The sequence below is a fragment of the Nonomuraea maritima genome (assembly GCF_900100395.1).
In the GTDB taxonomy this organism is placed as follows: Bacteria; Actinomycetota; Actinomycetes; order Streptosporangiales; family Streptosporangiaceae; genus Nonomuraea; species Nonomuraea maritima.
The window spans coordinates 278675-394017 of sequence record NZ_FNFB01000001.1 but is presented as its reverse complement, the minus strand read 5'-3'; the positions used below and the strand labels follow the sequence as shown (position 1 = coordinate 394017).

100 protein-coding genes and 1 pseudogene (2 of these 101 running past the window's edge) are annotated in these 115343 nt (G+C 70.4%); 50 read left to right on the top strand and 51 right to left on the bottom strand.

Annotated features, from left to right (window positions below; genetic code table 11):
• The 13 genes from BLR04_RS01900 to BLR04_RS01840 all read right to left on the bottom strand — a co-directional run.
• A protein-coding gene (locus BLR04_RS01900) for a caspase, EACC1-associated type (protein ID WP_090758857.1) crosses the window boundary here: on the bottom strand, window positions 1–748 show its 5' end (the start). The gene continues 3677 nt to the left of window position 1, outside the view; the window shows 748 of its 4425 coding nt (coding positions 1–748); it begins with the start codon at window positions 746–748; the stop codon falls past the left edge of the window.
• Between the two features lie 220 nt (window positions 749–968).
• Window positions 969–2231 carry a peptidase C39 family protein gene (locus tag BLR04_RS01895; RefSeq protein WP_090759512.1) on the bottom strand — a complete coding sequence of 421 codons (1263 nt, stop codon included), beginning with the start codon at window positions 2229–2231 and terminating at the stop codon, window positions 969–971.
• 160 nt (window positions 2232–2391) lie between these two features.
• Window positions 2392–3003, bottom strand: a complete 612-nt coding sequence (locus BLR04_RS01890; protein ID WP_090758854.1) for an HAAS signaling domain-containing protein — start codon at window positions 3001–3003, stop codon at window positions 2392–2394.
• An 8-nt stretch (window positions 3004–3011) separates the two neighbouring features.
• Window positions 3012–3362: a PadR family transcriptional regulator gene (locus BLR04_RS01885; protein WP_090758852.1), complete on the bottom strand. Its 351-nt coding sequence runs from the start codon at window positions 3360–3362 to the stop codon at window positions 3012–3014.
• Between the two features lie 79 nt (window positions 3363–3441).
• Window positions 3442–5262, bottom strand: a complete 1821-nt coding sequence (locus tag BLR04_RS01880; protein WP_090758851.1) for a hypothetical protein — start codon at window positions 5260–5262, stop codon at window positions 3442–3444.
• A complete protein-coding gene (locus tag BLR04_RS01875; protein WP_090758849.1) occupies window positions 5247–6035 on the bottom strand; it encodes an ABC transporter ATP-binding protein in 789 nt (262 codons plus the stop codon). Before BLR04_RS01875 ends, BLR04_RS01880 begins: the two co-directional genes overlap by 16 nt.
• 136 nt (window positions 6036–6171) lie before the next feature.
• On the bottom strand, window positions 6172–7047 hold the full coding sequence (locus BLR04_RS01870; protein ID WP_245739964.1) for a DUF6114 domain-containing protein: 876 nt from the start codon (window positions 7045–7047) through the stop codon (window positions 6172–6174).
• A gap of 16 nt (window positions 7048–7063) precedes the next feature.
• Window positions 7064–7681: a DUF6230 family protein gene (locus tag BLR04_RS01865; protein WP_090758846.1), complete on the bottom strand. Its 618-nt coding sequence runs from the start codon at window positions 7679–7681 to the stop codon at window positions 7064–7066.
• Window positions 7682–7703: 22 nt separating this feature from the next.
• Complete coding sequence (locus BLR04_RS01860) at window positions 7704–8636, bottom strand: alpha/beta fold hydrolase (protein WP_218128688.1); 933 nt, start codon at window positions 8634–8636, stop codon at window positions 7704–7706.
• Window positions 8633–9619, bottom strand: coding sequence for an NAD-dependent epimerase/dehydratase family protein (locus BLR04_RS01855; RefSeq protein WP_090759509.1), 987 nt, complete (start codon window positions 9617–9619; stop codon window positions 8633–8635). The genes BLR04_RS01860 and BLR04_RS01855 overlap by 4 nt, the downstream gene beginning before the upstream one ends.
• Complete coding sequence (locus tag BLR04_RS01850; protein ID WP_090758844.1) at window positions 9619–11343, bottom strand: fatty acid CoA ligase family protein; 1725 nt, start codon at window positions 11341–11343, stop codon at window positions 9619–9621. The genes BLR04_RS01855 and BLR04_RS01850 overlap by 1 nt, the downstream gene beginning before the upstream one ends.
• Before the next feature lie 7 nt (window positions 11344–11350).
• A complete protein-coding gene (locus BLR04_RS01845; protein WP_090758842.1) occupies window positions 11351–12370 on the bottom strand; it encodes a 3-oxoacyl-ACP synthase III family protein in 1020 nt (339 codons plus the stop codon).
• Window positions 12371–12476: 106 nt separating this feature from the next.
• Window positions 12477–20093 (bottom strand): type I polyketide synthase, encoded by a 7617-nt coding sequence (locus BLR04_RS01840; protein ID WP_218128687.1) that lies wholly within the window; start codon window positions 20091–20093, stop codon window positions 12477–12479.
• Between the two features lie 175 nt (window positions 20094–20268).
• Between BLR04_RS01840 and BLR04_RS01835 the strand changes: the two genes are divergently transcribed.
• The gene (locus BLR04_RS01835; RefSeq protein ID WP_090758841.1) at window positions 20269–20646 is read left to right on the top strand and encodes an NADPH-dependent FMN reductase; all 378 of its coding nucleotides are present in this window, start codon (window positions 20269–20271) and stop codon (window positions 20644–20646) included.
• On the opposite strand, the gene BLR04_RS40405 is transcribed toward BLR04_RS01835, so the two are convergent.
• The 3 genes from BLR04_RS40405 to BLR04_RS01825 all read right to left on the bottom strand — a co-directional run bounded on the left by BLR04_RS40405 (window position 20547) and on the right by BLR04_RS01825 (window position 23550).
• The gene (locus BLR04_RS40405; RefSeq protein ID WP_176902861.1) at window positions 20547–20870 is read right to left on the bottom strand and encodes a hypothetical protein; all 324 of its coding nucleotides are present in this window, start codon (window positions 20868–20870) and stop codon (window positions 20547–20549) included. The genes BLR04_RS01835 and BLR04_RS40405 overlap by 100 nt on opposite strands.
• A gap of 205 nt (window positions 20871–21075) precedes the next feature.
• Window positions 21076–22026 (bottom strand): trypsin-like serine peptidase, encoded by a 951-nt coding sequence (locus tag BLR04_RS01830; RefSeq protein WP_245739963.1) that lies wholly within the window; start codon window positions 22024–22026, stop codon window positions 21076–21078.
• Between the two features lie 351 nt (window positions 22027–22377).
• On the bottom strand, window positions 22378–23550 hold the full coding sequence (locus tag BLR04_RS01825; RefSeq protein WP_218128686.1) for an alpha/beta hydrolase family protein: 1173 nt from the start codon (window positions 23548–23550) through the stop codon (window positions 22378–22380).
• Between the two features lie 410 nt (window positions 23551–23960).
• On the opposite strand from BLR04_RS01825, the gene BLR04_RS01820 reads away from it, so the two are divergent.
• Complete coding sequence (locus BLR04_RS01820) at window positions 23961–25280, top strand: sensor histidine kinase (protein WP_245739962.1); 1320 nt, start codon at window positions 23961–23963, stop codon at window positions 25278–25280.
• Window positions 25277–25999 (top strand): response regulator, encoded by a 723-nt coding sequence (locus tag BLR04_RS01815; RefSeq protein WP_090758834.1) that lies wholly within the window; start codon window positions 25277–25279, stop codon window positions 25997–25999. The genes BLR04_RS01820 and BLR04_RS01815 overlap by 4 nt, the downstream gene beginning before the upstream one ends.
• Window positions 26000–26312: 313 nt before the next feature.
• Here BLR04_RS01815 and BLR04_RS01805 read toward each other — a convergent pair whose 3' ends face one another.
• Window positions 26313–26738, bottom strand: a complete 426-nt coding sequence (locus BLR04_RS01805; protein WP_090758830.1) for a MarR family winged helix-turn-helix transcriptional regulator — start codon at window positions 26736–26738, stop codon at window positions 26313–26315.
• Window positions 26739–26848: 110 nt separating this feature from the next.
• On the opposite strand from BLR04_RS01805, the gene BLR04_RS01800 reads away from it, so the two are divergent.
• The 8 genes from BLR04_RS01800 (at window position 26849) to BLR04_RS01765 (ending at window position 34816) form a co-directional block, all read left to right on the top strand.
• Complete coding sequence (locus tag BLR04_RS01800) at window positions 26849–27742, top strand: MBL fold metallo-hydrolase (protein WP_090758828.1); 894 nt, start codon at window positions 26849–26851, stop codon at window positions 27740–27742.
• Between the two features lie 88 nt (window positions 27743–27830).
• Window positions 27831–28808, top strand: coding sequence for an aldo/keto reductase (locus tag BLR04_RS01795; protein ID WP_090758826.1), 978 nt, complete (start codon window positions 27831–27833; stop codon window positions 28806–28808).
• 104 nt (window positions 28809–28912) lie between these two features.
• Complete coding sequence (locus tag BLR04_RS01790; protein WP_090758820.1) at window positions 28913–29866, top strand: D-2-hydroxyacid dehydrogenase family protein; 954 nt, start codon at window positions 28913–28915, stop codon at window positions 29864–29866.
• 237 nt (window positions 29867–30103) lie between these two features.
• Window positions 30104–30484 (top strand): transposase, encoded by a 381-nt coding sequence (locus BLR04_RS01785; RefSeq protein WP_483814936.1) that lies wholly within the window; start codon window positions 30104–30106, stop codon window positions 30482–30484.
• Between the two features lie 127 nt (window positions 30485–30611).
• Complete coding sequence (locus BLR04_RS01780) at window positions 30612–31100, top strand: VOC family protein (protein ID WP_090758819.1); 489 nt, start codon at window positions 30612–30614, stop codon at window positions 31098–31100.
• A 416-nt stretch (window positions 31101–31516) separates the two neighbouring features.
• On the top strand, window positions 31517–32509 hold the full coding sequence (locus BLR04_RS01775) for a hypothetical protein (protein WP_090758818.1): 993 nt from the start codon (window positions 31517–31519) through the stop codon (window positions 32507–32509).
• A gap of 413 nt (window positions 32510–32922) precedes the next feature.
• Window positions 32923–33879 carry a DUF418 domain-containing protein gene (locus BLR04_RS01770; RefSeq protein ID WP_245739961.1) on the top strand — a complete coding sequence of 319 codons (957 nt, stop codon included), beginning with the start codon at window positions 32923–32925 and terminating at the stop codon, window positions 33877–33879.
• A gap of 118 nt (window positions 33880–33997) precedes the next feature.
• Entirely contained in the window at window positions 33998–34816 is an 819-nt protein-coding gene (locus tag BLR04_RS01765; RefSeq protein WP_090759501.1) for a nucleotidyltransferase domain-containing protein, read from the top strand.
• 289 nt (window positions 34817–35105) lie between these two features.
• Here the strand turns inward: BLR04_RS01765 and BLR04_RS01760 are convergent, their stop codons facing one another.
• Window positions 35106–35663, bottom strand: coding sequence for a CGNR zinc finger domain-containing protein (locus BLR04_RS01760; RefSeq protein ID WP_090758817.1), 558 nt, complete (start codon window positions 35661–35663; stop codon window positions 35106–35108).
• A gap of 181 nt (window positions 35664–35844) precedes the next feature.
• Here BLR04_RS01760 and BLR04_RS01755 point away from each other — a divergent pair, with 181 nt between their 5' ends.
• Window positions 35845–37044 (top strand): MFS transporter, encoded by a 1200-nt coding sequence (locus tag BLR04_RS01755; RefSeq protein ID WP_090758816.1) that lies wholly within the window; start codon window positions 35845–35847, stop codon window positions 37042–37044.
• 85 nt (window positions 37045–37129) lie between these two features.
• Here BLR04_RS01755 and BLR04_RS01750 read toward each other — a convergent pair whose 3' ends face one another.
• Entirely contained in the window at window positions 37130–38137 is a 1008-nt protein-coding gene (locus BLR04_RS01750; RefSeq protein WP_090758812.1) for an MBL fold metallo-hydrolase, read from the bottom strand.
• Window positions 38138–38311: 174 nt separating this feature from the next.
• The gene (locus BLR04_RS01745; protein ID WP_090758811.1) at window positions 38312–38917 is read right to left on the bottom strand and encodes a nuclear transport factor 2 family protein; all 606 of its coding nucleotides are present in this window, start codon (window positions 38915–38917) and stop codon (window positions 38312–38314) included.
• A 116-nt stretch (window positions 38918–39033) separates the two neighbouring features.
• Here BLR04_RS01745 and BLR04_RS01740 point away from each other — a divergent pair, with 116 nt between their 5' ends.
• Complete coding sequence (locus tag BLR04_RS01740) at window positions 39034–39555, top strand: MarR family winged helix-turn-helix transcriptional regulator (RefSeq protein ID WP_090758809.1); 522 nt, start codon at window positions 39034–39036, stop codon at window positions 39553–39555.
• A 1244-nt stretch (window positions 39556–40799) separates the two neighbouring features.
• Here BLR04_RS01740 and BLR04_RS01730 read toward each other — a convergent pair.
• Window positions 40800–41420: a TetR family transcriptional regulator gene (locus BLR04_RS01730; RefSeq protein WP_090758806.1), complete on the bottom strand. Its 621-nt coding sequence runs from the start codon at window positions 41418–41420 to the stop codon at window positions 40800–40802.
• 84 nt (window positions 41421–41504) lie between these two features.
• Between BLR04_RS01730 and BLR04_RS01725 the strand changes: the two genes are divergently transcribed.
• From BLR04_RS01725 to BLR04_RS01705, 5 genes are all read left to right on the top strand, one after another.
• On the top strand, window positions 41505–42119 hold the full coding sequence (locus tag BLR04_RS01725; RefSeq protein WP_090759499.1) for a hemerythrin domain-containing protein: 615 nt from the start codon (window positions 41505–41507) through the stop codon (window positions 42117–42119).
• 98 nt (window positions 42120–42217) lie between these two features.
• Window positions 42218–42499 carry a hypothetical protein gene (locus BLR04_RS01720; protein ID WP_143021925.1) on the top strand — a complete coding sequence of 94 codons (282 nt, stop codon included), beginning with the start codon at window positions 42218–42220 and terminating at the stop codon, window positions 42497–42499.
• Window positions 42500–42835: 336 nt separating this feature from the next.
• Window positions 42836–43351, top strand: a complete 516-nt coding sequence (locus BLR04_RS01715) for a cupin domain-containing protein (RefSeq protein ID WP_090758799.1) — start codon at window positions 42836–42838, stop codon at window positions 43349–43351.
• A 51-nt stretch (window positions 43352–43402) separates the two neighbouring features.
• Window positions 43403–43678: a tyrosine-type recombinase/integrase gene (locus BLR04_RS01710; protein WP_090758797.1), complete on the top strand. Its 276-nt coding sequence runs from the start codon at window positions 43403–43405 to the stop codon at window positions 43676–43678.
• Window positions 43679–43962: 284 nt separating this feature from the next.
• Complete coding sequence (locus BLR04_RS01705) at window positions 43963–44337, top strand: hypothetical protein (protein WP_218128683.1); 375 nt, start codon at window positions 43963–43965, stop codon at window positions 44335–44337.
• 782 nt (window positions 44338–45119) lie between these two features.
• On the opposite strand, the gene BLR04_RS39480 is transcribed toward BLR04_RS01705, so the two are convergent.
• The 3 genes from BLR04_RS39480 to BLR04_RS01695 all read right to left on the bottom strand — a co-directional run bounded on the left by BLR04_RS39480 (window position 45120) and on the right by BLR04_RS01695 (window position 52866).
• Complete coding sequence (locus BLR04_RS39480; RefSeq protein WP_143021924.1) at window positions 45120–45443, bottom strand: hypothetical protein; 324 nt, start codon at window positions 45441–45443, stop codon at window positions 45120–45122.
• 133 nt (window positions 45444–45576) lie between these two features.
• Window positions 45577–51132: a LamG-like jellyroll fold domain-containing protein gene (locus BLR04_RS01700; protein WP_143021923.1), complete on the bottom strand. Its 5556-nt coding sequence runs from the start codon at window positions 51130–51132 to the stop codon at window positions 45577–45579.
• 999 nt (window positions 51133–52131) lie between these two features.
• Window positions 52132–52866, bottom strand: coding sequence for a phospholipase D-like domain-containing protein (locus BLR04_RS01695; RefSeq protein WP_090758793.1), 735 nt, complete (start codon window positions 52864–52866; stop codon window positions 52132–52134).
• 146 nt (window positions 52867–53012) lie between these two features.
• On the opposite strand from BLR04_RS01695, the gene BLR04_RS01690 reads away from it, so the two are divergent.
• From BLR04_RS01690 to BLR04_RS01680, 3 genes are read left to right on the top strand one after another with little or no spacing between them, the layout of a single operon-like run.
• On the top strand, window positions 53013–53357 hold the full coding sequence (locus BLR04_RS01690; RefSeq protein WP_090758790.1) for a hypothetical protein: 345 nt from the start codon (window positions 53013–53015) through the stop codon (window positions 53355–53357).
• Window positions 53358–53363: 6 nt separating this feature from the next.
• Window positions 53364–53837, top strand: coding sequence for a GntR family transcriptional regulator (locus BLR04_RS01685; protein ID WP_090758788.1), 474 nt, complete (start codon window positions 53364–53366; stop codon window positions 53835–53837).
• A gap of 39 nt (window positions 53838–53876) precedes the next feature.
• A complete protein-coding gene (locus BLR04_RS01680) occupies window positions 53877–54500 on the top strand; it encodes an HD domain-containing protein (RefSeq protein WP_090758786.1) in 624 nt (207 codons plus the stop codon).
• A gap of 186 nt (window positions 54501–54686) precedes the next feature.
• Here the strand turns inward: BLR04_RS01680 and BLR04_RS01675 are convergent, their stop codons facing one another.
• The 3 genes from BLR04_RS01675 to BLR04_RS01665 all read right to left on the bottom strand — a co-directional run bounded on the left by BLR04_RS01675 (window position 54687) and on the right by BLR04_RS01665 (window position 57090).
• The gene (locus BLR04_RS01675; RefSeq protein WP_143021922.1) at window positions 54687–55583 is read right to left on the bottom strand and encodes a permease-like cell division protein FtsX; all 897 of its coding nucleotides are present in this window, start codon (window positions 55581–55583) and stop codon (window positions 54687–54689) included.
• A 286-nt stretch (window positions 55584–55869) separates the two neighbouring features.
• The gene (locus BLR04_RS01670; protein WP_090758782.1) at window positions 55870–56346 is read right to left on the bottom strand and encodes an NUDIX hydrolase; all 477 of its coding nucleotides are present in this window, start codon (window positions 56344–56346) and stop codon (window positions 55870–55872) included.
• 3 nt (window positions 56347–56349) lie between these two features.
• Complete coding sequence (locus BLR04_RS01665) at window positions 56350–57090, bottom strand: helix-turn-helix domain-containing protein (protein WP_090758780.1); 741 nt, start codon at window positions 57088–57090, stop codon at window positions 56350–56352.
• A gap of 147 nt (window positions 57091–57237) precedes the next feature.
• On the opposite strand from BLR04_RS01665, the gene BLR04_RS01660 reads away from it, so the two are divergent.
• Window positions 57238–57447 carry a hypothetical protein gene (locus BLR04_RS01660; protein WP_090758778.1) on the top strand — a complete coding sequence of 70 codons (210 nt, stop codon included), beginning with the start codon at window positions 57238–57240 and terminating at the stop codon, window positions 57445–57447.
• Entirely contained in the window at window positions 57444–57635 is a 192-nt protein-coding gene (locus tag BLR04_RS01655; RefSeq protein ID WP_090758776.1) for a hypothetical protein, read from the top strand. Before BLR04_RS01660 ends, BLR04_RS01655 begins: the two co-directional genes overlap by 4 nt.
• Here the strand turns inward: BLR04_RS01655 and BLR04_RS01650 are convergent.
• On the bottom strand, window positions 57595–57951 hold the full coding sequence (locus tag BLR04_RS01650) for a GntR family transcriptional regulator (protein WP_090758774.1): 357 nt from the start codon (window positions 57949–57951) through the stop codon (window positions 57595–57597). The two genes, BLR04_RS01655 and BLR04_RS01650, sit on opposite strands and share 41 nt — an antisense overlap.
• Before the next feature lie 109 nt (window positions 57952–58060).
• On the opposite strand from BLR04_RS01650, the gene BLR04_RS01645 reads away from it, so the two are divergent.
• The 8 genes from BLR04_RS01645 to BLR04_RS01620 all read left to right on the top strand — a co-directional run bounded on the left by BLR04_RS01645 (window position 58061) and on the right by BLR04_RS01620 (window position 63552).
• A complete protein-coding gene (locus BLR04_RS01645; RefSeq protein ID WP_176902886.1) occupies window positions 58061–58390 on the top strand; it encodes an SCO3933 family regulatory protein in 330 nt (109 codons plus the stop codon).
• A complete protein-coding gene (locus tag BLR04_RS01640; protein ID WP_090758772.1) occupies window positions 58383–59702 on the top strand; it encodes an FtsK/SpoIIIE domain-containing protein in 1320 nt (439 codons plus the stop codon). Before BLR04_RS01645 ends, BLR04_RS01640 begins: the two co-directional genes overlap by 8 nt.
• An 18-nt stretch (window positions 59703–59720) precedes the next feature.
• Window positions 59721–60359, top strand: coding sequence for a DUF2637 domain-containing protein (locus BLR04_RS01635; protein WP_090758769.1), 639 nt, complete (start codon window positions 59721–59723; stop codon window positions 60357–60359).
• Between the two features lie 15 nt (window positions 60360–60374).
• A complete protein-coding gene (locus tag BLR04_RS40400) occupies window positions 60375–60536 on the top strand; it encodes a hypothetical protein (protein ID WP_176902885.1) in 162 nt (53 codons plus the stop codon).
• Between the two features lie 3 nt (window positions 60537–60539).
• Window positions 60540–60662: a hypothetical protein gene (locus BLR04_RS42220; protein WP_281191294.1), complete on the top strand. Its 123-nt coding sequence runs from the start codon at window positions 60540–60542 to the stop codon at window positions 60660–60662.
• 134 nt (window positions 60663–60796) lie between these two features.
• A complete protein-coding gene (locus tag BLR04_RS01630) occupies window positions 60797–62116 on the top strand; it encodes a replication initiator (protein WP_090759495.1) in 1320 nt (439 codons plus the stop codon).
• Complete coding sequence (locus tag BLR04_RS01625) at window positions 62113–62289, top strand: helix-turn-helix transcriptional regulator (RefSeq protein WP_090758768.1); 177 nt, start codon at window positions 62113–62115, stop codon at window positions 62287–62289. Before BLR04_RS01630 ends, BLR04_RS01625 begins: the two co-directional genes overlap by 4 nt.
• 3 nt (window positions 62290–62292) lie before the next feature.
• Complete coding sequence (locus BLR04_RS01620; protein WP_090758767.1) at window positions 62293–63552, top strand: tyrosine-type recombinase/integrase; 1260 nt, start codon at window positions 62293–62295, stop codon at window positions 63550–63552.
• A gap of 76 nt (window positions 63553–63628) precedes the next feature.
• On the opposite strand, the gene BLR04_RS01615 is transcribed toward BLR04_RS01620, so the two are convergent.
• Together BLR04_RS01615 and BLR04_RS01610 are read right to left on the bottom strand one after the other, a co-directional pair.
• The gene (locus BLR04_RS01615; protein ID WP_090758765.1) at window positions 63629–64768 is read right to left on the bottom strand and encodes an acyl-CoA dehydrogenase family protein; all 1140 of its coding nucleotides are present in this window, start codon (window positions 64766–64768) and stop codon (window positions 63629–63631) included.
• A 2-nt stretch (window positions 64769–64770) separates the two neighbouring features.
• The gene (locus tag BLR04_RS01610) at window positions 64771–68157 is read right to left on the bottom strand and encodes an indolepyruvate ferredoxin oxidoreductase family protein (protein WP_245739959.1); all 3387 of its coding nucleotides are present in this window, start codon (window positions 68155–68157) and stop codon (window positions 64771–64773) included.
• Window positions 68158–68334: 177 nt separating this feature from the next.
• On the opposite strand from BLR04_RS01610, the gene BLR04_RS01605 reads away from it, so the two are divergent.
• The gene (locus BLR04_RS01605) at window positions 68335–68796 is read left to right on the top strand and encodes an Lrp/AsnC family transcriptional regulator (protein WP_090759493.1); all 462 of its coding nucleotides are present in this window, start codon (window positions 68335–68337) and stop codon (window positions 68794–68796) included.
• A gap of 45 nt (window positions 68797–68841) precedes the next feature.
• Here BLR04_RS01605 and BLR04_RS01600 read toward each other — a convergent pair whose 3' ends face one another.
• The 8 genes from BLR04_RS01600 to BLR04_RS01565 form a co-directional block, all read right to left on the bottom strand.
• Complete coding sequence (locus tag BLR04_RS01600) at window positions 68842–70011, bottom strand: DUF11 domain-containing protein (protein ID WP_090758762.1); 1170 nt, start codon at window positions 70009–70011, stop codon at window positions 68842–68844.
• A gap of 390 nt (window positions 70012–70401) precedes the next feature.
• A complete protein-coding gene (locus BLR04_RS01595; protein ID WP_090758760.1) occupies window positions 70402–71253 on the bottom strand; it encodes an alpha/beta hydrolase family protein in 852 nt (283 codons plus the stop codon).
• 141 nt (window positions 71254–71394) lie between these two features.
• Complete coding sequence (locus BLR04_RS01590; protein WP_245739958.1) at window positions 71395–74142, bottom strand: AAA family ATPase; 2748 nt, start codon at window positions 74140–74142, stop codon at window positions 71395–71397.
• 52 nt (window positions 74143–74194) lie between these two features.
• Entirely contained in the window at window positions 74195–75169 is a 975-nt protein-coding gene (locus BLR04_RS01585; RefSeq protein WP_090758756.1) for a branched-chain amino acid ABC transporter permease, read from the bottom strand.
• Window positions 75166–76026: a branched-chain amino acid ABC transporter permease gene (locus BLR04_RS01580; protein ID WP_090758754.1), complete on the bottom strand. Its 861-nt coding sequence runs from the start codon at window positions 76024–76026 to the stop codon at window positions 75166–75168. Before BLR04_RS01580 ends, BLR04_RS01585 begins: the two co-directional genes overlap by 4 nt.
• Window positions 76023–76682 carry an ABC transporter ATP-binding protein gene (locus BLR04_RS01575; protein WP_090758752.1) on the bottom strand — a complete coding sequence of 220 codons (660 nt, stop codon included), beginning with the start codon at window positions 76680–76682 and terminating at the stop codon, window positions 76023–76025. The genes BLR04_RS01580 and BLR04_RS01575 overlap by 4 nt, the downstream gene beginning before the upstream one ends.
• Window positions 76679–77434, bottom strand: coding sequence for an ABC transporter ATP-binding protein (locus BLR04_RS01570; RefSeq protein WP_090758750.1), 756 nt, complete (start codon window positions 77432–77434; stop codon window positions 76679–76681). Before BLR04_RS01570 ends, BLR04_RS01575 begins: the two co-directional genes overlap by 4 nt.
• Window positions 77435–77438: 4 nt before the next feature.
• Window positions 77439–78638: an ABC transporter substrate-binding protein gene (locus tag BLR04_RS01565; RefSeq protein ID WP_090758748.1), complete on the bottom strand. Its 1200-nt coding sequence runs from the start codon at window positions 78636–78638 to the stop codon at window positions 77439–77441.
• Window positions 78639–78828: 190 nt separating this feature from the next.
• On the opposite strand from BLR04_RS01565, the gene BLR04_RS01560 reads away from it, so the two are divergent.
• From BLR04_RS01560 to BLR04_RS01550, 3 genes are read left to right on the top strand one after another with little or no spacing between them, the layout of a single operon-like run.
• Window positions 78829–79632 (top strand): PaaX family transcriptional regulator, encoded by an 804-nt coding sequence (locus BLR04_RS01560; RefSeq protein WP_090758746.1) that lies wholly within the window; start codon window positions 78829–78831, stop codon window positions 79630–79632.
• Window positions 79633–79677: 45 nt separating this feature from the next.
• Complete coding sequence (locus tag BLR04_RS01555) at window positions 79678–81147, top strand: acyl-CoA synthetase (RefSeq protein ID WP_090758744.1); 1470 nt, start codon at window positions 79678–79680, stop codon at window positions 81145–81147.
• Between the two features lie 2 nt (window positions 81148–81149).
• Complete coding sequence (locus BLR04_RS01550) at window positions 81150–82262, top strand: 5-methyltetrahydropteroyltriglutamate--homocysteine S-methyltransferase (RefSeq protein WP_245739957.1); 1113 nt, start codon at window positions 81150–81152, stop codon at window positions 82260–82262.
• An 82-nt stretch (window positions 82263–82344) separates the two neighbouring features.
• Here the strand turns inward: BLR04_RS01550 and BLR04_RS01545 are convergent, their stop codons facing one another.
• From BLR04_RS01545 to BLR04_RS01530, 4 genes are all read right to left on the bottom strand, one after another.
• Window positions 82345–83892, bottom strand: a complete 1548-nt coding sequence (locus BLR04_RS01545) for a multicopper oxidase family protein (RefSeq protein ID WP_245739955.1) — start codon at window positions 83890–83892, stop codon at window positions 82345–82347.
• An 89-nt stretch (window positions 83893–83981) separates the two neighbouring features.
• Complete coding sequence (locus tag BLR04_RS01540) at window positions 83982–86012, bottom strand: molybdopterin cofactor-binding domain-containing protein (RefSeq protein WP_090758738.1); 2031 nt, start codon at window positions 86010–86012, stop codon at window positions 83982–83984.
• Complete coding sequence (locus BLR04_RS01535; RefSeq protein ID WP_090758736.1) at window positions 86009–86473, bottom strand: (2Fe-2S)-binding protein; 465 nt, start codon at window positions 86471–86473, stop codon at window positions 86009–86011. The genes BLR04_RS01540 and BLR04_RS01535 overlap by 4 nt, the downstream gene beginning before the upstream one ends.
• Before the next feature lie 538 nt (window positions 86474–87011).
• The gene (locus BLR04_RS01530; RefSeq protein ID WP_090758734.1) at window positions 87012–88622 is read right to left on the bottom strand and encodes a M28 family metallopeptidase; all 1611 of its coding nucleotides are present in this window, start codon (window positions 88620–88622) and stop codon (window positions 87012–87014) included.
• Between the two features lie 156 nt (window positions 88623–88778).
• Here BLR04_RS01530 and BLR04_RS01525 point away from each other — a divergent pair, with 156 nt between their 5' ends.
• The 8 genes from BLR04_RS01525 to BLR04_RS01490 all read left to right on the top strand — a co-directional run bounded on the left by BLR04_RS01525 (window position 88779) and on the right by BLR04_RS01490 (window position 97173).
• The gene (locus tag BLR04_RS01525) at window positions 88779–89630 is read left to right on the top strand and encodes an aldo/keto reductase (RefSeq protein WP_090758732.1); all 852 of its coding nucleotides are present in this window, start codon (window positions 88779–88781) and stop codon (window positions 89628–89630) included.
• A gap of 123 nt (window positions 89631–89753) precedes the next feature.
• Window positions 89754–91013, top strand: a complete 1260-nt coding sequence (locus BLR04_RS01520; RefSeq protein WP_090758730.1) for a Tm-1-like ATP-binding domain-containing protein — start codon at window positions 89754–89756, stop codon at window positions 91011–91013.
• Entirely contained in the window at window positions 91010–91825 is an 816-nt protein-coding gene (locus BLR04_RS01515) for a phosphoenolpyruvate hydrolase family protein (protein WP_090758728.1), read from the top strand. Before BLR04_RS01520 ends, BLR04_RS01515 begins: the two co-directional genes overlap by 4 nt.
• Before the next feature lie 20 nt (window positions 91826–91845).
• Window positions 91846–92259 (top strand): cupin domain-containing protein, encoded by a 414-nt coding sequence (locus BLR04_RS01510; RefSeq protein ID WP_090758725.1) that lies wholly within the window; start codon window positions 91846–91848, stop codon window positions 92257–92259.
• Window positions 92260–92410: 151 nt separating this feature from the next.
• Window positions 92411–92905, top strand: coding sequence for a hypothetical protein (locus tag BLR04_RS01505; protein ID WP_090758723.1), 495 nt, complete (start codon window positions 92411–92413; stop codon window positions 92903–92905).
• 42 nt (window positions 92906–92947) lie between these two features.
• Window positions 92948–94453: a hypothetical protein gene (locus BLR04_RS01500; RefSeq protein ID WP_090758721.1), complete on the top strand. Its 1506-nt coding sequence runs from the start codon at window positions 92948–92950 to the stop codon at window positions 94451–94453.
• Window positions 94450–96033: a VWA domain-containing protein gene (locus BLR04_RS01495; protein WP_090758719.1), complete on the top strand. Its 1584-nt coding sequence runs from the start codon at window positions 94450–94452 to the stop codon at window positions 96031–96033. Before BLR04_RS01500 ends, BLR04_RS01495 begins: the two co-directional genes overlap by 4 nt.
• Window positions 96034–96057: 24 nt before the next feature.
• On the top strand, window positions 96058–97173 hold the full coding sequence (locus BLR04_RS01490) for an ATP-binding protein (protein WP_090758718.1): 1116 nt from the start codon (window positions 96058–96060) through the stop codon (window positions 97171–97173).
• Window positions 97174–97195: 22 nt separating this feature from the next.
• Here the strand turns inward: BLR04_RS01490 and BLR04_RS01485 are convergent.
• A pseudogene (locus BLR04_RS01485) lies at window positions 97196–98400 on the bottom strand (RNA-guided endonuclease InsQ/TnpB family protein); the annotation flags it as partial.
• A 150-nt stretch (window positions 98401–98550) separates the two neighbouring features.
• Between BLR04_RS01485 and BLR04_RS01480 the strand changes: the two are divergent.
• Window positions 98551–101313, top strand: a complete 2763-nt coding sequence (locus BLR04_RS01480) for a DUF5682 family protein (RefSeq protein ID WP_090758714.1) — start codon at window positions 98551–98553, stop codon at window positions 101311–101313.
• Window positions 101314–101442: 129 nt separating this feature from the next.
• Window positions 101443–101865: an SDR family oxidoreductase gene (locus BLR04_RS01475; protein WP_218128682.1), complete on the top strand. Its 423-nt coding sequence runs from the start codon at window positions 101443–101445 to the stop codon at window positions 101863–101865.
• A gap of 338 nt (window positions 101866–102203) precedes the next feature.
• Here the strand turns inward: BLR04_RS01475 and BLR04_RS01470 are convergent, their stop codons facing one another.
• From BLR04_RS01470 to BLR04_RS01450, 5 genes are all read right to left on the bottom strand, one after another.
• Window positions 102204–102665 carry a GNAT family N-acetyltransferase gene (locus BLR04_RS01470; RefSeq protein ID WP_176902884.1) on the bottom strand — a complete coding sequence of 154 codons (462 nt, stop codon included), beginning with the start codon at window positions 102663–102665 and terminating at the stop codon, window positions 102204–102206.
• A gap of 49 nt (window positions 102666–102714) precedes the next feature.
• On the bottom strand, window positions 102715–104247 hold the full coding sequence (locus BLR04_RS01465) for an MFS transporter (RefSeq protein ID WP_090758710.1): 1533 nt from the start codon (window positions 104245–104247) through the stop codon (window positions 102715–102717).
• 324 nt (window positions 104248–104571) lie between these two features.
• Window positions 104572–104811: a MarR family winged helix-turn-helix transcriptional regulator gene (locus BLR04_RS42695; protein WP_090759491.1), complete on the bottom strand. Its 240-nt coding sequence runs from the start codon at window positions 104809–104811 to the stop codon at window positions 104572–104574.
• A gap of 52 nt (window positions 104812–104863) precedes the next feature.
• Entirely contained in the window at window positions 104864–105721 is an 858-nt protein-coding gene (locus BLR04_RS01455) for a polysaccharide deacetylase family protein (RefSeq protein ID WP_090758708.1), read from the bottom strand.
• A gap of 196 nt (window positions 105722–105917) precedes the next feature.
• Complete coding sequence (locus BLR04_RS01450) at window positions 105918–106565, bottom strand: hypothetical protein (protein WP_090758707.1); 648 nt, start codon at window positions 106563–106565, stop codon at window positions 105918–105920.
• 365 nt (window positions 106566–106930) lie between these two features.
• Between BLR04_RS01450 and BLR04_RS01445 the strand changes: the two genes are divergently transcribed.
• The gene (locus BLR04_RS01445; RefSeq protein ID WP_245739953.1) at window positions 106931–107992 is read left to right on the top strand and encodes a L,D-transpeptidase; all 1062 of its coding nucleotides are present in this window, start codon (window positions 106931–106933) and stop codon (window positions 107990–107992) included.
• Window positions 107993–108148: 156 nt separating this feature from the next.
• On the opposite strand, the gene BLR04_RS01440 is transcribed toward BLR04_RS01445, so the two are convergent.
• Complete coding sequence (locus BLR04_RS01440) at window positions 108149–108817, bottom strand: response regulator (protein ID WP_090758703.1); 669 nt, start codon at window positions 108815–108817, stop codon at window positions 108149–108151.
• Complete coding sequence (locus BLR04_RS01435; protein WP_090758701.1) at window positions 108814–109935, bottom strand: sensor histidine kinase; 1122 nt, start codon at window positions 109933–109935, stop codon at window positions 108814–108816. Before BLR04_RS01435 ends, BLR04_RS01440 begins: the two co-directional genes overlap by 4 nt.
• A 153-nt stretch (window positions 109936–110088) precedes the next feature.
• Between BLR04_RS01435 and BLR04_RS01430 the strand changes: the two genes are divergently transcribed.
• The 3 genes from BLR04_RS01430 (at window position 110089) to BLR04_RS01420 (ending at window position 112971) form a co-directional block, all read left to right on the top strand.
• On the top strand, window positions 110089–110523 hold the full coding sequence (locus BLR04_RS01430; RefSeq protein ID WP_090759489.1) for a hypothetical protein: 435 nt from the start codon (window positions 110089–110091) through the stop codon (window positions 110521–110523).
• Window positions 110520–112016: a multicopper oxidase family protein gene (locus tag BLR04_RS01425; RefSeq protein ID WP_245739951.1), complete on the top strand. Its 1497-nt coding sequence runs from the start codon at window positions 110520–110522 to the stop codon at window positions 112014–112016. The genes BLR04_RS01430 and BLR04_RS01425 overlap by 4 nt, the downstream gene beginning before the upstream one ends.
• An 88-nt stretch (window positions 112017–112104) precedes the next feature.
• Entirely contained in the window at window positions 112105–112971 is an 867-nt protein-coding gene (locus BLR04_RS01420) for a fumarylacetoacetate hydrolase family protein (protein ID WP_090758699.1), read from the top strand.
• A 21-nt stretch (window positions 112972–112992) separates the two neighbouring features.
• Here BLR04_RS01420 and BLR04_RS01415 read toward each other — a convergent pair whose 3' ends face one another.
• Entirely contained in the window at window positions 112993–113322 is a 330-nt protein-coding gene (locus BLR04_RS01415; protein WP_090758697.1) for a putative quinol monooxygenase, read from the bottom strand.
• 237 nt (window positions 113323–113559) lie between these two features.
• Between BLR04_RS01415 and BLR04_RS01410 the strand changes: the two genes are divergently transcribed.
• Window positions 113560–115343 carry the 5' portion of a M36 family metallopeptidase gene (locus BLR04_RS01410; protein ID WP_245739950.1) on the top strand. 1120 nt of this gene lie beyond the right edge of the window, so only the first 1784 of its 2904 coding nucleotides appear in the window; its start codon is at window positions 113560–113562; its stop codon lies off the right edge, out of view.

Sequence of the window (115343 nt, the reverse complement as noted above, 5' to 3'; positions counted from 1 at the left end):
GCGGGCGCGGGAACCCGGCCGCCGGCAGCGCGCGGGCCAGGTGGTGGTGCAGGTGATCGAGCGTGAACGCCTCCGGCCCCGCCGGGTCGCCCTCGGCGAGCAGCCGCAGCAGGGCCCCGGTGAGCGCGGTGTGCTGGACGCCGGGCAGCGCCCATGAGTTGGCCTCCCTGCTGGAGGAGGCCAGCACGTACGCGCCGGGCCAGGCGGCGTGGAAGACCCGGTCGACGGCGCGGACGGGGATGGGCCGGCCGCCGCCGGTGAAGCAGCAGTCGAGCACCATGACGACGTGCTCGGCCGACGACGAGGCGAGGATCTGGCGCGCGGTGGCGTACGGCAGCGCCTGCCGGCCGGGCGGGCCCTGCCCGAGATCGGTCGTGGCGTGCGTCGCCAGGTAGAGCTCGTGGTCAGGGCCGAACACGCCGTGCCCGACATAGTGGAACATCAGCACGCTCGTGGCTTCGCGCGCCGCCCGTTCCAGCGCCTCCGACAGGTCGGCGGGGGCCGCCGGGTCGAGGAGCACGCTCAGCCCGGACGCGGGCAGCCCGGCCCGTTCCACCAGGCAACGGCCGAGATCGGTGACGGTCGCCCGGACGGCGGCGACCCTCGGCAGGCGCGAGTCGGGCGCGTGGGCGCCCGTGCCCGCCACCACGACGCGTGCGCCCTCCGACGCCAGCAGCAACGGCGGACCGTTCCACGGGGAGCGCGCCGGCCGGGTTCTCTCGAACGTCGCAGACTCGTCCTCGCTCATCGGGCGCTCCACGGCGGTGAAAGTGGTCGGCCGCGGCGGCCGGGGCGCCGCGCACGGCCGCAGCCCGGCACGGCAGACGAGCCGGCTGCGCCGGACGACCCCCCGATCGGCGCGTACAGCAGGGGAAACCGCGGGAGCCCCCGCGGTTTCCGGTTGTCAGCGTACGCAGGGTGCGCGCCGGGCGTCGCGGTTTCCGCGAGTTCTCACCAGGTTCCGGGTCTCACCAGTTAGGCGGCAGGCCGGGAGTCGTGGCGGGCAACGGGTGGCGGGGCGGGTGGATGACGTACGCGACGCCGCCGCTGCTGGAGCTGCGCAGCCACACCTTCTCGAAGGCGGCGCGCGGGTAGACGCGCCGGACCGCGTCGTTGCCCGACGAGGCCGGATCGTTGGCGACGACGTCGCCCTGTTCGGTGAAGCCGACCACGACCATGAGGTGGCCCTGGGTGCCGTAGCCGGCGCCGGGCAGCTCCTTCTTCGTGAACGACTGCGAGGTGATGACGGGGATGCCGGCCGCGATGAGCCGTTCGAGCTCGGTCAGCGACCGCAGCCGGGTGACGAACGCGTGCATGCCGTACCGGCCGGCGTAGGCGGTGTTGAACACCCAGTTCCCGGTGCCTTTGTAGGCGTGGTCGTAGGTGTGGCGGGCGGCGTGGTCGACCTCGGGGTCGGGGTCGGAAGGGGTGACCCATGAGGTCTCCTGCTCGCTCGGCCACCGCCCCCAGTAGCCCAGCACCATGGTGGTCGAGGTCGGGCTGCACCACGCCTCGCCGCCGCCGTTCCATTCCGGGTAGTGGCCCCGGTGGACGTTCTGCGAGCGGCGCGGCACGGGCAGCTCGACCCCCCAGGCGCCGCCGGTGGGGCTGACCGGCACCGACGCGCGCCGCGGCACGCGCGAGGCCATCACGCCGGCCGTGCGGACCCGCGGCGTCACCGGCGAGCCCGGCCTGCGGTAGAGCGTCAGGCGCAGCTGGTAGGCGCGCAGCCGCCTGCCGGTCGCCGCGACCAGGGTGTCGACCTTGACCTTGGCGTCGGCATCCTGCTGGCCGGGTACCGAGGTGCGCAGGATGTCGCCCTCGGCGTACGCCCAGCGGCCCATCGAGTACCAGGCGGTCAGGCCGTGCGCGTTCCGGCCGCGGAGCTCGACCTGCATCCAGCTGCCCTGGGGGAGGTCGGCGGTCCAGGAGGCGATCAGCTCCGTCGCGGGGAAGCCGATGCGCCGCTCGGGGGCGGTCCACCTCGCGTACTCCCAGGTCCGGTCCTCGTGGGAGACGGTGCCCGCCGCCGTGCCGAACAACAGGCCGTCGTCGGACGCCGTGCCCTCGGCCGTGCCCTCCGTCGTGCCCTCCGCTGTGCCCGAGGTGAAGTCGGCGCGGTGGTAGACCACGTCGGGGACGGACGCGGCCCGTCCGGACGCCGCGCCGGAGGGCGCGGCGTCGGCCGTGACGAGGGCGAGGGTGGACAGGAAGACGGTCAGCGCGCGCATGAACCCCACCTTCTCCGAAGGCGCTTGCTCCGCCCGACCTTAGCCGCGGCGCGTCGTCCGTGAACCAAGGCGTCTGCTCCGGCCGACCTCAGCCGCGGCGCGTCGCCGCCTCATGGGCGCTTGCTCCGAGCGAGTTCAGGCGCGGCATCTGCCGCGATGGTCACCGCGGCGAGACGATCCAGCCCCTCCTGATGGCGCGCACCACCAGCGCCACGCCCCCTGCCAGCGCCGCGACGCCGTAGCCGATCACGAGCGCCGGCGGCATCTCGGCGAGCGGGCTCACGTCGTCCTTGAGCGCCATCCCGATGACGAGGGCCGCGATCGCGGTCACCGCGAGGATCACGGCGAGCACCCGGTACGTTCCTGCGCCCGCCACGGCCGTGGTCGCCCGGAAGATCAGGAAGACCGTGGCGGTCATCAAGAGGACGAAGGCGACCGCCGTGACGACGTCCACCACGGTGACCGGGACGGCGCCGTCGCTCAGCAGCCCGCGTATGAGCGCCATGGTCCCGGTGAAGGAGAGCACCCCGACGGCCAGCTTCCCCAGCGTGTCCGGCACCGGCGCGGGCTTGCCCGACCTGGTGTCGAGCTGGGCGACGACCTTCGCCGCGTACTCCTTGGGGCTGCCGAACGCCGCTCTCGGGTCCTCGCCGGTCTCCTGGACGTGCGACTCGACCTCCGCGAGCACCTCGCCGACCCGCTCGCCGGAGATGTCGTGCAGCCGGAGCGCCAGCATGAGCTCGTTGCGGTACTTCTGGTCCAGCTCGGTCATGGCCTTCCTCATCTCGTGTCCATTCCGCGTTGCACCACGGCGATCGCGGTCCGCGCGAACGCCACCCACTCCGGACCCATGGCCGCGAGCGCCGCGCGACCCTCGTCCGTGAGCGCGAAGAACTTCCTGCCTGGTCCGCCGTCGCCGGCTCGCCACTCGGCCCTCAGCAGGCCGTCGGTGGCGAGGCGGTTGAGCAGCGGGTAGAGGGTGCCGGCCTTCATGTCGGGCAGCCCCGCCTGCTCGAGGTGCTGCAGGAGCGCGTAGCCGTAGCTCTCGCCGTTCTCGGCCAGCAGGGCCAGCACGGACAGGTCGAGCACGCCGCGCAGCCACTGCGTACGCCTCGCCGTCACATCTGTCATGGCATCAAGGTAACGCCAACTAGTAGGTCTCGCATAGTAGTTGGCGTCACAAATCCATAGGGGTTTCTGATCGGGCGGCTCAGCTGACGGGTTCGGCGGCCGGCTTCTTGGCGGAGAGCCGTACGGCCACGTAGTAGAGCCAGGAGCCGAACAGCACCATGACGACCGCGACGATCCACGCGAGCGCGCCGTCGAGATACATGGCCAGGAACCACGACTTCACGTCCACGCCGGACAGCATGAAGACGATCGGCACGACGCCCTGCGGGAAGAGCGCGATCGAGCCGAACGTCCAGCAGGCGACCGCGAGCCAGGCCTCGCGCTTCGGCATCTCGATCTTGACGGCATTGCCGCTGCGGCCGGTGCGCATGAGGAAGAGCAGTTCCGGCCCGCGGGCCAGCAGGCGGCCGATCGCCACCCGGCCGAGCCACCACGCCAGCAGGACGCCCGTGACCACGCCCACCGGGACGGCCGCCCACAGCAGGACGACGTCGTCCCGGACGGTGCCGACGATGAGGACCACGGCCGGCGGGATCGCCATGATGAGCCCGCCCCAGAACATGAGGTTGGCCTGGCCGGTCGTGTCGCCGTGCTCCAGCGGGTTGTCGGGGCGCTTGTGCGCGTCGGGGCCCGGCGCGAGCGCCACCACGGAGATGAGCGCGCCGAGCCCGGCGGCGCCGCCGAGCATCGCCGGCGTCAGCGCCAGCACCCACGGCCAGGTCCAGTGCAGCCCGCTCCACAGGGTGAAGACCACCGCCACGACGAGCGCGATCGGGCCGAAGACGATGAGGTACGCGATCTGCCGGCCGCGCAGGTCCTCGCTCTCGCTGCCGGTGAGCAGGGTCATCCACAGCGCGGTGCCGTCCTGACCGTAGAGGTTGGACGCGGCCGCGCCCGCCATGACGGCGAGCGCCGGCGCCGCCCACGGCAGCAGCAGGACCTCGCCGAAGGTGAGCGGCAGCAGGGCCGTGCCCAGCGCCCACACCAGGGGGACGGACACCGTCTGGGTGCGCAGCGGATCGCGCCACCAGGTGCGCAGCTCCTTGCGCACGACCGTGCCGGTGCGCCCGGACAGCACCCCGCCGCGCGAAGGCGCATGGGCAGTGCCGCGTACGGTGACCCTGGCCCGCCGCGCGGCGCCGAGGCTGCGGCTCCAGCCGAACAGCAGCAGCACGATGACCAGCGCCAGACCGGCGAGCGCGCCGAGAGCCAACCCCCACTCGCCCCGGCCCGCAGCCTCGACGGCGACGAGCCCCCACCCGGACGGGACGGCCCGCACCGTGGTGGCGAACCCTGCCCCGAAGCCCGTCGAGAGCACGCCGGAGACCTGGATCGCGACGATGACCATCCAGCCGGACTGGGCCAGCACGATCATCCCGGCGATGAGGGCGCCGGTGAACGCGGCGCCGGCCCGCGACTTCGCGACGACGCCGAACACCGCCGTGCTGACCCGCGACAGCAGGACCACGAACACCAGTTGCAGCACCACGGCCGGCACCGCGACGAGCGCGGGCAGCACGCCGAGCCGGGCGCCGTACGTGAGCAGGCTCAGGAACGCCAGGAGGGTCACGGCCGTGGTGACGCCGACGAAGGCGGCGCCGAGCAGTCCGACGGCCAGCCGTCCGCGCGGCACGGACAGCAACGCGAAGTGGTCGGTCCGCAGCACCGAGGAGCCGCCCCACACCGGCCCGACGACCCAGCCGAGCGCCCACACGAGATAGGTGGCCGCGAGCAGGTCGGCCACCACGGCCGTGCCGACGCCGTCGACCAGGCTCAGCCAGATCGTGGCGATCGCGAGGACGATCCCGAGCAGGCCGCCGATGACCATCCAGACGGCCTTGCCGCCCGTCATCGAGTGGCGGAGGATCGCCAGCTTCATCCGGATCAGGACGCGAGCCACGACAGCTCCTCCCAGTCACCGGAATCGACGCCGACCAGGCGGACGAAGGTCTCCTCCAGCGTGTTGTCGCCGCGGACGTCGCCGAGGGGGCCGGCCGCGACGACCTTGCCCTTGGCCATCACGGCGACGGTGTCACACAGCTGCTCGACCAGGGCCATGACGTGGCTGGAGAGCACCACGGAACCGCCCGAGGAGACGAACCGCACCAGGATCGACTTGAGCGCGGCCGCCGAGACCGGGTCGACCGCCTCGAACGGCTCGTCGAGCACGAGCAGCCGGGGCGCGTGCAGCAGCGCGGTCGCCAGGCCGATCTTCTTGCGCATGCCCGTGGAGTAGTCGGCCACCAGCGTGCGCTCGGCGTCGTTCAGCTCCATGACGTTGAGCAGCTGCTGCGACCGCTGGGCCACCACGTCGTCGGGGATGCCGCGCAGCTGGCCGATGAACGTCAGCAGCTCGCGGCCGGTCAGCCGTTCTGGCATCGCGAGCCCGTCGGGCAGCACGCCCATGAGGGATTTCGCCCGGACCGGATCGGACCAGACGTCGACCCCGAACACCTCCGACCGTCCCGAATCGGGGCGTAACAGGCCGACCGCCATCGACAGGGCCGTGGTCTTGCCCGCGCCGTTCGGGCCGACGAGCCCGAAGAACGATCCTCGTGGCACGACCAGATCGACGTGGTCGACCGCGACGTTGTCGGCGAAGACCTTGTGCAGTCCGGTCAGCCGTAACGCGGGGACGGTTCCGTCGTCCGGCCGGGTGGCGCTCGTCTCCATCGGGTCTCTCCCGCTGTTCGTCGCGAAGGAGTGGTACGTGGGAGCGGTGCGGGGGCGCCCTGCGGCGTCCGGATCTCCCGGTTCACGTTAGGCGGCACCGGGTGCGGCGGCAAGCGCTTTCACAGTGCCGTAAGGGTCACGCCTCCGACCGCTGGGCGAAGCCGTCGATGCGGACCCGGGCGGCGTGGGTGAACGGGTCGGAGAGCCGCACGTCGGTCACGGTCAGGCGGGACGGCAGCACCGGCGGGGGGAGAGCCGGCGTGAACGTGAGGGCGACGCCGGCGAGGCGTGCGCGCATGCCGGTCACGTACAGGACCACGTCGCCTGACAGGGTCATGCGGGGAAGGTCCTGCCGGGTGGTGCCGCCGGAGTGGCGGAACCGGTGCGTACCCCCGTCGATCACGGCCTCGTCCATGAGGAGCTTGAGGTAGGGGCGGGAGCCGTCCGCGGTGCGGCGGTGCACCACGCCGCCGAAGCGGGCCCCGCGCATCGTGAGCGCGCCGGCGGTGAGCGAGGACGGCGCGGTCGCGGGGTCCTCGTGGCGGGCGCCGACCCCCGGCGCCGGGCCGGTTGCCACGACCACCGCCAGCGGCAAGGCGGTCAGGACGCGCGTCCGCTCTGCCCTGGGGGCCGGCTCGCGGTCACCGGACGGCTCCGGCGCGGCGGCGGGCAGCCAGGCGAGCAGCAGCGCGCCGCCGACGAGGCCGCAGGCCGTGCCCAGGCCGAAACCGCCGAAGTTCGCCGTCACGATGGACGCCAGCGACAGCAGCATCGCCACGACCCCCAGCAGCACCCGCTGCCGCGGCTGCGCCCAGGCGAGGACGCCGACCGCCACCAGCAGCAGGCCGAACAGGGAGCCGGACACGCCCGCGACGCCCTGCTGGACGATGAGGGGAAGCGAGGCGAGCGGCGCCACCACGAGGACGACGCCTCCCACGATCACCCACAGACCGCCCCAGAAGGGACGGCTGCCGCGCCACCGCGCGAAGCCGCCCCGGCGACCGTCTCGCATGAGTTGTCCCATGTCGTCAGAAGCACTCGTGCGCGCCGCGCCGCAGCGTCATCGTGAGCCCGGTCAGGGTGAACGTCCCGGCGTTCACCGCGTACGCCGTCTGCCGCAGCCGCGTGATCCGTACGGTGTCGGACTGCTGGCCGAAGCCGCCGCGCCGGCCGGTCGAGCCCGTCGCGTTCTCCAGCGTGGCGGCGTCGCGCCCGATCTGCAGGTTCGTGAACTCGGCGTCGCCGTCGAGCTGGGCCAGGTCGATCACCATGTTGCGCACCCTGACCGGTTTTCCGCCCTGTCCAGCCTGGACCAGGAAGGTGACCTTGCCGACCGGCGTGTCCATGAGCACCGACTGGCACAGGTTGGTCAGCGTCGCGTCGTCGATCACGGACATCGCGACCGGGTGCCGCTCGCCGCCGCTGGTGGTGACGACGTCGCCGTACTGGGCGAAGCCCTTGCCCTCCAGGACGTCCGCGGACACCTTGAAGCGGTGCCCGGAGACCGCGAGGGAGGCGGCGAGGCCGCCCTGGCCGACCAGGCCCACCAAAAGCGCGGCCACCACGGCCGCGGGCAGGAAGGCGAGGAGGAATCTCCCCCAACCCGTGCGGCCGGACACGGGCGCGGCCGTCTTCTCGTCGGACATGGATCTCCTTGGTGCGTCCCGGTCAGGCGCCGGGAAGTGGTGAGGTGCGCAGGAACGTGCGGATGGCCGGGACGAGGTCGTCGTGCGCGTCCTCCAGCAGGTAGTGGCCCGCGCCGCGATACAGCCGCGGCACGACCGAGGGGAACCGCCGCCGCCACTCGTTCAGCACGGCGCGGTCGAAGACCGGGTCGCCCAGCCCCCAGGCGATCAGTACGGGCAGGTCGGCGAACCGCGCCAGCGCCGCGCCCGCCGCCTGCAGCTCGGGCCACGACCGGTCGCGCGGACGCAGCGGGATGTCGTGGACGAAACGCTGGATCGCCACCCGGTGCTCGGGCCGGTCGTAGGGGGCGAGGAACGCCGAGCGCACCGCGGCGGGCATCCGGCGCCGCACGCCCAGCGGACGCCAGGTGGCGCCCCGGGCGAAGAGATTGTGGCGCAGGAACAGGCGGGCTCCGAGCCGGGTGTCGCGCAGCACCCGGAGCGGCAGCCGTAGCAGGGGCCGCACGCGCTCGCCGCGCGGGTGGGGGAAGGCCGCGGTGTTCAGCACGACCAGGCGGGCGACGCGGTCGGGGTGGCGGCGCGCCCACGCCATCCCGATGGGGCCGCCCCAGTCGTGCAGGACGAGCGTCCACCCGCGTTCCGGGGCGCCGCCGGCGGTGATGAGGTGCTCGGTCAGGACGTCGAGGTCGTCCACGCGGGCGGCCAGGTCGTACGGGTAGCGGTCGGGTCCCGGCTTGTCCGACAGGCCCATGCCGATGTGGTCGGGGGCGATGCACCGGAACTCCTCGCGCAGCGCCAGGACCGGCCGCCGCCACAGGTAGCTCCAGGAGGGGTTGCCGTGCAGGAACAGCACCGGTTGCCCGGCGCCTTCGTCGAGGTAGTGCTGACGCAGCCCGGCCCGCCCCGAGTGCGCGAACCACCGGGACACGAACGGATAACCAGGAAATTCGGTCACCGCGCGCTCCGGGCGGACAGGTGGGAGGCGAGGCGGGACAGGCCCTCCGCCATGCTCACCCGTGGCAGGTAGCCGAGCTCGCGGCGGGCCGCGGAGAGGTCGAACCAGTGCGCCGTCGAGGCCTGCTCCACCAGGAACATCAGCGGCGGCAGCCGCCGCGCCCCCGGCAGTCGGCGGCCGTGCTCCAGCAGCCGGGCCGCCCGCAGGACGGGCCCGACCGGCACCCGGCGGGTCACCGCGGGCCGTCCGGCGGCGGCCAGGAGCAGGTTGAGCCATTCGCCGAAACCGCAGGGCTCACCCTGGGCGATGAAGTACGTCCGTCCGGGCGGCGAGCCGGCGGCCAACCGGTCGAGGGCGAGCACGTGGGCGTCGGCGGCGTTGTCGATGTAGACGGTGTCGATGGTCTTGTCGCGCTCGCCGAGCAGCCACAGCAGCCGGCGGTAGGCCACCAGCTTCGGCAGGAAGTGCGGATCGCCCGGCCCCCAGATCAGATGCGGGCGCAGCACGACGGCCGGCACCCGCCCGGCCGCGGCCCAGCCGAGCACGAGCCGTTCCGCCTCGGCCTTGGTACGCGGATAGGCGGCCAGGAACCGGCGGGCGTAGGGGGCGGACTCGTCCACCCCCTCCAGGTCGCGCCCGTCGTGGACGACGCTCGGCGAGGACGTGTGGACCAGGAGCGCCCCGTGGCGGGCGCACGCCTCCAGCACGTTCCGCGTCCCGGCCACGTTGATCTCCGCGTAGTCATGCTCGCGTCCGTGGACGCCGGCCTTGGCGGCGCAGTGCACGACCGCGTCGCACCCGGCGACGGCGGCCATGACGGACGCGCGGTCGCGGACGTCGGCCAGGTGCTGGGTGACCCCGAGCGCCGCCAGCGCGGGGCTGCGGCGGCGCTGGAGCGCGTGGACGGTGTCGCCGCGCGCGGCCAGCCGCCGGCAGACCGCCTCTCCCAGGAACCCGCCGCCCCCGGTCACGAGGACCCGCATCACCCATCCGTCCTGACGCGTCGCGCGGCCCACGCGGCGAGCTCGTGCCTGCGGATCTTGCTGTTGTGCCGGGCGTCGACGGGAAACCCGGGATGGAACAGCACCTCCCGCAGCGCGGCGGTGTGCGGATGCCGGGCCGCCGTGGCCAGGATTCCGGCCCGTACGCGGGCCACGTTCCTGATGCCGGGCTCGCACTCCACGACGAGGACGGGCTGCTGTTCGCCGGTGGGACCGACCCCGACCAGCGCGGTACGGCGCACCCCCGGCACGGCGGCGAAGACGGGTTCGACCCGGTCGGTGTACAGGTCCCCGCCCGCGGCGCTGACCCGTTCCGACCTGCGGCCCGCGAACCACAGCCGGCCCTGCTCGTCGAACGCGCCGGCATCGCCCATCCGGTGCCAGACGCGGTCACCGTCGGGGATCCGGGCGAGCGCGGTCGCCTCCGGGTCGTCCAGGTAGGGGTCGCCGACGGTGGGTGCGGCCACGACGATCTCGCCGACCACGCCGGGCGGCACCACCAGGTCGTCGCTCCAGGATTCGATCGGGTCGTCGCTGACGGCGATGACGCGTACGTCGGTGCCGGGCAGCGGGCGTCCCAGGCAGGTGCCCGCCCCGGCGGCGATGTCCGGGGCGTGCTCGGCCAGTTCGCGGCTCTCGATCGCGGCCACCGGCATGCACTCGGTGGCGCCGTACACCGACAGGACGCGCGCGTCGTCGCGCAGGCAGCCGCGCAGCCGGTCCATCACCGGCATCGGCAGCGGCGCCCCGGCGGACACCACGTCGCCCAGCGTGTCGAGCAGCACGCCATGGGCGGCGCAGTGCCGGGCCAGGCGGTCGAGCAGCGCGGGAGCGGCGAACATCCCCGCCACCCGGTAGCGCCGGATGTCGGCGACCAGGGTGGCGGGGTCGGTCCGCACCGGATGCCGGAGGTCCATGTTCGGCATCACGACGGTCGCGCCGAACGCCGCCGCGCCCAGGGCGAACGGCGCGAACGTCGACAACACCGGTGTTCCGGGTTGTACGGTGCCGAGCGGGGCGAGCAGGTCGAGCTGCGCGGCCAGGTGCCGGTGACGCAACGGCACGCCCTTGGGCGGCCCGGTGGATCCGGACGTGAATGCGATCAGCGCCAGGTCGTCGGGGCCGGGGGCCGGCAGCTCGGGTGGCGCCTGCCCTGCCGGGGGCCAGGCGCGTCGCGAGGGGACCGTGACCGTGACCTGGACGTCAGGGGCCCAGCCCAGCAGCTTCCTGGCGAGGTGCACGGCGGGGATCGCGACGAACGCCTCGGGCGCGGCCCGGCGCAGGCAGCGCCTGATCGCCTCCAACGGCAGGCCGGGATCGACCAGCACCGGCACGGCGCGGAGCCGTACCAGTGCGAGGGCCAGCGCGCCCAGGACGGGACCCGGCGGCACCAGCAGGACCGTACGCATGCCCGGCCGCACCCCTGCCCGGTGCAGGGCCGCGACGGTCCTGGCCACCAGCTCCGCCATCTCGCCGTAGGTGGTGGCCGCCGGCGCGCGGCCACCGACCTGACAGGCGACCACGTCAGGCTGGTCACGGAACCACTGCTCGGCCCGCGCGACGAGCGCGCTGACCTGCGCGTCAACCTGCTCGCCGTCCTGCGTGCGGGCCTGCTCGCCGGTCCGGACGCTGACCTGCTCGCGGGTCTGCGCGCCGGGCTGTTCGTGGGCTTCCTGGCCGGTCGGTGAGGTGGACTCGGTGGTCATGAGGTCGTCACCACCGTACGACCACGATCCCGGCGCTCGCCCCGCTGGCCAGCCCGACCAGGGCGACCAGGTCGCCGCGCTTCACCTGTCCCGAGCCGACCGCCCGCGCCAGCTGGACGAGCAGGGTCGCCGCGACGAGGTTGCCGTGCTGGACGATGGTGACGACGACCTTGCCCGGCGGTATGCCCACCTGGTCGCAGAACCACCACAGCGTCGGCAGCGTCGCCTGGTGCACGCAGATGGCCGCGAAGTCGTCCCAGGTCAGGCCGAGGTCGGCGAGCGGTTTGTGGAAGACTCCGTAGTCGATGCTGCCGATGCCGCGCACCAGCTCACCGGAGTCGACGATGAGCGGCCCGAGGCTCGGCCGGTCGGGCAGGAAGTCGGTGGTGAGGTTGTCGACCGCCGCCACCGCCGCCTGCCACCCGGCGGAGTACGCGGCGAACCGGTGGGCCAGCACCCCCGGCTCGTCGGCGGCCTCCAGCAGCAGCGCCGCGCCGACGTCCGACACGGTGTAGGACGCGGCCACCCTGACGAACTCCTCGTCGCCGGCCACCGTCCACGGTGTGCCGGCGGTCGGAAGTTCACCGCAGCAGATGAGGACGCGCCGATGATGTCCGCCGGTGATCAGGACATCCGCCACCTGGAGCGCGTTCAGCACGCTGTTGCAGGCGTTGCGGATGTCGAACACCGGGCAGCAGGCGCCGATCTTGGCGGCGACGATGTGCCCGGTGGCCGGCTCCACGGCGTCGGACGACACCCCCGCGTAGATGATCAGATCGAGGTCGGCGGCCTGGACGTCGTTGTCCTCCAGCAACCGGCGGGCGGCCTGCGCCGCCAGGTCGGACGGCTTCTCATGGGGAAGGGCGATGTGCCGGCGGCGGACTCCGCTGTGGTCGTGGATGAGCCCGCGGCGCAGCGGCAGGTCGGGGTTGTGCGCGGCGAGCCGGTCTTCCAGCTCGGCCGTGGTCAGCGTGGTCTCCGGCAGGTGGGCGGCCACCCCGACCAGCCGGGTGTGCGACACGGTCATTGCAGACCTCTCTTCTGTGCCGAGACGAGGGGACGAGTCTTCTGTGCCGAGACGAGGGGACGGGCGGGGCCTGCCGGGGCAGGCCCCGCCCGTCGGACCTGGCCGGTTACCCGGCAGGCGCGGAGTCACGCAGCCCGAGCCGGAGGAGCAGGCTCTGGGCGATGTCGGTGACGGTCCCGCCGCCCCGCATCAGCTCCATCGGCGGGATGTCGACCCCGAACCGGCCGCGGATGGACGTCAGGAGCTCGGTGGCCATGAGCGAGTCGAGCCCGTACTCGTCCAGCCGCCGGTCGAAGGCGATCTGGTCGGCGGGCACGAGCAGCACCCCGGACAGCAGCTTGACGATCTCCTCGGTGAGGGCCGCGTACGCCTCCTCGTAGCTCATCTGCGCGAGCATCGGCAGCAGGCCGGGCCCCTGCTGGTCGACGCCGGGCGGCATGACGGGGGACAGCCACGGACGGCCGAGGCTGGGCAGGACCTGCCGCAGCCGGCCCCAGTCGCAGCGGCCCACCATGGCGACCTCGGCACGCTCGCCGAGCATGTGCTCGACGGCGTCCAGCGCCCGCGCCACGGACATCGGCGGGATGCCGACCTTCGCCAGCACCTCACCCTGCCGGCCGCGGGTCAGCACGCCGGTCTCCGCGAGCGCGCCCAGGCAGGCCGTCAGCCCGGCGCGGCCCTCCCGGTTGCGCCGCCGGGCCAGCGCCTCCAGGAACAGGTTCGCCGCCACGTACGACGTCTGGCCGATGTTGCCGATGGTGGTGAGCGAGGAGTACATGACGAACAGGTCGAGGGGGCGATCCCTGGTGAGCTCGTCCAGCACCATCGCCCCCGCCACCTTGGGGTGGAGCACGGCGCGGATCCGGTCGTCGCCGAGGTCGGCGAGCGGGCCGTCGTCGAGGTGCATGGCCGCGTGCACGACGCCGCGCAGCGGGTGGCCGCCCTCGTCGAGGTCGCGCAGGATCCGCCGCACGGCGTCGCGGTCGGTCACGTCGGCCGCGTACGCGCGGACCTCGACCCCCGCCCTCCGCAGGTCGTCCAGCAGGGCGGGAGCCTCGGGCGACTCGGCGCCCCGGCGGCCGACCAGGGCCAGGTGGCGGGCGCCCCGCTCGGCCAGGCGGCGAGCCGTCGCCGCGCCGAACCCGCCGAGCCCGCCGGTGACCAGGTAGGTCGCGTCCGGCTCCAGCCGCGGCTCGGCCCGCAGCGGCTGGACGGTGACCGGCTCGTCACGCGGGTCGAACGACACCACGACCTTTCCGATATGCCGGGAATGGCGCATCATCGCGAAGGCGTCGCCGACGCGCGCGGCCGGGAACACCGTGTGCGGCAGCGCCCGGAACTGCCCCGACTGGTAGTAGGGCGCGAGCTTCGTGGAGTCGGCCATCAGATGGGGCGCCTTCCACATGAGGCTGCCCACGTCCACGCCGTGGAACGAGATGTTCTCCGAGAACGGGCGCAGCAGCAGCGACCTGTTCTCGTAGATGTCCCGCTTGCCGAGCTCGACGAACTGGCCGCCGTGCGCCAGGCATTCCACGCCCCGGGTGATGGCCTCACCGGCCAGCGAGTTGACCACGATGTCGACACCCCTGCCGCCGGTCAGGTCTCTGACCTGCTCGGCGAAGTGCAGGCTGCGGGAGTCGAGGACGTGGTCGGCCCCCATCGCCAGCAGCAGGTCGCGCTTGACGGCGGTGCCCGCGGTCGCGATCACGTGGGCGCCGTGGGCACGGGCGTACTGCAGGGCCGCGAGGCCGACCCCGCCCGCGCCGCCGTGCACCAGGACGGTGTGACCGGACTGCAGGCGTCCGCAGTACTTCAGCGCATGGTGAGCGGTGGCGAACGCCATCGGCAGGGTGGCGGCCTCGGTGAAGGCCATCCGCTCGGGTACGGGGACGGCCGCCCACGCCTTGACCGTCGCGTGACTGGCGAACCCGACTGGCCCGGCGGCCATGATCCGGTCACCGGGCATCAGACCCGTCACCCCGGCGCCCACCGAGGTGACGATCCCGGCGAACTCCAGGCCCAGCTCGTGCCAGCCGAAGACGGCCTCGATGGCCTCGGTGGGCAGCAGGTTGACCGCGCGCATCACGTCGCGGTAGTTGAGCCCGATCGCGCGTACCTCGACCACGACCTCGTCGTGACCGGGCTGCGGCATCGGCATCTGCTCCCAGGCCAGCGTGAACGACAGGCCGGGATCGCACACCTTGAGCCGGTAGGCGACGTCCGATCCGACGGGCACGCTGCGGACGGGCGCGTCCGGCTCCACCAGCCGGGGGACGAACCGTCCGCGGCGGGTGAGCAGGATCTCGTCCTCGTCCCCCGGCGTGCGGAACTCCGCCGCCAGCCGGTCGGCGTCGCGCGCGGCGTCGCCTGAGGGGTGCAGGCAGATGCGGCGGATCGACAGGCGCGGCTGCTCGTTGCCGAGCGAGCGCGTCGTTCCCCAGGTCGCCGCGTCCTCGGGGTGGAGGGGGAGGTCGTCGAGGTGGGGTTCGGGCAGCGCGCCGCACGGACGGGCCACCAGCCACACGTTGACCTCGACGTCCTGCGGCAGCTGCTCGCAGGCCAGCGTGACGGCCCGCAGCGCGGCGGCCCGGCGGGTGATCCGCTCGACGGTCGCCTCGGGGTCCGTGCCGGACGCCCCGCCCAGGAGGACGGCGACGTTGACCGTACGGGCGGCCGGCGTGAGGTGGCAGGTCCAGTGGTCGAGGTCGTCGCTGAGCGGCGAGCACACCACGTCACCGCCGCCGGCCCGCAACAGGGCCCGCAGTTCGGTGCTCAGCTCGCCGGTGCCGTCCTCACCCGCGAGGATCCACGCCCCCACCACCTCCGGCTCGGGCTCCGCCCGCCCACCGCCGGCACTGCTGTCGACGACGGCCCTGTCTCCAGCGACGGCCCTGTCTCCAGCGACGGCCCTGTCGTCGGCGGCGGCGCTGTCGCCGGTGCCGGCGAGCAGGACCGAGAAGTCGCCCGATGCCCGCTCGTCGTCGTCGCCGGTCTGGGCGACCTCGGTGAACCCGGCCTCGGCCAGCACCTGAGGCCACCTTTCCCGGGCGAGCAGCGGCGCGTCCGCGCGCAGGCCGTGGTCGGTGAACCCCCAGAACTGCTCCGTCAGGCCGAGGAACGGGAGCAGGGTGCCGACCCGGTGCGGTTCGGTGACGAGCAGCCGGCCACCCGGCGCGAGCAGGCCGGACAGGCGCCGCAGCGTCGCGGTCAGGTCGCGGGTCAGGTGCAGGGCGCCCGCCGCGACCACGAGGTCGTACCCACCGGCGAGCTGCCCCTGCTCGACGAGGTCGGCGTCGAGATCGAGGAGGTCGAAGTCGGCGAAGTCGCAGGCGGAGAAGCGCTGCCGCAGCCGGGTCAGCGCCGTCTCGTCGCGGTCGGTGACCAGGTAGCGGGTACGGTCGGCGGGCAGGACGGGCAGCAGCATGGCCGTGGTGCCGCCCGTGCCCGCACCGACCTCCAGGACGCGCAGCGGCCGGTCGGCCGGCCAGTGCCGGACGATCTGCTCGACGAGTGCCCTGGCGATCCGGTTGGTGAACAGGTTGACCGGGCCGATGTCGTGGAACTGCTCCATCAGCTCCTGCCCGCCGCCCCGCCCCAGGACCTCGTCGGCGGTACGCCGTCCCGCCAGCAGGTCGGCGAGGCACCGCGCGGCCCGCACGGACAGCGCGCTCTGCGCGGCGAACGCGGCCCCCTCAGCGAGCAGCTCCCGCTGCAGCTCCACAGGGTCGGGCCGCAGGCCCCCCGCACTCGAAGGGCCGACCAGTCGGTGCGGGTCCGTCTGCCCGTGTGAGTCCGTCTGTCCGTTCCGCTCCAGGAGCCCGTGCCGGTCCAGCAGGGGCAGCGCGGCGCGCAGCATCCTGCGGTGGTGCTGGGCGGGGCACGCCTCGATCACGTCCTCGACGTCGACGGGACGCTCCGGCCGGCCGGTCAGCTCGCCGAGCGCGCGGGCCAGCGAGTGGGCGAAGACCTCCTCGAGCCGCGCCGCGTAGCGCGGGTAGTCGAGCTCGTGCCAGGCGGACCGCACCCGGTCGATCTGCTCGCCCGCGACGGAGAGCAGCTGCGCGGGGCCGGCGGCCGGCCACGGCTCGGCCGGCGCTCCGTTCAGGGGCGCGGCCTGGAGCACCGTCTCGTACCGGGCGACCGGGGTGAGGTGCACGGCCGGCATCCGGCGCAACCGGCAGCCCGTCACCTCGGCCGCGACGCGCCCGTCGGGGTGGGCGACCACGATGTCCCAGCAGACCTCCTCGACGCTGCTGGAGCGTTCCCGCACGTGCACGATCCCCTGCGGGGACGGCGTCCCCCACAGCCGGACGGATCCGATCGCGGCGGGCATGTAGCCGCGGCCGGCGCGCAGCGCGTCCACCAGCCAGAGCACGCCTGCCTGCAGCGCGCTGTCGAGCACCACCGGGTGCAGCTGGTAGCGCCCCTCACCCTGCTCCGGGCAGGCGTAGGCGCCCAGCACCTCGCGCTCGCCGCTCCACAACTCGGTCAGGACCCGGAATTCCGGCCCCCACACCATCTGTCCTTCCGCGGCCCGCGCGTAGTAGTCGGGCACGTCGACGGGCGTGCTGATGCGGGCGCGCAGCGCGGCCACGTCGAGTGGCGGCGGGGCCTCGCGCAGCAGCGGCCGTACGCGTGCCCTGAAGTGCTCGCGCGGTTGCTCGGCCGACCGGGCGGCGCTGGCCACGGTGACGACCCCGGTCTCGGCGCTGAGCGACGTCTGCGCGTAGACGGGGTCGCCGTCGGGGGGCGACGGCACCACCATCGCCCGGCTGATCTCGACCCGGTCGACCTCCACCGCCTCGGCGGCGTCGGGCACGGCCAGGCGGGCGGCGGCGATGGCCATCTCCACGTATCCGGTGGCGGGCATGACGGCGGCGCCGCCGGCCCGGTGGTCGGCCACCCAGGGCACCCTGACCCGGTCGATCTCGCCGTGCCAGGTGGGGTCGAGCACCGGCATCCGCTGGCCCAGCAGCGGATGCTGGATCGCCGAGTCGACGCTCGTCAGCTCCCAGGTGTGCGGACCCCCGATCCAGTGCCGTTCGCGCTGCCAGGGGTAAGGGGGCAGCGACCGCACTGCTCCTGGACGGGGGAAGTAGCGGTCCAGGTCGAACGTCGCGCCGGTGGCGAGGAGTTCGGCCACCGCGCCGCGCACGCGTGCCTGGCCCGGCTCGTCCCTGCGCAACGTCGCCACGACGGCAGCGCGCGCCCGCTCGGTGCCGCACACACGGCGCAGGTAGGAGCGCAGCACCGGGTGCGGGCCGACCTCCACCAGCACGTCGAAGCCGTCGCCGAGCAGCCGCTCGACTCCCGCCGCGAACCGCACCGGCTCGCGGACGTTGCGCCACCAGTACGCCGCGTCGAGGTCGTCACCCCGGATCACCTCGCCGGTGACCGTGGAGACCAGCGGGATGCGGGTGGACGAAGGCCGCAGGTCGGCGAGCCCCTCGGCCAGCGGCCGGCGCACCGGGTCCATGGCGCTGCTGTGGAAGGCGTAGTCGAGGTCGAGCTCACGGAAGAAGATCTCGCGCGCGGCGAGGTGGGCACCCAGCGACCGCAGCGACTCGACGGGCCCCGCGATCGTGACGTCGCGGTCGGAGTTGACCGCGGCGAGCTCGAGCCGAGGGTAGCCGGCCAGCATCTGCCGGGCCGCGGTCTCGGAGAGCCCGGCCGCGGCCATCCGGCCCATGCCCCGGGTGACCGACTGCGCCGCGCCGCGCTCGGCGATCACCTGCGCCGCCTGGGCCAGTGACAGGGCGCCGGCGGCGTAGGCCGCGGCGACCTCGCCCACGCTGTGCCCGAGCACCGCCCCCGGCCGTACGCCCGCCGCCTTCAGCATCTCCACCAGCCCGACCTGGACGGTGAACAGCAACGGCTGGGCCACGTCGGTCGACGACATCCGGGCGGGGTCGGGCAGGGCGAGTTCCTTCAGCACCGACCAGCCGAGCCGGTCGGACAGCTCGGCGTCGACCGCTTCGACGGCCGCGCGGAACGTCTCGTCGGACAGCAGATCGGCGCCCATCCCGGCCCACTGCGAGCCGTTGCCCGAGAACACGAACGCCACCCGTCCGTGCTCCACCGCCTCACCCACGGCCACCGGTTCGCCGTCGGCGCCCTGTGCGGGCGACGCGAGGCTCTCCAGCGCCCGAGCCGCGGCTCCCGCAGAACCGGCCAGCACCACGGCACGGTGCCGGTGGGCGCCGCGCCTCCGGGTAGCGGTGTAGGCCACGTCGTAGAAGTCGCGTTCGTCGAGCGAGGCCAGGTGGGCGGCGGTTCGCCGGACGGCCTCGTCGAGGGCGCCTCGGCTGTGCGCGGACACCACGACCGGCAGCGCCTCGGCGGGCAGGACCTTCGGATCGGCTCCGGACGCCTGCGGAGCGGGCGGCGGGGCCAGCGCCACGTGCGCGTTGGCGCCGCCGAACCCGAACGAGTTGACGCCGACCACCACGCGCCGGCCCGTCTCGCCCAGCGGACGCGGCTCGACGGCGACGTTCAGGCCGAGGGCGTCGAAGTCGATCCGCGGGTTGAGGGTGTCGGCGTGCAAGGAGGGCGGAATCATCCCGTGCCGCAGCACGAGCAGTGCCTTGAACAGCCCCGGCATGCCGGAGGCGGGCTCCAGGTGCCCGAGGTTGGACTTCACCGATCCGATCGGCAGGGCTCCGCGCGTACGGCGGGTGCCCAGGGCGCGGCCCAGCGCCTCGCATTCGGCAGGGTCGCCGGCCTGGGTGCCGGTGCCGTGCGCCTCCACGTAGGCCACCTCGTCGGGGCTGATGCCCGCCGTGGCGTACACCTGCCGTAAGAGCGCTTCCTGCGCGTCGGGGTTCGGCAACGCCAGGCCCATGGTGTGGCCGTCGTTGTTGGCGGCGGCGCCGACGATGACGCCGTGGATGCGGTCGCCGTCGGCGATCGCGTCGGACAGCCGCTTCAGCACCACGACCCCGCCGCCCTCGGCGCGGACGAACCCGTCGGCGTCGCGGGAGAAGGCGCGGCAGCGGCCGGTGGGGGAGAGCATCGAGGCCTGGCTGAACCCGACATAGGGGCCGGGGCTGAGCAGCAGGTTGACGCCGCAGGCGAGCGCCACCCGGCTCGACCCCTCGGCCAGCGACCGCCAGGCCCGCTCGACGGCCGTCAGCGACGAGGAGCAGGCGGTGTCGATGCTCATGCTCGGCCCGCGCAGGTCGAAGACGTGCGACAGCCGGTTGGCCGCGATGGACAGCGCCGCGCCCGACATCGAGTACGGGCCCAGCCCTCCCGGCTCCATCGCCTGCATCGTGCCGTAGGCGGGGTCGGAGATGCCGACGAACACCCCGGTGGCCGTACCGGCCAGCAGCGCCGGGTCGATGCCGGCGTCGTCGAGGGCCTCGACCGCCATCTCCAGGAGCAGCCGCTGCTGCGGGTCCATGGAGGCCGCCTCTTTGGGGGAGATGCCGAAGTAGGCGGCATCGAAAGTGGTGATGTCGGCGTCGAGGAACCCGCCGGCCCGCGTGTAGCTGCGGTTGACCCTCGGCAGGGTCTCGTCGACGAACCGGTCGGCGTCGAACCTGCTCGCGGGGACCTGACCGACCAGGTCGGCGCCCCGCAGCAGCGCCTGCCACAGTTGATCGAGGTTCACGATGCCGCCGGGCAGGCGGCATCCGACGCCCACCACCGCCGCCGCGTGTTCCGGCCATTCCCCGGCCTTGTCTTCTGAGACGTCCTCCGCGAAGTCTTCTTGCACGCTCACGCCGCCGCCTTTCTGCTCAGGTCCACCGCGAACTGGGCACTTGCACGTCGGCCGGCTTGCTCGTCTCGGCCAAGCTCCGCCCAGCACGCCTGGCGAGGGGGACTAGGCGGGTCGGCCACCATGTCATCACAACTCTTGGTGCATGCCTAGACACTCTATGTATTTGCCCTAGAGAATGGTGATATGTGAAATAGATCCTCTCGGAGTCCACGCGCTCGACCACGTCTACCGGGAGTGGAACGACAAGGCCGCCGGCATCGTCAGCTACGGCGGATGGGCCGCGGGCGTCCGGGCCGCCGAGACGCTGCGACTCGTGCTCGCCGAGCTCCGGGTCGCCACGGTCCGCGCTCGCCCCCTGAGGCCCTCTGCCTCAGACCCGCCGCCATCTCAAGATGCCGAAGCGCCAGCCAGAACTCCGACGCATGTAACGCGGCTTCCCGAAGCGCGCCGTCCTCAATACCACTCAGCCTGGGCGTGCGGATTCACCTCGCCTGGACGAGGCGTCCGTTGTCCCCGCGCCTTGGCTTCCCGCCGTCTTTTCGCATACGCCTGAACTTCGGCATGCCGCGCAGCGCGACTGGCCTCGACGACCTCGAGGGCAGAAAGCAGCGCTGCCTCGTCTCTTTTGAATGATCCGGCCCGGTACTCGAGAAAACTCAACGTCGCCTCGAACCCCAGCGGCTGATACAGCTGCACGTACGAACGCAGCGCCGACACTCGCCACCGAAAAGGCAAACCAGAATCACGCACCCGCCGCGCCAAGCCGCTGTAGCTCACGACCGAAGGCTAGCCACAATCGCCTCACATGCATATTCGGGCGCGTAAAAAGACGCGGTGGCCTTTTGCGGAGCGTGGCTGACTTCCGAAGGAAGGAAGGGAATCGATACGAAAGGCCGTGGACGATGGCGGGCAAATGTATGTCCGGCGACAAGGTAGCTTGGCGGAGGGCGGGTGCTTCGCGCGCCCGCCCCCTCGACGTGGCCTAGCTGATCCTGCCGGTCCAGAAGCTCGCGGCGTTCCGATAGACGATGAACAGGTCGCTGTCGAAGTACGGCGAGATGCCGGTGTCGTACCGGTTGTCGCCATCAGTGTCGGCGACGCCGATGGTGATGCCGTTGAGCTGTCCGGTGCGGCTGCCGCTCGCGTACCCGGTCAGCCACGAGGACCCGAGCGAGCCTTGCGCGGTGAAGGGCGAGGCCACACCGATGGGACGGTCGGCCCGGGGAACCGTGGTGCTCATCGCGAACGTCGATCCCGTCGAACGTTCTGGCGTCTCGCCCGTGTACGGCAGGCTGCCGTCGGGATGGGGGCCGGCCGGATAGCCGAAGACGTCCACCGTGGGGGCGAGCGGCTGGTTGATCACGATCCCCTGAGCCCCGACGTTGTCGGCCAGCCTGCCGACACTGCTCAGCACGCCGGAAGGCGACAGGACGACCCCGTAGTACACGTTGGCGAAGGCGTAGTCGTGGTCGTAGTCCCGGGCGCCCTCGAAGTCGGAGTGAACGGCGGCCCGCTTCCCCACGTACAGGCCGAAGGGCAGCTCGCCGTGGGAGTAGCCCGGAACGAAGACCCACTTGCCGAGCGAGCCCATCGGCGCCTCGATGTCCAGCAGGCAGTGCCCCGCGGTCGCGACGAGGTTCCGATACTGGGAGTTCACGACCGTGCCGCTGCACCAGTGCGGCTCGTTGTCGCTACCGATGAAGAACACCCTGCCGGAGGCCGCGGGCGCCGCCCCTTCGTGCAGAACGGGCCCTTCCAGCGGCGGAAGGGAAGTCGGCGGCCCATCAGGAACGACGTCCGTGGCCAGCCGCTCCCCGAAGCCCGCGGCCCGCACGGCGTACGGCGTGGCGTTCCTGAGGCGAGCGCCCCCGTCCTCGAGCCAGAACCTCGCGACCTCCTGAGCCTCCGCTGTCGTCGGGGCCAGCGGTTCCACCCACACACTCGCCGCCTGCGCCGCCCCAGGGGCGACAGCGGACCCCAGCAAGCTCAAGCCGATGCCTAACGCGACCATCGCACGCCGCAACGTCGATCTCCGTTCGATCGGAGGAGAACCGGCTCAGTGAGGCCGGCACGAACACCGAGATCGTAAGCATGATCGACGCTCGCGTTCCAGAAATATTAGATCACATGTTCGAAACGGGAACCGCCTCCGCCTGACCGGATGGCAGCCGACCCGGTGACCTCCGCCGTCCTCGACGCGATGCCCCCGAGGACGGCCGCACCGAACGGGTCCTCGGCCCGGTCTCCGGCTCGCGCGGCGGAGTAACGGACGGTCAGTGGCGTTCTAGCGGCAGGTTTTCGTCTTGACCGAGCAGTGCTCGACCTCCGGGTAGCGGGTCGAGGGGCCGTCGAGCAGAGGTTGGGGCTTCTTACGTAGGTGCAGGTCGAAGAAGGCTGCGACGTACGTGCGGGTGATCTGCAGGGCGCGGGCGCCGGAGATGTCGGCTCCGTCTTCGATACCGAGTTGGTCGACCAGGACGCCGAGGTCCGTGAAGGACGTGTGCTCCGCCCCGGTCACCAGGAGCCAGCGCTTCCACCCCTTCAGCCGCTTCCAGTCGCGTTCCCAGGTGGCGGCCGCCTCTCCCTGCCCAGGCGTGTAGGTGGACGGTTTGCCGAGGAACAGGAACGGACGTGCCAGTCCGCTGCCTGGAATCGTGACCTCCGTGGTCCCGTCGATGTCGATACCGGCGCGTACCCGCGAGTCCTTGAGCATGGCGGCGATGGCGCTCGCGCCGCCGACGGAGTGGCCGGCCATCGCGATGCGGGACGGGTCGATCAGCCGGGCGCCCTTCCACGCCGGACGCGACCCGGTCAGCTGGTCGAGCACGAAGGAGACGTCGGCCGCCCGGCCCTTCACCAGCTTCTCCCACCATGCCGGAGTCTTGTCCATCTCGCAGGTGACGCACGTGGTGACCCGTCCGTCGGGGAACGTGGTGGCGACGTTCTCGTAGGTGTGGTCGATCGCGGCCACCACGTAGCCGCGGCTCGCCAGATCCTCCGCCAGCGCGGTGAGTTCCGACCGAGGCTTGGTGTGGCCGGGCGAGAGCACGACGAGGGGCAGACCGTGCCTGCGACCTGCCGGTTGGGCATCGGTGTAGGCGTTGGTCCGCGTCCTGCTCAGCGTGTCGGCCGGCACGCTGGTGATCTCCCCGCTCTTCAGGAGGAGCTCGGACTCCTTGGGCGTCATGTACGGTGCCCGCTTGCGGCCCGGCGATCCGGCCGGGTACCACAGGGAGACCATGAGCTCCCTGGCTCTCACCGAAGGGACCCAGGGGTCGGGGCGGGAGGTGTCCTTCAGGTACAGGGACGTGGTGCCGACCGGATGCGGACCGGTCGGTTCGGGCAGGTAGGGCGCGCTGCTCCGAGCGGGCGCGGACGAGGCGGACGCCGCCGGCGTGGTCGCCAGGGTGGCGAGCAGCCCGACGGCGACCGCCCCGCCGCACAGGACCCGGCCCACCCGCGCAGGCCCCCCGCTCCCGGGCCGCGCCGCGCAGGACCTGGCTCACCGGCGCAGGCTCCCTGGTCCGGGCCCCGGTCATTCCCTTGGCGATGCGCGCGCCGGCGCCGCCGTACTGGCTGTCCGTTCTCACATGGCCCACGAACATGTCCATCCTTCCGATCGTCAACGGCCGCGGCCGGCCTCGTAGCAGTGCCGAGGCTAGAAGCGGCCGAGGTCCACGCGCGTCGGCCGTCGTGCCCCTGTCGGATGCTTCCGGGGAACGATTCGTCCACGGCGTCATCCCTGCGATGTACTCCTCACGGACACTGCCGTGGTCAGCGAGGACGATGTGCGACGATCCGCGTGAACGCGACAATGTGCCGGTGACAGCAGGCGAACGACGACTTTGGCGGCAGTACGTACAGGACTTGTTGCGGCCTGAACCGCCAACGGGCCGTCCGTCTCGCCGGGCCCTCGCCGCCGACGTGCTGCTCGCGATCGTCCTCACCGTCGCCGCGCTGATGGCGGCGGAGGGGCTCCCAGGCCAGGCCCAGCGCGTCGACGTGCAGTCGAGCCCGCTGATCGACCTGCTGCAACTACGGCCGTCCCCGGCGCTGCCGGAGATCCCGCCCCCTCCGACGGTCCCGACTCTCCCGGCGACACCGGACGCGAGCAGTGGCGTCCGGCCGTCCCCGGACCTCGGTTCCGAGAAGCAGCCGCCCGTGCTCCTGGTGGCGCTGACCGCCTTGCCGCTGGCGGCCCGGCGCAGGTATCCGCTCGCCACGTTCTGGACGGTGGTGCTCGCGACGCTGGCCATCAGCGGCGGCGAGACGTGGATCACCGTGCTGACCTGCGCCGTCGCCGGCTACAGCGCCATCGCCCACAGCCGCAACCGCGTGCCCGCGGTGGTCGGTCTCCCGCTCGCCGCCCTGCTCGCCGGCGTCGTGGACCGGGACATCGCGGCCGGCCTCCCCAGCCTCCCCGGCTGGCTGGGGCCCTACGTCGTCCTGCTGAGCGCCGGGGTCTGCGCGAGCGTCATCAGGTTCCTGCGGCGGAGCAGGGATCGGCTCATCGAACTCCAGCAGGCCCAGGAGGACGCCATGCGGAAGGCTGTCGAGACAGAACGGTCCCGGATCGCGGCCGAGCTCCACGATGTGGTGACCCACAATGTGAGCGTGATGGTGATCCAGGCGGGCGCGGCACGCAAGGTGATGGACGCCGAGCCGGAACTGTCCAAGCAGGCACTGCTCGCGATCGAGAGCAGCGGCCGGGCCGCCATGGCCGAACTGCGCAACGTCATGGGCCTGCTCGCCGCGACGGAAGGCGGGCGCGCGGACAGCCGGGACGACGGGCTCGAACCCCAGCCCGGACTCGACCAGCTCGATGGCCTCGTCGAGCGGGTGCGCGCCGCGGGGGTGCCGGTGGACGTCACGCTCTCGCCGCCGGACTCCCTGCCCGACGGGGTCAGCCTCACCGTCTACCGCGTCGTCCAGGAGGCTCTGACCAACACGATGAAACACGCGGTCGGCGCGGCGGCGTCCGTCGTGATCGGACACAGCGGCGACCGGCTGGAGATCGAGGTCACCGATACCGGCGGCGCGCCGGGCCCCCAGTCGCGGGCGGGCAACGGCCGCGGGCTGATCGGACTGCGTGAGCGGCTGGCCCTCTACGACGGAACCCTGATCGCCGAGCCCGTCGCCGGAGGCGGGTATCGGGTCACGGCCCGCATCCCTTGGAGCGCCACGTGAGCGGGTCGCTGCGCGCGGTCATCGCCGACGACCAGGCGCTGGTCCGCGCCGGGTTCCGGATGATCCTCGCCGCCGACGGCATCGAGGTGGCGGCCGAGGCGGCCGACGGGGCAGAAGCGGTCGCCGCCGTACGGAGCACCAGGCCGGACGTCGTCCTCATGGACATCCGGATGCCGCGGATGGACGGCATCGAAGCCACCCGCCACATCATGAGCAGTGGACCGAACGACACCCGCGTCATCATCCTGACCACGTACGACCTCGACCACTACGTCTACGCCGCTCTCACCGCCGGAGCCAGCGGCTTCCTGCTCAAGGACGTCAGCCCGGAGCACCTGGTGGCCGCGGTACGCCTGGTGCGCTCCGGCGATGCCCTTCTCGCGCCGACCATCACCCGCCGCCTCGTCGAGCGCTTCGCGCCCCGTGACGAGGTGAGACCCGATCTCCGTCGTGATCTGTCCGAACTGACGCCACGCGAACTGGAGGTGCTGCGCCTGCTCGCCACCGGCCTGAGCAACGCCGAACTGGCCGATCGCCTGACCCTCAGCGCGACGACGGTGAAGACCCACGTCGCCCGGATCCTCTCCAAACTCGGCCTCCGCGACCGCGTCCAGGCGGTCGTCCTGGCCTACGAAACCGGCGTGATCACCCCCGGCACCCCACCCGACCCCGCGGAAGACACCGGGATGACGCCGGCCACCACCCGCTGTGGGGCGTAGACGAAACCCGTCCCCTCGATCCTCATGGCACACGACGGCGCTTCTCCCGAGACGCGAACCACGCTGCGCTCCCCGCCGGGAGCCTGCGGCGGGACCGCCGCCTCGCCGGCTGCAGGAGGCGCCGTGGCCGAGCATCCGGCCAGGACGAGAACGACAAGCAACCAGAACCCACGCATCACGCCCGCCACTCCCTCGTGGGACGCCTCCGCTCCGAGCCCGTTCCGGCGACGTGACCCGCCTCAGCGTGGGCGAGGACGGCTCCCGATGGACCGACCGCAGCGGCGGTGCCCCATTGAAGACCTGTCGGAGCAGGTCAGCGGATGAGGGCGCGGGTGAGGAGCTGGTGCAGGACGTCCTGCTCTTCGGGGGCCAGAAGGGCCAGGGGGGAGCCTTCGGAGAGCAACTCGAGGAGGTGCTCACGGATCTCGGTGCCCTTGGGGGTCAGGACGAGCTGCTTGGCCCGGCGGTCGTCGGGGTGCGGATGGCGTTCGAGATAGCCCTGCTCTTCGAGTCGATCGGCGACGAAGGTGGCGTTGGAGGGCTCGCAGCTCATCCGTTCGGCGAGTTCGCGCAGGGTCATGGGGTGGGCCAGCTCGCACAGCGCGGTGCCCTGCGAGGCGGTCAGGCCGAAGGTCGCGGCCCGTGCCCGTACGTGGTCGTCGACGCGACTGGCCAGGCCTTTGACCAGCCCGCACAGCAGGCGGTCGGCTTGGGCTCGGGTCTCGCTCTCGGTGTCCACCGCCAAATATTACTACAACTCGAATGCTTGCAATTATAACTGTTCTAGTTGTAACTTTTCGCCTGTGCCGCCGCCCGGCGGCACCTCTTCGAGCACGAAGGCGGACCCATATGGCCCCGACGACTGATTTCGACCGCGTACGGCTGACCAGCGCACCGCGCGTTCGTTCGGTTTACCTGGGAGAACTGAAGATCACCTACGTCCCGGACGGGCTGTGCCTGTGCAAGCCGCGCGGCTGGCTGACCGGCACCACCGACGCCGACTGGGCGGCCAACCGCGATCACCTCGACGGCGCCGGCTTCCTGCCCGCAGCCATCGGCGGGTTGCTGGTCGAGCTGGGTGACCGGGCGCTGCTCATCGACACCGGGTACGGACCCGAATCGCAGCCCGACGACCCGGACAACCCGATCATCGGCAGCATCCACGGCGGTGAGCTGCTGGACGGCCTGCGACGGCTGGGCCGCGAGCCGCACGAGATCGAGGCCGTCGCCATCACCCACCTGCACCTCGACCACCTGGGCTGGGCCTGGAGCGCCGAACCCGGCACCGATGCGCCGCCGTTCGCGCACGCCACCCACTTCGTCGCGGCACCCGAGTGGGAGCGGCGCGACCTGGCCGCCCAGGCCGGGGCGACCGAGGAACGTCTGGCCGCCTTCGCGCCCCTCGTCCGTACGGTCGAGGACGGCGAGGAGATCTTCCCCGGCGTGCGGGTCTCCTACTCGATCGGCCACACCTTCGGCCACACCACGTACACCATCACCGGCGGCGGCCGGCGGCTCGTCGCGTTCGGCGACGCGATGCACGCGCCGATCCAGGTCACCCACCCCGAATGGGGCTGCGTGCTCGACCACGACCCCGCCGAAGCCACCGAGCACCGCCGCCGCCTGGTCGAGGAGCTGAGTCGCCCCGACACCATCGGCTACGGCAACCACTTCGCCGACGTCGTCTTCGGACGCGCCCAGCGCCGCCCCGACGGCCGGTTCACCTGGGTCCCCGTAGCCTGATCGTTTTTGGAACGGTCCACATCATGCGGCGGAGTCGTTCGCGGTGCGCAGCACGCCGTACACCTTCCTGGAGAAACAGAGAACTGTCATGAAACACATCAAGCTGGGGGACCTGGCTGTCTCCCGCATCGGCCTCGGCCTGGTATCGATGTCCTACGCCTACACAGGAGCCGGTACGGACGACGCCGAGTCGATCCGCACCATTCACCGGGCCCTGGACCTGGGCGTCACTTTCCTCGACACCGCCGAGGTCTACGGCCCGTACATCAACGAGGAACTCCTCGGGAAGGCGCTCAAGGGCCGCCGCGACCAGGCCGTCGTGGCGACGAAGTTCGGCATGATCTCCCATGCGCAGGGCGGGGCAGCAAAGCTCGACAGCAGTCCGGCCAACATCCGCGCCTCCGTCGAAGGCTCGCTCAAGCGGCTGGGCACCGACCACATCGACCTGTACTACCAGCACCGGGTCGACCCGAACACGCCCATCGAGGACACCGTCGGAACGCTGGCCGAACTGGTCACCGAGGGCAAGGTCCGCCACATCGGCCTGTCCGAGGCCGGGCCGGAGACGATCCGCCGCGCCCACGCCGTGCACCCGATCGCCGCGCTGCAGTCGGAGTACTCGCTGTGGACCAGGGACCCGGAGGCGGAGATCCTTCCGCTGTTGCGCGAGCTGAACATCGGGTTCGTCCCCTACTCCCCGCTGGGCCGCGGCTTCCTGACCGGCCAGATCCGCTCCACGGGCGGCTTCGACGACACCGACCTGCGCAAGAACAACCCGCGCTTCACCGGCGAGAACTTCCAGCACAACCTGCGCATCGCCGACGAGGTCCAAGCCATCGCCGCCGAGGCGGGCGCCACCGCGGCGCAGATCGCCCTGGCCTGGTTGCTGACCCGAGGCGACAACATCGCCCCGATCCCCGGCACCAAGCGCGTGGCACGCGTCGAGGAGAACACCGCCGCCGACGCCGTGGAACTGACCGCCGAACAGCTCCAGCAGCTCGACGATCTTCCGCCTGCCGTCGGCGCCAGCCACGACGAGGCCGGCATGCGCATCATGGAGCGCTGACCCCGGCCCAAGGCCGCGATCCACCACCCGTTCACCGACGAACGCGCCCGTCGCCGCCGGCGACTCCGACCGGCAGCGTTCCCACCCGAGCTGAGGACCTCGTCATGCTGACTGACATTCGCTGCGCCGTACTGGACGACTACCAGGGGGTGGCCCTGGGGCTGGCCGACTGGTCCCGCGTCCGGGCCACCAGCTTTCGCGAGCACTTCGCGAGCCGCGACGACCTCGTGGCCGCCGTCCGCGACTGCGAGATCGTGGTCGCCATGCGGGAGCGCACGTTGTTTCCCGCCGAGGTGTTCGAGCGGCTGCCCAACCTGCGCCTGCTCGTCACCACCGGTATGAGCAACGCCTCCATCGACCTGGAGGCAGCGCGGGCGCACGGTGTCACGGTGTGCGGCACCGGCGGCGGCTCGGCCTCGACCGTCGAGCTGACCTGGGCGCTCATCCTCGGCCTGGCCCGCCACCTGGTCTCCGAGACGACCGCCATGCGCACCGACGGCCCCTGGCAGAGCACCGTCGGCGCCGACCTGCACGGCCGTACCCTCGGCCTGCTCGGCCTCGGCCGCATCGGGTCGGCCGTGGCGGCGGTCGGACGGGCGTTCGGCATGGAGGTGCTCGCCTGGAGCCAGAACCTGACCCTCAGGCGGGCCTTCGAGCACGGCGCGCGGCTCGCCCCCGGCCTGGACGCCCTGCTGGCCGGCTCCGACGTCGTCTCCGTCCACCTCGTGCTCGGCGACCGGACCCGGGGACTCGTCGGCGAACGGGAGCTCGCCCTCATGAAACCCACCGCCTACCTGGTCAACACCTCGCGGGCGGCGATCGTCGACCAGGCCGCCCTCCTGCGCGCACTGCGCGAGCGACGCATCGCCGGAGCCGGGCTCGACGTCTTCGAGGAAGAACCGCTCCCGGCCGGGCACGAGTTCCGCACGCTGCCGAACGTCCTGGCCACCCCGCACCTCGGCTACGTCAGCGAGGCCAACTACGCGACGTTCTTCCGCGAGGCCGCCGAGGACATCACCGCCTACCTCGACGGCTCACCCATCCGCGTACTGACCTGAGCCAAGCGAACCCCGCCTCCCGACGCAGAGACGCCGTTGGCGAAGTAGATCAAAAAGCAGCGGCCCCATGATCACGTCTGTGATCATGGGGCCGCTGCTGTCGTTCCTGCTCGCGGATGGAGTCGTGGGTGTCGCTGCCTTCGACTGGTACAGATCAGATCCCGGCGGCCACCCTGGCGGTAGCTCGGGCAGCCTTCCCGAAAGGCAGCCTGGCGATCCGCATCCGAGATGCGTTGGGTGTCCTGTGTGCGCTTTTCGATGCGTGACTGCAAGCACTGTCCCAGCTGGGACCTCTGCACTCGCGGGGCCAAGGGCCGACGAATCACCCTGCGTCCACAGGAGGAACATGAAGCCTTGCAACGCGCCCGGCAGCGGCAAAGCACCGACGAATGGCAGCGGCGCTATGCCCACAGGGCAGGCGTGGAGGGCACCATCGCCCAAGGTGTCAAAGGCTTTGGCCTGCGGAGGTCCCGCTATCGCGGGACCGCCAAGACCCATCTCCAGCACATACTCATCGCCGCGGCGATGAACCTGACCCGGCTCGACGCCTGGCTTACCGGAACGCCGCTGGCTGCCACTCGTACCTCTCGGTTCGCCGCCTTGCGGCTCGCAGCATGATGCCCCTTGGGCCGGTTGATCGATCGCCTAGGGGCTGCCAGAACGCTCCGTGCCATCGAGGAAAGAAGACGACCTAAAAGGGACCTAGCGTCGGCGGCACATTCCGGCACGCAAGGAGGCATTCGATATGTCTGTCAAGGCCATTCCCGAGGGCTACACCACCGTCACGCCGTGGATCATTTCCCGCGACACGGCCGGAGTCATCGACTACATCCGCAAGGCGTTCGGTGCCGAGGAACTGGGCCGCGTGATCGACCCGCGCGGGGTTATCGGGCACGCGGAGGTCCGTATCGGCGATGCGATCGTGATGCTGTTCGACGGTGACCCGAGTTGGCCGGCGACGCCCGCGTTCCTCCGGCTGTACGTCGAGGACGCCCGTGCAGTGCACCGCCAGGCGGTTGAGGCGGGTGGCGTCTCCATCTCGGAGGTTACCCACCTGGCCTTCGGCGACCTGGTCGGGCGGGTGCGCGACCCCTTTGGCAACGTGTGGTGGATCCAGACCCACATCGAGGACGTGACGCCCGAGGAGATGGAGCGGCGCGTCGGAGACCCGGAGTTCACCGCAGCGATGGAGTACATGCAGCGCCCCGAGACCGAGATCTTTCCCGGGAACTGACGAGTCCGGGCCGGGTGTTCTCTCGACGATCCAAGGCCTGGCGAGCACTTTGAACGCCGCCTGAACCCTTGATCGGCCCTGTGATCACAGAGGTGATCACCGGGCCGTTTCCGTTCGGCCTACTTCGCCAACGGTGTCCCGACGCAGAGAGGCGGGGCATCACAGGAGTCACTGGGCGCGTCCCACGGCAGTACTGGCCATACGCGTCAACGCCCCGCCCAGAACCCCACGAGCCACGGCAACCGGCGCATCGCTGATGCTCCGCAGGACACGCCTCCACACGTGGTCTCCGAAGCGCTCGGGCACGCCATCATCACGATCACAAAGGACGTCCTCGGGCGCTCAAGCGGCCCTGCTCAGTAGACGGTCACCCGCTACCCTCAGTCATCTTGATCATTTCTGGGGGATGGTGCTGTATGCAGGAGCCCCGCACGGAAGCGCCATTCCCGGTGCCAACGGCGCTGCGCTTCGGTGCGGTTCTAACCTCGTCCGGACCGGTGATCCTGACGACCTTCGGGGCCGGCAGGCAGAGCATCGGCTGGTTCTGTTCCGTGATGGGCTCGGCTTCCCATCCGATGGACGGTCCGTACGCGCTGGAGACCGTGCCGGGGGAACTGCTGTTCTGGGGCGTTCTCCTGCTGCCGGTCATCGTGGCCGGCCTCCTCCTGCGAGGGTCACGCCGGGCCGCGCTCGCCGCCATCGTCGCAGTCGGCGCCGTGCTTACGTTCGGGCTCGTCACCGCGTTGTTTCTGCCGGGCCTGGACCCGTGCACGGGGGAGGAGCGCGCTGTCGTGCTGCCTTGGCCCTTGCTCGTCTGTTATCCGATGGCCGCAGGGGCGCTGCTCTCGGTGGCCCGGATGCCCCTGCCCAGGAGACCGTACGCGACCACCTTGTGGGCGGGCGCCGCCGGTGCGGCAGGGTGGGTGGCGATGTTCGATCGCCGGCCCGCATACGAGGAGCGGGGGCTTACGGTCGCCTATATGAGGATCCCGGAGTCTTTCTGGGACGGCCTCGCCTGGTGGTCCGGTGAGGCCAACGCAATTGGCTTTCCTGTCGTTCTCGTCGTATTGGCCGCGGCAGCGACAGCCACCGTTTCGATGCGATGGGAACACGTGGCCGGCACCGCGGCTGCGGCGGTGCTTCTCCTCTTCCCGCTTCTCGACGTCGCGATGTACATCAGCCGGCACAGCGGCGACTTCGACATGTCTCTCGCCGACTGCGTACGGTGGTCGCTGCTTGTAGCGGCCGTCCTCGTCGCATCGGCCACGTGGAGCCGTCAGGTACGTGTCTTGGCGCGAAGCATGACGAAACAGGTGGTCGCCGGCCGGGCGAAGGGACTTGCCGTGGCCGCTGTGGTCGCGGTCGGCGGCATCTGGCTGATCGCCTCGTCCTTCACGCCGACGCGGTAGGAGCACAATGACGCAAATGAACCGCCGGCGTGGCGTCTACGCGGGACATGGCGAGTGAGAAAATGATCGTCCAGCGTGTTCACAGGCGCCTGCTCGGCGGCACAGTATGTGGGGGACCGTATCGGGGCACCAGAATGGAGCCTCGGTGATCGCTTGGGGCCAGGCACCCGCCCTCGCCGAGTAACCGGCCGAAAGTATGATCTCGGGCGCTGCGGACCCTGCTTGCGACCGGTGCCATCCCCTGGGCGGCCCCTGCAGGATGAGGCCTCGTGCCACACGAAGATCTCCCTCAGCAACCGCCTCCCAAGGGGCCTGCCAGCCGTCCCGGCCACCGTCTCCCGCACGACGGGCCCGCCGTCTCCCCTGATCCGCCTCGAACCGCCGCGCTCTCGTCCGGCCGGCCTCAGACCACTGTGCTCTCCTCGGGTCGGCCCCGGATCATCGCGCTCGACGTGCTGCGCGGGTTCGCGCTGTGCGAGATTCTGCTCGCCAACATCCAGCTCATGGCCACCGGCAGCTCCGCCGTCGTGGTGCAGCCCATGGGCGACTGGGACCCTTGGCTCGGACTGCCGGTCTTCTCCCTGCTGTTCGGCATCGGGTTCGCGCTGCTGCTGGACTCCGCCGAGAGCCGCGTCTCCCGTCCACGCCTGGTCCTGCTGCGCCGGCTTGGGGCGCTGCTCGCAATCGGCCTCGTGCACAAGCTGCTGTGGCCGGGCGAGATCCTGACCCACTACGCCGTCGTCGGCATGCTGGTGCTGCTGCCCTCGACCTGGCTGCCGCGGTGGGCCATGGCTGGCCTCGCCGCCGCACTCATCCCGGCGGCGCTGATTTTCGGCGGAGGTGGGCCCCTGCTGATCGCCGGGCTGTTCCTGCTGGGTTCGGCACTGGTCCGTTACGGGGTGATCGAGCAGATCGAGCGGTCCACCCGAGGGCCGCTCCTGCTGGGCCTGGTCTTCGCGGCGGGACTGGCCTCCGTCCTGTGGGTACAGGCCGGCATGCAGACCGTGGCGGACCCCATCTCCAGCCTTGCCGATCTGCTGCTCGTCGGCGTGTACGTGTGCGGCCTGCTGGTGCTGCTCAGAACGCCTGTGCGACCGGTGCTGCAGTTCCTCTTCGCGCCACTGGGCCGGATGGCGCTGACCAATTATCTGGCCGCCACACTCCTCGTTGTGGTGGCCAGTCACGTCCTCGGCCTGCCGATCGGCCAGTCCTTGACGGCGGCGTACTGGACCGTGGGAGCCATCCTCACGGCCCAGTGGCTGTTATGCACCCTTTGGCTGCGCCGTTACCGTCAGGGCCCCATCGAGTGGCTCTGGCGCTGGGCCACCTGGGTCCGCCGCCCGCCCCTCAGCCGGGCCAGGGCGTCATGAGCTCGGGGCCGACGTCGGTGATGACGACATCGTCCTCCTGATCGGCGCCGCCGTGCTTGGGCACGGCTTTCGGGGGATTGGCACGGGAGATGTCGAGCGTGTGATCAGATGCGTCCTTGTGGACGATGTGGCGTTGAAGGCGCTTGCACAGCGACTGGCAGAGATCCCGGGGGTAGTCGCGGTGGTCCTCGGCGGTAGCCGGGCCCGCGGCACGCACCGCCCCGATTCAGACATCGATCTGGGGCTGTACGTTCGAGGTGATCTGGACGTGATGGCGCTGCGGGCGCTCGCCGTACAGGAGGCCGGCGAACAGGCCAGCGTCACCGCGCCCGGTGGCTGGGGGCCATGGGTCAACGGCGGCGGCTGGCTGACCATCGACGACTGGCGAGTCGACTGGATCTACCGCGATCTGGACCGGGTCCGCCGGGTCTGGACCGACTGCCAGGAAGGTCGCTACGAGGTCGGAGTCCAGGCCGGACATCCGCTGGGGTTCTACTCCCACGCCTATGCCGGTGAGGTGGCGCTGTGCCGGGTGCTGGCCGATCCCGGCGGGGAGCTCACCGCCCTGCGGGAAAGCACCCAGATGTACCCTACGGCGCTGAGCACCGCACTCGTGGACGGGCTGTGGGAGGCGGACTTCTCCGTGGGGCTGGCGCGGTACGGGGCGGTCGGCACCGACCCCGCTTATGCGGCCGGCTGCCTGTTCCGCGCTGTCGGCGTCGCCTGCCAGGCACTGCACGGTCACGCGGGCCAGTGGCTGATCAACGAGAAGGGCATGGTGGCCTCGGCCGGTCGGCTGCCCCTCGCCCCGCAGGACTTCGCCGCACGGGCGCAGAGGCTACTTGGCCACGTTGGCGAGTCAATGCAGCAGATCGAGCAGACTGTGGCCGACGCGGCGACCCTGGTACGGCAGGTACGGACAGCTGTTGGTCACTGACCATGGTCCGCGCTACGCCACCTTCTCGATGTTCACCGGAAGTCCATCGGTGTCATGACGACGTGGGTAGAGCGGACTGCCAGCTTGGGAACTGCATCGATCACGGCCTGTCGGGGCGCTGAGCCGGGCGGAAGGCAGGCCCCGAGTGAACTGCGCCGGGTTTCGTGGTTTCTGCCGCGTTCGCTGCGGCTTGTTGGTGACGGTAGTGGATCGCTTCGTACTCTGCGGGTGGGATGTCGCCGCAGGCGGTGTGCAGCCGGCCGAGGTATCTGCTGCGGGAGCAGACTCCCTACGGCCGGGGCTGCTCGCGGCGGGCTTTGATCCGCTGGTAGTGCCGGGCCGCCTTGGCCCGGTTCCCGCACCCCTCCTTCGTGCACCAGCGGCGCACGTGGCGGCGGTCGAGGAAGAGCCAGCCGCACCGGTCCGCCTGGCAAATGGACACCGTCCGCAGCTCGGGTGAGGCGAGCAGGTCGGCGCCCTGCCGGGCGACGGTCCACAACACAATGTCCGGCGAGCCCCGGTCGTCCCACCCCCACGTAAGGTCGCGGGTCAGCCGGGCATGACCCATCGCGACGCGTACGTGTCCATTGACGATCTCCAGGTCGCCCGGCTCCGGCGGACTCTCCGCCACGGCGGCCAGAAGCGTCCGGTAGAGGGCCTCACGCAGCTCCCGGGCCGCGGCCAGGGTGTCGGAAGTGCCGGCAGGCGCCGGGATGGACGCCTGGCCACCCCAGTCAGCGAGGTCCCGGGCCGTGCGCAAGTGATCGTAGGGCTCCGGACCGGTGTGCCAGCTCACCGTGTTGGTGAAGTCGAGCGGGAGTGACCCCGCCACGAACATGAACGGCATGAATCTAACTATAGGAGTTGACACAAGGGGTTAGAGCCGATGATTCTAACCCCGTGATACCGCAACAGAGGGTTAGAAGGCCGCGTAAGCTCGCGGGAGGCTCTGCCGAGCCGCTGGAGTCCCGGAGAGGGGCCTTGACGGCGGCGCCGGCCCAGCACCCCGGCGGGTGTGGGAGGGATCTGTGACGGCGACGTCCTTAGGACCGGCCTACAACCGGCTATGGCTGGCGACAGCGCTGTCCAATCTCGGCGACGGGATCCGGATGGCCGCGCTGCCCCTGCTGGCGACCGGCCTGAGCGCCGAGCCGGTCGCGGTGGCCGGAGTGTCCGTGGCCGGGCAGGCCCCGTGGTTGCTGTTCGGGTTTTTCGCGGGCGCCGTCGTCGACCGGTTCGACCGCCGGAGGCTGACCGTTCTCGTCGACGTGACCCGCGTCCTGCTGCTGCTCGTCCTGGTGGCCGCGCTGGCTCTCAACGTTGCGGGCATAGCCCTGGTGTACGCGGTGGCCTTCGCGTGCGGGGTCGGTGAGACCCTGCGCGACACAGCGACGGCCACCCTGCTACCTCCCCTGGTCAGTGACGCCGACCTCGACCGGGCCAACGGCGGACTGGTCAACGCCGAGGTCGCGGGCAACGAGCTGGTCGGACCGCCGCTCGGCGGGTACCTGTTCGGCGTCGCGATGATGCTGCCGTTCGCGGTCAACGGCAGCATCATGGCGCTGGCCGCGGCCCTGATCTTCAGCCTGCCGAGCGTGTTGGCGCTCAAGTCCGCGCCGGCCGGCGGAAAGGGGCAGATCTGGGCCGACACGCGGGCGGGCCTACGGTGGCTGATGGCGCACCGGCGGTTGCGGGCGCTGGTTCTGCTGGGCGGCCTGTTCGCGCTGCTGGACAGCGCCTGGTTCTCAATTTTCACGCTCTACGTCCTCCAGGTGCTCGCATTGCCCGCGTGGGCGTACGGCGGGTTGCTGGGCGTGGGCGCCGTCGGCGGGCTGGCCGGCGGGTATTTCGCAGCGCGCGTCACCCGCCTGGTCGGGTCTGGGACGGCGTTGACGGGGTGTCTCGGATGTGCCGCGGCGGGCCAGCTGATGCTGGGGCTCACGACTTCGGTCCCCGTCGCGGCGGTCGGCCTGGCGATCACGAGCGCCGCGTTCGGGGTGTGGGCGGTTGCCGGTCGTACCCTCCGCCAGCGGCTCACCCCGCCCGAATTGCTGGGTCGGGTCAGCAGCGCGTCGATGACGATCGTGATGGGCGCCGCGCCGCTGGGGGCGCTGGCCGGTGGGTTCGTCGCGGCCGGCTGGGGACTGACCGCGCCCATCCTGGCCGGAGTACCTGCCCTGACCGTGGGCGCGCTCGCCTGCCACCTGGCACTTCGCGAGCCCCACTGAATCCGCGCCCGTCAGCCGCCCGGCCTCCGCAAGCCCAACACGGCGAACCCCGCTTCCTCGCATCGGAAGGCGGGGTTTTCGCATGTCAGAGGCTGGTCGGCCAGATGCCTGCCGATGACGAGGCGGTGGATCCGGTCGGTGTCTTCGAAGATCTGCTGGTGTCGCTTCCCTGCTCACGCCCGGACGCCTGGTGGGGAGAACGGACGATGGCCGTACGGCCGGCGACAGGTCGCCACGAGTATCCGCCGCCTCGGGTCGTGAGCGTTCCGAGACCCGGAAACGGGAAGTGGTACGACAGCACTGTGCGGCCGCCATCAACGATGCCGCGGTACACACTCTGTCGCTGAGCAACTGCCGCTTCCTTGTCGCCGTCGAAGACGAAGGCCCACTCCGGGTGTTCCAGCAGAACGACGTGGTGACACAGGTCACCCCAGACGACGAGGGTCTGCCCTTCGCTGGTGATCTCGTAGACCAGATGCCCGGGACTGTGTCCTGGCGTGGCGATCGCGGTGATGCCGGTGGCAACGGAGTACCCGTCCTCCGCGAGGACGAGCCGGTCACCGTAGGGCGACAAATTCGTCCTGGCTCCGGTGTACTGGTTGCGGATGTGCGGGTCCGTCACCTGGGCGGCCTTGTCAGGGTCAGTGAAGTGGGCATGGTCGGCGGCGCCCACGACAACACGGGCGTTCGGAAAGGCGGGGGTGCCGTCGGGAGCAAGGAGACCCCAACAGTGATCCGGATGGGCGTGGGTGAGAGCCACTACGTCGATGGCGTTCGGGCTGATGCCCGCGGCCTCCATGTTGGCCAGTGCCTGCCCGGCCTGCGGACCATAGACGCGTCTGCCGAGGTCGGGCATGGCTCCCACGCCGGTGTCGAAGAGAACGAGCGTGCCTTCCGCATCGACGATCAGCAGGTTCTGGTCCAAGGTGACGTGGTCCGTGGGTAGCCCATTCCTGAGGAGGATCGCGTCGACCTCGTTCGGGGTCGACCCGGGGAAACTGTTCTTGGCAGGGCCGAGGCGGAGCGGCCCGTCGGATACGACGGTGCAGGTGAACCCGCCATGCGTGAAGCGCGTCCAGGTCTCGTCGCTCATCGATGGTGCCCTTTCTGCTTGAAGTGTGACTCGGTGGATGCCACCGGCGCCTGTACGCATGCCAGGCGGTGGCCGCTCATTGCGCGCCAGAGGCGGCGGCGTCGCACAGCCTTCGGCACGGTCGCGGGCAGCAGCGATGCGTCGGCGCGACATACTGCCCGCGTTGGCCGGGGGCTACTCGACGGACAGCCCTGCCCATCCATAGACCTGCCGGTAGAGGTCGTTGACCTCGTCAGGCCGATCCATGCCGTAGCGGTCGGACCCCACCGGATGCCCACGCTCTGTCAGCCAGAGCGACAGCATCCGGTAAGAGGGACGGAAGTCCGCGACATCCGCGTGGTCGATCGTGAGTTCCGCGCCGGGGAACGTGGGGGTCAGCGTGTCTCGCTCGAAGACGGCGTTGGACGCGAGCAGCCGCCAGTGGCCGTCGCGGCGCTCGATGCGGTGAAGGAAGCGGATGTAGACGGTCACATCCACCTCGACGCCGCGCAGCAGTCCGCGGAACTCGATCGTCATCGGCGCCTCGGCCACCGCGCGGTCGCCGTTGACGCGCACCACGGGCTGACCGAGGCGATGGTTGGACGGGTCCTTGGCTGCCATGGTCTTGGAACGTTCGATGTATTCGGGAATCGAGCCGTTGAACCAGCTCGTCTGAATCTTCGCCTCAGGGTGGTAGAAGGCCGGCAGTTGCTCCCACCAGCCACGGTCTCGGGCTTGCCTCTCTCCTGTGACGACCTGAAGCACCCGCATCGCGTCTGTGGCGGTGTCCGTCGCGGTCATGACATTCTTCTTTCTAGATAGGTTTCTTGGAAGCTATCACGGTAGCTTTCTAGTGACAACACCGGTACACTCGCCAACCGTTCCCGGTCTGCGCCCGAGAGAGGACGAAGTAGACGGTGGCTGAGGATCTGATCGATGGAGTTGTGGCCGCATGGCGCAGCAAGCTGCCCGGACTGGCGAAGCGGGAATTCGAGCTGATCAAGCGGGTGGCTCGGCTACAGGTCCTCCTTGAGGAAGCGCTGCTCAGAGAGATCACGCCGTACGGGCTGAGCAAGACCGAGTACGAGATCCTCGGGACGCTCCTGTCGGTGGGCGCGCCCTACCGGCTACGGCCAACCGACCTGACCTCGCATCTGCTACTGACCTCTGGCGGCACAAGCAAGATGCTCAAGAAGCTGGCGGTCGCCGGCCTTGTCGAGCGCGAGCCCGACCCAGCGGACGCCCGGACCTCCTGGGTACGCCTGACCCGCCACGGGATGGACATCGCCCGAGAAGTCGTCGAGGCTGCCGCCGGCGCCCAGTTGGCTGTGCTGCAGCCAGTCGATCGCACGGTCGTCAACGAGGCGGCCGACTCGCTCCGGGAGATTCTGCTCGCACTCGGAGACCGCCCCGCACGAACGCCCAAACGCGGCCGCTGATCCGGACGGAAGCGCCACGGCGCGTGCTGCCGATCATCGGTCTTTCGGGCAGCCGTTGGCCATGGTGTCGTGAGTCCGCATGGCCGGCGTCCACGTTCGTGAAGGCTCGGTGCCATGGGCATCGGTGTCTTGCCGACATGGACCCGTGGATGCATCACGGGCCTGGCAAGCGCCCAGGTCTTCGGCCTCGGTCAAAGAGCAGCGGCCACAGACCGGATCGTTCGGCGCAGCCGGCGGTGAGCGGGGTCGTCGTCGAGCCGGGGGTGCCAGTGCATGGCGTACATCAGGCTGCTGGTCTCCGGCGGCGCGGGCACGAAGCGGCTGTTCCGTCCGCGCGAGCTCTCTCACGGAACAGTGATCATTCAGGGCCGCAAGCCCAACACGGCGAACCCCGCTTCCTCGCGTCGGAAGGCGGGGTTTTCGCATGTCAGAGGCTGGTTGGCCAGAGCTCATCACCGTCGATGGCACCGTGTTCCGCTGGCGCGTCCGCCGTAAGCCCACGTATTGCCAGGGGAACAGCTGGGGCCCGATGACGTTCGCGGTGGAGTCGGCCGACGCGTCGGGTCGCGTCCTTTTGGTGTCGCTTCCCTGCTCACGCCCGGACGCCTGGTGGGGAGAACGGACGATGGCCGTACGGCCGGCGCTCGTGACGGCGACCATACGCATGGCTCTGAATCACGGCTGGGATCCGCGACAAGCAGGCAACGCCTTCGAGCTTGCCCTCACTGATGAGGATCTGGCCAAACTGATGAACGACCAACCGCCTGCCTACGCCGTCCCTTTCATGCGGAGATAAGTTGCTCCGCGACCGTCGCTTTTCAGGCGGACCGATCACCCTGCCCAGGTAGCGGAGACCTGATCAGAAGATGGTGGACGGTAGCCGAAGTGAGCCCGTGTGCGGGGACGTTGCTGTCAGCGCTGCTGTCATCGCCCATGCGGGATCACGACCTTCGTCCGCTACTGTCGCCCGAGTCGATCTGCCGGCAAGCGGGGGAGCGGAGAGGCCGTCGTGACGCAGGCATCTCATGCGGAGACGCGCCTTTCTGCAGAGGCACTCCGCGTCGGGGCCATCCTGGCCGCCTCCGGGCCGGTCAGCCTGAAGACCTGCGGTCGGTGAGGGGGTGGGTGCCGGACGGGAGGGAGATCGCGAGCAGCCTAAACACGAGGACGGCACAGACCAGGTCCAAGCGTCTCGACTTTGGATACGCCCGCTCTCCGTATGGCTGAACGCGGGGAGTTCGTTGTCAGTGCCCAGGTGACCGCAGCAGCGCCTGGCGGGCCGAGTCGGCCATCCACTCCTGAGCGCGGTCGAAGCTCCAGCCTCGCTCCCCGACGAGCAGGAACCAGGCGCGCTGGCCCAGGAAGAACCAGAGGAGGTCGACGGCCAGCGCGTGATCCAGCTCCGAGCGAAGCGCGTCCAGGCTGACCAGACGATCAGCCACCGTGGTCAGGGCCTTGAGGTACGCGGTGATTCCCTCGTTGTAGACCTCCGTGGCGCCGTGGTCTCCGAGACCGTCGTGGAGCAGGCCGTACAGAACGTCCCAGTGCCGCTCATGGGCACGGCGAGTGCCCTCGGCGATGACGTCGATGATCGCCCCCGGATCGGTGCACGTCGCCACCGCTTCGAGGCATTCGGTAACGACGGGGTCGTTCACGGCGGAGGCCAGGAGCGCGGCCAGGATCGCCGTCTTGCCTCCCGTGCTGCTGTAGACCGTCTGTACCGCCACTCGGGCCGCCGCCGCGATCTGGGCGACCGTCACGTCCGGGTAGCCGCGGGAGAGGAACAACTCCCGCGCACTCTGCATGATCGCCGTCCGGGTGTCTGCGGCCGCGTCCGTGCGACGGGGAGAGTAATACCTGCTCATGTCCGCATCATCCCATTATTGTGTGGCCATGACCATATTGACTAGAGAGGTCTCTATTGACTAGCGTCCTCAATCGTGCTGAACATGCCTGCTGAACCCATAGCCGTTCTGGAGACCCGTCTCGTGCACAACGTGCACCGGCAGGCGACCGCCTTGCTGGTCGAGGCCGCCGGGCGGCCCTCGGTGCCCGCCGCCGAGCTGGCCGAGCTGCGCGACTTCCTGGTCGCGCACCTGCATCACCATCACGAGAGCGAAGACGACGACCTGTGGCCGATGATCACCGCCGTCGCTCCCCAAGCCGCCGAGGGACTCGCCGCGCTCAGCGTCGAACACCACCAGCTCGATGCCGCCCTTGACGCCCTGGGCAAGGCGGCGGTAGCGGACGGCGCCGACCGGGCCGTTCTCCGGGAGGCCGCCACCGTCGTTCGCGACCTGGTGCTCCACCACCTGGAAGACGAGGAACCGCTGCTCTTCCCCGCTTTGCGTGATCAAGTGTCCCCGGAGGCCTGGGCGGATTTCTCCAAGAAGGTGATCGAGACGTCGCCGACCCTGGCAGCGCACCTGCTGGTCGGGTTCTTCGACCGGGTGGGCACTCCCGAGGAGGTCGCGCTCGCGCTGCCCCCGATTCCCGAGCCGGTCCTGGCGGCCATGCGGCAGCAGGCTCAGGCGACCTTCAAGGCGCTGGGGGAGACCGGCTGAGAGCCCGCCGGTCAGCCGGCCTCACGCGGATCCTCACGATCGCCTGGGCGGGGGCCAGGCGACGTGTCGGTGACGCGGGTTCGGTTGCGGCGGGTGACGTGGTCGTGGTGAAGTGCGCTGCTGGACGGCCGGCTGGTCGTGCAACCGATGTCTCCCGCCTCGCCCACGTGGCGGTTGCTGCCCAGCGCACCGTCACCAGCGTCATCGTCGGCCCTCGCAAACTTGAACAGCTCACGGAAAACATCGCCGCCGGCGACCTGACCCGCACCGAACAGGGTCTCGCCGAACTCGACGAGGTCAGCCGGTTGCCGATCGCCTACCCGAACTGGATTCACAAGTGGTTCGCTCCGACACGGATCCCGGCCGGCAACCTGGCCTGATCAGGACGTCGAACATCTGGCGTAGCCGATCAGTTCTCCCACCCGCACCAGGACGTCCTGTCCGCCCGCCCAGAAGCGGCGACAGGAAACAGAAACGATGGTGCAAAAAGTGGCAATTGATACGGCATTAGGGAACAAATCATGAGGGCGTCGCCGGGGCGGTCCATCAGATCCGACTGGGTGCTGCCTGTCACGCCGACCGCTCCGGGGAATCTCCGCATGGAGAGCCGGGGCCCTGGCCTGCCTCCTGGTCCGTATATCGATAGAGCAATGTGAGCTGCGCCGGCGCGGATCGCCGTGGCTCGCACGAGCAGGGTGCGTACAAGGAGTAAGTGAATGACATTCGATATTATCCAGGCAACATCAGACATGTCGCCTGACGTGCGCACGGGCATCTACGTGCCGAGCGGCGGCGGAGTGACCAAGTGGTTCTCGGGCGATGTTTACTCGGTCAAACTCACCGCTCAGGAGACCAACGGCTCGGTGGGCGTCGTCGAAGCGTCGGTCCCTCCAGGCGGCGGTCCGGTGGCACACACTCATGCGGACCAGGACGAGACCTTTTACTTGCTCTCCGGTGAGCTTGAGTTCCTCGACGGCGAAAGGACGTTCATGGCTGGGCCGGGAGACCTCGTCCACTGCCCACGCACGAGTCGCCATCGTTTCAAGAACACGGGCCTCCACACGGCCAAGATGCTGTTCTTCTACACCCCTGGTGGTTCTGAAGGACTTTTCCTCGATGGAGGGGATGATCCGAAGCCGGGGGTTCCGGTTCCTGGTTGGGGGCCTGAACGCTTCCAGGGGCCCATGCTCGATCTGTTTGCGAAGTACGGCCTTGAGGCACTGCCTGAGTAATTGTCATAACCGGACTCCGCAACAAGTTCACGATGAGTACCTGATCGCAGTGTGAACTCGTCCAACGTGATCCCGGCACCGGACAAACACCCACGTCAGCGGAAGCGCTACACCACCTCCCGCAAGGAGGGCCTGCACCAGCTCCGCCACTACTACGCGAGCGTCATGCTGGCCGGCGGCGTCTCGATCAGAGAACTCGCGGAGTGCCTCGGCCACGCCGACCCCGGATTCACCCTCCGTGTCTATGCCCACCTGATGCCCGGCTCCCACGACCGCGCCCGCAAGGCGATGCGCGAGGTCTCTCACGGAACAGGGACGGGGCAGTGATCGTTGAGCCCGATCCCAAGACAGCGAACCCCGCCTCCCAGCACAGGGAAGCGGGGTTTTCGCACGTCAGGGGCTACTGGGCGAGGTGGCGGCTGATGACCAGGCGTTGGATCTGGTTGGTGCCTTCGAAGATCTGCATGATCTCTGATGCCCTACGCAGCCACCAGCGAAAATCTGTCGATCAGAAGCCTGGCCAGGGGTTACTGTTGCGACCGGCTCTCGTCGTTTCTCACTGTTCTCGACCCTCCCACGGAACAGCGACGGAACAGAGCAGGAGGTTTCTCATGGCGATCCCGAAGAAGGGTTCGCGACTCATCACCGTCGATGACACCGTATTCCGCTGGCGCGTCCGTCGTAAGCCCACGTACTGCCAGGGGAACAGCTGGGGCCCGATGACGTTCGCGGTGGAGTTAGCCGACGCGTCGGGTCGCGTCCTTCTGGTGTCGCTTCCCTGCTCACGCCCGGACGCCTGGTGGGGAGAACGGACGATGGCCGTACGGCCGGCGCTCGTGACGGCGACCATACGCATGGCTCTGAATCACGGCTGGTATCCGCAACAAGCAGGCAACGCCTTCGAGCTCGCCCTCACTGATGAGGACCTGACCAAGCTGATGAACGACCAACCGCCTGCCTACGTCGTCCCTTTTATGCGGAGATAACCTGCTACGCGACCTGCACAACCGTCGCTTTTCAGGCGGACCGATCGCCCTGCTCGGGCGATCGAGACCGTGCTCAGGCGCGTGTGGACGGTGGCGAAGATGCGTCGGCATGTGGGACGTTGCTGTCAGTGCTGCTGTCACCTCAGCCGCGGTCACCCGGTGCCGATTCCCGACGAAGGAGGGCCTCGGCGTCGATCGCCCCAACCGCAGTCGGCGGGTCGCGAAGGGTTGCGTTCGTCACGCGTTGACCACTTCAATGCGAATTGTAGGCAGTCCCACGGGGAGACCCTGCCATGCAGATCGAGCGTGCGCCGCCATGCGACGGAGGTAGGCGCTGTATGACGCTGTTGCTGCACGAACTCCTGTACAGCACCTCTACAAGAGAGCTCGAGCTCTACAGAATCCAGCTTGTCCGCTGGCGGCGATATATAGACGCTGATCGATGTGCGTTTGGCTCATCGGCGACACCCCCCCTGCACCCACCGCATAGAGAATGCATTTCCTGATCAAGGCCATATCGTGCCAGAGGGCTGCAGAACACCCCGCTATCGTCCATCACGTGAGACGATGTAATACCAATGCCCCCTGATTGGTGCGTTGCTCACAACCACTGGAGTTCTCAGCCATATCGGTTCCTTGAACTTGATCGGGGTGCCGCTCGGGCCGGCCTAGGCGCAACCTCGGGCCGAAACGCACAGGCTTGCGAGACGGCAAGGCCTGCACATGCTTAGCGCGGTTGACTCCGTCGCAAGTCAAATCAGGAGAGCATGGACCAGGAAGCCCTAGTGATTGGGGCTTCCAATATCGCTTTCACGGCGACGGGCCGTCAGGACAACAATGACTGCCGCAAGTACAAGATTCAGCAGCATGGCGACATTCAGATGGTTGAATGTGGCAATTAGCGAGTACGCGCCGAGTACGCACTCGACCACTAATATTAGAATCCTTCCCTGTCGTACAGTTCGAGAAAAAGCGAGTGCCAGATAGAACGGAAAAATCACGCTTGCAACGGTGAATATTGAGATCGGTGGGAGCGCAGCAATCTCCCAATCGGCGACGCTAGCATTGGCGATCATGAGCATTTTAACCACGAGGCCACCGGCCATGAGCGCAGACTGTATCAGCATAAGAATACGCGCCGGCCGTGTGGAGTGCGGTACCAATGGAGTCATGTAAAGGTCCTCCCGCTATAGGTAATCCGCCGGTGAGTCCCTATGGACTCACCGGCGGATTAGTCTACTAGTTAAATGGATTATAGTCTGTAGATGCTCTGACCCAGCAACTTTGCAGGGTCATGGGATCGGTGAAGGTTGGCCCGCCCGTCGGCTTGAACTCTACCGTGGCGCTCATGGCATGCCGCAAGCTGTCGAACCAGCAAAGGCCTAATATCCCCTCGCATTCCACAGTGAATGGCCTCATAGCTCCGCCAACTGGCGTCTGCACGCCATCCTTATCGCCCTCGGCCGTGTAAGTGGCTGAGTCGGCCGTCTTGCTGAAGCCGACGCCACCAACTCCCGTGTCTATGCTGACGCTTCCAACTGTCAGCGAGAACTTTGCTGTGGTGGCGAGTTTTAACTTGAGATTCTTCGCTACGTTTGGGTTTGCTTTCTTGAAAGCTGTGGTCATTTTGATTGAACTCCAGCCCTGAAGCTCATCGACCCGCACGCTTGTAGGACCGCCGAGCGTATAGTTATGCTCACCAGTCCAGCGCAGGACACCGCCCGACTCGAAGGTCATCCCAGACATGACGCTTTGCTTGCCGTAGGTGCGGACGGAACACTGAGTCGAGCTGCAGTCTACGATGTAGTCGTAGACCGTATCTCCCTTCTTGACTGACTCACGACATTTGTATCCGTCTGCGGCTGCGGTCTTGATACGTGCTGCCGAGGCGTTGTCTGTACAGGTACTCTGCTCTGAGCCGTCGAGAATCATATCCATGTCACTAACGTCAACGTCTACCACCACGGATACGAGCCTCACGTGGCCACAGTCCGTGAAGGAGTAGTCGAACGTGTCGGTCAGATCAGTCGGCTTCGACTTTTGGTTGCCATCTTGATCTGTTGTGACATCAGTCCAACTTCGAGTGACGGTAGCCCGAAGTTTTGGAATGCCATCTGGCGACATGTAGGCGACCGTATTACTGAGAGAGACGGACGCATTTGTACGCTCGGTGTTACTCCCCTCCAGGCCTTCCCTCTCGCTGATCAGAACGGGATTGGTGAGAGATACCTTAGCTGTTACCGGACTGCGTGGGTCCAAGCCGTCCGACTGTGTCTGTGCCTTTGCGGTGCTTAGGGGGCTTGTCCAAACATCGGGGTAGCTGCCATCCACAACACCGCTCTGGCGTAGATAATAGTCCTGCACCGTCACTTTGAGAGACCCGGTGCTGTTGCCAGATCCGCACCCGGCAGCAGCAGGAGGGTCGGGAAGTGCTCGTGGGGTCAGTGAGATGCTTTCCCATTCTCCCCGGCCGAAGGCGGTCTTCGCGGCAACCTTGATCGTGTAACTCTCGCCATTTGTCAAGCCTGTAATGGCGGCTGATGGCTCCGTCGTTTGTACGGAGCGGACGCCTTCACCTGCTGAAGAGACCGCTTCGACATCGTAGCCGTCCAGCAGCGCGAGGGAACCAGTGCTAGAAGGGATAGCCCAAGTGACGATAACACCGCCATCACCAGGCTGGCCGGACAGATCCTGTACCTTACTGGGTGGACCAGCGGGCGTGTAGCCAATCCTTAGGCTGGGTTGCGCCGCAGTGTTCGGCTCTCCGAAAGTAATCGGAGTGAGATTGTCGGTTTTCACCAGTAACCATGAGTACTGGTCTCCGACGATGTCGGCCCTGGGCTCGGCCAAGTTCACTGAATACTTTGAGGCATCGTTCGTGGTCTCGATGACGGCGGCGATCGTGGTCTCGCTTGTGACTGCAGAATCCAAACGCGTGATCGTTATTGGCGTGTCCTGAGGACACAAACTTTCTGAACATGTAGGTGCGCCGAGGTCCAGCAACGCCTCGACTGGAACGGCGTCATTCGGAAGTTCCTCCAGTCGGAATCCGATCATAGCGGCGGTTTTATCGGCACCGCTACCACCGATCCGTATCGCTGAATCATCGGTGACCGTACAAGGTGACCCGCTACAGGCGGTGGGGTCAGTCTTCGCCGTCTTAATGACGAAACTGTCCTTGCCCAGTGTCAGATGCCGCAGGTCACCAGTGGAGGGCGGTGGGGATGTCCCAGGAGTGGTGAAGGAGACAGCAGCTGTCTTGGATGTGCATACCTCTTCGAGGCCAGAATCAGCAGCAGCGGTGGCCGTGGTTGCTGATTCTGGCGCTGCGGCTGGCATTGCGGTGCCGCCAAGGGAGGTGCTCATGTCGGTAGTGATTTCGGCGGAGGTCAGCGCGCGGTTGTAGATGCGGACTTCGTCAATGATGCCCTTGAAGTAATCGCCGTAGGTGGTGTTGCCACCGATGTGAAGTTTTCCGGTATCGATGCTGATCGGACCGCCTACAGCCGCCTGGCCGAATTGGACGCCGTTCCGATATAGGCGGGCGGTGGTGCCATTGTAGGTGACGGCGAGGTGAGTCCAAGTGCTCGTGGACAGATTACTGGTTGCTTCGACGGTTTCGAGATATTCATCGTTGATGATGAAGTTGCTCTGGGGTGGTCCTTCGGCAGCAGCGTACAGGTTGTAGGACATGTCATCATAGAAGTCGTAGTCCTTGGCGATGACGGTCCGGTAGCCAGTCAGAGCGCTGGGGTTGACCCATGCTGACAGGGTGAGCGCGTTGGTCTGCTGCAGGGAGGCGGAGTTGTTAACGGTAACCCAGCTGGAGGTACCGTTGAAGGACAGGCCCTTACCGTATTTGCCGTCGACCCAGGTGGTGCCGCTGGCAGTACCGTTATTCTTGCCGGTGACGTCAGTAACGGCAGTGCCGGCGCCCTCGTTCATCCCGTAGGCCGCGACGAGCCCGGTGGGCAGCGGAGTCGGGGTTGGCGTTGGGGTCGGGGTGGGCGTTGGGGTCGGCGTGGGGGTTGGTGTGGGATCCGGGCCTGGATTCGTGCCGCCGTCTTGCGGACCGGTGACACAGGCAGTCATCTGCCATTTGTAGGTGGTGCCAGCTTGCACGGTGTTGGGCGGGAGCTGGTAGGAAGCACGTTGGCCGCCGTAAATGGTGCGGGCGCCGATGGGTGCGGATCCTACTGGTATGCCGTTGCTGTCGTAGAGGTAGTACTTTGCGGTCACCTTTCCGCCGGAGGGACGGTTGACCATGCCAGAAAGAATCGGCTGAGTAGGTTCGGCCATACCGGTCTCAGTGTCGGACGGCAGGACGGGGGCGTCGCTGGTGATGCGGTAGGCCGGGCTCTCATTGCAGGCAGGCGGGGTGACTCCGCTGCGGCAGGCCTTGACCACGAACTTGAAGCTCGCCGGATTGTCCAGCGTGAAAACCTTCTCCAGCGACTGGCCAGACGGGATGTTGTTGTGGGTGGTGGTGGTCGGGACTCCGACCATGGTGCGGATGTCGGCCGCACTCAGCACCCGCTGATAGACATGGATGTCATCGATGGCGCCGTCGAGGCCGTCGTTATCGGGGTCGAGGCCATCGGTGAAACCGTCGCCAAGCTGGAAACGGCCGCGCGCGTTCCAGCCGACGCTGACATCCCGTTCGGCGGATAGCTCACCATCAACGTAGAGCCTCATCTTGTGGGCGGATGCGTCGTACTGGGTTGCCAGGTGCGTCCATTGGCCAACCTTGGCGAGGTTCTTGGATTGGATCAGCGTGTCTCGGTAACTGTTCGCATTATCTTCCGTGGCCAGCGACAGCAGCCAGTGCTGGTCGAACTCGGGCGCGGTGCTGGTGGCGTAGTACAGAGAGAAGGCGGGATTGTAGGTGCCCATCTGAGACCACACGGCTTGGTCTCGGCCGGTGCTGTCCAGGCGGACCCAGCCGGCTACCGTCCAGCTCTGGTTGGTGTTGAGCACCGGACCGCTGGTCGCGGCCTGGGAGGTGCCGCCGGAGAGTTTGACGGCCTGACCGAGCTGGCCGGGCACGCGGCTGTAGGTGCCAGACAGGGTGGCGGCGCGGTTGTTGCCGGAGGCATCAGTGAGGGTGGCACCAGAGGTCTCGTCAAGCTTCCAGTAGGCGGCCTCACCGGTCGGCAACTGCGGCGCGGGCGGCGCCATGGTGGAGTCGTTAACGGTCACGGTGTAGTCCAGCGGCGTCGCCTCGGGCACGCTGGACTTGTAAGTGACCTTGACGTTAGTACTGCGGGCAATGGCGTCGTTACCGTCGATGGAGTCGATCGACTCGGCGGCCACGCTCGGGATCTCGGGCGGCAGCACCCAGTCTACGCTGAGCTTGGGTACGTTCTGGCCCCAGAACTGTGGCCAGAAGCTGTAGCCCTCTGTCGTGTAGAGCTCCATGGGCAGTTCTTGGCTGAGGCTCAGCATCACGCCGTGGTTGGGCGTGCCGGTGGCCCACAGCCGACTCATCGCGGTGAGGTCCCAGCTCCACACTGACCCCTCAGAGTGTGGCAGCGCACAGGGGTCGACCAGTGCCCGCCCTTCATCAGTGGTGTCGGGCTGGTTGCCCCACCAGGTGTCGTCGGCCTCCCAGGAGGAGGTGATCCGTCGAGCGGCGACTCCCTGGAACTCATCGCACAGGGCCTCTTCTCGCAGCGTCAGCTGCATAGTGGCCTTAACCACCTGACGTCCGGAGATCGGCGCGGTGTCGAAGGCCATCATGGTCCGGACGAGGGTCTCGTTCCCCGGGAAGGAGTACCGTTCGACTCTGCCCGCGGTTGCCGTCTGTCCGTCCGGGGACATGATGCCGACCTCTTTGGTGACGCCGAGGGTGGTAGTCGGGTCCACCGTCACGGGGTACTGAGTGGCTGGATCTGCCAGCCACTTCGGGTCAGGCTTGAGCACCAGTACGGTGTTGCCGTTGTCGGCTTGCACTTCTGCCTCGACTTTGGCCTGCCGACCTCGCCTCTTAGCATCGGTGGTCGGGGCTGCCTGCGCGGCAGCAGCGTCCCACATGCGCGGCGCGGGCGCGGATGCCACCTTCTTGCCCTTGGCTCCGGTCAGCATGAGCATCCCGGACTTGGTCTCTTTGAGCTTGAGGCTTGGGGCATGCACTGGCAGCCGGAACTCCACCGGCCCAGTAGGCCGCTCGCGCAGCACCACGTCGTGCCGGAATCCAGTGGGCAGCGCGGTAACCACCAGGTCCGCAGACGGGCCGGCGGCTCCGACGTAGGTGGCCACATTGCCCTTGATCTGCGGCTTGGGAAGTGTAGTGGGCCAGGACAGGCCGAAGCTGTCGGTACGCCCGATCCGCATAGTGACGAAGGGACCGGTGCCGCCGACTGATAATCGTAGGTGGGACTTGGCCAGGCGAGGCTTCAGTATGCCGTTCTCTTCGACCAGGGTTGTGTCGATCCATGCCCAGGAGCCGTCGGCCTGCCGCAATTGCGCCGGGCCTGTGTAGGACTGGGTGGACAAATGCCCGTCCGGGTATGCCCACGTGCGCGATGTCTCGGTGAAGGCCGCCTCAACCGGCACCGGCTTGTTCTGTTTGATGGCCTCCTCAATAGCCGCGCGTAACGGCGCGTCCGGATCCTCGGGACGGGGGAAGGCAGTGATGGACGGCCTGCTGGGGACCTCGGTGGGTTCCGGTTCCGCCTGGGCGGCACGGGTCACGCCCGCGACCAGCAGCGATGCTGCCACCGTGAGCACCGTCGCCATCGCTACCTGCCGGGGGGCCGGTCGGCCGCGTTTTGGCGTGCTGACTAACTTGTTCACTGACACCCTCAATCTGGTGTGGGTATGAAACAGCAAACAAGCTTTACCTTTTTTGAAGATCGCTTAGCAATGTGAGAAGAGTCACTATAAGTGTGCTAGATACATGTGTAACGTGTTCGCCGGAGAAGACGATATGTATGGCCATGAAGCGAAAAAGAGTGGAAACTCGCGCTCTCCATAAACAGATTGAAGATTGCCGTTACGAGATGCGTGGTGACGAGGTAGAACCGGGTCGGCTGGTCATGCTCACCCCGATACAGCTTCAGAACGTGTCCACCGTTGCATGACAATCCAGGAACGCGACTCCACCGAAGTTGAGGCACACCAGCGTCTCCACAAAACCCGGAGCAGTTCAGTGCAGGCGATCAACCGATTGCAGGGACCCCGGTGTGTACACATCGGAGATTTGGGACCGCCGCGCGCGGCCGGTCGCCAGGACGCCGCCGCCCGCTCTGCCGACTCCGGGCACGCGACCACGCAGCGTTTCCGGATCCACCCCAGACCCGGCCCTGCCCCAGGATCCCACGGCACCCGTATTTACCGCCCAGGGCTAATGACATGACTTCTCGTCTGAATCGCACCGCGTTGCGGCAATGGCGCGCGGCGGTGTGGGCCAGCTTGTTAGACGTGGTCGACGTCGTCGTAGCATGACCGGTTCTCGCATGGCATTCTTCGTTCTAAACGTCGAGAGCAACCACGTCACCCGTTGGCAAGCGGACCCGAAGTGCAGGGCCGCTAGGCCCGAGTACGGGGAGCCGCGCGGCAGCCGATCGCCCCAACCAGCGTGGTGTGTACCGAAGTGAGCGATCGTCACGGCCTTCACTGGTGGCTTCTACCGGCCTCTCGGGCACGCAGGGCGGTGCGTGCCCGGACCGGCCGAAGAGCCGCAGCCGGGCACGCAGACCGGCCAGCGCGCCCGGCGGGCCGCGCAGCGGACCGCCTTTAATCACGTGTAGATATGTTGCTTTCTGATCTTGATGGGTCCAGTGTTGCGCCTGTTCAGCCTGTATCCATGTATGAGGTTGCGGTGGCCCAGACGCGTTCGAAGCTGGTCAGATACATCGCTGCTGCGCCCTGCTGCTCGGAGGCTCGCAGATGGATGACGGGAGCTTGGGCTGCGGGTGTGCCGTAGGCATGGGTATTGATCAGGAGGTTGCAGTCGGCGCGGTAGATCGAGTTGTAGAGCACCGTGCCATGTAGCCGGATCTCTGCATCGCCGCTTCCGAGCACGGCGCGAAAGAGCGTGAGAGCGTTTCTGACGCGGGCGGCCATGACGGGTGCTCCGATGGCCTCGTCGATGCCGCGCGTTGCCACTTCCTGGGCATCGGGATCGCCGAGCAGGATGCGTACGTTGACGCCGGCCCGAGCTTGGGTGGCCAGGAGGCGAATGATGCCGGTGTCCTCGGCGAGGAACAGACCGCTGTAGGTGAGGATGCCGATTTCGCGGGTGGCGGACTCGAAGTGGTGTCGCCAAGTGTGCTGAGGGACGGCCCAGCGGTGCGGGTAGACGGCCTGGACCTCGTCGGAGATGACGCGGTAGCGCTGGGTCGCCTCGGGCCAAAGATCGGCTTCGTCGACATGGAGGAGGTTGGCGATGGCCCAGCGGTGGCGGGGGTAGGGCACGCGCCCTTTCAGCCATCGGTGCACGGTCTTGGGATCGACGGCCAGGCGAGCGGCGACGTCGGCCGGCTGGAGGCGGGCGTTGGCGAAAGCGTGGCGAAGGTTGTCGTTCAAGGCGCACCTCCGGCGGGGACGGGGTGTTCTGCCTGCGAAGCTAACACGAGACGTCCCTAGACGTCCCCGAGTTGGGGTGTAGAGGTTCCGCTCTGAAGGCGAATCTCGACATACACAGACGGTGACAGCGAGAGGACGCCTCGGCGATGAAGAGCATCAAGGAGCAGCAGGCCGCCTATGCCCAGCGGTTGCTGACCACTCTGCGGGACGAACTGGTCGGGCGACAGATCACGGCGGTACTGGTGGTGGCCGCCGACGGTCGGCCCGGACTGGACGTGACCGACAGCCGGTTCCGTACGCGGCGGGTCTACGCCCATCTGGCGTTCTGCTGGTTCTACTGGGGAGATCGGGAGGACGAACGGGTCACATCCCTGCGCATGCCGGCAGCAGTCGACCGAATCGAGCAGGCCGCGCAGGACGGCTGGCACGAGGGCGAGCAAGGCGAACTCGGGATGGACCTGAGTCGTATCGTCGACGCCTACCGTGCCTGACCTTCGATGGCCGAAGAGCGGGCCTCGCTGACGGGCGGACGCGTCTATACGCAGCTGGCGGACCGGCTGCGGGAGCGGATCACCTCCGGCGTCTACGCAGTGGGCGATGTGCTGCCCTCGGAGGCGGCGTTGTGCCAGGAGTTCAGGATCGCCCGCAACACCGCGCGTCGTGGGCTGGCGATCCTCGAAGACGAAGGCCTGATCGTGACGGCGCCGTCCAAGGGCCGCATCGTCACAACGGCCTCTGCCCCGTCGTCGGATGCTCCATACAACTACCAGCGGATCGCGGGCGAGCTGCGCGAGCGTATCCGCAGCGGAGAGCTGGCCGGTGGGGCGGTCTTGCCGAGTGAGCTGATGTTGCGGCAACGCTTTGCGGCCTCGCGCAATACGGTACGGCAGGCTCTCGCGCTGCTGGAGCGAGAGGGCTTGGTGGTGGCCGAGCAGGGGCGGGGCCGGTTCGTTAAGGGTGAGACGTCCTAGGACGTCCTAGCGGACAGACTGGCACGCACCCGGCATCCCATGCCTATCGTAGACGGCGTGGGACAAGCTGAATGGGCTCATGACCTGGCCAAAGACCTGCTGGAGACGGATCTTCCTCGGCGCTGGGCGCACACCCAAGGAGTCGCCGCGCGAGCTGTGTCGCTGGCCCCGATCCTCGGCGACGCGACCGACACACTGACCGCCGCCGCCTACCTGCACGACATCGGTTACGCCCCCCGCCTGGTGGTGACCAACTTTCACCCCCTCGACGGAGCCCGCTACCTCCGCGATGTGCACCACGCCGACGAGACGCTGTGCCGCCTGGTCGCCCATCACTCCTGCGCGGTCAATGAGGCCCTTGAGCGTTCCCTGTTCGACGCGCTCAGTACGGAATTCGGCAAGGAACAGCCGGACCTCGTTGGCGCGCTGACCTATTGCGACATGACCACCGGCCCCGACGGCACGCAGCTGGACGTCCACGACCGGCTCGCCGAGATCCACTCCCGTTATGGCCCCGATCACCTCGTCTCGCGTTCGATCACCAGGTCTACACCGTGCATCTTGTCGGCGGTGCAGGCGGTGGAGGCGGCGCTCACAGCCAAAGCGGGATCCGCAGCCGCGCCCCACGACCGTCCAGAGGCAGTGCCACGCGGGCGGGCGTGATCCGCGGGGTATGAGGATGGTGTCCCGCCACGTGGGCCACGCGGCCGGGAGAGGGCATGCGGACGGCTCCAAGGGAACTGTAGGCGTCCGGTTCGCGCAGGGGGTGCTCGTTGCTTGACCAGTTCGAGGACGAGGACCCCAGGGTGGTGGCCGACGAAGGACGCCGCCGGCCACATACCACCGCTCCTATTCGCAGCGGCCGCCTGGAGTCTCGAAAATCGAGAGCCCGTATTCCGACGACAGCCTCACCCCTTGGAGCGAACGCTTCTGGTCGTATGCCACGTACACCCCCGGCATCCGCGCCAGCCGCCGGCACGGGGAGTACCAGTCGGCCTCGGGTCGCATCGACAGCCGGTACGACTCCGGCACCTCCGACTCCTTGGTGGCCTCGACGATCGCTTCGTTGTCGGCGTACTCCTCGACGAAGTTCCGGTAGGCCGTCGCCTGGTCCTCGTACTCGTACGAGAGGAGCCCGGGGATTCGCTTGATCGCAGCGACGATCGCCTGCTTCTCCTTGACCGTGGCCTTCGACTTGTTGGCCTTGCCGCGTCCCCGGACACAGGAAGGCATGAGCGAGCCCTTCACGCACAGATACACGGATATATCCGGCTCTTGAGATTCCTTCGCAGCAAGGGCACGGTCCTCCGCCTGGTCGGTGGCGAACCTCACTCCTGGCCGCCGGTTCGCCAGGGCCGTGATTCGGGTGCGGTCGGCCACTCCCGATACCCGCACGCGGAAGGACTCCGGCACGTCCTTGGCCCGCACAGCCGCCAGCACGTTCTTCTGGCCGGCGAACTCCTTGCGGAAGCTCGCGTACGACGCGGCCCGGCTCACGAAGCGCACCTCGGTCACCTCAGGCGTGGCCTTCAGGAATTTCTCGAGGTCCTGTCGCTGCTTGGCCGTGGCGTACCGCTTGTCACACCTGTACGCGGATGGCGTACAGAGGAAGACCGCGATCTCCGGGTTGTCGATAACGGTGATGTCCGGGTTGGCCGGGCTCGCGATGGCTGACCCGGTCAGCCCGGTCATGCCTGAGAGCGCCACCACGGCCGCGGCCGTCACCCGCCATAACCAGCTCTTCACTGAACTCCTCGCTCAATGATCAGGGACTCGGGAACCTGGTGCCGATATCAACGCCCCGACCGCAACTCGAAGCGGGTAGACGTTCGCCGCCGGCTGTTCCAGACAGTGCATGATCGCATCAATTCCCCATAGCGTCCTCTCTGGAGTGGAACTCGGCGTTGATGACGCGAGATCACGAATGACACACACCAGCCGAGGGCATCGCTACCCTGTACGCCCTAAAAGCTTCGCTGTCAGAGGCATGGGCGTGCTCGTGGAGGCACACCGTAAGCAGCGGGTACGGGTTTCAGCCGACGTATGGGATGCCGACACCAGCGAGGTAGTGCTCGATTCGCATCCGCATCGAGCGATCCATTCTCAATGCGACCACCTGATCGCGCGATACCCAGCGGACTTCGCGGGACTCGTCGCTAGGGGTCGGTTCGCCGCTGACCGCGCGGGCAGTCAGGACCAGGGAGAATTCCTGCCGCGCCTCGCCGTTGGAGGTGTAGAGGATGACGTGGCGGGGGTCGCTGTAGGTGCCGACCAGGCCGGTGATCTCACAGGTGATCCCGGTTTCCTCCAGCGTCTCCCGTACGGCGGCCTGCGGGATGGACTCGCCCAGGTCGATGGCGCCGCCGGGGACCGCCCAGTTGTCGTTGTCGGTGCGGCGGATCATCAGTACCTCGCCCGCGTCGTTGGTGACGATCACGTTGACGGACGGTACGAGGCTGTTGGCCGCGGGGGCGTCGGGGTCGTCGTAGTAGTCGATCCGCTTGGCCATGGTTCAGGACCCTATCGGCCGGGCGCCGTCCCAGACGCGTTCGAAGCTCTCGGCGTAGGTGGCGACCATGTCGCCGCCGGCTACCTTGCGCAGGTGGAAGACCGGCGCATTGCCCGCCGGCACTCCGTAGACGTGCGTGTTGACGAGGAACTGGTCGTCGGCCTGGTAGATCGAGTTGTACAGGACGGTTGCGTGCAGCCGGAACTCGATGTTGTCCCGTCCGATCAGCTCCCGGTACAGCACGAGGACGTTGCGGATCTTGGCTGCCATGCCGTCGTCGATGCCCTCGTCCCGGCCGCGCTGGGCTACCTCCGCGGAGTCGGGATCGCCCAGCAGCATGCGTACTCTGACTCCGGCGTCGGCCTTTTCGCCGAACATCCGGACGAGGCCGGTGTCGTCGGCGAGGAACAGCCCGCTGTAGACCAGTACGCCGATCTCCTCGGAGGCGGAGGCGAACAGCCGTCCCCACACGTCCCTGGGCACGGCCCAGCGATGCGGGTACACGGTGACGATCTCGGATTCCGACGCTGAGGCCACCTGGTCGCGGGTCAGCGCTGAAGGCCAGAGGTAGGTCTCGTCGGTGTCCAGGTACGAAGCCACCGCATATCGGTGTTTCCGGTACGGCGCGCGGCCCTTGGTGACCCATCGCTCGACCGTCTTCGGGTCTACCGCGATGGCCTCCGCGAGCTGGGCGATGCTCACGCCTCGCTGCAACAGCGCCGCGCGCAGTCTCTCGTTCGCCATGTCACCTGCCAGCAGGACGTCTGGGGACCTGGCCATCGTAGGACGGACGTCTTGAACATGTCCCGTCGTGTAGTGATCTCGTCCTGGCTCTCCGTCGCATTCTCGGTTCGCAAGCAAGAACCGAGATCCGAAAGGAGAGGTGATCACATGACTGACGAGATCTACCCGGAGCCCACCTGCGAGTGCACCGCACGCCTGGAGGACGGTCAGACCCAGTGCCGTAAGTGCCAGTCCCGGGGCCGCTGGATCAGGAAGCAGGCGGGCAAGCACCGCCGGCGTGCCGGACGGCGCGACGAGACCCGGCGTCCGCCGCGCGGCCCGCGCGGCCTGGCCCAGGCGGGGGTGATCTGGTCATGACCGCTCTGCCGCTGATCATCGCCGGTCTGCTCGGCGTCACGTTGCTGGTGGGGTACGTCGCCGTGCTCATGGGCATCCGGCGTGAGGACAAGGCGCTCAGTCTGCGTCAGGGCCCGTCGACCGCGTCCGCGTCGCTGGCGCGGAAGGTCACTGGTTGCTACGTCCGGAACGAGGCGTCGTGGACGTAGCCAACTGCTCTTCGACCTTGGCCAGGCGTACCGACAGGTCCTGCACGGTGGCGCGCAGATCGGCCAGCTCGTCGCCGGCGGGCGCTTCCCCGGCGTCGGCGACGAACACGCCCTTGCCCTGCTGGCCGATCACCAGGCCCTCGTTGCGCAGGATGCCGACGGCCATCTTCACCACCGACAGCGAAGCGTCGTACTGCTCGGCGAGTTGGGCGGTGGACGGCAGCGGCGTGCCGGGCGCGAGGGAGCCGCCGCGGATCTGCGTGCGGAGATCGTCGGCGATCTGCAGGTAGCCGGGGCGCCCGGTGTTCTTGACCATCGCCGTCCATCACACCACGAAAGTTCGACCAAGCCAACCTAGGGAGCATTGACAACCAAGCCAACTAGGTTAACTATGTTGCTCACGACGAAAGAGGAGGTCACAGCCCATGCGTTCCGTCCCGATCCCCGTGGATGTCAGCAAACTCGCCATCACCTGCGTCAAGGCCCCGCGGCCGCGGGTGCTGAACAAGGACACCGGCGAGATCAAGACCGACAAGAACGGCAACACCGTCTACGAGGTCACCGTCTCCGTCGAGGACGAGTTCGGCAGGATCGAACTCGTCAAGATCGGCATCACCGGCGAACCGCCCATCACCGTCGGCGACCAGGTCAACGCCATCGGCCTGCTCGGCTACGTCTGGGAGATCGCCGGCCGGTGGGGCATCGCCTACCGCGCCTCGGCGCTGCTCCCCGCACGGGAGACCGCCGATGCGTGATGCGCTGGAAGCGCTCACAGTCCTGGCCGCCGTCGCGGCCGGGCTGTGCGCCTGGCGCCGCTACCACCACCCCTCCTTCTGGCTCGCGATCGCCTTCCCGCTCGTCGCCCTCTCCGTCCGCGCATCGTGGCGACGGGTCGCACTCGGCTGCGGCCTGACCAAGAAGCGGCAACGCTGGTGGTTCACCACCGTGCCCGGCGCGATCGCCTCCACCGGCCTGGTCAAGGTCCGCCGCCGCTTCCAGCGGGTCGCCGTCGACACCAAGCCGTTCATGTGGCTGCCCTTGCCGACCCGGCACGGCTGGCGCGTCACCCTGCACACCCTGGAAGGCCAGACGCCCGGCGACTACGCCGACGCCGCCGAACGACTCGCTCACTCCTGGGGCATCCACGCCATACGCGTCTCCTCACCCCGACCCGGCCGCGTCGTCCTCATGGCCACCATGCGCGACCCACTGGTCAAGGTCGACCAACTCCCGCCCTCACCCGACCTGCTCAAGGTCACCGTGGGACGGCTGGAGACCGGCAAGCCATGGATCATCGACTTCCGCACGGTGCCGCACTGGATCAACGCCGGCGCGACCCAGTCCGGCAAGTCCAACCTCGCCAACGCGCTCATCGTCGGCCTCGCACCGCAGCCGGTGGCGCTGGTCGGCTTCGACCTCAAAGGGGGGGTGGAGTTCACCCCGTACGCACCCCGGCTGTCAGCCCTGGCCACCTCCCGAACCGAGTCCGTCACCCTGCTGTGCGACCTGGTCGGGCTGATGATCGACCGCATGGGCCTGTGCCGCCAGGCCGCCGCCCGCAACATCTGGCAACTCCCACCCGCCATCCGCCCCGTCCCGATCGTGGTCCTGGTCGACGAACTGGCCGAGCTCTACCTGATGGCAGACAAATCCGAGAAAGACGAAGTCGCCAAGACCTCCACCGCACTCCTGCGCGTGGCGCAACTCGGGCGGGCCTTCGGCATCTACCTGTTCTGCTGCGGCCAGCGCATCGGCTCCGACCTCGGACCCGGCGTCACCGCGCTGCGCGCCCAGTGCTCCGGCCGGATCTGCCACCGAGTCAACGACCCCGAAACCGCCACGATGACCCTCGGCGACCTCGACCCCGCCGCGCTCGTCTCAGCCCGTTCCATCGCCGCCGAGACACCCGGCGTCGCCATCGTCGCCGGCCAGGACGGCCAGTGGTACCGCGCCCGCTCCTTCTACGTCACCGAGCAGACCGCCGAACACGCCGCCCGCACGCACGCCCACCTCGCCCCGTCCTGGGACGACATCACCGCCCACCTACCCGAGCCCATCACCGCCTGAGACCCGAAGGGAGGAACGATGCGACGCTTCGCCTGCTGGCTGCTCGACACCGGCCCGGTCCTCGTCCTGGCCGCCATCGCGGGTGCCGGATCGTTCACCCACATCCGCGACACCGCCAGCCAGCACGGCCAGACCGGTTGGATGTCATGGGCCGTAGCCGTCTGCATCGACCTGACCTGCGTCATGGCCGCCCGCGAACGCCAACGCGACAAGAACACAGGCAAGGCCCGGCCTGGCCGCGTCACCTGGCCCGTCCTCGTCCTGACCGGCGGCATCACCCTGTCCCTGGCCGCCAACCTCGCCCAAGCCGACCCGACTGTCTGGGGCTGGATCACGGCCGCCACCCCGGCCGCCGCCTTCCTCATCGCCATCTCGATGCTGGAACGCCGCGCCACCCCGCCCGGACCGTCCACCACTCCGGCGACCTCGCCCGTTCCCGTCTCAGCTCCGGAACTCGTTCCGCACAACGCCCAGGATCAGGACCACATGCAGAACGAGCGGGAAAGTGACCTTGCCCCGGCGCTCATCGACTACGCCCGCCGTATCGCCGCCGAGCACCACACCCGACACGGCAAGCCCATCACCCGCGACGCCCTACGCGCCCACCTGGGCGTGTCGGGCCAACTCGCCTCTGACCTGCTGCGCGCCCTCGCCTGATCAGGAGGACTACTCATGCGCATCCGCATCGACGGCACCCGAGCCGAAATCGTCGACGCCCTGTTCCGCCTACGCCTGCACTTCACCGTCTGCGGCGTCTCCCGCGTCTACCCCGACCGCACCCACCCGCGCCAGTGGCGCATCTACCTCACCACCCGCCCACGAGAAAGGAGCTGACCCTTGCCCGGAACCCTGCTGTTGACCCACTACCGCTGCAGCACCTGCAACGGCACCGGCATCGACTCCGAAAGCGCCCGCTGCCTCGACTGCGACGGCACCGGCATCGACAACTACGGCGCATAACGCGCAGCGCCCCCGGCCTGGCCGTACATCCGCCAAGACGCCTGCCAGGTCGGGGGCCATCCCTTCACCCGAACGAGCGAAAGGAGGCCTCCATCTTGCCCACAACCATCGCCAACGCGCACGCCAAAGCGGGCATGATCGCCCGACTCAACCACCCCGACTACGACCGCTGGGCCGCCCAGATCCACGCCACCGGCGGCTGCCACCAACCCATCCACCTGCGCGGCAAGGTCGAACACTACGACCGCGCCACCGGCCAACTCCTGCACCGCTACACCACCCGCACTGAGCCCGACGGCATCCTGCGCGTCCCGTGCAAGACCCGCCGCGCCTCCCGCTGCCCTGCCTGCGCGGAGACCTACCGCGCCGACACCTACCACCTCATCCGCGCCGGCCTGATCGGCGGCAAGGGCGTCCCCGAGTCCGTCGCCGGCCACCCGACGCTGTTCGTCACCCTGACCGCTCCGTCATTCGGCGCGGTCCACACCCGCCGCGAGCACGGCGGCAAGATCCAGCCCTGCCACGCCCGCCGCAACGCAGCCACCTGCCCGCACGGCCGCACCATGACCTGCACCACCCGCCACAGCAAAGACGACCCACGCCTCGGCGAACCGCTCTGCCCCGACTGCTACGACTACACCGGCTCGGTCCTGTTCAACGCCCTGGCTCCGCTCCTGTGGAAGCGCTTCGCCGACTCGCTACGTCGCCGCCTGGCCAAGCTCGGCGGCCTGACACTCAGAGAGCTCCGCGAACACCTCACCGTCTCCTTCGCCAAGGTCGCCGAGTACCAGCGGCGCGGCGTCGTCCACTTCCACGCCGTCATCCGCCTCGACGGCCCTGGCGGTCCCGCCGCACCACCACCGCCCTGGGCCACCGAAGACGTCCTGACCCAAGCCGTCCAGCACGCCGCCCAGGTCGTCAGCGCACTCGTCCCCGCCGTCGACGATCAACCGGCCCGCCTCTTCAAGTGGGGCCAACAACTCGACATCCGTCCCATCACCCTGAACGGCGACCTCACCGAGCAAGCCGTCGCCGGCTACATCGCCAAGTACGCCACCAAGGCCGCCGAATGCGTCGGCACCCTCGACCACCGCATCAACCCACTCGACGACCTGGAGCGGTACAACCTCCGCGACCACGCCCGCCGCCTCATCACCACCTGCATGCGCCTCGGCGCCCACCCGGAGCTCGCCGAACTCCGCCTCACCGACTGGGCCCACATGCTCGGCTTCCGCGGCCACTTCTCCACCCGCTCCCGCCGCTACTCCACCACCCTCGGCGAACTCCGAGCCGAACGCGAACACCACGCCCGCGACAACGAGATCACCACCGGCCGCCTGCCGCTCTTCGACGAAGACACCGTCCTGGTCATCAGTGAATGGGAGTACGCAGGCAAGGGCCACTCCCTCGGAGACCGACTCCTCGCCGCTGCCATCACGGGTGGGCGCCCATGAACACCCTCACCAAGCTCTGGACTGTGGAGGACGTAGCCACCTTCCTCGGTGTCCCGGTCGCCACGCTCTACCAATGGCGACACCACCGCACAGGCCCCAGAGGCCGCAAGATCGGTCGTCACCTGCGCTACGTGCCTGAGGACGTCCTGTCCTGGGTGCAGGAGCAGGAGTAGCCCATGGCCTTCGTCAAGGACCTGTGGATCAGGACGGTTCGGGACTCGGACGGCAAGACGCGGAAGGTCAAGACCGTGCGGTACGGCAAGGGCAAGCGCTGGCTCGCCGTCTGGGTGGACCCTGAAGGCAACGAGCGCTCGACCGCCTACGAGCGCAAGGCTGACGCCGAGCGGAAGATCGCCACCATGGGCGCCGACATCGCCCGCGGCGACTACATCGACCCCAACGCCGGCAAGGTGCTCTTCGGCGAGTTGGCCGAGCGCTGGCTTGCCTCGCGTATCGTCGACCCAGCAACGAAGATCCGGTACGAGTACATCCATCGGCTCCACGTCGCCCCGGCCTTCGCCAAGCGCCAGGTGAAGAGCATCAAGCCATCGCACATCCAGGCGTGGATCAGTGACCTGAGCAGCCGCTTCGGCACCTCCACCGTGCAGACGGCCTTCCTGGTCCTCCAGGGCATCCTCAACCTGGCCGTCGCCGACGAGGTGATCAAACGCAGTCCCGCCAAGTCGCCGGTGGTTCAGGTGCCCAAGCGCGCTGCCGAGGAGATCACCGCCTGGTCGGACGAGAGAGTCAGCGCGGTGATCGACGCCCACCCTCCGCTGTTCCGCCTGCTCCCGATGATCGGAGCCGCCTGCGGGCTGCGGCAGGGTGAACTGTTCGGCCTCGCCCTGGAGGACGTCGACTTCGAGGAGTGCGTTCTCCGGGTACGTCGGCAGATCAAGAAGCTGGGCAGCGATCACGCCTACGCTTTGCCGAAGAATGACCGTGAACGGGTCGTTCCGCTTCCCGATTGGGTGGCCGGGGCCGTCAAGCGGCACGTCACGGTCTACCGCCCGCTGGTCTGCTCACTGCCCTGGGAGAAGCTGGATGGTAAGCCGCGTACGCACAACCTGCTCTTCCGGTGGACAGATGACCGCTACATCAGGTCCCGGACCTACAGCGAGACCGTTTGGAAGCCCGCGCTCGTCCAAGCGCGTGTGATCCCGCCACCAGGCAGAGACCCACGTCAGCGGAAGCGCTACACCACCTCCAGGAAGGAGGGGCTGCATCAGCTTCGCCACTACTACGCCAGCGTCATGTTGGCCGGCGGCGTCTCGGTCAGGGAACTCGCGGAGTACCTCGGCCACGCCGACCCGGGGTTCACTCTCCGTGTCTACGCCCACATGATGCCCGGCTCCCACGACCGCGCCCGCAAGGCGATCGACGACCGGTTGTTCCGTCCGCGCGAGGTCTCTCACGGAACAGGGACGGAACAGTGATCATTTAGGGCCACAAGCCCAAGACAGCGAATCCCGCCTCCCAGTACAGGGAAGCGGGGTTTTCGCAGGTCAGGGGCTACTTGGCCAGGTGGCGGCTGATGACCAGGCGCTGGATCTGGTTGGTGCCTTCGAAGATCTGCATGATTTTGGCTTCGCGCATGTAGCGTTCGACGCGGAACTCGCGGGTGTAGCCATAGCCGCCGAGCACCTGGACCGCGTCCGTGGTGACCTTCATGGCGGTGTCGGTGGCGATCAGTTTGGCGACGCTCGCCTGGCGGCTGTAGTCGAGGCCCGCGTCCCTGCGCCGCGCCGCGTCGAGGTACGTCGCCCGCGCGCTGTCCACCCCGGCGGCCATGTCGGCCAGCAGGAAGCCGAGCCCCTGGTGGTCGATGATGCGCTTGCCGAACGTCTGCCGCTCCTTGGCGTACGCCACGGCCTCGTCGAGCGCGGCCTGGGCGAGGCCCGTGGCGCAGGCGGCGATGCCGAGGCGGCCGGAGTCGAGCGCGCTGAAGGCGATCTGCAGACCCTGTCCCTCGGCGCCGAGCAGCCGGTCGGCGTCCAGGACGGCGCCGTCCCAGTGGGCGCTGGTCGTGGGGACGGCGTGCAGGCCCATCTTCTCCTCTGGCCGCCCGAACGTCAGCCCATCGGCCGAGCCCGGCGCGAGGAAGCACGAGACGCCCCGCGGGCCCTCGCCCGTGCGGGCGAACAGCGCGTAGAAGTCGGCGATGCCGCCGTGGGTGATCCACGCCTTGTTGCCGGAGACGCGGTAGCCGTTCTCCACCCGTTCTGCCTTGCAGGTCAGGGCCGAGGCGTCGGAGCCGGCCTGCGGCTCCGACAGGCTGTAGCCGCCGATCAGGCGCCCGGACAGCATGTCGGGCAGCCACCGTTCGCGCTGCTCCGGCGTGCCGTACGTGGCCACGGGGAAGCAGGCGAGCGTGTGCACGCTGGTGGCGACCGCCACGGCCGCCCACCGCATCGCCAGCTCCTCCAGGACCTGCAGGTACACCTCGTACGGCTGCCCGCCGCCGCCGTACTCCTCGGGGTAGGGCAGGCCGAGCAGCCCGGTGGCGCCCAGTGTGCCGAACAGTCCTTCCGGGTACGTCTCCGCGCGCTCGTGCTCGTCGACCCGGCGCGCCAGTTCCTTGTCGGCGATCTCCCTGGTCAGGTCGATGAGGTCGCGGGCGTCCTGGTCGGGCAGCAGACGGTCGACGGTCACGGTCAGCTCCTGGGCGTGTGGGGGGTGGGCTCGGTCAGACGGCCGAGGGCGGACGTGGCCCGCTCCCGGAACTCTGCGACGCGGGCGAGCTTGATGTCCTCGTAGCCGCGGATGACGTCGGGCAGGGCGGCGATCTCCTCGACGACGCCCGCGTTGCCCGTGGACAGCCGCTCGAGGGCGCTCCGCACGAAAGCGCGGTACTCGCCGACGAGGGCGCGTTCGACGCGGCGCACCTCGGCGCGGCCGAACACGTCGAACGTGGTTCCGCGCAGCACCCGGGCGGCACGCAGGCCGCGGAACAGGACGCCGGCCGAGCGGCCGATCTCGATCTTGCGCTTCATGCCCATCGCCCGCAGCACGGGCGGGTGCAGCAGCACCGACACCTTCGCGTCGCGGCCGAACTCCCGCTCCCGCCGCTCCTGCTCCGCCGGGTCGAGGTGCAGGCGGGCGACCTCGTACTCGTCCTTGTAGGCCATGAGCTTGTGCAGGCCGTGGGCGTAGGCGAGGGCGATGGCCGCACCCGCCTCGGAGCCCGCGCGCTCGGTCGCGAGCGCCGCCACGCGGCGCACGTCCTCGGCGTACGTACGGGCGTAGGCGGCGTTCTGGTAGCCGGTCAGGTCGGCGACCCGGTCGGCCACCACCGCGTCCAGGCCGGCGGGCTCGGGCGCGTCGGGCGTCAGGAGCTCGCGCACCGCCTCGGGGGCGGCGACGGCGGCCCTGCCCCAGCGGAAGGCGGCCAGGTTCTGCTCGACGGCGGCCCGGTTCAGCCTGATGGCCCGCTCGATCGACTCCTCCGCGACGGGCAGGCACCCCAGCTGGTACGCGGCCCCGAGCAGCAGCAGGTTGGCCGGCATGTGGTCGCCGAACAGCGCCTCGGACAGCGCGTGGGCGTCGAGGCAGAACTGCTCGCGGGTGGCGGACTCGACGCGGGCGACGGCGTCGGCGTGTCCCGGCACGGAAGCGCGGCCGGTCACCATCGCGGCGGTCGGCACCACCGACGTGTTCAGCACCGCGATCGTGCGGTCCGGCGCGACCACGGCGAGGGTGCCGTCAGCGGCCGCGCCCAGCACGTCGAACCCGATGAGCACGTCGGCGCCGCCGTTCGAGGCGCGCACCGACCCGGTGGCGGGCCGCTTGGAGATGCGCACGTCGCTCACCACGGGGCCGCCCTTCTGCGCGAGCCCGGTCTGCTCCAGCCCGGAGGCGTGCAGGCCGTCGAGGTGGGCGGCCATCTGCAGGATCTGCGAGACGGTGACGACGCCGGTGCCGCCGATGCCGGGCATCCTGATCAGCACCTCGTCGCCGACCCTGGTGGCCGGCCGCGGCGGGGTCACGGTCAGGGCGGGGGCCTGCCTGGGCTCGCGGGTGCCCGGTTCGACCAGCAGGAACGAAGGGCAGTCGCCCTTCAGGCAGCTCAGGTCGGTGTTGCAGGACGCCTGGTGGATGCGCGTCTTGCGGCCGTAGACGGTCTCGACGGGCTGCACGGACAGGCACGTCGAGGCCTCGCCGCAGTCGCCGCAGCCCTCGCAGACGCGCTCGTTGATGACGACCTTCCTGTCGGGGGTGGGCAGCTTGCCGCGCTTGCGCAGCCGCCGTTCCTCCGCGGCGCACCGGTCGTCGTGGACGAGCACGGTCACGCCGTCGAGCGCGGCCAGTTCCTGCTCGACCTCGGGCAGGTCGTCGCGGTGGCGTACGGAGGCGATCGGTGCCAGCCGCACCCCTCGGTACGTCTCGGGCTCCGGCGTGGTGATCACGATCTTGCGAACGCCCTCGATCGCCAGCTCGTGGGTGAGCGCGGGCACGTCGAGCCGCCCCTCGGCGCGCTGGCCGCCGGTCATGGCGACGGCGTCGTTGTAGAGCAGCTTGTACGTCATCGTCACCCCGGCCGCGACCGCCGCCCTGATCGCCAGGGAGCCGGAGTGGTGGTAGGTGCCGTCGCCGAGGTTCTGGACGAAGTGCCGGTCGTCGGTGAACGGCGCGAGACCGATCCACTGCGCGCCCTCGCCGCCCATCTGGGTGAGGCCGATCTGCGTCCCGCGCCCGTGCCCGTCCAGCGCGATCATCGCGTGGCAGCCGATGCCGACGCCGACCAGCGTGCCGTCGGAGGCGCGGGTGGAGGTGTTGTGCGGGCAGCCGGAGCAGAAGTACGGGGTGCGCGTGGCCACGAGCGGGAGCATGCGCCGCGCAGGACGGGCCCGCACGACCGGACGGGGCAGCCGTTCCTCGCCGACGCAGGCGGCCACGGCCTTGGCGACGTCCTCGGCGCTCAGCGTGCCGCGGGCCGGCAGCAGCTCACGGCCCACGACCGCGGGCACCCGGTCACGGCCGTAGAGCGCCTGCTTGAGGTGTCCTTCCAGGAACGGCACCTTGTCCTCGACCACGAGCACCCGGTCGAGGTCGCGGGTCATGGCCGCCAGGTCGTCGTACGCGAGCGGGAACGGCATGCCCACCTTGATCAGCCGCAACCCGAGCTCGTCCCTGGTCACCTCGTCCAGTCCGAGGTCCTCCAGCGCCCGCTCGACCACGGCGTACGTGACGCCCGATGCGATGATCCCGAGCACGGTGTTGCGCGCACCGGAGACGACCCGGTTGAGGTTGTGGGCGCGGGCGTAGGCGCGGGCCGCGTCGAGCCGCCGGGTGAGCATGTCGTATTCGGCGTCCAGGGCGGCGGCGCCCAGCAGCAGCGGGGACGGCCCGCGCGACACGCCGTCGGGCACGGGGACGTCCGCGCGCAGCTCGCCGAGTTCGACGGTGGCGGAGGCGTCGGCGATGTCAGCGACGATCTTCATGGCGGCCCACAGGCCCGTGCCCCGCGACAGGGCGACCGCGTGCAGCCCGTACTCGATGATCTCGCCGACGGTGCTCGGCGCGAGCAGCGGCATCGACAGGCTCTGGCACATCGGCTCGCACGAGCTGGGCAGGGTCGAGGACTTGCAGCCGGGGTCGTCGCCGATCCAGGCGACCGCGCCGCCGAGCGCGGCGGTGCCGGCGGCATTGGCGTGCCTGATGGCGTCGGCGGCCCGGTCCAGGCCGGGGTTCTTGCCGTACCAGTAAGCGGTCACGCCGCTGTGGCGCCGTCCGGGGACCTGCTCCAGCAGCTGGGTGCCGGCCACCGCGGTCGCCGCGAGCTCCTCGTTGAGCCCGGGCCGGAACACCACGCCCGCCTGGTCCAGGAACCGCTTCGCCCGTCCCATCTCCAGGTCGAGGCCGCCCAGGGGCGAGCCCTGGTAGCCGCTGACGAAGCCGCGCGTGTCCAGGCCGCGCGCCTCGTCGAGGCGGCGCTGCTCCAGCGTCAAGCGCACCAGGGCCTGGATCCCGGAGATGAGCACCCGGCCGTCGGCGGCGGTGTACTTGTCGTCCAGCGACACTGGAACGGGAGTCTCGCTCACGTTGACCCGAACCTCCTGGCTTCGTACGTGCTGGTCACTCGTACGTGTGATTCCCAGCACAGCAATGCGGGCATGATGTGCGCAAGTATTAGACGAAAAACCAACCTGAAGACGCAAACAAGATGAGTTCATGCGCTTCGTGGCTTGTGTTCTTTGCGCCGGAAGGGGGCGTTCTCGGTGCCCGAGCTCGACGAGATCGATCACAGAGTGTTACAGCTGCTACGGCAGGACGGCCGCAGGACGTTCTCCGAGATGGCCGAGCAGATCGGCCTGTCCGTGGCGGCGGTCAAACGACGGGTCGACCGGCTCAAGGACCTCGGCGTGATCACCGGGTTCAGCGTGCAGATCGACTACGGCAAGCTCGGGTGGGGCATCGAGGCGTTCACGGAGCTCAGGTACCAGGGCACCACGCCGGTCAGCGAGATGTTCCGCACGGCCGCCGACGTGCCCGAGGTGCAGGCGGTCTACACGACGGCGGGAGACCCGGACGCGCTCATCCACATCCGGGCGCGCGACGTCGGCCACCTGCAGCAGGTGATCGACCGGATGCGCCGGGCGGGCGACGTGACCGGCACCAAGACGCTGCTCGTGCTCGGCTCGTGGTCCCGCGACACGGCGCTGCGTCCCCACCGACGCTGACTCTGCCCTTGTGGCCACCCGACCCTGCGGCCGTCCCGCGCCGGCTCAGCGCCTGCGGCGGCCGGTGCTCTGGCGGGACAGGCAGCTGACCACCAGCGCGCCGCCCAGCAGCAGCGCGGCGCCGAGGCCGAGCAGCCGCCAGGACGTGCCGGCCAGCGGCAGGGTCGCGGACACGGGCGCGTCGGCGGGCTCGGCGTCGTCGTTCGCGACGGGGCGGGATCGCCGGCGTTCCTCGCGGTGCGGGGCCCGGGGCTCCTCCAAGGGGACGACGACCCGCTCGTCCTCCGGCAGCCGGTCGGCCTGCTCGGCGGTCGTCTCCTCGGCTTCTCCTGAGGCGGATTTCGGCGACCGGGCCTGCTTGACCGTCGTTCGCGCGCAGGAGCTGTCGTTCGCGGGGTTGCCGTCCCGGCCGCCGGTGCGCACGGTGGCGCACCCGCCGACCCGGCCGGGGGCGTCCGAGGTGACGGTGTAGCGGAACGTCCGGCTCTTGTTCGGGCCGAGCGCGCCGACGGTGCAGACGACGTCGGCCCCGGTCCCCGGGCACGCGGCCGGTCGCTCGGCGAGCGTGCCGCCGGGGGAGTCATGGACGCTCACGCCGGTCGCCCGCGAGGGGCCGCGGTTGGTGACGGTCAGCGTGTACGCGATCCGGCCGCCGGCCCGAGCCGCGCGCCGCCCGCGCTTGACGACCTCGACGTCGCTCATGCTCCTGGTGGGGGTGACGAACTGGACGGCGTCCCCCGCCTGCCCGGGGGCGGTGACCTCGGCGCGGTGGACGATGTCCGTCTTCTCGGGGACGGCCGCGCCGGTCGTGAGCGGGATCTCGTACGTGACGGTGTGACCCGCAGGCAGCTCCAGCCCGGCACAGGTGACGGTGCGCGCGACGAGCCGGCACCCACCGGGCAGCGGCCCCGGCGAGACGTGGCGGTCGAGCACACCGGTGAGCATGACATCACGGGCGTCCCCGGCCCCGGCGTTCGTGACGGTGAGCGTGTAGACGGACGTCGCCCCGGCCACCATGGGATCCGGCGCCACGGACCCCCTGACCCGCAGCTGGGCCGCGGCCGGCGAGACGAGCGGCGAGGCGAGCGGCACAGCGACCGCCCCCGGCGCATCAGCCGGCGGAGTCGCCACCGCCTCTGCGGCGGCCGACGCGCTCGCGCCTGTGGCGGTCAGTACGGCGAGTGCGGCGACCGCCGCGAACCCAGGCCTGCCCATCAGCGGCTCCCGAGGGGACCGGCGGCTTCAGCCGTCGGGGGAATCGGGAGCGGGAGGGCCGTCAAAGCCCGAGCGTGCAGTGACATAACCTCACGCATGCGTCGTCTCCACCGGATAGAGTCGGGTTCGTGCCTTGGAGCATCGGTCAGGGCTTGGCCGTCGCCTCCCGTGGAAGCGGGAGCGAGAAGCCGCTTCCTTTCAGGGAGCGGAGGAGTCACGTCCGTAACCCCCGCCTGAACGTCGCGTGCCAGCTCGACCCGCAGCGATCCTCCTCCGCGCGGGCCGTCCGGTGACGCCGTCCAGGCCACAACGAGACGTCCCCATGGGGCACTCTTTGCCCAGGCAGCGGCGCGCCCGCCGCCCCGAAGAGGACGGCGGGCGCGCGATGGGTCAGGAGCTGGGGCAGGTGTGGCGGTACTCCTCGATGGCCGTACCGCTGGGCGGCGGGCAGAGGAACTGCTCGTAGCGGGTGTCGTCGTCGACGAACCGCTTGAGCCAGGCCACCATCGACTTGGCCATGGTGGTGTTGGTGGTCTGCGGGAAGAAGTGGCTGGCGCCGTTCAGCTCCAGGTACGCCTTCTCCGCCGACGACGGGATGCTCTCGTAGAACAGCTGAGCGTGCGTGGCCACCGGGGCGATGCTGTCGCTCTCCCCACCGATGATCATCGTGGGCACCTGGATCCCGGGCCACGTCTTGTCGGTGTTCCACGGCGCGATCGGCACGGCCGCCTGCAGCGACGGCCGGTCGTCCGCGGCCTCCAGCGTGCCGCCGCCGCCCATCGAGTGCCCGGCGACCGCGAGCCGGCCCGGGTCGATGCGGCTGCGGACGGCGAGCGGGCTGTCCTCGACCAGGTAGTCGAGGGCGGCGAGCAGCTGACGTCCCCGGCTCGCCGGCTGGTCGTAGAGCGTGTTGGTCTCGATGCCGATCACCACGAAGCCGTGCGAGGCGATCCGCGGGCCGAGCCATGCGAGGCTGGACCACCGGGCCGTGTACCCCGGCGAGATGGCGACGGCGCCGAACGTGCCCTGGCTGGTGTCGGTCGGGTAGTAGATCTCGCCGCCGCCGAAGCCGAGCACCAGCGAGGAGACCCGCTGCGTCGCGACCGAGAACGGCCCGCGGGAGGCCTCGAGGACTGCGTCGGTGGGGTCGGGGCCGCGGTCGTACGGACCGGCGGCCTGGGCGGGGGAGCCGATGGCGAGGGCACCGGCGATGAGGGTCACGGCGAGGGCGGCCTGGGTCATGAGCCTGGTGAACGTTCGCGCGCCGGTTCGGGGGGACAAGAGCTGCACGTCGTTGACTCCTGCTCGTCGAAGGGTGACTGTCTGCCGCCATTGTTCGAGCGGGCGCACGCCCGTGCATCGGTGAAATCACCGGTCCCCTGATCAGGACATGAGCCGTACCAGATCGACGCGGGAGCGGATGCCGAGGCGGCTGAAGATGTTCCTGAGATGGTGCTCGACCGTGCGGTGGCTCAGGAAGAGCTGTTCGGCCACCTCCTTGTTGGTGGCGCCATCGGCGACCATGCGGGCGATCTGCAGCTGCTGGGCCGTGAGCTGCCCGGTGGTCGCCTCCCGCACCGGGCGGACCGGCTCGCCGGAGGCGCGCAGCTCGGCCCGCGCCTGCTCGGTCCACAGCCGGGCGCCGTAGCGCTCGAAGGTCTCGAGGGCGGCGTGCAGATGGGTCCTGGCCGCGCCGGGGTGGCGCTCGCGGCGCAGCGCGCCGCCGTACAGCAGGCTCGTGCGCGCGCCCTCGAACCCGTACCCGGCCTGTCCGTGCAGGTCGAGCGCCTCCTGGAACAGCTCCTCCGCCTCGCCCGGCGGGGCGAGCAGCGCCCGGCAGCGGGTCACGACCGCGCGCAGCGCTGGGCTGCGCGTGCTGCCCACCCAGCGTTCGAGCACCCGCAGCGCCGTACGGGCCCGCTCGCGGTCGCCCGTACGCGCGCACGCCTCGATGAAGTGCGGCGTGGACATGACCCGGATGACGACGTGGTTGCTGGTACGCCGCCCGGCGAGCAGCCGGTTGGCCGCCTCGGCGGGACGCCCGGCGGCCAGGTCGAGGTAGGACAGCGCCCAGGTGCCGACGGCGCCCGCGAGGCCGAGCCCGTGCGCCTCGGCCAGGTCGATGGCGGCGTCGGCGCGGACCCGGCACGTCTCCTGGTCACCCTCGACGGCCGCGGTGATCGCCAGCCAGGCGAGGTGCTGGGCCGCCGTGTTGAGCTGGCCGGTCTGCCGGGCCAGGTCGAGGCCCTGGCCCGCGGTCGCCGCGACGGAGGCGTAGCGGCCCGTCCAGATCTCCGGGTAGATCGCGTACTCCAGCAGTTGCGGCACGGCCGAGGCGGCGCCGCGCAGCCGGGCCGCCTCGACGGCGCGCACCGACAGCCGGTGGGCGGTGTCGTCCTCGCCGAGCAGCATGCTGGCCACGCACGCCCACGCCAGCACGGCGGGGTCGCGGACGCCTCCGGCCAGCTCGACGACCCGCCGCAGCGGCCCCGCCGCCTCCTGGTGCGCGCCGCTGAACGTGGCGGCCATCCCGGCCAGGTACTCGAACATCAGCTGCGTCGCCACCGTCTCGTCGGGGCGGCGCAGCGCGGCGGCCTGCCGCGCGATGGCGATGAACGCCCGGTTGTCGCCCGCCCGGTAGCTGGCGTCGGCGGCCCGCACCAGCGCGCGCACCCCGAGCATGCGGTGGCTCCCCAGCAGCCAGGCCGAGGCCGCGAGCAGTTCCTCGCGGGCGCTCCCCGTCTCGCCGCCGAGCAGTTCAAGGCTGCCGTGCAGGAGCTGGACCCGGCCGCGCAACCCGTCGGAGGCGGCCGTCAGCGAACGCAGCCCCGCCAGCAGTGAACGGGCCGCCTGCGGCCGTCCTGCCACCCACGCGTGGCGGGCCGCGGCGGCCAGCCGTTCGGCCTTGGCGGCGTCGTCACGGGTCAGCTCCGCCGCCTTCTCCAGCGCCAGGTACGGCTCCGGATGCCCGCCGGGCCTGGCCTCGAGCGCGGCCCCGGCCAGCTCTGCGGCCAGGTCCTCGGCGGGTCCGTCGAACGCGAACGCCCGGTGCCAGGCCAGGCGCAGCCGCCGCCCGGCCTCGCGCGGCGCGGACTGCTCCAGCAGGCCGGCCAGCCGGCGGTGGGCCGCACGGCGGTCCACGAGAGAGGCGCCGTGGTAGGCGACCGCCCGCACGGCGGGATCGGGGAAGTCGTAGCGGTCGCCGGCGCAGCGCAGCAGGCCGGCGCGTTCGGCGGGTTCGAGTGCGGTCAGCGCGCACGCTGGGTGCGCCGCCCGGATCAGCGTCCCGGCCTCGACCCCGGGGTCGGCGGCGACGAGAAGCAGCAGCCACCTGGTCGGCGCCGGTAACGCGGCCAGGCGGGCGGCGTGCGCGCGCCACAGCCGGCCGTCCCTGGGCGGCGCGGCGGGCGGGGCGGCGAGGCCGCCGAGCTGGGCGGGGGTGAGCGCGCCGATCAGCTCCGCCAGCGCGAGGGGGTTGCCGCGGGCGATCTGGTCGAGCGCCGCCAGCAGATCCTCGGCGACCCCGTCCGGCGCGAGGTCGCGTGACAGCTCCCTGACGGCCGTCGCGTCCAGGCCCTCCAGCACCCGGACGGGCAGCCCGTCCAGGTCGCGGCAGCGGTCACGGGAGGCGAACACCACCGCCACCGGCTCGTCCGCCAGGCGCCGGGCCGCGAACGACAGCACCTCGCGGCTGGCCGGGTCGAGCAGGTGGGCGTCGTCGACGCAGGCCAGCACCGGCTGCTCGGCGGCCACCGCCGCCAGCAGCGAGAGCACGGCGGCGGGCAGCGCCAGACCGTCCTGGCCCGAGCCGGACTCCAGGGCGGCGGACAGGGCGCGGGCCTGCGCGGCGGGAAGCGCGGGAGCCGCCGCGGCGATCGGGCGCAGCAGGCCGTGCAGCCCCGCGTACGGCAGCCGCGACTCGGCCGCCACGCCCGACACCCGCAGCACACGGAAGCCGGGGCAGGAGTGCGTGGCGGCCAGGTCGAGCAGGGCCGTCTTGCCCATGCCCGGCGCGCCCACCAGCAGCAGAGCCCCGCCGGACCCGGCACGGGCGCCGTCGAGCAGCCGCCGCAGGGCACGTTCCTCCTCGCCGCGCCCGCGCAGCGCGGCTGATCGTTTGACAGGGGGCACACCGTCCAGTGTCACCCGCGAAGTCATGGCCGAGAAGGGCCCGCCGGTGAACTCACCGATACGACGGCTCGCGCCGCTTCTTTCCCGACAGCCGGGAGGAGACGGCGGGCACGAGGCCCTGCGGCATGAACAGCACCATGCCGATGAGCACGACCGCGTACACGGCGTACGACAGCACGCTCGGCGCGTACGACGGCATGCCGGGAAGCGTGGCGAGGCTGTCCAGCCCCTGCACGAGCAGCGTGATCGCGCCCGCCCCGACGAGGGCGCCCCAGACGGTGCCGAGCCCGCCGACCACGGCCATGACGATGTACTGGATGGAGATGAGCACCGGGAACGAGCCGGGGGCGACGTAGCCGGTGTAGAAGCAGTAGATGCCGCCGGCCAGCCCGGCGAAGGCCGCCGACAGTGTGAACACCACGAGCTTGTAGCGGCCCACGGGGATGCCGGAGGAGGCCGCGGCGGTCTCGCTGGTGGCCAGCGCGCGCAGGGCGCGGCCCGGCCGCGAGGCGATGACGTTCCTGGTCACCAGGATGACCAGCGCGAGCCCGGCCCACGTCAGGTACGCGTAGGCCGCCGCCCCGCTCGCCTCCCACGAGCCGACGCCGAACTGCGGGATGCCTTGCAGGCCGATGTCGCCGCCGGTGAACTCCAGCTGCCCGGTCACCGAGAGCAGGATGAGCTGCACGGCGAGGGTCGCGAACGCCAGGTGGTGGCCGCGCAGCCGCAGCAGGGGCGTACCGATGACCATCGCCGACACGGCCGCGGCCACGGGCGCGGCGACCAGCCCCACGAGCGGCGGCGCCCCGCCGAGCGCGAGCAGCGCCGCCGTGTACGCGCCGATGGCGTAGAAGGCGCCCTGTCCCAGCGAGACCTGGCCCGCGTACCCCATGAGCAGCGACACCCCGACGGTGACCATCGCGGCGAGGCCCAGCAGCACGTAGACGGCCAGCGAGCTGTCGTCGAGCACCGCGGGCAGCGCGAGCGTCACGGCGGCGACCGCGAGCACCGCCACGCGCCCGATCATGTGACCTCCTGGGACAGGGCCGAGCGGCGGCTCGCCTGAACGATCATGACGACGATCATGAGACCCAGCGCCACCTCCAGCTGGTGCGACCCGTAGCCGTAGCCGGCGGCCATGGTCTCGGCCACGCCCAGCAGCAGCGCGCCGACGAGCGTGACGACCGGCCGGGTGAGCGCCCCGAAGACGGCGGCGGCGAAGCCGTTGACGATGAGCGTGACGTCGGTGTCGAACGAGATCGGCCGCAGCGGCGTCACCAGCACCCCGGCCAGGCCGCCGAGCAGCCCGCCGAGCGCGAACGCCAGCAGGCCCATGCGCCGCACGTCGATGCCGACGACGCGGGCCGCGTACGGGTTGGAGGCGCACGCCGTCAGCGCCTTGCCCAGGTAGGTGCGTCCGAAGAAGAGCGCGAGCAGCGCGAACGTGGCCGCGGTCACCGCGATGACCAGCAGGTGCTGGGTCTGGATGCGGGCGCCCGCGAGGCTCAGCGAGCCGGCGAGTCCGGGCGCCGAGCGCGGCTGGTCGCCCCAGAGCACGATCTCGACGGCGTACGCGAGCACGCCCACGCCCAGCGTGACGATCAGCGACGACAGCGGCGTGGTGCCGCGCCTGCCGACGGCCGCCACCCCGGCGAGCAGGCCCGCGAGCGCCGCCACCGCGACGGCGGCCAGCTCGCTGACGCCGTGCGGCAACCCGAGCCCGAGCAGCGACGACACGCACAACCCGGCCACCACGGCGAACGTGCCCTGCGCGAAGTTCACCACGCCGGTGACCCGGTGGATGACGACCAGGCCGCTCGCGATGAGCGCGATGGCGCAGCCCACCGCCAGGCCGTTGAGCAGGTACGTCAGGAACGCGCTCATGTGATCGCGCCTCCCAGGTAGGCGCCGGCCACCCGGGGGTCGTCGGCCAGGTCGGCGCACGCCCCCTCGGTCACCAGCCGCCCCGACTCCAGCACGTACGCCCGATGGCACAGGTCGAAGGCGAGCCGCGCGTTCTGCTCGATGAGCAGCACGGTGAGCCCCCGTTCGCGGTTCAGCTCGGTCAGGTGGGCGGCCAGGCCCGCGGTCACGTTGGGCGCGAGGCCGAGGGAGAGCTCGTCGACCACGAGCGCGTCGGGGTCGGACATCATCGCCCGCCCGAACGCCACCATCTGCTGCTCGCCGCCCGACAGCACGCCCGCCCGCCGCCCGGCCAGCTCGGCCAGGCGGGGCAGCAGGTCGTAGACGGGGGACGGGTCGCGCCGGCCGGACCGCCAGCCGCCGAGCGCCAGGTTGTCGGCCACCGTCAGGTCGGGGAAGAGCTGGCGGCCCTCCGGGATGAGCGCCAGCCGTCCGCCGATCGCGACGGTGCCCGCCGCCGGCGTGATGAGCCCGGCGAGGGTGTTGGCGAGGGTGGACTTGCCGGCTCCGTTCGGGCCGAGCAGGGCGACCATCTCGCCCGCGGCCACCGTGAGCGTGACGTGCTCGAGCGCGGTGGCGGTGCCGTACGAGACCACCAGGTCCTGGACGTCGATCATGAGGCTTGCCCGAGGTAGGCGGCGCGCACCAGCGGGTCGGCCCGCACCTCGGCGGGCGGGCCGTCGGCGATGACCTGGCCGAGGTCGAGCACCGTGACGCGGTCGGCGAGCCGGGTCACGAACGCGACGTCGTGCTCGACGAGCAGGATCGTCAGGCCGCCCGCGCGCAGCTCCTCGACCAGCGCCGCCAGGCGTTCGCGCTCCTCGGCGCGCAGCCCGGAGGCGGGCTCGTCGAGCAGCAGCAGCCGGGGCCGCGCGCACAGGGCGCGGGCCAGCTGCAGCGCCCGCTGCTGCCCGATCGGCAGCCGGTCGGCGGGCCGGTCGGCCCACTCGGCCAGGCCGACGCGGTCGATGGCGTGCTCGGCCTCGGCGGCGATCTCCCGCTCGTCGCTCCGGTGCCGCGGCAGCCGCAGCGCCGCCGCGACGAACCCGGCCCGCGTACGGCCGTGCATGCCGACCATGACGTTCTCGCGGACGGTCATGCCGTGGAACACCCGGGCCGCCTGGAAGACGATCGACATGCCGAGCCTGGCCCGCCGGTGCGGGGCCAGCCGCTCGACCCGCCGGCCGCCGAACGAGATCTCGCCGCGGTCGGCCGTCAGGTGCCCGGTGATGAGGTTGAACAGCGTGGACTTGCCGGCTCCGTTCGGGCCGATGACGCCGCAGACCTCGCCGTCGGCGACGGACAGCGAGACGTCGCGCACGGCGTAGACGCCGCCGAAGGAGCGGGAGAGCCCCGTGACCGTCAGCACGCGCTCACCCGAGGGCGGTGACGGTCTTGGTCAGCTGCTCGGTGGCCCATTCCGTGGGGACGAACGCCCCGTCGCGCACGGTGTTGACCGAGATGAACTGGGGGCCGAGCCCGGAATGGTCGGTGGGGGAGTACTGGAAGCGCCCGTTCGGCGTGATCAGGTCCATGGTCTCCAGCGCCTGCTGGACCTTGGTCTTGTCGGTGCCGTTCGCCTTCCTGATCGCCTCGAACAGCAGCAGGCTCGCGCTGTAGCCGTCCTGCGCGAACTGCGGGGGCGGGTAGCCGTGCTTGTCCTTGTACGGCACCGCCATCTGGTCGATGACCTGCTTCTGCTTGCCCGCGGGCAGGTGCTCGCCGACCACGCCGATGGCGCTCTGCACGGTCATGCCCTCGGCGTCCTTGCCCATCGGCTCCAGCCACAGCTTGCTGGCCTGCGACGCCGTGAGGTAGAGCGGCGTCTCCAGCCCGGAGGCCACGTACTGCTTGGCCGCCGTCACGCCGGGCGCGCCCGAGCCCCAGAACACCAGCGCCTCGGCGTCCGAGTCGCGCACGTGCTGGAACAGCGCGCTGAAGTCGGAGGTGGTCGTCTCGTACGGCTCGTCCAGGCCGATCGTCACGCCGTACTTGGAGGCGAGCTCGACCATCGCGTCGTGCCCGGACACCGAGTAGGCGCTCTTGGAGTCCCAGGCCACGGCGATCGTCTTGATGCCCTGGGCCTGGATGTACTGCAGGTAGTTCTCGGCGTACATGCTGGACAGCGCGGGCGTGACGAAGATGTACGACTTGATCGGCTCGACCTGTTCCTGCGCCGGGGCCAGCGACAGGTACGGCATCCGGTCGCGCTGCGCGAGCGGCTCGATCGCGAGGGCCGAGTTGGAGAACACCGGCCCGATCAGCGCGTCGATCTCGCCCTTGATCTGGTTGTAGGCCACGATGCCCTGGTCGGGGGCCGTCTTGTCGTCGCGGACGACGAGTTCGACCTTGCGGCCGAGCAGCCCGCCCTGCGCGTTGACCTGTTCGACGGCCAGCTCGACGGCCTTCTTGTCCTCGCTGCCGAGCGGCGTGTAGTTGCCGGTCAGCGAGACGATGAGGCCCACCTTGATCGGGTCGTCGGCGCCGCCGCCACCACCGCCTCCACCACCCCCGCCGCCGCACGCCGTCAGCGCCAGGACGAGACAGGCGAGGGACGGAAGAAGCCTGCGCATCAGGACCTCCTGGACCGTGGGGTGGCCCCACTGGGTGAGGTGCTCGGTCGCCGGGGAATCGGCCGCTCCGATCGCCTCTTTCGCGGCAGGTGGCGGCGTTCCCCTCGCGTGGCCCCCCGAATGTAGGCAGGTACATTACGGCTGTCAATAGTCTGCCCAATATGCCCCTCGACGTGGGAGGTAAGGTGCCATGCGGCCCCAATCGGTGATTCTGACCTTCCTCGGGGATCATGTATACGGACGCGACATCTGCGTCTCGTCGCGAAGTTTCATCGACGCCTTCGCCCGGGTGGGGATCTCGGAGGAGGCCACCCGCTCGACGCTGTCGCGGATGGTCCGGCGCGGGCTGCTGCGTCGCCACCGGGTCGGCCGCCGCATGTACTTCGGCCTCACCCCGGCCAGCACCGCGGTGCTCAAGGACGGCGAACGCCGCATCTGGCACAGCGGCGTGGTCAACGACGCCGACGAGGACCGCTGGACGCTCATCGGCTTCTCGCTGCCCGAGTCGTGGCAGCGCCAGCGGCACGAGCTGCGCTCGCGGCTGGTCTGGGCCGGGTTCGGGCCGCTGCGCGACGGCCTGTGGATCGCCCCCGGCGAGGTGGACGCGACCGACCTGGTCGCCGGCCTCGGCACCGGCGTGAAGGTCTTCTCCGCCGAGCCGCGCACGCCCACCGACATGCAGGCCGTGGTCGCCGACGCCTACGACCTGACCGGGCTGGGCGCCCGCTACCGCGCCTTCATCGACGAGTGGGACCGGGCCGACCCCGCGCCCGACGCGCCCGACGACCTGGCCCGCTCGCTGCTGCTGCTCACCGGCTGGCTCCAGCTCATCAGGGCCGACCCGCGGCTGCCGCTGCGCCATCTGCCGCACGACTGGCCGGCCGAGCAGGCCCAGCGGGTCTGCCACACCCTGCACGAGCGCTTCCGTCCGGAGACCGCCGAGATCGTGGCCCGGCTGATGGACGCCGTACCCGACGAAACCTGGACGAAGTGATCGCAGCGACCTAACTTGAGGTTTTGACCCCGTGGAGGAGTGCCGATGCGGAACCAGGGGATTGGCTCGTGGCCGGCGCGCAGGGCCCGCATGACACCCGACCGGATCGCGATCAGTCACCGCGGCCGGCATCACACCTACCGTGACCTGCGCGACCGCGCCTACCGGCTGGCGTCCGCGCTCGACGTCGGGCGCGGCGACCGGGTCGCCTTCCTCGGCGCCAACCAGCCCGCGTCGGTCGAGACGTTCTTCGCGGCGGGGTTGCGCGGCGCGGTGTTCGTCCCGCTCAACACCCGGCTCGCCCCGCCCGAGCTGCGCTTCATCCTGGAGGACGCCGAGCCCGCGCTGCTCGTGCTGGGCGAGGAGCACGACGGCGACGGCTTACCCGGACGCCACCTGCGGGCCGCCGACTACGAGGACCTGCTCGCCTCCGGCTCGCCCGAGCCGATCGACGAGCCCGTCGGTCCCGACGACGGCTGCCTGATCATGTACACCTCCGGCACGACGGGCCGCCCCAAGGGGGCGCTGCTCACGCACGGCAACCTCACCTGGAACACCGTCAACCTGCTGGTGGACGTGCCGCTGGCGCACGACGAGGTGACGCTGGTCAGCGCGCCCCTGTTCCACATCGCGGCGCTGGCCCAGACCCTGCTCCCGACCGTGCTCAAGGGCGGCCGGGCGATCCTGGAGCCGTCGTTCGACGTCGACCGGACCTTCGACCTCGTCGAGTCGGAACGCGTCACGGTGATGTTCGGGGTGCCGTCGATGTTCGCGTTCCTCGCGCGGTCGCCGCGCTGGGCCGGCGCCGACCTGTCGAGCGTGCGGCACCTGCTGTGCGGGGGCGCGCCGGTGCCCGAGCCGCTGATCAGGACGTACCAGGAGCGCGGGCTGTCGTTCCTGCAGGGGTACGGCATGACCGAGACGTCGCCCGGCGCGCTGTTCCTCGGGCCGGAGTACTCGGTGGCCAAGGCAGGGACGGCCGGGGTGCCGTGCTTCTTCTCCGACGTCCGGCTGGTCACGTCCGAGGGCTCCCCGGCCGCGCCCGGCGAGCCCGGCGAGGTGTACGTGCAGGGCCCCAACGTCACGCCCGGCTACTGGCGGCGGCCCGAGGCGACCGCGAAGGCGCTGACGCAGGACGGCTGGTTCCGCTCCGGCGACGTCGGCATCGCCGACGAGGACGGCTACGTGCGCATCACCGACCGGATCACCGACGTGATCATCTCCGGCGGCGAGAACATCTACCCCGCCGAGGTGGAGAGCGCGCTCTACGAGCACCCCGCGGTGGCGGAGTGCGCGGTGATCGGCGTGCCCGACGAGCGGTGGGGCGAGGTTGGCAAGGCTCTGGTGGTGCCCAGCCCCGAGACGACGGCCGAGCCTGAAGAGGTGCTGAAGCACCTGCACGGCCGCCTCGCTCGTTACAAGATCCCGAAATACCTTGAATTCGTCGCCGATCTACCGAAAAACTCGGTCGGCAAGCTGCTCAAAGCACCCCTCAGACAGCTCCACGGAGGATGACCATGCGTACCGCGCCGCCTTTCCGTGCCGATCACGTCGGCAGCCTCCTCCGCCCTGCAGCGTTGCTGCGCGCCCGCGAGACCCTCACCGGCGAGGCGCTGCGCGAGGCCGAGGACGCGGCGATCAGGCAGGTGGTGCGCCGTCAGGAAGAAGCCGGCCTGCAGAGCGCGACCGACGGAGAGTTCCGCCGGGCCTCCTGGCACATGGACTTCATCTACCGCCTGGGCGGCATCGGCCAGGCCGACGACGAGCGCATCACCGTCCGCTTCCACAACGAGCAGGGCGACATCGAGTTCAGCCCCGCCGCGCTGCGCGTGCACGACCGGATCAGCCTGGAGGAGCCGGTCTTCGCCGACGACTTCACGTTCCTGCGCGACACGCTCGCCGCGAACGGGTCGAGCCTCGTGCCCAAGCTGACCATCCCGTCGCCCAGCATGGTGCACTACCGGGGCGGCATGGCCGCCATCGACCCCGACGTCTACCCCGACGTCGAGGAGTTCTGGCACGACCTGAGCGCCGCCTACGCCGAGCAGGTGCGCGCGATCGGCGCGCTCGGATGCACCTACCTGCAGTTCGACGACACCAGCCTCGCCTACCTCAACGACCCGGCGCAGCGGGCCGAGCTGGCCGGGCGCGGCGACGACGCCGACCACATGCACCTGCGCTACATCAAGCAGATCAACGCCGCGCTCGCCGCCAAGCCCGAGGGCATGACGATCACCACGCACATGTGCCGCGGCAACTTCCGCTCCTCCTGGGCGGCTTCTGGCGGCTACGACTACGTCGCCGAGGCCCTGTTCAACGAGCTGCAGGTGGACGGCTTCTTCCTCGAGTACGACGACGAGCGCTCGGGCGGCTTCGAGCCGCTGCGGTTCGTGCCCAAGGGCAAGATGGTGGTGCTCGGCCTGGTCACGACCAAGCACGGCGAGCTGGAGTCGAAGGACGCACTCAAGCGGCGCATCGACGAGGCGGCCAAGCACATCGACCTCGACCAGCTCTGCCTGTCGCCGCAGTGCGGGTTCTCCTCGACGGTGGAGGGCAACGAGCTGACCGAGGAGCAGCAGTTCGCCAAGCTCCGCCTGATCGCCGAGACCGCCCGCGAGGTGTGGGGCTGATCAGAGCCTGACCGCCGGGCCCCGTCCGGGGGCCCGGCGGCTGCTCGTCATCGCCACCGTGCCCCGGCGGCCCTCGCCGTCGTCACCCGTGCCCGCCGCCGCTGCCGTGCGCGTTCCCGTGCGCGTTCCCGTGCCCGGCTTCTTGGGCCCGTGCTTCGCCGGGGCGGGTGGGTGCGCCGTGGGTCATGTGGAGGTCGCGGCGCGGGGGGCCGTAGCCGAACAGGCCCATCATGCCCTGTTCCTGGTGGTACAGGTTGTGGCAGTGGAACATCCACTCGCCGGGGTTGTCCGCGTGCACGTCGATCCACAGGCGTTCGCGCGGCAGGATGTTCACCGTGTCCTTGCGCGGCCCGCGCCGGCCCGTCTTCCCGCGCACCTGGAAGGTGTGGCCGTGCAGGTGCATCGGGTGCCACATCGGCGACTCGTTCTCCAGGACGATCCTGATCGTCTCGCCCTGGTCGACGCGCAGCCGCAGCGGGTCGTCGTACAGCCGGCCGTTGAGCGTCCACTCGTTCCCTGACGGCTCCATGCCGAGCCGCACCCGCACGCTCCGCGCGGGCGCGGGCAGGTGGTCGGCGCGGTGGGCGTCCAGGTCGCGGTAGGCCAGCATCCGCCCGTTCAGCTCCGGCACGCGGCTGCCCCGGCGGGGCGCGGCCGCGCGGCGCGACGTCCGGACGACGGCGTACGCCTTCGCCCGCTTGCCCTCCGCCACCGCCATCATCGGGAAAGCCCCGTCCCCGAGCGTCACGAGCAGGTCGTAGCGCTCGCCCATGCCCAGCATGACCGTGTCCACGGTGACGGGCGTGCACGGGAACCCGTCGGTGTGCGTGACGGTCAGCCGGTGCCCGCCGATCGCGAAGCGGAACGCGGTGTCGGCGGAGGCGTTGATCACCCGGAACCTGGCCCGCGCCCCCGGCCGGCCGGCGAACGTCACCGGGTCTCCCTTCGGACGCCCGTTGACCAGGTAGTACGGATAGAGCGTCTCGCCCGCGACGCCGCCCAGCGCCGAGCTGCGGATGGTGTCGTCGTGCTCCTCTGAGGCGTTCAGCCGGCGCAGCTCTTCGTCCGGGGTGCCGTTGACGCCGTCGAGCCAGTCGTCGAGCACGACCGTGTACTCCACGTCGTAGCCGAGCGGCTCGTGCGGGTCCTCCACGATCAGCGCTCCGTACAGGCCGCGGTCGTTCTGCATCCCGACATGCGAGTGGTAGAAGTACGTCCCCGCGTCCGGGACGGTGAAGACGTAGTCGAACGTCTCCCCTGGCTGCGTCGGCCGCTGGCTGAGGCCGGGCGCGCCGTCCATCGGGAACGCCAGCCTGATGCCGTGCCAGTGCACGGTCGTCGGCTCGGGCAGGCCGTTGACGAGTCGCGCGCGTACGGTGCCGCCCGCCGTCGCCCGGATGACCGGGCCGGGGACGCCGTCGTTGTAGGCCCAGGTGCTGACCTGCCGCCGGCCCAGCTCCATGCGCGTGGGACGGGCCCGTAGCAGCGTCCCCCAGGGCCGCTGCGCCCTGGTGGCGGCGTCCGCCGCGCGGTCCAGCACCGGTGCGCTGATCGCGGCGAACATGCCGGTGACGAACGATCTGCGGGAGACGCGCCCGCCGGGTCCCCATACGCGTGCCGAACCATTCACAACAGACCCCCTCATCCCCCTCGCAAGGTAACGGAGAGTGACGGAGGGATTCGTACGCCACGCTGATGGAGATATGCCCGCGCGGGACGTCAGCCCATCGCGCGGATGACGGCGTCCCTGGTGATGGGCAGGTCGCGGACGCGGACCTCGACCGACGCGGCGACGGCGTTGGCGATCGCCGCGGCCACCGGGCCCTGCGCCGCCTCGCCCGCGCCCACGGACGGCTGCGCCGGGTCCTCGACCAGCTCCACCACCACCTCCGGCGTCTCGCTGAACCGCAGGATCGGGTAGCTCTCCCAGTCGCGGCTGGTGATCGCGCGCCGGTCGAACCGCACCTGTTCCTTGAGTGTCCAGCTGGTCGCCTGGATGGCGCCGCCCTCGATCTGGTTGCGCACCCCGTCGGGGTTGACGACCAGGCCGACGTCCACCGCGATGGTGAGCCGGCGCACCCGCAGCTCCTCCTCGGCCTCGACCTCGGCGACGGCCGCGCAGTACGCGCCGTACCCCTTGTACTGCGCGAAGCCGATCCCGAGCCCGGGCCGTCCCCAGCCGGCCGCGTCGGCGGCCCGCCGCAGCACCTCGCGGCCGCGCGGGTCGCTCAGGTGGTCCAGCCGGTACGCAAGCGGGTCGCGCCCCGCGGCCAGGGCCAGCTCGTCCATGAACGACTCGATGGCGAAGACGTTCATGAACGCCCCGAGCGAGCGCAGCGCCGACGAGCGGATCGGCGTGCGGGTCAGGCGGTGGCCGGTGATCCGGGCGCGCGGGAAGTCGTAGATGGGCTCGGCGTTGCGCGTCATGCCCGCTCCGGCCTGCGGCGGCGGGTCGGTGGCGGCCCGGTAGGTCCACGGGCGCTCCAGGTGGGCGCCCGCGAGCAGGTTCGGCTCGCCTCCGTACGTGGGGCGGCTGATGTGGCCCTGGCTCCACACGTCGTACTCCCACGAACGCACCGACCCGGCCGCGTCCACGACCGCCGAGACGTCCACGGACATGGCGGAGCCGAACGGCGACCACGTCAGCTCGTCCGCACGGCTCCACCGCACGAGCACCGGCCGGCCGCCGCACTCGCGGGCCAGCAGGGCCGCGTCGAGCGCCACGTCGTCGGCGCCGTTGTGGCCGTAGCAGCCGGCGCCCTCGACGTGCCGCACCACGACGCGTCCGAGGTCGAGGCCGAGGACGTCGGCGAGGGCCCGGCGCAGCAGGAACAGGCCCTGGGAGTGGGTCCAGACCTCCACCGTCCCGTCCGGGTTCCAGCGGGCCGCGGCGGCGCTCGGCGCCATCGAGGCGTGCGCCAGGAACGGCCTGCTGTAGGTCGCGCCGACCACCTCGCCCTCGGGCGGCTCGCCGGTCGCCTCGCACACCGGCACGGTCTCGTGTGGGCCCGCCCGCAGGTACGTGCGCAGGTCGCGTTCGTCGGGCAGCGTGTCGTGGTCGTCCCACTCGGTCAGCCGGCGCAGCCGGCCGAGCGCCCGGTCCGCCTCCGCCTCGGTCTCGGCCAGCACGCCGAGGAACGAGCCGTCGCGCACGACCCGCAGGTCCTGCGGCAGGGGCGCCGGCCGGGCCAGCCGCGCGGCGGGGGAGGGCGGGCGGAGCACACGGCCGTACAACTGGTCGGGCAGCCGCAGGTCGTGGATGAAGCGGGGTCGCCCGGCCACCTTGTCGGGCAGGTCGACGCGGGGCACGCTGGTGCCCACGTAGTCGCGCTCCTCCTGGACGGCCCGCACGTCCTCCATGGGGAGTTCGAGGGCCTTGGCCAGGTCAGCGTACGTGGCGGTCAGGTCGCCGGAACGGAACTCGCCCCGCCGTACCGTCACCTCGTCGGGGGAGACGCCCCAGCGGCGGGCGGCCTCGGCGACGCAGGCGGCGCGCACGCGCGCGCAGGCCTCGCGCAGCGGCGGGCCCCCGCGCTGGATCGACAGGCTCCCCGCCGTGAGCCCCTCGTCAGGCCCTCCATCGGTACGGGCGGCCACCAGCCGCACCTGCGCCAGGTCGGCGCCGAGCGCGTCGGCGGCGATCTGCGACAGCGCCGTCAGCACCCCTTGGCCGAGCTCCACCTTGCCCGCGATGACCGTGATCACGCCGCCGGACGAGATCGAGACGCGCTCCTCCACCGGCGTGCTCATCGCGCCACCTCCGCTCCTGCGGCCCGCAGCACCGCGCGGACGACGCGGCGCTGGACGCCGCAGCGGCACAGGTTGCGGTCGAGAGCCGCGATCACCGCCGCCTCGTCCGGGTGCGGGTCGCGGGCCAGCAGCCCGGCGGCCGAGACCATGATCCCTGACAGGCAGTACCCGCACTGCCCAGCCTGCTCGTCGAGGATCGCCTGCTGGACGGGATGCAGTTCGTCCCCCGGCGCGAGCCCCTCGACCGTCACCACGTCACGACCCTCGACGGCCGACAACGGGGTGGTGCAGGAGGCCACCGCGGCGCCGTCGAGCAGCACGAAACACGCCCCGCACGCCTCGGCCCCGCAGCCGAACCGGGTGCCGACCAGGCCCATCTCGCCGCGCAGCACGTCGAGCAGCGGCGTGCCGGGATCGGCGGCGGCCTCCACGGGAGTGCCGTTCAGATTCAACCGCGTCATCGTGGTTCCCCTTCCGCGAAGACCTCAGGGCGGCGCGCCGGTCACCCGCCTCACCCGGCAGCGGGCGCAGCGTCACGCTGCGCGACGGCCCTCATGCGACCGAAAAGTACGCTTATTTCACCCCGACGAACCGTTCGGCTCCAAAGTACTCCGCGACACCGCCCCGAACCCGGGGAGGCCCCCTGTTCTGTTCGCCGTAGTGCCGCCTGGACGGGAGACGGCCCTTCGCGTCCCCATGTGATCGTCGTCCTCACCGACCAGCAGCGCTGGGACACCGTCGGCTGCCCCGGCACGAGCACACCCTGGCCCACCACTCCGCTTCGGCCACCAACGCCGCCACTGACCACTCCGGAGCGCGGGCCCTGTGTACGACCCCCTGTGTTCCAGGGGGCCGTGGCCCCGTGTGTCCCGGCGGGGCCGCGGCCCCCGGGTGTCCCGGCATGCGGAAGGGGCCGGGACGTCCTGGATGGCGATGGCCCGGAGGGCCTGGTACGGCGGAAGGGGCCGGCCTCGCGGTGCCGGCCCCTTCCGCGCGAGGTCAGCTCGCGGCGTCCGCGGGCTTGTGGGTGTGGCCGTGGCCGGCCGCGGCCTTCGCCGCCGCCGGGGCGCGCTCGGCGGTGCCGATCGTGCCCGTGTCGAACGCGTACGTCGCCGCCAGCGTCGCGATGGCGTCGGAGTTCACGTCGAGCGCCTTGTCACTGATGTTGGCGATCGTGTCGCACGCGCTGTGGTAGCACGGGTCGAGCGGGATGCCGGCCGTGCCGCCGAAGATCGCGGCCTCCTCCTCGGTCTTGCGCACCTCGGCGCCGGTGAACAGGCCGCCAGACGGGATGCCGACCGCGATGAAGGGCCCGTAGTCGGAGCGTCCGGTGAACGCGGTCGCCGTGAACGGCTGCCGGTTCGCGGCGAAGAACTTCTCGAAGTCCTCCTCGATCACGTCCGACCCGGCGGGCCCGGCGGTGCCGAACGCGTCGCCGTCACCGTCGTAGATGCCGAACGTGTAGTTGGTCGAGGCGATCATGTCGAAGTTGAGGTACAGCGCGATCTTGGCGCGCTCCTCCTCGGACAGGGTGGCCACGTAGTGGTCGGAACCGAGCAGGCCGAACTCCTCGGCGCCCCAGAAGGCGAAGCGCATCTGGTTCTTCGGCTTGGTCTTGGCGAACTTCAGCGCGACCTCGAGGATGCCGGCACTGCCGGAGCCGTTGTCGTTGATGCCGGGCCCCTCCTGGACGCTGTCCAGGTGCGAGCCGAGCATGACGACGTTGTTCGGGTCGCCCTTCTTGCTCTGCGCGATCACGTTGTAGGTCGTCCGCTGCTCGACGATCGGGTCCCAGTTCATGCTGATCGCGGCGCCTGGGGTGGCCGCCAGCTCCTGGCCCACCGCGAAGCTGGTGAAGAACGCGGGGATCGTCACGCCCGGCCCGCCGAGCGTCGGGTTGAGGTCCACGTCGGTACGGCCCGGCTGGCCCTCGTTGAACACGATGGCGGCCGAGGCGCCGGCGGCCATGGCGTTGTCCACCTTCACCCGGAAGTTGCAGACGCCGCGCTGCATGAGCGCCACGTTGCCGGGCACGAAACCGGCGAAGTCGCTCGGCTCACACCCCGACGTCGAGGTGTTGTCCGGTCCCGGCGGAAGGGTGAGGTCCACGGCCTGGACGGTGCCGGCGGCCGAGCCCGCGGGCGCGTCGCCCATCGCCACGTAGTCGGAGAAGAAGCCGAACGTGTACGTCTTCTGCGCGGGGGCGGTCTGCTGCAGCACCGGCGGGGTGATGTAGCCGTCGAAGGTGAACTCGAAGGGCTGGATCGTCACGTCGTACCCGGCGGCGCGCAGCTTCTTGGCCACGTAGTCGCGTGAGGCGTCGAACCCGGGGCTGCCCGCGACGCGGTTGCCGCCGTTGGCGTCGGCGATGGCCTGCAACGCCTTCAGGTGCTTCTTGACGTTCTTGCCGGAGACGGCCTTGACCAGCTTGCGGACGGCGTCCTTCCCGTGGTCCTTCCCCGGGCCCTTGCCCGGGTGGTGATCCTTGCCGTGCTCGTGGGCGGGTCCGCCCGGGGCGGCGCTCGCCGTGCCCGTTAAGGCCAGCGGCGAGACCGCAACGGCCACGGCAGTGAGAGCGCCGAGCACGCCCTTGCGCAGTCGGGAACGCATGGTTGCTCCTCGAAGGTGGAGGGTGAGCCAGGAGTCGTAAAATTGCGCGTAGCCGGAAACGTATTCATGAAATGCAAAATAGGGAAGATTGACTCAGATATCCGTTAGATCACGGACCGGAAACGGCCCACGTCCGACATACGAAACGGGGAACCCATGTCGATAGATCTCGCGTTGACGGGCACGCTGACCATCGCCGGCAAGACGGTGCACCGGCTCGGCTACGGAGCGATGAGCCTCACCGGGCCAGGCGTGTGGGGGCCTCCGCGCGATCACGACGAGGCCCTGCGCGTGCTGCGTCGCGCGGTCGAGCTCGGCGTCACCTTCATCGACACCGCCGACTCCTACGGGCCGTACGTCAACGAGGAGATCATCCGTGCGGCGCTGCACCCGTACCAGGAAGGGTTGCTGATCGCGACCAAGGCCGGGTTCGTGCGCACCGGGCCGGGGGAGTGGCACACCGTGGGACGCCCCGCCTACCTGCGGCAGGAGGTCGAGATGAGCCTGCGCCGGCTCGGCGTCGAGCGGCTCGACCTGCTGCAGCTGCACCGCGTCGACCCCGAGGTGCCGCTGGAGGACCAGGTGGGCGAGCTGAAGGCGCTGCAGGACGAAGGCAAGATCGCCGCCATCGGCCTGTCGGAGGTGACCGTCGAGCAGCTGGAGCAGGCCAGGGGCGTCGCCGAGATCGTCTCCGTGCAGAACCGCTACAACGTCACCCTGCGCACCTCCGAGGAGGTGCTGCGGCACTGCGAGCGCGAGGGGATCGCGTTCATCCCCTACAGCCCGATCGGCAAGGGCGCGCTGGCCGGGCACGGGAGCCCGCTGGAGCACGTCGCCAAGGCGCTCGGCGTCACGCCCTCCCAGGTCGGCCTGGCCTGGCTGCTCGCCCACTCACCGGTGACCCTGCCGATCCCGGGCACCTCGTCGGTCGCCCATCTGGAGGAGAACCTGGCCGCGTCCACGGTGTCGCTGAGCCCTGACCAGCTGGACGAGCTGAGCGCCCTCTGACATCCGCCGCGCGCGGGCCGCCGGCACGCTTGATCGCCCGCACCGCGGGGCAAGCCACACTGTGCGGTCCGCCCGCGGGCGGGCTCGCGTGTCGGCGAACCGGGGCGCGAAGGAGTGTCAGGCATGGCCGTGTTGTTGCTCGGGACCTTCGACACCAAGGGCGGCGAATACGCCTACGTCCGCGACCTCGTCGCGGCGGCCGGACAGGACGTCGTCCTGGTCGACGTGGGCGTCATGGGAGGCGGCACGCTCGCCGCCGACGTCGGCCCTGAGGCGGTCGCCGCGGCGGGCGGCGCCGACCTGGAACAGCTGCGGCGCTCGGGAGACCGCGGCGCCGCCCTGCGCGCGATGGCGGACGGCGCCGCCGCGGTGACCCGTGACCTGCACGCCCGCGGCCAGGTCAGCGGGATGCTCGCACTCGGCGGCAGCGGCGGCTCGTCCGTCGCTGCCGCCGCCATGCGGGTCCTGCCCGTCGGGCTGCCCAAGGTGCTCGTCTCCACCATGGCGGCCGGCGACGTCTCCGCGTACGTCGGGCAGAGCGACGTCACGCTCATGTACAGCGTCGTCGACATCGCAGGACTCAACTCGATCTCCCGTCAGATCCTCGGCAACGCGGCCGCCGCCGTCGCCGCCATGTCCGCCGCCCACGAACAACGCCGGGCCGCAGGACCGCCCTCAGGCGACAGACCGCTGGTCGCCGCCACCATGTTCGGCGTCACCACGCCCGCCGTCGACGCCGCCCGCGCCCGGCTCGAAGAGCTCGGGTACGAGGTGCTCGTCTTCCACGCCACCGGCTCGGGCGGGCGGGCCATGGAGGCGCTCGCCGCCGCCGGGCACTTCGCCGGGGTGCTCGACCTGACCACCACCGAGATCGCCGACGAGCTGGTCGGCGGCGTCCTGACGGCCGGTCCCGACCGGCTGACCGCGGCCGGGGCGGCCGGCGTGCCGCAGGTCGTCAGCCTCGGCGCGGTCGACATGGTGAACTTCGGCCCGCTGGACACCGTCCCCGGGCGGTTCCGCGACCGGCGGCTCCTCGTCCACAACCCGACCGTCACCCTCATGCGCACGACCCCGGCCGAGTGCGCCGAGATCGGCCGGACGATCGGCACGAAGCTCGCCGCAGCCACCGGGCCGGTCGCGCTGCTCGTCCCGCGCGGCGGGGTCTCCGCCGTGGACGTCGAAGGCGGGCCCTTCCACGACCCCGACGCCGACGCCGCCTGCTTCGAGGCCGTGCTGAGCGCCGTCGCCGGCAGCGACGTCCAGGTGACGGTGTACGAGCAGGACATCAACGACCCGGGGTTCGCCGTTGCCGCGGCCGACCTGCTGAACGAACTCATCCGGGGTGCGGTGGCACCCGTACCGACACAGAGAGGAAGCGTGTGAACCGCGACGAGGCAATCGCCAGGCTCCGTGCCGAGCAGCAGGCCGGCCGGCTCGTCATCGGGGCGGGCGCCGGCACCGGGCTGTCCGCCAAGGCGGCCGAGGCCGGCGGTGTCGACCTGATCATCATCTACAACTCCGGCCGCTTCAGGATGGCAGGACGCGGCTCGCTGGCGGGCCTGATGCCGTACGGCGACGCGAACGCCATCGTCGTCGAGATGGCCGGCGAGGTGCTGCCCGTCGTCAGGGACACCCCCGTGCTGGCCGGGGTCTGCGGCACCGACCCGTTCCGGCTCATGCCGCAGTTCCTCGACGAGCTGGCCCGGATGGGGTTCACCGGCGTCCAGAACTTCCCCACCGTCGGCCTCATCGACGGCGTCTTCCGGGCGAACCTGGAGGAGACCGGCATGGGGTACGACCTTGAGGTCGAGATGATCCGGCTGGCCGCCGAGCGCGGCCTGCTCACCGCCCCCTACGTGTTCACCCCCGAGCAGGCCACCGCCATGGCGCGGGCCGGGGCCGACATCCTCGTCCCGCACATGGGGCTGACGACCAAGGGCAGCATCGGCGCGAAGACCGCGCTCACCCTCGACGAGTCGGCCGTCCGCGTCCAGGAGATGCGCGACGCGGCCGTGGCCGTGAACCCCGACGTCATCGTCCTGTGCCACGGCGGGCCCATCGCCGAGCCGGACGACGTCCGCTACATCCAGGAGCGCACCACCGGGATCGCCGGGTTCTTCGGGGCCTCCTCGATGGAACGGCTGCCCACCGAGCGCGCCATCGCCGGCCAGCTCCGCGCTTTCAAGAGCCTGTGACCCCCGAGAAGGAGAGCGTCATGCACCGCACACCCGACTCCCTGCCCACGATGGTGTTCGACTGGGGCTCGATCAAATGGCACGTGACGCCCTCGGGCGTCGAGGGGGCGTCGTCCTCGCTCGGCGAGGTGGTCATCAACCCGGGCAAGGGGCACGACCGCCACGAGCACCTGCACTCCGACGAGGTCCTCTACATCATCGAGGGAGAGGGACGCCAGACGGTCGGCGACGGGCCCGAGTTCACGGTCAGGGCCGGCGACGCCGTCTGGATCCCGATGGGGACGCTGCACTCGACGTTCAACACCGGGTGGCGTCCGCTGCGGATCATCGCCACGTACACGCCGGGCGGGGCCGAGGAGGCGCTGCGCGACCTGCCCGACTTCGTGGAGCTGGCCCCGGGCGAGCACCCGGTATGGGCGGTGGCGTCCGAATGACATTGCGGGGGCCGGACGAGCTTGATCGTCCGGCCCCCGATTCTGTCGGTGGCCTCGGATAGTTTCCCGGATCATCGATCAGCCGTACGCCGAAGGCGCGGGCATTCCCGCCTGCGCTCATGAGCCGGCTGGGGCGGGAGGTTCTGAGGTCGTGGACGCGGAAGAAACCGCGTGGGAGCAGCGCAGTGTCGTGCGGCTGGTGCCCTCCGTACGGCCGCGCAAGCTGGCGAAGGTGCCCTTCGTCGAGCTTGCGGACGGCCGGTTGCAGGGAGTCGTGTCGAGCGGGTCCGACATCGAGCGGGTCTACGTCTCCTCGATCGGCGCGGGCACGCACGAGCTGAGCTGCAGCACCAACAACAACCGGCCGTGCGGCGGCCTGTACGGCGCGGCGTGCAAGCACATCCGCCTGCTGGCCGACGAGGCGGTCGTGCAGTACGGCCTCGACCGGGTGGCCCGCTACCTGAGGGTCGAGGTGCCGGAGGGCGGCGACCTGATGGCGCACCTCAACGGTCATGTCGAGCAGACCCCGGCGGCCGTCGTGTTCAGCCGGTTCCTGCGCCACCTGGCCTACCTCGAGGTGCCCGGCAGCACCGATCCGCTGCCTGAGCTCCACTGGTTCCCGGCGACGAGAGCGGCGGCGCGATGACGACGACGCAGCGGAACGGTCGTGCCGCGAAAGGGAGCGCCGATGCTTGACGTGCAGCTGGACGAGTTACTCGCCGAAGTGCCTGCGGGGGCCGGCGAGGCGCTCGACCTGGTGACGGGCTTCGACGACGCGCTCGTGTACGGGTTCGCCCGGGTCGCCGAGGAGCCGGCCGCCGCGTTGTCCGCCCTGGCGGCCGCGCTCGCGGCCACTCCTCTCGGGGAGCGGGTGGGCGAGGCCGTGGCGAAGGTGACCGCGGGGTCGGTGACCGACGAACACCTGGCCGTCCTGGCCGGTGCCCGCGCCGCCCTGCTCGGCGCCGTCCACGACGCCCTCCTCACCCGCTTCGACACCGCACTCGCCCGCGCCCGCGCCCCATGGGACGCGCCGGCTTCCGACGCCACCCCGTCCGATGCGACGGAGACCGCGAGCGGCCCGGCCACGAACCGCGCCGGGGGCGGCGCGGCGGCGGGTGCGCCGGGAGGCGGCGCGGCGGGCGATGGGGCGGTGCGTGGGCAGGCGGCGAATCTGCTGGCCGGGTGCCGGGGGTGGCTGCGGGAGATCGCCATCGTGGGGTGGCGGGGCGTCGACCACGACCTCGTCTCCTCGGCCGACCGCGTGATCGAGGCGCTGCTGACCGTGCCCGAGCTGCGTGGCCTCGCGGTGCTGCTCGACGGCCTCGCCACGGAGCTGCGCGCGTCGAGCCCGGTCGCGACGATGGGCCGGGTGCCGGCCCGCCGGTGGGCCGACCTCTGGACGCGCGCCCTGCTGCTCGCGCAGCAGGGCCCGTGGCAGGCCGCGCCGGGCGAGGGCGAGCTCGTGTCGGGGCGGCTGCTCATCCTGGGCGCCGACGTGCACGAGCACGCCACCGCCGTACGCCTCCAGGTTCACGCCGTCCTCGAACCGACGGGCGGAGGGCCGTCCAGGCTGGTCCGCACCAGCGTGGCCGCCGCCAAGGTCGACACCATCGTGGGCCCGACCGTGTGGCGGATGCTGGCCGGGCACCCCGTCCTGCTCGGCGCGCTCGCCGGCCACCTCGCCGTCGAGATCTCCGGCATGCCGCTGCTCCCAGGCGGCGACCTGGTCTGGCACGACGACCGGGCGAGCGCGGCGGACGAGGCCGACCCGTTCGCGGTAGCGCGGGTGCGGCTCGCCGACGCGACGGCGCCCCCGGTGACGCCGCTCGACCGCCATTCCGTACGCATCGCCGAGCCCGTCCTCATCGAGGGCTACACCGTCGAGGGCGACACGCTCGCCCTGGGCGGCAGCACCGTCCGGTTCGACCTCGACCGGCTGCCGTCCTGCGGCCCGCTCACGCCCGAGCTGGTGGCCGCGTCCACGGCGTGCGTCGGGTTGCTGCGCTGGGACGCCGGGCAGTGGCGCGTGCAGCCGCTCGGCGTGCAGGCGACGGTGAAGAAGAAGCCGGTCACCGCGCACACCGGCGACTGGGCGCTGGGCCCCACCGACCCCAAGGTGGTCAAGGCGGAGGCCAAGGCCGGCGACGTGGTCGCCGTGCTGCGGGAACGAGCAGGACGGCTGCTGCGCCGATGACCGACGACCAGCGGAACGAGACGACGCACGACCACCCCACGACGGGCACGCCGGCGGCCGACGGACTGCCGCACGACCACCCCGCGACGGGCATCCAGGCGGCCGACGGACTGCCGGTCGCCGACCAGAGCAGGCGCCAGGTGCTCTACTGGCGGTTGCTGTCCCGGCTGTTCGGCGCCGACGAGCAGCCCGCGCTCGAGAACGCGGGCGTCGGCATCGTCGGCGACCTCGGCCTGCCGCTCGCGCTGCTCGACCCAGGCGTGTCGATCGACACCCTGGTGCAGCGCTTCCCCGAGCTGGGGCCCGAGTTCGAGGGCCTCATGACCGGGCACGGCGACAGCGACAGTGACGGTGACGGAGCGGCTGACGGTGGAGAGGTGCGGCGTGCCGCGCTCGTTTCCAAGCTGCTGCTCAACGTGTTCACGACCGGCTCGGGCAGCGTCACCGCCGGCCGGCTGGAGACCTGGAAGAAGGACGCGGCCTGGTTCCAACGCGCCATGGGCGGCGCCCCAGGCGACGCGGACGACGAGCCGGGCGACGTCCCCGGCGAGGGCCACGGGCAGGTGGGTGGTGCTGGCGGGGCCGGCTTCGGGCAGGGCGGTGGTGCCGGCTCGGCTGGTTCCGGGCCGGGCGGTGGTCCTGGTGGGGCCGGTCGTGGCGTCGGGCCCGGTGGTCACGGGTTCAGGCTCGGCGACGAGGAGCTGGCCAAGGTGCTCGCCGACCTGGAGGCCGACCTGGTCAAGCGCATGCGCCTGCGCGAGGTGCTCGCCGACCCCGGGCTGGCCCGGCAGCTCACGCCCAGCATGTCGCTGATCGAGCAGCTCCTGCGCGACAAGTCCAACCTGTCGGGCGTCGCGCTGGCCAACGCCAAGGCGCTCATCCGCAGGTTCGTCGACGAGGTCGCCCAGGTGCTCCGCACCCACGTCGAGAAGGCCGGCGCCGGTGTCATCGACCGTTCGGTGCCGCCGAAGCGGGTGTTCCGCAACCTCGACCTCGACCGTACGATCTGGAAGAACCTCACCAACTGGAGCCCTGACGACCAGCGGCTCTACGTCGACCGGCTCTTCTACAAGCGAACCGCCCGCCGCACCACGCCGGCGCGCCTGATCGTGGTGGTCGACCAGTCGGGCTCGATGGTCGACGCGATGGTCAACTGCACCATCCTGGCGTCGATCTTCACCGGCCTGCCCAAGGTCGACGTGCACCTCATCGCGTACGACACCCGGGCGATCGACCTGACCCCGTGGGTGCACGACCCGTTCGAGGTGCTGCTGCGCACCACGCTCGGCGGCGGCACCGACGGCACGGTGGCGATGAGCCTGACCAGGCCGAAGATCGCCGACCCGCGCAACACCGCGGTGGTGTGGATCTCCGACTTCTACGACAACCGGCAGCTGATGAGCGACTTCGAGTCGGTGCACCGTTCGGGGGTGAAGCTCATCCCCGTCGGCTCGGTGAGCAGCTCGGGCGTCCAGTCCGTCGACCCGTGGTTCCGCCAGAGACTCAAGGCCCTCGGCACCCCGGTGATCTCGGGCCACATCCGCAAGCTCGTCTTCGAGCTCAAGAACTTCCTCACCTGACACGACCAGGAGAAAGACCCCCCTATGAGTGACGACATGCTCCGCGCCCCCGCAGAGGTCAAGTTCGCCGACGAGCTCGACTGGCTCGAGTCGATCGACGACGGCCCGAAGCCGTTCTCGTGGCGGCTCAGCCCCCGCATGGTGCGGCTGTTCATCCTCGGCTCCGAACGTTCCGACGGGCTGGAGCGCGAGATCCCGCAGAAGTGGTTCGGCGACCGCAGCTTCGTCGAGCGCAGCATCGTGACCCTCGCCTCCGACCGCGGCCTGCTGCTGATCGGCGACCCAGGCACCGGCAAGAGCTGGCTGGCCGAACTGCTGGCCGCGGCCATCTGCCGTAACTCCACGCTCGTCGTGCAGGGCACCGCAGGCACCACAGAAGACCACATCAAGTACTCCTGGAACGTCTCCATGGTCATCGCCAAGGGCCAGTCCCGTGAGTCGATGATCCCCTCGCCGATCATGACGGCGATGGAGCGCGGCGTGATCGGCCGCTTCGAGGAGCTCACCCGGTCGACCAGCGACGTCCAGGACGCGCTCATCTCGATCCTGTCGGAGAAGTACGTCTCCATCCCCGAACTCGACGACGACAACATCGTCTTCGCCCAGCCGGGCTTCTCCATCATCGCCACCGCCAACAGCCGCGACCGGGGCGTCAACGACCTGTCGTCCGCGCTGAAGCGGCGCTTCAACTTCGTCCGCATCCCGGTCGTGACCAGCAAGAAGAGCGAGGCCGAGATCGTCCGGTTCCGTACCGAGGAGCTGTTGCGACGCCACCGCATCGAACTCGACCTGCCGCCCTCGCTGCTCGACATCCTGCTGCAGAGCTTCGCCGACCTGCGGTCGGCGGCGGCCTCGGCCACCAGCGACGACGACAAGCTCGAGTCGGCGCTGTCCACCGCCGAGCAGATCGGCGTCCTGGAGGACGCCATCCTGCACAGCCACTTCTTCGGCGACCGCGTGCTGCGGGCCCAGACCCTGGCCGGCTCGCTGGTCGGGTCGCTCGCCCGGCGCAGCCCCGAAGACCTCGCGATCCTCAACAAGTACTGGCACGGCGTGGTCGAGCCCCGCAGCAAGAGGGACGGGGGCCTGTGGCCCGACTTCCTCGAGGGTGGCCGCGAGGCGATCTCGACGCTGTCTTGACATCCTCCCCCTCGTGAACGAGGGGGATTCCCACGGTCGCCCGTGAGGTTTCCTGCTTCACAGCCGGTTGCCCGCCCGAGAGGACTCTCGTTGAGGTCTTACATCAGCTCCACAGGCGTTTCAGCTCTCCGCCGGCCCGGCGGCGAGGATGTTCTTGGCCGCGTTCACGTCCCGGTCATGGACGGTGCCGCAGGCGCATGTCCAGTCGCGGATGCTCAAGGGCATCCTGTTTTGCAGAGCACCGCACGCCGAGCACAGCTTCGACGACGGGAACCAGCGGTCAACTGCGACGACGGTCCGCCCGTACCAGGAAGCCTTGTACTCCAGCATGGTCCGCAACTCCCGCCAGGAGGCGTCGGAGATGGCGCGCGCCAGGCTGTGGTTCTTGACCAAGGTGCGGACGGTCAGGTCTTCCACGGCGATCACTTGGTTCTCGTGAACAAGCCGTGTCGTGACCTTGTGCAGGTGATCTCTTCTGCGGTCGGCGATCCGGGCGTAGACGCGGGCCACCTTGCGCCGGGCCTTGGCCCGGTTGTTCGACCCCTTCTCCTTACGGGCGAGAGCACGCTGCGCCTTGGCGAGCCTTCGCCGAGCACGACGCTCGTGCTTCGGGTTGAGGATCTTCTCTCCAGTGGAGAGTGTGGCCAGCGCCGTGATCCCGGCGTCGATCCCCACGTTCGCCGCGACGGGCGGCAGGGGACTGATCTTCTCCTCGACCAGCAGGGACACGAACCAGCGACCCGCCGCGTCCTTCGACACGGTGACCGTGGACGGCTCCGCACCCTCAGGAAGAGGACGCGACCACACGATCGTGAGCGGCGCGTCCATCTTCGCCAGCGTCAACCGGCCGTCCCGCCAGCGGAACGCCGACCGGGTGTACTCCGCCGACAGGCGCGACTTCTTTCTGCTCTTGAACGTCGGATATTTGGCGCGCTTGGCGAAGAAGTTCGCGAACCCCGCCTGAAGATGCCGCAGCGCCTGCTGAAGAGGGACCGACGACACCTCGGACAGGAAGTCGTACTCTCCGCTGCGCTTCCACTCCGTCAGACGCGCAGAGGACTCCACGTAGGAGACGCGTCGCCCTTCCAGAGTGTAGGCGCGGGTGCGCTCTTCCAGAGCCTTGTTGTAGACGAGGCGGACGCATCCGAACGTCCGGGCAAGCTCTTCGGCCTGCTCGGGGGTCGGGTGGAAACGGTACTTGTAGGCCCGCTTCACCAGCTGCGCCATGCCGCACATCCTAGGACGCGATCAGCTCAACAATCGTGTGTTTGTTCGAAACGGTGGCTCGCCTGGCGGCGAATCGCCTGCCCCTGTCCTGCTCCGCAGGGGTCCGATTCCTCTCCCGCCTGAAGGCGGGGGTTTCCTCGGAGGTATCTGATGAGCGACGAGACGAGTCCGTTCGGCGCGCTGCGCGGGCAGCTCCTCGACGCGGCGGAGACGTTCGCGAACAGCCCGGCCGGGGTCTCCGGCATCCTGTCGGAGATGGTCGACGACGTCGACCGGGCGCTGCGCGAGGAGCTGGAGATCTTCCCGGTCTGCCACCACTCGCCCGCCTCGGCGCTGGCGATGGTGCGCAGGCTGCGCGAGAAGCAGCCGAAGGTCATCTACCTGGAGTTGTGCGAAGACCTGCAGCCGCTGCTCACCGAGCTGCGCAACTGCCGGCTGCCGGTGGCCGTGCAGGCGTTCGCCACCGACCTCGACGGCTTCCCGAAGGACTGGGCGCCGCTCAGCGTGGTGGCGCCCATCACCGAGGCGTCGGCGGAATACCAGGCCATCGCGTACGCGCTCGACACCCCTGGCGTCGAGCTGGTGCTGGTCGACCGCTCGACCGACCACGTCTACCAGTGGGCGCCCGAGCAGCGGCCCGCGGCGAAGGGCGAGGAGGCCGGCCTGCACGGCGACGCGGTCGGCGTCGAGCTCGGCGACCTGCGGCCCCGCTTCGCCGAACTGGAGGAGCACCTCCTGCGCCACGGCAAGGTGCGCCACTGGTCGGAGTGGTGGGACCAGTACGTCGAACAGCCCCTCGCCGGGGCAGACTACGACACCTACCGCCAGGTCATGGTGATGATCGGCAGCCTGTTCCGCCGGCTTCGCCCCGAGGACGACGACCGGACGGCCGTCGACGAGGAACGCGAACGCTACATGTGGACCAGGATGCGTGAGCACCAGGCCGCCACCGGCGCCGATCCCGCCGACTGCCTCTACGTCTGCGGCGCCTTCCACGCCGCGAGCCGCGTCGAGCAGTTCGGCGTGCGCTCCACGGCCCCCTACGAGATCAGCCCGCGCACGGGCACGACCTGGCTGTACGGGCTGATCCCGTCCAGCCACTCGGCCATCGAGGCGCAGTTCGGGCTGGCCCCCGGCTCGGTGTCGATCGCGGCGGCGACCTGGAGCAAGGCGCTCACCCGCGGCGGGCTGAAGCCGTTCCGGCTGGCCGGGCAGAAGGGAGCGCCCCAACGCCCGGCCAAGCTGCCGGTGCCCGCGCCGGCGGGCGAGGTGGCCGACCGGCTCAGCGGGTTCCTGTCCCGGCCGCCCGCGCTCGACGCGCTCGACGAGGCAGAGCTGCTCGGCTGGTGCGTCGACATCGTCCGGCTGGCCCGCCGCAACGGCTACCTCGCGAGCACGGCCGACGCGATCGCGGTCTACGAGACCTCGATCCTGCTGGCCGGCCTGCGCAACCGGGCCAGGCCCACCCCGTACGACTTCCAGGACGCGGCCGTCACCTGCATCGAGAAGGACACCGTTCCCGGGCGTCGCGACGTACGGCACCTGTGCGAGATCCTGCTCGGCGGCGACCGCGTCGGAGAGGTCGGCTACGACGCGATGCCGCCGCTGGCCAGAGACGTCCTCGACCGGCTCGCCCCGCTAGGGCTCGACCTCGAGCGGCGGACGATCCAGCGGGCGCTCATCGACCTGCACGCCCACCCCGAGCTGGCGCCCTGCTCCGACCTGCTGTGGAAGCTGCGCTACCTGCTGCCGGCCGACGCCGCGCGGCCCATCATGGGCGAGCGCAGGCTGGGCGAACGCTCGATCCAGGAGAGCTGGGACCTCGCGATCGGCAAGTACCAGCGCGCCATCATCGAGCTCGGCTACGAGGGCGTCACCGTCGAGCAGGTGCTGGAACAGCGGCTGCGGCGAGCCGTGCGCGCCCCCGACGCCACCGCGGCCGTCGCCCTGGCGGCGGTCGAGGACGCCCTGCTGTTCCTCGGCAGCCGCCGCGTCGCCGACGAGCTGGGGGCGCGGGCGGTGGAGCTGCTCGCGGCCGAGCGCACCGTCGACGACGCGCCTGAGGTGCTGCGCCGCATCCGGGGGCTGCTCGCCTACTACCGGACGGTCGAGCCCGAGCTGCCGGCGTGGTGCGGGGCGTTCGTGACGACCGGGTACGCCCACTACTGCACGCTGCTGCCGACCGCGTTCGTCGACGACGACACCGGCGTGCGGCAGGTGGCGGCCATGCTCGGGTTCCTGTGCACGATGGAGAGCCTCGCACTGGCCCTCGGCTGCGAACGGGCCCAGCTGGAGCTCGCGGTGCGGCAGTCGCATCCGGAGTCGCCGGCGAAGGTGGCGCTGATGTGGGCGGCCCGCCACCAGCTGGGGTTGCTGTCCCTGGCCGAGCTGCGGGCGCGCTGCGACGAGCTGCTCGCCAACCCGCTGGTGGTGCCGGCCTTCCCGCACTACCTCATCGGGTTCGTGCATGCGATGGAGCCGGTGCCTGCGCTGTCGGGGTTCGTGGTGGAGGTGATCTCGAAGGCGTTCGGGCGGCTGCCCGACCCGGTGCTGCTGCCGTGGCTGCCCAAGCTGATCGTCGCGCTGCGCGACGGCGCGGGTGAGCTCATGCCGGCCCTCGTCAAGGAGGCAGGACGCACGTTCCCCGGCTCGCTGACCGCCGTGGACGCCTGGACGCCCCCATGGTCGTCCGCCAAGCCCGTCCCCACCTCCGCCGCCGCGCAGCCGATGGCGGGACCGGCGACCGATCTCCTCGCCGGCCATCCGGCGGCCTGCGACGCGGTGGCCGAGCTGCTCGGATGCGCGGGGGAGTGGCGTCCCCGCACCGCCGCCCCACCCGGCGTCCAGGAGGTGACCGCCCTCCTGACCACCCATCACCACACGGCCACAGCCGTGGCGACCCTGCTCACCTGACCACGTGCCCGCCCCTGCTGCTACAGGGGCGGGTCCCGCCTCACGGCACGGTGCCTCGTCGAGGTACGCCCGGCGCGCGTCGGCATCGGTGGTGCCTCGTCCTCTTATGGCTGGCGCGCGGCGGCATCGGTGGAATGCTCCCGATGCCGTGATCTGCTGTGCGGCCGGCGGCCCACTGGTGTCCTTGGAGTCCGCGAGTTCGCCGCGGGGCTGCAGGCCAAGCTGCTGGGGCAGGTCGCCCTGGCCCGGCGAGCGCTGCGTCACCTCCGTGACGGAGGCTCCGTCGTGCTCACCGGCGGCACCTTCGCGGCTCCGCTGGCCGGCGGCTCGTTGGGAGCTCTGGTCAACGCCGGGCTGGAGGGCTTCGTCCGCAACGCCGCCGCCGAGCTTCCACGCGGACTCCGCATCAACGTGATCAGTCCAGGCTGGATCCGCGAGACCCTGGAACACCTGGGGATGGACGGCTCGACCGGCACCCCGGTCGCCGACGTGGCCGAGGCCTACGTCACGGTGATCGAAGGCGCCGACCAAGGCCGGACGATCGTCCCGTGATGAGTCCGCCTCACGGAGTGCTCGCTCACCGGGCGTGCCGGCGAGCTGGGATCGGTGGGTCCCGGCATCCAGCAGGCTGAAGGCATGGAGAAGAGAAGAAGGGCGGCTTACGCCGGACGGTGACGTTGCTCGTCCTGGGTGTGGGCGTCGCCATGTTGCTGCGAGTGTTCGTGGCCGGTGCGTTCTCCGTCCCGTCCGACTTGCTCGTAGCCGGCCTGATCCTCGTCCCCACCCTCACAGGCGCGTTGTCCCCGGCGCGGAGCCGGGGACAACCGGGTGCTCAGCCGTGATGGCGCGACTTCGGTCGAGGCAGGACCGGGGTGCTTGGTTCGGGTGGATCAGTTGTGGAGGGGTTCGTCGGCGGGCTGCTGCGGCTGCCAGCGGCAGATCTTCTTCGATGTGAGGGTTGCGCCGATGCGGTGGTAGAAGCGTTGCGCGCCGGTGTTGGCTTCGGCCACCTCCCAGCGGATGACCTTGCCGTCGGCGGTTTCGGCGATGGCGTGCATCAGTTGCTCGCCCACGCCGTTGCCGCGTTCGGCGGCGGTCACGTACAGGTCGTCCAGATGGAGGTAGTCCTGACCGGACCAGAAGCTGATGCGCTGCAGCCAGGAGACGTAGCCGATGGCCTGGCCGTCCCGTTCGGCGATCAGGTAGCCCACCTCCGGGAGGGCGAGCAGCCGCTTCAGATCCTCGACGCTCACCGTGACGCCCCAGCTCTGGCTCTGGTGCTCTGCCAGACGGTGGATGAGGGTGTGCACGGTGGCGGCGTCATCGGGGGTGGCGCGACGGATATTGATCACGGTGACCCTTCTTGTGGTGCGGGTAGTTTGCGGTGAGGCCAGGGGCGGGTCAGGGGTTGGTGGGTGGGACGGAGGCCAGGCGGCGGAGGGCCAGTACCGCCGCGGCGGCGGCGATGACCGCGGCGATGGCGGCGGCTGTGGTCAGGCCGCTGGTGAAGGCCTCCCGGGCGGGGGTGAGCACGGCCGCGGCCAGTTCGCCGGGCAGGGTCTGCGTGGTGGCGATCGCGGCGTCAAGAGTGTCGCGGCCGGCCGCGGCGGCCTCGGGCGGCAGGCCCGCGGGCAGTTCGGTGCTGATCCGGACGCGGTAGACGGCGGCGGCGACGCTGCCGAGGATCGCGATGCCGAGCGAGATGCCGAGGTCGCTGCAGGTGGTGGCGAGCCCGGACGCGGCGCCGGCCTTCTGCGGTGGGACGGAGCCGACGACGAGGCTGGTGGTCAGCGCCATCGAGGGGGCGACCGCCGGATACAGGACGATGAAGCCCGCGACCAGCAGCGGCAGCCCGCCGGTGGCGCCGACCTGGGTGAGCATCAGGTAACCGACCACCTGGATGACGAGCCCGGCGGCGATGAGACGTCCCGGCCGGAAACGCCGGGCCAGGAGGGGTGAGCCCGTCGAGACGACGACGAGCAGCGCCGCGGCCGGTAGCACCCACAGGCCCGCCTGCAACGGCGACAGCCCCTGCACCAGCTGCAGGTACTGGGTGACGAGCAGGTACACGCCGCCGAGCGCGGTCGCCGAGAGCAGGAACACGCCCAGGGCGCCGCCGACCACGCGGTTGGCGAACAGCCGGACGTCCAGCAACGGCTCGGGCAGGCGCAGCTGGCGCCTGACGAACCAGGCGCCGAACGCGAACCCGACCACGAACGCGGCTACCGCGACGGCCGGGTGGCCTCCCTTGCCGACTTCTTTGAGGCCGTAGACGATCGGCAGCAGCGTCGCCAGCGACAGCAGCACGCTCAGCAGGTCGACGCGGCCTGCGCCGGGGTTGCGGTGGGCGGGCAGCAGCAGCGGCGCACCGATCACCACGATCGCCATGACGGGCACTGCGACCAGGAAGGCCGCTCGCCAGGAGAACGCCTCCAGCAGCGCGCCGCCGACCACGGGGCCGATCGCGGTGCCGACCGAGATGGCGCCCGACCACACCCCGACGGCGACCCCTCGCCGACGATGGTCGGTGAAGGTCGCGAAGATCATCCCTAGCGTGGCAGGCATCTGCGTGGCCGCGGCGACTCCCAGGACGGCCCGCCAGACGATCAGCCAGCCGGGGTCGGAGGTGCCGGCGGCGAATAAGGAGGCGACAGCGAAGACGGCCGCGCCGATGACGAGCAGCCGTCGGTGGCCGAGCCGGTCGGCGAGGGTGCCCATGGTGACCAGCAGGCCGGCCATCAGGAAGCCGTAGATGTCGATGATCCACAACGTCTGGGTGCCGCTCGGCCGCAGCTCGGCGGCCAGGTGTGGAATGGCGAGAAACAGGACTGTCAGCATCATGAACAGCAGCAGCACGGGCAGGACCAGCACACCCAGGCCCAGCCACTGTTTCAGCGCGGCGCGTCGGCCGGCGTCGGTGTTCGCGATCGTCACGAGAGGGGTGTCCTTTTCGTCGTGGGACTCGGGAAGGCGTCGAGCTCTCGATCTCAGAACCGTACGGCGGTAGGGTATCCGTCAGCATCGAACGGGAACCGTACCCCCGAAGGGTATACAGGTATGCGGGCTCTGCGGAAGAGCGGACAGAAAGTGGATCGGGCGCGTTCGGCGCGCTGACCGTGGGTTCGGGTGTACAGCCGTGATCAGGTCAGCGGTGGTGCAGGTGCTCCTGGCGCCGGCCGGGTGTAGCAAATGTCGGTGGTGGCGAGCGAGCAGGCGTGGATGGAGGCGGGGCCGCCGCGGAGCTCGCGGCCTCGGCTGTCAGGGTCGCCCCCAACCACGTACGGCGACCGGCCATGCAGTGGCGATCGTAGGGCTGCATCTGTGCGCGGACGAGTCTGTCCTGTTGAGCGTCTGCCGGGTCGCGGGAGATGACCGCCCGCGCCCGTCGCCGGGCGCCGGGGTGCGCTCGACCCGGCCGCGGTTGATGAGCTGTGTGACCAGCCGGCTGGTGGTGCTCTTCTCCAGCCGGAGCCGCTGCGCCAGCTCGCTCTGGCGCAGCGCGCCGTCCCGCGCCGGTTCACCGCAACCGTCGGCCTGTACGGCGGACGTTTCAGAGGCGAGGGTCGCGGGCGTAGGCGACGTCCGGGGTCTTGCCGTCGAACAGCTGGCTCACGGTGACGAAGTGGTAGCCGCGCTTCGACAAGGTGTCCAGCACATGCGGCATCGCCCGGACAGTTGACAGGTGGATGTCGTGGAACAGGATGATGCTGCCGGGCCGTACCAGCTTCAGGGCCTTGCGGGTCACCTTGGCGCGGTCGCGCAGCTGCCAGTCGAGGGTGTCGACGTCCCACATCACGAGCGGCCGCCGCATCTGCCGCAGCACGAACTTGTTGAACGCGCCGTACGGCGGCCGCACCAGCTGCGGCGTGATCCCGATGGCCGCCTTGATCGCGTGGTCGGTGCGGGACAGCTCCTTCCGGATTCCGGCGGCCGACAGCCTCGTCAGGTCGGCGTGCGACCAGGTGTGGCTGCCGATCTCGTGCCCCTCCAGATAGGTTTCGCGCAGGATGTCCGGGTGCTCGGCGACGTTGCGTCCCACCACGAAGAACGTGCCGAGCGCCCGGTGGGCGGCCAGCTCGCGCAGCAGCGCCGACGTGTACGGGCCAGGGCCGTCGTCGAAGGTGAGCGCCACACACTTGACGTGCCGGCAGTCGACCCGCTCCCCGAGCTCCGGCGGGCCGGCCTTGGTCTCCGCGGACGCGTCCGGCGCCGCGGTGGGGGTGCTCGCCGCGCCTTCGGGACCTGACTCGGGGCCGATCGGCGGGTCGTCCTCGGGAAGCTCGGTGGACGCGCTCGCGGCCGGCCGGGTGAGAAGCGCTGAACTGTACGTCGCCACCAGGCATGTCGCCAGGGCCACGATGCCGATGAGGTGCTTCCGCCGTCGCCGCGCGCTCGTGTGGCTGTCCATGAGATCCCCCTCGCGTACCGCCCCGGTGCCTTGTCCTGACTGCCGGCGCCGGTGGGCCGGAACCCTTTCCCCGATGCGTTCGACAACCGATTTCCGTACATGGTTCGCGGAATGTCGGCGCCGGCCGGGAAAGGTTACGTCGAGGGATGGAAAAGGGCCGGGCGACGACGGGGTCCGCCCGGCGGGAGGACGGGGTTCAGGCGAAGCGTTCGATCGTGACGGGGATCAGGCCCTGGTCGCGGACGGCCTGGCGGTGGTGGTGCAGCAGCGCGCCGAGCGCGGTAACCGGGCCGGATCCGAGCCGGGCGGTCACGTCCACGCACCAGGCGATGCCCGCGCCGATCCGGCGCAGCTCCCACGTGAAGCCGTGGCCGCCGGCGTCGGTGGAGGCGGCGCCGACCACGCGCGGGTCGCCGGTCGGCTCCAGGCGCAGCGCCTCGCGCGCCCTGGCCAGGCCGTCGGCTCCGAGGTCGCCGGCGAACAGGATCCGGTAGCGGCGCGCCGAGCTGCCGCTCATGTTGAGCGGGGAGGAGGTGGGCAGCGACCGGCGTTCCTGGAACAGGGTGCGCAGCCCGGCCTCTTCCGGCAGCTCGCCGCCGCCGAGCAGCCGGAAGGCCTTGCACGCCTCCTGCCGGCTCACGGGGGTGACGCGGCCGCGCAGCGCCCGGTCGGCGCGGATGGCGCGGCTCGCCTCGGCGGAGGAGGACCAGGCCCTGTTCTCCGCTCTCCACTCGGCGCCGTCGATGCCCGCCGCCGTGTAGTCCTCACAGAGGACGAATTCCTCCACGAGAAGGCCCGTGGGCGCGCGGTCGCCCTCCCTCGCGGAGATCACGTAGTAGTCCACCGGCCAATGATTGTGGGCGGCCGAGCGCCGATCAAGCTCATCCGTTCGCGCCGCGGCGACGCGGTGGCGGCCGATGCGGCGTCGGGGCGACACGCGGCCTGTTGGCGAACGCTATGCCCAGATCACGCCCGTTTTCGGCATTACCGTCCCACTTCGCCGGGAAGTAATCCGCCTGATCAACCTTTAGGGGCATAAAGCGATTTATTGTTCGCATATCGGGTGTTGGAGGCCAGACAATGTGGAGCGGCCGGACCGTCGCCGTAACCGCGAGCCTGCTCGCGGCGGCGCTTCTCGTGACCACGGGGTGCAGTTCCCCCAGCGGTGAACAAGTTCCTCCCAGGGCGCCGGCCAAGGACGCGCCCCCGGTGGCCAAGCTGGCCATCACGCCGGTGAACGGCACGAAGAAGGTGGCCCCCGACACCGAGGTCGCCGTCAAGGCCACCGCAGGGAAGGTCACGAAGGTCACCGTGGCCGACGCCAAGGGCCGCGCCGTGGAGGGCGCCGTGGACGCCGACGGCATGTGGCGGCCCCGGTGGTCGCTGCGGCCGTCGACCACGTACACGGTGAACGCGTCCGCCACCGGCACGGACGGCAAGGAGGTCACGGGCAGCGCCACCTTCACCACCCTCAAGCCGAAGCGGGTCCTGGAGACCGGCATGGCGCCGCTGAACGGGGAGAAGGTCGGCGTCGGGATGCCGGTCCAGCTGCTGCTGTCCAAGCCGGTCGCCTCGGCGCAGGACCGCGCCGCCGTCGAGCGGTCGCTGGAGGTGCGGATGTCGGAGCCGGTCGAGGGCGCGTGGAGCTGGGTGAGCGACCGGGAGGTGCAGTTCAGGCCGCGCGAGTACTGGCCGGTGGGGCAGAAGGTCACCGTCATCGCGCACCTGGCGGGCGTACGGGCGGGCAACGGGCTGTGGGGCGACCAGAACCGCAAGGCCAGCTTCACCGTCGGCGACGAGCACATCACCAAGATCAGCGGCAGGACGCACAAGGCCGTCGTCAGGAAGAACGGCAAGGTCGTCCGTACCATCCCGGTGAGCCTCGGCAAGCCGGGCGACGACAGCTGGTCGGGCACCATGATCGCGCAGGAGAAGTCGCCCTCCGTCCTCATGGACTCGGCCACGATCGGACGGCCAGGCCTGTACCGCACCAACACGAAGTGGAACGTCCGCATGACCTACAGCGGCATGTTCTTCCACGCCGCGCCGTGGTCGACCGGCTCGCAGGGCCACTCCAACGTCAGCCACGGCTGCGTGAACGCCAGCATGGGCAACGCCCGCTGGTTCTACAACTTCACCCAGCGGGGCGACATCATCCAGGTCACCGGGACGTCCAGGAAGCTGAAGTTCGGCAACGGCCCGACCCCGTGGGTGAAGACGTGGAAGCAGTGGCTGGCGGGCAGCGCCGTCGGCACGTCGGTGAACGGGTAAGCCGCCGCGTGGCCTCAGAAGAGGAGCGAACGGAGGACGTCGTGGTGGCGCGTGACTGCTGACCGAACAGTCAGGAATCTGCTCGCCGTCGCCCTCTGGCTGCTCGTGTGGCTGCTGGACCTGTACGAGTTCCTGCGCTCGCTGTGAGAGCACGGCTCAGGAGCCCGGCACCACCAGTCCGGACTCGTACGCGAAGACCACCAGCTGAGCCCGGTCGCGCACGCCCAGCTTGACCATCGACCGGCTCACGTGGGTCTTCGCGGTGGCCGCGCTGATCACCAGGTGGGCCGCGATCTCGTCGTTGGACATGCCGCGCGCCACCAGGGCGACGATCTCGCGCTCGCGGCCGGTGAGCCGCTCGAGGCCGGGGAGGCCGGGCCCGGCGACCGGGCGGGGCGGGGTGCTGACGTACTCCTCGATCAGGCGGCGCGTCACGGACGGCGACAGCAGCGCCTCGCCGCGCGCGGCCACGCGCACCGACTGCAGCAGCTCGCCCGGCTCGATGTCCTTGAGCAGGAAGCCGCTCGCGCCCGCCCTGAGCGCGGCGAAGACGTACTCGTCGAGCGCATAATTCGTGAGGATCACCACCCGCACGCCGTCGAGCGAGGGGTCGGCGCCGATGCTGCGGATGGCCTGGATGCCGTCGAGCCGCGGCATGCGCACGTCGAGCAGTACGACGTCAGGCCGCAGTTCGGCGGCCAGCTCCACCGCCCGCACACCGTCGCCCGCCTCGCCGACCACGGCGATGTCGTCGGTGAGCTCCAGCAGCGCACGGAAGCCGGCGCGGATCAGCGGCTGGTCGTCCGCCAGCAGCACCCGGATCACGCGGCCACCCGCACGGGCAGCTCGGCGCGCACGCTGAACCCGCCGCGCGGGCCCGGGCCTGCGGCGAAGGCGCCGCCGAGCGCCACCGCGCGTTCGCGCATGCCGATCAACCCCATCCCGGGCGGGGCCGTGCCCGGCTCGCCGTCGTCGTCCACCGTCAGGACGATCGCCGAAGGATCGTAGGCGACGGTGAGCGTGACCGCCGCCGCGCCCGCGTGCCGCAGCACGTTGGTGAGCGCCTCCTGCGCGATCCGGTACGCGGCCAGGTCGACCTCCGGCGGCGGCGCGTACGGCTCCCCGCGCACCGTGTACGCCATCCGCAGCCCCGCGCCCTCGGCCCGCGACACCAGGCGCGGCAGCTGCGCCAGCCCCGTCTCCGCGCGGTCGTCACGGCGGAGCACGCCGAGCGTGGCGCGCAGCTCGTCCATCGCCTCGTGGCCCGATTCCTTGATCGCGACCAGCGCCTCCCGTACCCGCTCCGGCTTGCGGTCGAGCAGTTCGAGGGCGAGCGCCGCCTGCACGTTGACCACCGAGATGCTGTGGGTGAGCGAGTCGTGCAGTTCCTGCGCGATCCACAGCCGCTCCTCGCCGGCCCGGCGCAGCGCGGCCTCCTCGCGGGTGCGCTCGGCCTCCTCGGCGCGCTGCTCCACCGCCCGCAGGTACGCGTGCCGGCCCCGCGTCACCTCGCCCGCCACGATCATGGCCATGAGCCAGCCGGTCAGCAGCGGCATCCAGTTGCCCGCCACGGGGTCGTCGGCCGCGAGCGCCATCAGCGTGTAGACGGGCACTGACATCGCCAGCGACAGCCAGATCGCCGTCCGGCGGCGCCCCAGCGAGGCGAGCGTGTAGACCGACGCGAGCGCCGGGGCGGCGGCGAACACGCCCGGGTAGTGGGCGGCGTAGTAGACGACCGCGCACGCCGCCGCGACGACGCCCGCCGCCGCCGGCGCGGTGCGCCGGAGGACCAGCGACAGCGCGGCGACGGTGATCAGTGCCAGGCCCGCGGGGTCGAGCGGACGCTCCAACGGGCCGGTCCACGAGATGTTGCCGTACGTGGCTCCGACGATCGCCGCGAGCGCGCCCACCGCGACGAACGTGTCCGTCCTGCGGATGCTCATGGCACACACCGTAGGCGAGCGCGGCGACACCCGGCGTCCTCCGCAGGGCGTACGTCTCCTCCCTGGGCCGCCCGCCGTACCGCAGGGGGAGTAGATCGAGATGCCGCCCACCACCGGATGTGCGCCCGGGCCGCGGAAGGCACCATTCACGGCATGACCTCCTCAACCTCCCTGCTGGAACAACGCGCGCCGGTGCGGGCGGCGCCGCCGGGCTGGATCGTGTGGGCGCTGCGGGTCACGGCCACCGGGCACCTGATCGGGGTGCTCGGGCAGGCCGTGCTCGCCGGGATGTTCGTCACCGGTGACGTCGACCTGCTGGCCTGGCACCGGGACAACGCCGGATTCACCTACGTCCTGCTCTTCCTGCAGCTCGTGGCCGCCGTCCTGCTGTGGCGGCCCGCCCGGTTCGCCGGATGGCCGGCGCTGGCGACCCTCGGCCTCGTCGTGGCGGAGACGGCGCAGGTGGCGCTGGGCAACGCGCGGATCATCGCGGCGCACTTCCCGCTCGGCATGGCGATCTTCGGGATGTCGGCGGTCGTCACCGTCTGGACGTGGCGTGGCCTCCGTACCGCGGGCGGTGCGGCGTGAGGCCGCGACCGGCCGGTCTGTCGCGGCGCGGCTTCCTCGGCGTGCTCGGCGGGACCGCGCTCGCGGCCGCCGGATGCGGCCAGTACGCGGGCGAGCTGCTCGTCGGCAAGGCGCCGACGCCCGAGCCGTTCCGGGTGCCGCTGTCGATCCCGCAGGTGGCCGCCCCCGTCGCGCCAGGACGGTACGAGGTCACGCAGCGGGTGGCGCGGGTCGAGATCCTGCCAGGCCTGCGCACGGAGGTGTGGGGGTACGGCGGCACGTTCCCCGGCCCGACGTTCGAGCTGCGGCGCGGCGCGCCGGCCACCGTCCGGGTACGCAACGAGCTACCCGTGCCCACCTCGACTCACCTGCACGGCGGCGTCACCCCGTCGGACTCCGACGGCTACCCGACCGACCTCGTCATCCCGGCCGGAGGCCACGCGGGAGGCCACGCGGGGCATGCCGCCCGGATGACCCACCCGGGCGAGGTCCACCACGAAGGGGCGCGGGACTACCACTACCCGGTCGGGCAGCGGGCCGCCACGCTCTGGTACCACGACCACCGGATGGACTACACCGCTCCCGCGGTCTGGCAGGGACTCGCCGGGTTCGCGCTGGTGCGCGACGAGGAGGAGGACGCGCTGCCGCTGCCCGCGGGCGAGCGGGAGCTGCCGCTGATGATCTGCGACCGCTCGTTCGGCGAGGACGGCTCCTTCCTCTACCCGCGCAACCACGAGGGCCACGACGCCGCCTACATGGCGGGCGTCGAGGGCGACGTGATCCTGGTCAACGGCGCGCCCTGGCCGGTGGCCGAGGTGACGGCCACCCGTTACCGTCTGCGGCTGCTGAACGCCTGCAACGCGCGCAGGCTCAACCTCCGGCTGGCCCCTGGCGGCCGGTTCACGCAGGTGGGCAGCGACGACGGGCTGCTGGCCGCGCCCCTGGAGCACGACGCGCTGCCGATGTCACCCTCCGAGCGGTACGACGTCGTGGTCGACTTCTCCGCCTACCCGGTCGGCAGCACGGTCACCCTGGTCAACACACTGGTCGACGGCGCGGCCGGGAACGTCATGCGGTTCGTGGTCGCCCGCAGGGCCAAGGACGACAGCGTCGTGCCGAAGCGGCTCTCGCGCCCGCCGGAGCGGCCCGCCCCCGTCGCCACCCGCTCCTTCGACTTCCGCCGCACGGACTCCGGCTGGACGGTGAACGGCCGCCTCTACCGGCCGGGCGACCTGCTGGCGAGACCGCGGCTCGGCACCGCCGAGGTGTGGCGGCTGACCAGCGACTTCCACCATCCCGTGCACGTCCACCTGGCCCACTTCCAGGTGCTGGCGCGCAACGGCCGCGAGCCCGCGCCCACCGACGCGGGCTGGAAGGACACCGTGGACGTGCGACCGTACGAGGTGGTGGACGTGCTGGCCCGCTTCGAGGGGTACCGCGGGCGGTACATGCTGCACTGCCACAACCTGGAACACGAGGACATGGCGATGATGGCCGACTTCGAGGTGATCTAGCGGGAAGATCGTCCGGTTCATGATTCTTTTGCTGGAATGAGGGGAAATTTCGTCGAATAACACGCTTGAGGTGGATTGAGGAGCAGGCATGCGCATCGTACGGTTCGTCAGCCCCCTGACCGGTGCCGACGCGGTCGGCGTGGACGACGGCGAGCGGCTGGTGGAGCTGTCCGGCCTCACCACCGTGGCGGAACTGCTCCGGCTGCCCGCCGCCGAACTGCGTGAGCGGTGCGAGAGCGCCGACGGCCCCGCGCACCCGTCCGCGGACGTGCTGCGGCTGGCCCCCGTCGACGGCCGTACGGAGGTGTGGGCGTCCGGCGTGACCTACCGCCGCTCGCGCGAGGCGCGCGTGGTCGAGAGCGAGCGCGCCGCCGACGTGTACGAGCTGGTGTACGACGCCGAGCGGCCCGAGCTGTTCTTCAAGTCGGTGGCGTGGAAGGTGAGCGGCGACGGCGAACGCATCGCGGTACGGGACGACTCCGAGATCGACGTGCCGGAGCCGGAGCTCGGCCTGGTGCTGAACGCCTCCGGCGAGATCGTCGGCTACACCGTGGTGGACGACGTCAGCTCGCGCAGCATCGAGGGCGTCAACCCGCTCTACCTGCCCCAGGCCAAGATCTACCTCGGCGGCTGCGCGGTGGGGCCGGACATCAGGCCCGCCTGGGAGGTGGCCGACCCGTACGCGCTGGACATCGTGCTGACCATCACCAGGGCGGGCGAGGTCGTCTGGGACGGCAAGGCGAGCACGTCACAGCTCAACCGCCGCCTCGACGACCTGGCCGGCTACCTCTTCCACGCCGACGTCTTCCCGGACGGCGCCGTGCTCGCCACCGGCACCTGCCTCGTGCCCGACCTGCCGTTCACCCTTGCCGACGGCGACACGGTCACCATCGGCATCTCGGAGGTCGGCACCCTGGCGAACACCGTCGTCCGCGGCCTCGCCAGGATGCTCTGACCCGCCGCGCGGCAGGGAGGCTCAGCCGCGCTGGGGCACCGCCATCTCGCCCAGTTCCGACCAGCCGTCCTGGGCGATGGTGGTGTTCACGATGCGGGGCGTCTCGGCCAGATACTGCGGCAGCTCCTGCTGGGCCTGCTTGAAGTGCCCCGACTGCACGTGCGCCGCCCCGGCGTCGTCGCGGAACGCCTCCACCAGGACGTACTCGGTGGCGTCGTCGAGGCTGCGCGACCAGTCGAACCACAGGCAGCCGGGCTCGGCGCGGGTGGCCTCGGTGAACTCACGGGTGATCTCCGGCCACCGGTCGGCGTGCTCGGGCAGGACGCGGAACTTCGCGGTAATGAAGATCATGTGATCGGGCTCCCTCGCTCGTCTCGGCGTTACGTGACGAGACTAGCCCCGGGTTCGTGATCATGATCGCCCGCCTCCGCCCCTGCGGGGCGGCACGCGAGGTGCAAAAGCGGCATTTTTTCCCGCCCATACATGATATTTCCGGCTTTACAAGATCTTGTCAGTACTGATCGGCCGGTGTTTCCTCGTGCGGAGATGCGCGTTGTCTGAGCGTTCCTTGACACTCAGGAGGAAAACGTGTCGACCAAACCCTGGTTACGCAGCACACTCGTCGTCGCCGCGCTCATCGCGTCGACCCTCCCCCTCGCCGGAACAGCCCTCGGCGAACGCGGTGATCCGCCCTCGGTGGTGCACGACTTCCAGGCGGAGAACCACGGTCAGCCCGACGTCGACAACCGTCAGGGCCGGGTGCCGCCCCCGGCAGGGGCCGAGGCCCGCCGCGCGGGCCCCGCCGCCGACATCCGGTGGAACAACCTCGGCACCCCGGCCACCGTCACCAGCGCCCAACCGCTGGCCACAGGCCTCGGCTCCGACCCCGTCCAGGCCGCGAGGACCTACCTCAAGGACAACGAGAGCATCTTCGGGCTGACGGCCGAGGCCGTCGACGCGCTCGAGACGCTCGCGGTCAACCCCATCGGCGAGGGCCACGCCGTCCTGCTGCGGCAGCGCTTCGGCGACCTGCCCGCCGGCGTCGACGGCCTGGTCGCGCTCGGTGTACGGGGCGGCGAGGTCGGCCACGTCACCTCCTCGCTGTCGCGGGAGACCGCGGCGCCCCCGGCCGCCACGATCACCGCCGAGCAGGCGCTCGAGATCGCGGCGCGCGACGGCGGCATCGACCTCGCCACCGCCCGGACCAAGCAGGCCACGCCGGTTGCGGTGCCCGCGCCCGACGGGGTGCACAGCGCGTACCAGGTGGTCCTGATCGGCGGGGCGAAGGGCGCCGAGGCCGGGTACACCACGCACGTGGACGCGGTCAGCGGAGGCATCCTCACCCGGGAGAACCTCGTCGACCACCACACCGACCCCGACAACCCGCGCTGGGAGGTCTTCCCGGCCAACCCGAGGGCCGACTACTCCTCCAAGGACACCCGCGAGACGTGGTGCTTCAAGCCCGGCCGGGGCTGCGACCACGTGCTCGGCGGCGACCCTGCGGGCGGCAAGCCGTGGGACGTCGACCACGCGACGAACGAGCCGACCAACACGAGCATCGGCAACGCGGCCAGGACCGTGGAGAACCGCGCCAGCGGCGACCCGTTCACCGTCGGCACCAGGTCGAACGTCGTGACCCCGAGCCGCACGTACGCCTACCCCTGGAAGAACACCTGGTACGAGGCCAAGTGCGACCCCGCGGTGTTCGACCAGCCCGGCGAGGGCGACCTCGAGGCCGCCATGGCCAACCTGAACGCCATGCACAACCGCATGCACGACTGGTCGTACCGGCTCGGCTTCACCGAGACCGCGTGGAACATGCAGAGCGACAACGGCGACCGCGGCGGGCTCGGCAACGACCCCGAGCGGGGCAACGCCCAGGCGGGCGCCCGCGTGCTGTCCGTACGTGACAACGCCAACCAGATCACCGGACCCGACGGGGTCGCGCCGATCACCAACATGTACCTGTGGCAGCCGATCGCCGGGTCGTTCTACTCGCCCTGCGTCGACGGCGACTACGACATGTCGGTCATCGGCCACGAGTACTCGCACGCCATCTCCGGCCGCATGATCGGCGGCCCCAACGCCGGCTGGAGCGGCGCCCAGGCCGGCGCCATGAACGAGAGCACCTCCGACCTGTTCTCCATGGAGCAGCTCCACGAGTACGGCACCCCGCCCGCGGGCGACACCCCGTACGTCACGGGCGGGTACGTCACCGGCGACAAGGCGCGCGGCATCCGCAACTACGACATGTCGAAGTCGCCGCTGAACTACAGCAACCTCGGCTACGACATCGTCGGCACGCAGGTGCACGCGGACGGCGAGATCTGGTCGGCGACGCAGTTCGACGTGCGCGAGGCGTTCGTCAAGCG

Bases quoted from the DNA above. Each gene is read 5' to 3' on its own strand.
- BLR04_RS01895 (WP_090759512.1), bottom strand. From the start codon at position 2,231: ATGCGCGCGCTGACCGTCTTCCTGTCCACCCTCGCCCTCGTCACGGCC.
- BLR04_RS01890 (WP_090758854.1), bottom strand. From the start codon at position 3,003: ATGACCGAGCTGGACCAGAAGTACCGCAACGAGCTCATGCTGGCGCTC.
- BLR04_RS01885 (WP_090758852.1), bottom strand. From the start codon at position 3,362: ATGACAGATGTGACGGCGAGGCGTACGCAGTGGCTGCGCGGCGTGCTC.
- BLR04_RS01875 (WP_090758849.1), bottom strand. From the start codon at position 6,035: ATGGAGACGAGCGCCACCCGGCCGGACGACGGAACCGTCCCCGCGTTA.
- BLR04_RS01870 (WP_245739964.1), bottom strand. From the start codon at position 7,047: ATGCGAGACGGTCGCCGGGGCGGCTTCGCGCGGTGGCGCGGCAGCCGT.
- BLR04_RS01865 (WP_090758846.1), bottom strand. From the start codon at position 7,681: ATGTCCGACGAGAAGACGGCCGCGCCCGTGTCCGGCCGCACGGGTTGG.
- BLR04_RS01855 (WP_090759509.1), bottom strand. From the start codon at position 9,619: ATGCGGGTCCTCGTGACCGGGGGCGGCGGGTTCCTGGGAGAGGCGGTC.
- BLR04_RS01850 (WP_090758844.1), bottom strand. From the start codon at position 11,343: ATGACCACCGAGTCCACCTCACCGACCGGCCAGGAAGCCCACGAACAG.
- BLR04_RS01845 (WP_090758842.1), bottom strand. From the start codon at position 12,370: ATGACCGTGTCGCACACCCGGCTGGTCGGGGTGGCCGCCCACCTGCCG.
- BLR04_RS01835 (WP_090758841.1), top strand. From the start codon at position 20,269: ATGGTGATATGTGAAATAGATCCTCTCGGAGTCCACGCGCTCGACCAC.
- BLR04_RS01800 (WP_090758828.1), top strand. From the start codon at position 26,849: ATGGCCCCGACGACTGATTTCGACCGCGTACGGCTGACCAGCGCACCG.
- BLR04_RS01795 (WP_090758826.1), top strand. From the start codon at position 27,831: ATGAAACACATCAAGCTGGGGGACCTGGCTGTCTCCCGCATCGGCCTC.
- BLR04_RS01790 (WP_090758820.1), top strand. From the start codon at position 28,913: ATGCTGACTGACATTCGCTGCGCCGTACTGGACGACTACCAGGGGGTG.
- BLR04_RS01780 (WP_090758819.1), top strand. From the start codon at position 30,612: ATGTCTGTCAAGGCCATTCCCGAGGGCTACACCACCGTCACGCCGTGG.
- BLR04_RS01775 (WP_090758818.1), top strand. From the start codon at position 31,517: ATGCAGGAGCCCCGCACGGAAGCGCCATTCCCGGTGCCAACGGCGCTG.
- BLR04_RS01760 (WP_090758817.1), bottom strand. From the start codon at position 35,663: ATGCCGTTCATGTTCGTGGCGGGGTCACTCCCGCTCGACTTCACCAAC.
- BLR04_RS01750 (WP_090758812.1), bottom strand. From the start codon at position 38,137: ATGAGCGACGAGACCTGGACGCGCTTCACGCATGGCGGGTTCACCTGC.
- BLR04_RS01745 (WP_090758811.1), bottom strand. From the start codon at position 38,917: ATGACCGCGACGGACACCGCCACAGACGCGATGCGGGTGCTTCAGGTC.
- BLR04_RS01730 (WP_090758806.1), bottom strand. From the start codon at position 41,420: ATGAGCAGGTATTACTCTCCCCGTCGCACGGACGCGGCCGCAGACACC.
- BLR04_RS01725 (WP_090759499.1), top strand. From the start codon at position 41,505: ATGCCTGCTGAACCCATAGCCGTTCTGGAGACCCGTCTCGTGCACAAC.
- BLR04_RS01715 (WP_090758799.1), top strand. From the start codon at position 42,836: ATGACATTCGATATTATCCAGGCAACATCAGACATGTCGCCTGACGTG.
- BLR04_RS01705 (WP_218128683.1), top strand. From the start codon at position 43,963: ATGGCGATCCCGAAGAAGGGTTCGCGACTCATCACCGTCGATGACACC.
- BLR04_RS39480 (WP_143021924.1), bottom strand. From the start codon at position 45,443: ATGGCCGGTGGCCTCGTGGTTAAAATGCTCATGATCGCCAATGCTAGC.
- BLR04_RS01690 (WP_090758790.1), top strand. From the start codon at position 53,013: ATGAAGAGCATCAAGGAGCAGCAGGCCGCCTATGCCCAGCGGTTGCTG.
- BLR04_RS01685 (WP_090758788.1), top strand. From the start codon at position 53,364: ATGGCCGAAGAGCGGGCCTCGCTGACGGGCGGACGCGTCTATACGCAG.
- BLR04_RS01680 (WP_090758786.1), top strand. From the start codon at position 53,877: ATGCCTATCGTAGACGGCGTGGGACAAGCTGAATGGGCTCATGACCTG.
- BLR04_RS01670 (WP_090758782.1), bottom strand. From the start codon at position 56,346: ATGGCCAAGCGGATCGACTACTACGACGACCCCGACGCCCCCGCGGCC.
- BLR04_RS01665 (WP_090758780.1), bottom strand. From the start codon at position 57,090: ATGGCGAACGAGAGACTGCGCGCGGCGCTGTTGCAGCGAGGCGTGAGC.
- BLR04_RS01660 (WP_090758778.1), top strand. From the start codon at position 57,238: ATGACTGACGAGATCTACCCGGAGCCCACCTGCGAGTGCACCGCACGC.
- BLR04_RS01655 (WP_090758776.1), top strand. From the start codon at position 57,444: ATGACCGCTCTGCCGCTGATCATCGCCGGTCTGCTCGGCGTCACGTTG.
- BLR04_RS01650 (WP_090758774.1), bottom strand. From the start codon at position 57,951: ATGGTCAAGAACACCGGGCGCCCCGGCTACCTGCAGATCGCCGACGAT.
- BLR04_RS01645 (WP_176902886.1), top strand. From the start codon at position 58,061: ATGCGTTCCGTCCCGATCCCCGTGGATGTCAGCAAACTCGCCATCACC.
- BLR04_RS01640 (WP_090758772.1), top strand. From the start codon at position 58,383: ATGCGTGATGCGCTGGAAGCGCTCACAGTCCTGGCCGCCGTCGCGGCC.
- BLR04_RS01635 (WP_090758769.1), top strand. From the start codon at position 59,721: ATGCGACGCTTCGCCTGCTGGCTGCTCGACACCGGCCCGGTCCTCGTC.
- BLR04_RS40400 (WP_176902885.1), top strand. From the start codon at position 60,375: ATGCGCATCCGCATCGACGGCACCCGAGCCGAAATCGTCGACGCCCTG.
- BLR04_RS01630 (WP_090759495.1), top strand. From the start codon at position 60,797: ATGATCGCCCGACTCAACCACCCCGACTACGACCGCTGGGCCGCCCAG.
- BLR04_RS01625 (WP_090758768.1), top strand. From the start codon at position 62,113: ATGAACACCCTCACCAAGCTCTGGACTGTGGAGGACGTAGCCACCTTC.
- BLR04_RS01620 (WP_090758767.1), top strand. From the start codon at position 62,293: ATGGCCTTCGTCAAGGACCTGTGGATCAGGACGGTTCGGGACTCGGAC.
- BLR04_RS01600 (WP_090758762.1), bottom strand. From the start codon at position 70,011: ATGGGCAGGCCTGGGTTCGCGGCGGTCGCCGCACTCGCCGTACTGACC.
- BLR04_RS01595 (WP_090758760.1), bottom strand. From the start codon at position 71,253: ATGACCCAGGCCGCCCTCGCCGTGACCCTCATCGCCGGTGCCCTCGCC.
- BLR04_RS01585 (WP_090758756.1), bottom strand. From the start codon at position 75,169: ATGATCGGGCGCGTGGCGGTGCTCGCGGTCGCCGCCGTGACGCTCGCG.
- BLR04_RS01580 (WP_090758754.1), bottom strand. From the start codon at position 76,026: ATGAGCGCGTTCCTGACGTACCTGCTCAACGGCCTGGCGGTGGGCTGC.
- BLR04_RS01575 (WP_090758752.1), bottom strand. From the start codon at position 76,682: ATGATCGACGTCCAGGACCTGGTGGTCTCGTACGGCACCGCCACCGCG.
- BLR04_RS01565 (WP_090758748.1), bottom strand. From the start codon at position 78,638: ATGCGCAGGCTTCTTCCGTCCCTCGCCTGTCTCGTCCTGGCGCTGACG.
- BLR04_RS01560 (WP_090758746.1), top strand. From the start codon at position 78,829: ATGCGGCCCCAATCGGTGATTCTGACCTTCCTCGGGGATCATGTATAC.
- BLR04_RS01555 (WP_090758744.1), top strand. From the start codon at position 79,678: ATGCGGAACCAGGGGATTGGCTCGTGGCCGGCGCGCAGGGCCCGCATG.
- BLR04_RS01550 (WP_245739957.1), top strand. From the start codon at position 81,150: ATGCGTACCGCGCCGCCTTTCCGTGCCGATCACGTCGGCAGCCTCCTC.
- BLR04_RS01540 (WP_090758738.1), bottom strand. From the start codon at position 86,012: ATGAGCACGCCGGTGGAGGAGCGCGTCTCGATCTCGTCCGGCGGCGTG.
- BLR04_RS01535 (WP_090758736.1), bottom strand. From the start codon at position 86,473: ATGACGCGGTTGAATCTGAACGGCACTCCCGTGGAGGCCGCCGCCGAT.
- BLR04_RS01530 (WP_090758734.1), bottom strand. From the start codon at position 88,622: ATGCGTTCCCGACTGCGCAAGGGCGTGCTCGGCGCTCTCACTGCCGTG.
- BLR04_RS01525 (WP_090758732.1), top strand. From the start codon at position 88,779: ATGTCGATAGATCTCGCGTTGACGGGCACGCTGACCATCGCCGGCAAG.
- BLR04_RS01520 (WP_090758730.1), top strand. From the start codon at position 89,754: ATGGCCGTGTTGTTGCTCGGGACCTTCGACACCAAGGGCGGCGAATAC.
- BLR04_RS01510 (WP_090758725.1), top strand. From the start codon at position 91,846: ATGCACCGCACACCCGACTCCCTGCCCACGATGGTGTTCGACTGGGGC.
- BLR04_RS01500 (WP_090758721.1), top strand. From the start codon at position 92,948: ATGCTTGACGTGCAGCTGGACGAGTTACTCGCCGAAGTGCCTGCGGGG.
- BLR04_RS01495 (WP_090758719.1), top strand. From the start codon at position 94,450: ATGACCGACGACCAGCGGAACGAGACGACGCACGACCACCCCACGACG.
- BLR04_RS01490 (WP_090758718.1), top strand. From the start codon at position 96,058: ATGAGTGACGACATGCTCCGCGCCCCCGCAGAGGTCAAGTTCGCCGAC.
- BLR04_RS01480 (WP_090758714.1), top strand. From the start codon at position 98,551: ATGAGCGACGAGACGAGTCCGTTCGGCGCGCTGCGCGGGCAGCTCCTC.
- BLR04_RS01455 (WP_090758708.1), bottom strand. From the start codon at position 105,721: ATGGACAGCCACACGAGCGCGCGGCGACGGCGGAAGCACCTCATCGGC.
- BLR04_RS01435 (WP_090758701.1), bottom strand. From the start codon at position 109,935: ATGAGCATCCGCAGGACGGACACGTTCGTCGCGGTGGGCGCGCTCGCG.
- BLR04_RS01430 (WP_090759489.1), top strand. From the start codon at position 110,089: ATGACCTCCTCAACCTCCCTGCTGGAACAACGCGCGCCGGTGCGGGCG.
- BLR04_RS01420 (WP_090758699.1), top strand. From the start codon at position 112,105: ATGCGCATCGTACGGTTCGTCAGCCCCCTGACCGGTGCCGACGCGGTC.
- BLR04_RS01415 (WP_090758697.1), bottom strand. From the start codon at position 113,322: ATGATCTTCATTACCGCGAAGTTCCGCGTCCTGCCCGAGCACGCCGAC.